The following is a 96401-nucleotide window of genomic DNA, read 5'->3' as shown; positions in this document are numbered from 1 at the left end:
CGCCGCCGCGCCCAGGGCAAGACCGACCGAGAGATCAAGCGCTGCCTCAAGCGCTACATCGCCCGCGAGCTCTACCGCCGCCTCGAATCACCACCAGCAATGGCTTGACGCGTCATAGGAGCGTCGGCGCTCAGCCGGGCAGGTGGACGTCGACGTCCGCCTGCCCGGCTGCCAGCTCGAAAGCCGCCGTCGACCCGGCGGCGGTGAGCTCGTAGTCACCGAGGAAGCCGCGGACCGGCACCCGGCCGGCGTCGTCGGTGCGCAACGGAGTCGGGGCCAGCCACCACTCGCCCCGCACCAGGCCGTGCAGCGCGTCGTACGCCGGCTTCGGCGTCCCGTCGGCGCGGACGAAGCCGACCGGCGCGCCCAGCCACGCCCCGGCGTCGGACAACCCCCAGTACGTCACCGACTCCACCGACGGGTGCGACAGCAGCGTCCGGTAGTGCCGCACCACCTCGTCGGCCTGCCGGGCCTCGCCGTCGGGCGTCGACGGCCACTCCGCGACCTGCCAGTCGTTGAGGTCCTCGATCTCCGGCGGCATCAGGTCCCCGGACAGCAGGGTGCTCTCGGTGAAGTGGATCGGCAGGCCGTAGCGGGCGAACCGCTCGATCGTCGCCAGCGTCCGCTCCTCGCCCCAGTACCCCTGGTGCATGTGGCTCTGCAGCCCGAGCGCGTCGACCTGCACCCCCGCCTCGAGCACGCCCTCGATCAGGCACTCGTAGGCGGTGGACAGGTCGAAGTCGTTGAGCAGCAGCGTCGCCGACGGGTTCGCCGCCCGGGCCTCCTCGAACGCCAGCCGGATGGTGCCGATCCGGCCCAGGTCGCGGGAGAGCCGGGTCAGCCCGTTGTCGTACTTGTCGAACACCGGCATGATCACGACCTCGTTGATCGCGTCCCAGGTGTCGACCACCCCGGCCAGGCCGGCGACCTCCCGCCGGATCCGGCCGCGCAGCTCGGTCTCGATCTCGGCGTTCGACATCCCCAGCAGCCACTCCGGCGCGAGGGTGTGCCAGGCCAGCGGGTGGCCCTTGACCGTCGCGCCCCGGGCGCGGAACCACTCGGCGGTCCGCCGCAGCCGCTCGGTGTCCGGCCGCCCGCGCCGGGGCTCGAAGTCGCCCCAGTAGAACGGCAGCGTCGCGGTGTCGAACAGGCCGAACCAGCGGTCGGCGAGCTCCTGCGCCTGCGCCGGGTCCGCCGCCGCCCCGAACACCGAGCCCGGACCGCCCGCCGTCCCCAGCTCACCGTTGGCCAGCGGGACGAAGTCGAACCCGATGCAGCCGAACCCGAAGGCGTGCCGCCGCTGGGCGACCGTGACGTCCGTCCCGGCCAGCGGCCGGCCGTCGGCGCCGCGCACGGTCACCGTGGCGTCGGCGACCCGGTGCCGCAGCGCGGGGTCGACCGGGAAGGAGCGGTCGGCGAACGAACGGAGCGGGGCGCCGTGGCTCACAGCCGGACGGTCGCCCTCCAGCAGCTCGGCGACCGTGCGGGTGCCCTCGGCGGTCATCGGTGGTCCTCTCCGTCGTCCGGTGGTGCCCTGGTGCCCGGCCGGGCCGCACCAGACACCCGCGGTCTGGCAGGGTGCCCGCCGTGGACGGACAGCACCTGGCCGGCGCGACCTGGCCGGAGATCGGGTCGCGGCCGCTGGTCGTCGTCCCGCTGGGTTCGGTGGAGCAGCACGGCCGGCACCTGCCGCTGGCCACCGACACCGTCGTCGCCCGCACGGTGGCCGAGGCCGCCGTCCCGGACCTGCCGGGTGCCTGGCTGGCGCCGGCGCTGAACTACGGGGCCAGCGGTGAGCACGAGGGCTTCCCCGGCACCATCTCGCTGGGCACCGAGGCGCTCACCGCGGTGCTCACCGAGTTCGGCCGTTCGGCCGGGCGGTGGGCCGGCCGGCTGCTGGTGGTCAACGGCCACGGCGGCAACCTCGACGCACTGCGCGCGGCGGTGCCGCTGCTGCGCGCCGAGGGGCGCGACATCGCCTGGTTCCCCTGCGGGGTCGCCGGTGGCGACGCCCACGCGGGGCGCACCGAGACGTCACTGATGTTGCACGTGGAACCGGACGGGGTGCGTGCGGCGCTCGCCGCGCCCGGGGTGACCACGCCGATCGGCGAGCTGCTGCCCCGGCTGCGCGCCGAGGGGGTGCGCGGGGTGAGCCCGGACGGCGTCCTCGGTGACCCGACCGGCGCCGCGGCGGCCGAGGGGGCGGAGCTGCTGACCGGGCTGGTGCGGCGGCTGCGGGCCGCCGTCGCCGGCTGGCAGGTGGACGCCGCCGGGCGGCTGCTCAGCTGAACGGGGTGTCCGGGCGCTCCTGCCGCTCCCCGTCGACGGTGACGTCCACCTGCTCGTCGAAGAAGGCGACCAGCCCGGCCACCGGCTCCAGCTGGCGGGTCGGGAAGTCGTAGCACCAGGCGAGGTCCTCGTGCGTCTCACCGCCGGCCCGCACCGACCAGTACGCCGACGTGCGGCCCTTGTACGGGCACTGGGTGACGGTGTCGCTGGGCACGAGGTGCTCCCAGCGCACCGCCGTCTTGGGCAGGTAGGTGCGCGGCGGCAGCCCGGTCTCGAAGACCATCACCGGCGCGTCGGACTCGGCCAGCAGCACGCCGTCCTTCTCGATCCGCACCCGCCGCGACGAGCGCAGCGCGTCGACCCGGGTGTACGGGCTGCGCGGGTGGACGAAGACCTCGTCGTCCTCCTCGAACCAGCGGTCCAGCGCGCTCCACTCCAGCCGGACGGTGTCCTGGATCTGCTCGAGCGCGTCGTCCCGGTACACCCGCGCCGCGCCGGGCCGCTCGGCGCCGCCGACCCGCAGTCCGAACCGGTGGGCGGTGCCACGGTCCTGCGGCTCCTGCTCGTCCTCGTCCACGAGCAGGTCGGGGTCGACGTCGGCCAGCGGCACGTAGTACTGCGGGAAGGCCGGGTGCTCCCACAGGTAGCGGGCCCGGCGGGTGTCGAGCACGGTCCGGCCGGCCAGTTCGGCGCGGACCCGGCGGGGCACCGGCTCGACGTGGTCGACGGTCACCAGCGGGGCGGGGTAGCGGACGCGCTCGGGCACGGGGTCCTCCTCGGGACGGGGTTCGCCTGCCGCCGTCCGTACCCGTTCCCCTGCCGGTTGCCCCTCCCGAACGCCGACGTGGCCACGTCGGTGACGGCTGGGTCAGTTCACGGCGTCGGCGAACAGCGGGACGGCGTTGTCCAGCGCGTACTGGATGCCGAGCGCCGAGGCGCTGGAGAAGGCGTTGGTGAGCTCGGTGTCGGCGAGCACCACCGCGCGGCCCTCCTGCACCGAGGGGACCTGCTGCCACAGCGGGTTGTCGGTGATCTGCGCGGCCTCGACGAAGATCGGGAAGGCGACGGTGAGGTCGGCGTCCAGCAGCGGCAGCTGCTCCTCGCTGACGTTCACGAAGAAGTTGTCGCCGGCCAGGTCCTGGATCGCCGGGGCGTTGACGAAGCCCAGCTGCTCCATGAAGTCGACCCGGCCGTCACCGCGCACGTAGGCGCCCCAGCCGGCGGAGCTGTAGGCGGCCACGGCCACCTCCTTGCCGTCGAACTCCGGGTGCGCGGCAGCGGCGGCGGCGAACTGCTGGTCGACCTCCTCGCGCAGCGCCTGGGCCTCCTCGCTCTTGCCCAGCGCCTGGCCGACCAGCTCCAGCTGCTCCTGCCAGCTGGTCTGGTACGGGCCCACGCCCTCGGGCTGGCCGACCGTCGGGGCGATCGCGTTCAGCGACTCGTACCGCTCCTGGCTGGCGTCGGAGCGGGTGTCCAGGATCAGGTCGGGGTCCAGCGCGGCGATCGCCTCGAAGCTGGGCTCCAGCGTCTCGATCAGCTCCGGGGCCTCGTCGTACATCCCCTCCGCCCACGGGCCGACGCCCTCGCCGCCGAAGCCGAGCCAGTCGCTCGCGCCCACCGGCTGCACGCCCAGCGCCAGCGCGGTCTCGGCGTCGGACCAGCCGAGCGCCACCACGCGGGTGGGCTCCTCCTCGATCTCGACGTCGCCGAAGGCGGTGCTGACGGTCACCGGGAAGGCGTCGGAGGAACTGCCCGACGGCGTGCCACCCCCGGCACCGGTCTCCTCGTCACCGGATTCGGAGCCGCAGCTGGTGACGACGAGTGCGGCGGCCAGCAGGGCGGCGCCGCGGAGGACGGTGCGGGACATGCGGTGCTCCTTCAGGTGGTCAGGTGAGGCTGACCTAACCACACGGAGATCACGGTCCGGTCACCGCGCGCCCCTGCCGTCGGCTCGACCCGGGCCGACAGGGAACAGCGGCTCCCGGGGGGCGGTTGTGCCAGGCAGTCGCGATCAGCCCGCCCCGCCTGGGGGCGGACGTCCCGCGCAGACCGAGAGGACCCACCATGCGCAACGGCATCCACCCCGAGTACCGGACCGTCGTCTTCCAGGACACGTCGACCGGCGCCACCTTCCGCACCCGCTCGACGATCGCCGCCGAGCGCACGGTCGAGCTGGACGGCGAGACCCTGCCCGTGGTCCCGGTCGAGATCAGCGCCTCCTCGCACCCCTTCTGGACCGGCAACCAGCGCGTGCTGGACACCGCCGGGCGGGTCGAGAAGTTCAATCAGCGGTACGGCGCCCGCGCCCGCGGCTGACCGCCCGCGCTCCCTGAGCGACGCCCCCGTCGGCCCACCCGGGCCGGCGGGGGCGTCGTCGTGTCAGGCCGGGACGTCGGCGGGGAGCGTCCGCAGTGCCCGGACTCCCGTCGTCCCGGTGGCCGCGGCGACCAGCAGCACGCCGAGGGCCACCGTCAGCACGGTGGCGGAGTAGCCGGCCGGGGTGCCGAAGGGCAGCCGGGCGGCCAGGGCGGGCAGCAACGCGCCGCCCAGGACGGCGACGGCCAGCTCGGCCGGGCCCCGCGCCGCCCGCCGGCGGGCCAGCAGCACCCCGCCGACCCCCACCAGCACGATCCCCAGCTGGGCGAACGGGTCGCCCAGGGCCAGTAGCCAGCCGGCCGGCTCGCCCGGCGACAACGCCACCGCCGCCGCGCCGAACGCCCAGGGCGCGAGGACGGCCAGCCCCAGCAGGACGGGCCACCCCGGGCGGCTCACCGGCGGACCGGTCGGGACCAGGGCGGCGGCGAGCAGCGGCACGGCGATGGTCAGCTGGGGCAGCAGCTCCAGCGGGTGGAGCGACCAGGCCAGCGCGGGGACCAGCTGCCCGACGAGCACCACCAGGGCCAGCGGCCGCGCGACGGCCAGCCCGCGCAGCACGCAGACCGCCAGGGCGACGGTGAGCACGCCGACCAGCGTGCGGAGAGCCTCCGCCGGCCCCCAGCGCACCGGCCCGCCGACGTCGGGGGCGTCGACGAACGGGAGCGCGCCGTGCAGCCACGCCGTCGAGACCAGCCCGACCAGGGCCATCGCCGCGAGCGCGACCGTGCCGGCCACGGCCACCAGCCGCACCGTCCCACCCGTCGCGACCGCGCGCACCGAGGCGCCGGGCGCGCCCAGCCGCAGACGCAGGGCCAGCCGGGCGACGTCCAGCCGGTCGGCCACCGTCGGGCTGCCGAACTCGGCGTACTCCGGGTCGTCGGCGGTCGTGACGGACAGGTACGTCTCGGTCATGTCGTCGGCCCAGCGCGAGCGCGCCGGCTCGGGCAGCCAGCCGAGCAGGCGGCGGTACCGCACCTCCAGCGGGCTCATGCCGGCCGCACCGCGAGCCGGGCCCGGGCCGCCCGGGCGTTGGCCTCCTGGCGGCTGACCTCCTGCTCGAGCGCCTCCCGCCCGGCACCGGTCAGCCGGTAGTAGCGGCGCACCCGGCCTGCGTGCACCTCCTCGCGGTCGGGCTCCACCCGTTCCTCGGCGACCAGCCGGTCGAGCACGCCGTAGAGGGTGCCCACCCGGAGCGTGACCCGCCCGCCGGAGAGCTGCTCGACCTCGCCGATCACCCCGTACCCGTGCCGCGGGCGGTCGGCGAGGGCCGCCAGCACGAAGAAGGCGGGTTCGGTGAGCGGGCGGGACGCCATGGGCCGACGGTAGCGGCGGCATGCATCGGCTGTCGATGCATCGGCACGCGGGTCATCGGGCACGGGGCACGTGGCACGGCCCGTTACCGTCCGGGACGTGCGAACGCCGCCGTCCCCGCCCGAGGAGCAGCTGCCCACCGGTCTCGTCGTCCGGCTGGACCCCGCCGTCCAGCGCCGGGAGGACGGCGCGGTGCTGGTCGGCGGCTCCCCGCTGCGCCAGCTGCGCCTGGCTCCCGCCGCCCGGGCGATGCTGGACGGCGACCGGATGACGGTCACCGACCGGCGCAGCGCCACCCTCGCCGCCCGGCTGGTCGACGCCGGGCTGGCCCACCCGGAGGCGTCGCCCGCGCCCACCGACCACGTCACCGTCGTCGTCCCGGTCAAGGACCGCACCGACGGGCTCACCCGGCTGCTCGCCGCGCTGCGCGCCGACCCCGGGACGGCGACCTGCCCGGTGGTCGTGGTGGACGACGGCTCGGCCGACCCCGCCGCGGTGGCGGCGGCGGCCGCCGGTGCCCGGGTGGTGCGGCACGAGCAGTCGCGCGGTCCGGCCGCGGCCCGCAACGCCGGGCTCCGGGCGGCCGGCACCGACGCGGTGGCCTTCGTCGACTCCGACTGCGTGCCCGAGCCGGGCTGGCTGGGTTCCCTGGCCGGGCACCTGGACGCCCACCCGAGGCTGGCGCTGGTCGCGCCCCGGATCACCGCGCTGCCGGTGCGGGCGGAGGGCTGGGTGGCCCGGTACGAGGCGCTGTCCAGCGCGCTGGACATGGGCGGGCGGACCGCGCTGGTGCACCCGCGCAGCGCCGTCCCGTACGTGCCCAGCGCCGCGCTGCTGGCCCGGCGGTCGGCGCTCGGGGAGGGGTTCGACGAGTCGATGCAGGTCGCCGAGGACGTCGACCTGGTGTGGCGGCTGATCGGCGCGGGCTGGCGGGTCCGCTACGAGCCCGCGGCCCGGGTGGCGCACGAGCACCGGGTCGACCCGCGGGACTTCCTGACCCGGCGGGCGTTCTACGGCAGCGGCGCGGCGCTGCTGGCCCAGCGGCACGGTCCGCTGGTCGCGCCGGTGGTGCTCTCGCCGTGGTCCGGGGCGGCCTGGGCGCTGGCGCTCACCGGGCGGCCGGTCGGGGTGCTCGCCGCCACCGCGGTGCTCGCCGAGGCCGCCCGGCGGCTGGCGGGCCGGGTGGTCGCGCCCGGACGTCGGCCGCCGTACCGGTGGGCGGCCGGGCTGGTGCTGCGCGGCACGGCGGGGGCCGGGCGGATGCTGGCCCGCTCGGTGACCCGGCACCACTGGCCGCTCGCGCTGGCCGCGGCGCTGGTCTCCCGCCGGGCGCGGGCGCTGGTGCTCGCCGTGCTGGCCGGGGACGCCGTCGCCGCCTGGTGGCCGCATCGGGCCGAGGTGGACCTCGCCGCCTTCGCCGCCGGGCGCCGGCTGGAGGACCTCGCCTACGGCGCCGGGCTGTGGGCCGGGGCCTGGCGGGCCCGGGACGCCACCGCCCTGCTGCCGGTCGCGCCCCCGCCGGTCGCCGGCTGACCCGTCCGGGTGACGTTTCGGTGAACAACCAACCGGCGTGTGGAAGGGGCGGAACAAGCTGCTGCGGCCCGGCCTTGGAGAGCGCGAAGGTGCGGTGACCAGCGTCGGCCCCGCAAGACGTCCGACCACGGGGAGCCCGACTTGAGCACCACCCAGCAGACCGCTGCCGCGGCGCGCACCACCGGCGCCCGCGCCCACCGCGAACCGGAGGCCGCGCCGCCCGGCCAGGCGCGCAACGCACTGGTGCTCGGCGCGTTCGTCGCGGTCGGCCCGCTGACCATCGACATGTACCTGCCGGCGCTGCCGACCATCGCCGAGGACCTGCAGACCACCTCGGCGACGGTGCAGCTCACCCTCACCGGCACCCTCATCGGCCTGGCGCTGGGCCAGCTGGTGCTCGGCCCGCTGGCCGACGCGCTGGGCCGCCGCCGTCCGCTGCTGGCCGGCACCGCCGTGCACGTGCTCGCCTCGCTGCTGGTGCTGGTCGCCCCCAACATCGCCGTGCTCGGCGCGCTGCGCTTCCTGCAGGGGGTCGGCGCCGCGGCCGGCGCGGTCATCGCGATCGCCGTCGTCCGCGACCTGTACACCGGCCGGGCGGCCGCCACGATGCTCTCCCGGTTGTTCCTGGTGATCGGGGCGGCCCCGGTGCTCGCCCCGACCATCGGCGGGGAGGTGCTCCGCTTCACCTCGTGGCGCGGGGTGTTCGTCGTGCTGGCCGTCTACGGGGCGCTGCTGCTGGCGATGGGCTGGTTCGCGCTGCGCGAGACGCTGCCGCCGGAGCGCCGGCGCAGCAACGGCGTCGCCGGCACGCTGCGCGGCTACCGCGCGCTGCTGCACGACCGGGCCTACGTCGGCCTGGTGCTCGTCGCCGGCCTGACCATGGCCGGGCTGTTCGCCTACATCTCCGGGTCCTCGTTCGTGTACCAGCGCGACTTCGGCCTCAACGAGCAGCAGTTCGGCCTGTTCTTCGGCGCCGGCGCGGTGTTCCTCATCGGCGCCACCCAGTTCAACCCGGTGCTGCTGCGCTGGTTCTCCTCCGCCCAGATCCTGGTCTCGGCCACGGTCGCCGGCGTGGTCGCGGGCGTGGTGCTGCTGCTGATGGCGGCCACCGGCACCGGCGGGCTGCTCGGCGTCGCCGTCCCGCTGTGGGCCGTGCTCGCCGCCGGCGGGCTGGCCCTGCCCAACGCCCCGGCGCTGGCGCTGTCCCGGCACGGTGACGCGGCCGGCACTGCCGCGGCCCTGCTGGGCGCGGTGCAGTTCGGCGTGGGCGCCGCCGTCTCCCCGCTGGTCGGCCTGCTCGGCAACGACGCGGTCGCCATGGGCACGGTGATCGTCGGCTCGCTGGTGCTGGCGCTGGTCGTGCTGGTCACCGTGGTCCGGCCGTGGCAGCTGACCGACGCCGACGAGGCGCCGGCCGCCGCGCACTGAGGCCGCTCAGCCGATGACCACCGGCGCCGAGGTGCCGACCTGGTAGAGCCGGGCCACCCCGGTGCTGGGGCTGAGGGTCTCCTCCTCCAGCCAGAACACGTAGGGCACCCCGGGCGTCAGGCCGGCCAGCACCACGGCCTGCTGCTGGCAGCCGTCGGCGGCCGGGACCACCTGGCGTACCGGGTCGGCCTGCTCGCCCGGGACGAGCAGCTGGCTCACCGCGGACACCCGGTAGGACAGCACCTCGGGGCGGTCGGCGGTCATCCAGCTCACCGTGGCCGAGCCCGGCCCGGGGACCACGCCGGGGGTCATCCGCCGCGGCGCCGTGAAGCCGCCGCACGGGTCCGGGCGGTGGTGCAGCTCCGGGGCCCGGCCCACGTTGGCGTTGGGCACCACGACGATCCGGTGCGGCCGTGGTGGCTGGGGCACCACCAGCCCGGTCTCCGCCTGCTGTGCGGTCGCCGAGCCGGCGTGCGCCAGCCCTTCGCTGGTCACCGCCGCGGTGAACGGGTCGGTGCCCACCGGGCTGTTCACGCTCAGCTGCGCGCCGACGGCCACGCCGCGGCTGGCCGTGCTGACCTCCAGCACCGCCGGTGCCACCTGCGTCGCCGCGACCAGCAGCCCGCCGGTGACGGCGAGCGCGGGCAGCAGCCACCGCCCGGGGCGCCGGGTCCGGCGGCGGCTCTTCCTGCGGGTCGCGGTGGTCCTGCGGGCTCCGGCCATCGCCGCCTCTCCTCGGGTCCTCCCGGGAGTCTCGGCAGGAACGCGCCCGGCTCCACCCGAAACAGGGAGGCGCGGCCCACACCGGCGGACGGGAATGCCGGGACGGCGGGGCGTCCTTGGCACCCGCTGTGAGCGCAGCATCCTCGGCACCGACGACCCCGACCGCGACGGCGGAGTCCGCGCTCCCTCCCGCGCGCACCGCGGCCCTGGCGATCGGGGCCCTGGGCCTGGGCGGCTTCGCCATCGGGACCACCGAGTTCGTCACCATGGGGCTGCTGCCCGACATCGCCGACGGCACCGGGGTCACCATCCCCGAGGCCGGGCACTACATCTCCGCGTACGCGCTCGGCGTCGTCCTCGGTGCGCCGGTGCTCGCCGCGCTGGGCGCCCGGCTGCCGCGCCGCGCGCTCGCCGTCGGCCTGATGATCGCCTTCCTGGTGGGCAACGTGCTCACCGCGCTGGCCCCCGGCTACCCGACGCTGCTGCTGGCCCGGTTCATCGGTGGCCTGCCGCACGGGGCCTACTTCGGGGCCGCCTCGCTGATCGCCGCGTCGCTGGTCGCCCCGCACCTGCGCGGCCGCGCGGTGAGCTCGGTGATGCTGGGGCTCGCCGCGGCCAACGTCGCCGGCGTCCCCGCGGGCACCTGGCTGGGTCAGCAGCTGGGCTGGCGGTCGGCATACTGGGCGGTGGTCGGCATCGCGGCGCTCACGATCGTGGCGATCCTGGTCGTGGTGCCCTCCTCCCCGGGCCGCCCGGACGCGTCCATGCGTGCCGAGCTCGGGGCGCTGCGCCGCCCGCAGGTGCTGCTCACCCTGGGCCTGGCGACCGTCGGCTTCGGCGGGCTGTTCGCCATGTACAGCTACATCGCGCCCACCGTCACCGACGTCACCGGGATGTCCGCCGGCTTCGTGCCGGTGGTGCTGCTGGCCTTCGGTGTCGGCGGCCTGCTGGGGACGGCGCTGGGTGGCCGGCTGGCCGACCGGGCGCTGTTCCCGTCGCTGGTGGGCGCCACCGTCTCCACCGGCGTGCTGCTGGCGCTGATGCTGGTCGGGTCGCTGCAGGCGGTCACGCTGATCGCGAACGTCTTCCTGGTCGCCGCCTCGGCCTCCACGATGGTGGTGCTGCTCCAGCTACGGCTGATGGAGGTCGCCGGCGAGGCGCAGATGCTCGGCGCCGCGCTGAACCACTCCGCGCTCAACGCGGCCAACGCCCTCGGTGCCTGGCTGGGCGGCCTGGTCATCGCCGCCGGATGGGGCTACCGCGCGCCCAGCGGCGTCGGCGCCGGGCTGGCCGTGCTGGGCCTGGGCTTCCTGCTCGCCTCCGCGGTGCTGCGCCGCCGGGAACTCTCTGCCCCCTGAGCGCCCGCCCCTGGGCGCCTGCCCGCTGAGCGCCGCTCGTCAGCGCTCTGCGTCCGGCGGCCGGGCCGGCTCCGCCGCCCGACCCGGGCCCCGGCTCGACCGGAGGTGCACCTGGGCCCCGGCAGCCGCGCCCACCCCGAGCACGAGGAACCCGACGGCGACCTCCTGCCGTTGCGCGCGCTGCTCGGCGCAGGCGAGCACGACCTCGATGCCGTTGTCGGTGCTGTACGGAGATCCGGTGAACGCGTCTCCGCAGCCGAAGTCGTCCAGTGGCAGCGGAGCTCCGCCCAGCAGGAGACCACCCGCGATGGCCACGCCACCGGCGACCTGCACCGCACGGCTGCTCGCACGACTCATCGCGGCAGCGTAGGGCCGGGCACCCGCTGCGCGGTCGTCCCGGCGCGCGCAGGGATCGGTGCGCAGGGATCGGTATGGCCAAACCGCGGTGTCCGTTGACACACTCACGCCGAGGCCGGCTGTGACGCCGGACACACCTGTCACGCAACGGAGCGGAGGACTCGGTGACCCAGATCAACCTGCGGGTCGACGGGGCGTCCTACACGGACGACGTCGAACCACGGACCCTGCTCGTCCACCACCTGCGAGAGCAGCTGGGGAAGGTCGGCACCGTCGTCGGCTGCGACACCAGCAACTGCGGCGCCTGCACCGTCCACCTCGACGGGCACGCGGTGAAGTCCTGCACCGTGTTCGCCGTCCAGGCCGACGGCTGCGAGGTCACCACGGTCGAGGGGCTCGCCGACGGCGCCACCCTCCACCCGGTCCAGCGGGCCTTCACCGAGATGCACGGCCTCCAGTGCGGCTTCTGCACGCCGGGGATGATCATGGCCTCGATCGACCTGCTGCAGGACAACCCCGACCCGAGCGACGACGAGGTCCGGGAGGGCATCGAGGGCAACCTCTGCCGCTGCACCGGCTACCAGAACATCGTCAAGGCCGTGCGGTCCGCCGCCGCGGAGATGCGGGCGGAGGGCACCGCGGGCACCGTGCCCGCTGCGGTGGACACCGCCGCCGCCGACCACGTGGTGGTGCAGGCATGACCGTCACCGAGGAGCCCGGCGCCCCGGCCCCGGAGATCGGGCAGGCGCGGCGGCGCAAGGAGGACGCCCGGCTGATCACCGGCGCGACCACCTGGACCGACAACATGGTGCTGCCCGGGATGCTGCACCTGGCGGTGCTGCGCAGCCCGGTGGCGCACGCGCGGATCACCGCCATCGACGTCACCGCCGCCCGGGAGCGGCCCGGCGTGGTCGCCGTCTACACCGGCCGCGACCTCGCCGACGAGCAGGGCTCGCTGCCGTGCGCCTGGCCGGTCACCACGGAGATGGTCAACCCCGGGCACCCCTCGATCGCCGTCGACCGGGTCAACCACGTCGGGGAGGCGGTGGCGGTCGTCGTCGCGCGCGGCCGGACGGCGGCCGCGGACGCCCTCGAGGCGATCGAGATCGACTACGAGCCGCTGCCGGTGGTGCTCGACATGGAGCAGGCCGTGCAGGACGGCTCCCCGCTGGTGCACGAGGACACCACGTCCAACACCAGCTACCACTTCGTCTTCGACGCCGGGGAGGCCGGCACGGGCGCGGACACCGACCAGGCCTTCGCCGACGCCGAGGTGGTGGTGAGCCGCCGGTTCGTGCAGCAGCGGCTGATCCCGGCGTTCATGGAGCCGCGGTCGGTGGTCGTGCAGCCCCTCGGGGACAGCTACACGATGTGGTCGGCCACCCAGGTGCCGCACATCCTGCGGGTGATGGCGGCGATGGTCACCGGCATCCCCGAGCACAAGCTGCGGGTCATCGCCCCCGACGTCGGCGGCGGGTTCGGCGGGAAGCTGCAGGTCAACCCGGAGGAGATCCTCTGCCTGCTGATCGCCCGGCGGCTGGGCAGGCCGGTCAAGTGGACCGAGACCCGCAGCGAGTCGCTGATGACCGCCCACCACGGCCGCGACCAGGTGCAGTTCGTCGACATCGCGAGCGACCGGGCCGGCAACGTCCGGGGCCTGCGGGTGCGGCTGCTCGCCGACATGGGCGCCTACCTGCGGCTGATCACCCCCGGCGTGCCGGTGCTGGGCGCGTTCATGTTCCCCGGCATCTACAAGTTCCCCGCCTACCGGTTCGAGTGCGACGGCGTCTTCACGAACAAGGTGCCCACCGACGCCTACCGCGGCGCCGGGCGGCCGGAGGCCACCTTCGCGATCGAGCGGATCATGGACGAGCTCGCCGTCGAGCTGGACCTGGACCCGCTGGAGCTGCGCCGGCGGAACTGGATCGGCGCCGAGGAGTTCCCCTTCACCACCGTCGCCGGGCTCGAGTACGACTCCGGTGACTACGCCACCGCCACCCAGCAGGCGCTGGAGCTGATCGGCTACGACGAGCTGCGCGCCGAGCAGCGCCGCCGTCGCGAGGCCGGCGACCCGGTGCAGCTGGGCATCGGCTTCTCCACCTTCACCGAGATGTGCGGCCTGGCGCCCTCCCGGGTGCTCGGCTCGCTGGCCTACGGCGCCGGCGGCTGGGAGTCGGCGTCGATCCGGATGCTGCCCACCGGCAAGGTCGAGGTGGTCACCGGGTCGACCCCGCACGGGCAGGGCCACGAGACGGCGTGGAGCCAGATCGTCGCCGACTCGCTCGGGGTGCCGTTCGAGGACGTCGAGGTGCTCCATGGGGACACCTCGGTCTCCCCGCGGGGGATGGACACCTACGGGTCACGCTCCCTGGTGGTCGGCGGCACCGCGGTGGTCAAGGCGGCGGAGAAGGTGGTCGCCAAGGCCCGGCGGATCGCCGCGCACCTGCTGGAGGCCAGCGAGGACGACCTGGAGTTCAACGGCGGCCGGTTCGCCGTCCGGGGGACGCCGGGTGCGGGGGTCGGCATCCAGGAGGTCGCGCTGGCGGTCTTCGCCGCGCACGACTACCCGGAGGGCATCGAGCCCTCCATCGACGCCGACGCCACCTTCGACCCGGACAACTTCTCCTTCCCGCACGGCACGCACATCTGCGCGATGGAGGTCGACACCGAGACCGGGTCGGTGCGGATCCGCAAGTACGCCTGCGTCGACGACGTCGGCACGATCGTCAACCCGATGATCGTGGAGGGGCAGGTGCACGGCGGCCTGGCCCAGGGCATCTCCCAGGCGCTCTACGAGGAGGCGGTCTACGACGCCGAGGGCAACCTGACCACCGGCACGTTCGTCGACTACCTGGTGCCCTCGGCCAGCGACCTGCCGCACTTCGACACCGACCACACCGTGCACCCGGCCACCGGCAACCCGCTGGGCGCCAAGGGGGTCGGCGAGGCCGGGTGCATCGCCAGCACCCCGGCGGTGGTCAACGCCGCGCTGGACGCCGTCCGGCACCTGGGCGTCCGCGACATCCGCATGCCGCTGACCCCGGAGCGGGTGTGGCGGGCGCTGCGGGACGGCGGGGACGGCGGCGACCGCGCCGCCGAGGGCAGCAACGCCTACGGCGGTGCCCGCACGACCGAGTCCGGCTACGAGGAGGCAGAGCAGTGATACCCGCACCCTTCGCCTACGCCCGCCCGACCACCGTCGAGGAGGCGCTGCAGGCGATCGCCGACGGCGGTGAGGACGTCAAGGTCCTGGCCGGCGGGCAGTCGCTGATCCCGGTCATGCGGCTGCGGCTCGCCGCGCCGGAGACCGTCGTCGACCTCACCCGGGTGGCCGAGCTGCGCGGGGTCCGCGAGGACGGGGACTCGCTGGTCATCGGGGCGATGACCACCCACGCCGACGTCCTCACCGATCCACTGCTGGCCCGGTACGGGCGGCTGCTGGTGCAGGCCACCGAGACCGTCGCCGACCGGCAGGTGCGACGGCGCGGCACGGTCGGGGGTGCGCTGGTGCACGCCGACCCGGCCGGCGACCTGCCGGCGGTGGCGCTCGCGCTGGACGCCGAGTTCGTCCTCGTGGGGCCGTCCGGACGGCGCACCGTGGCCGCGGCGGACTTCTTCCTCGACTACCTCACCACCGTGCTGGCGGAGGGGGAGCTGCTCGTCGAGATCCGCATCCCGAAGCTCGGCGAGGAGTGGGGGGTGCGGTACGAGAAGTTCAACCGGGTCGCCCAGGCCTGGTCGATCGTGGCGGTGGCCGCCGCCGTCCGGCGGCAGGACGGCCGGATCACCGAGGCGCGGATCGGGCTGACCAACATGGGGCCCACCCCGCTGCGGGCCCGGGCCACCGAGGCCGCCCTGGTCGGGGTGGACGTCAGCCTGGAGACGGTCACCGCCGCCGCCGCTCAGGCCGCCGAGGGCACCAGCCCCAGCAGCGACCTGAACGCCCAGGCCGACTACCGCCAGCACCTGGCCACCGTGCTCACCCGGCGGGCGGTGGCCGCGGCGGCGGGGCTCTGAGGAAGGACCCCGCTGCCCCCACCGCTCGCAGGCTCGCGGCGGGCCCCTGCAGCGGGGCCGGACGCCGGACCGGTCCGTCACGTCGGGACGGCCGTCCGGCGTGCCGCGCGCCGATCTCCTGCGTACGGACCCCTGCCGTGGTCGGATGGGGGGCCGTCGATCAACTCGTCCCCGGAGGTCCCGCAGTGCAGCTGGAGAACTCGTTCATCGTCCCGGTGCCGATCGACGATGCCTGGCGGGTGCTGCTGGACATCGAGCGGATCGCCCCCTGCATGCCCGGCGCCGTGCTGGACTCGGTGACCGGTGACGACTTCACCGGCCGGGTGAAGGTCAAGCTCGGCCCGATCAACCTGACCTACCAGGGCAAGGCGTCCTTCGTGGAGAAGGACGAGGCGACGCACCGCGCCGTCATCGACGCCAAGGGCAAGGACCAGCGGGGCAACGGCACGGCGGCGGCGACGATCACCGCGACGCTGGCCGCCGAGGGCAGCACCACCCGGGTCGACGTGATCACCGACCTGAACATCACCGGCCGCCCGGCCCAGTTCGGCCGCGGCGTGATGACCGACGTGGGCAACAAGCTGCTCGGCCAGTTCGCCGACAAGCTCGCCGCCCAGCTGGCCGTCACCGACGACGTCGACGTCGACCAGGAGGCGGCCGCGACCCCCCAGGAGCCGACCGTGGCCGCCAGCGCCTCCAAGGCGGCCGCGACGACCGCGGGCGTGGTGGAGGAGGCGGCGATGTCCGCGGAGGGCTCGGCCGGTGAGGGCCCGGCCAAGAAGGCCGCCGCGGCGGCGAAGAAGACGGCTGCGGCGGCGGCCGACAAGACCGCCCCGGCCAAGGCCACCCCCGCCAAGGCAGCCAAGGCCACCCCGCCCGCCGCCGAGCGGGAGCAGATCCCCGACCCGACCGTCGTCCCGGCGAAGAAGTCCGCGCCGAGCCGGCCGCCGGCGGGCACCACCGCGCCGCCGAACCGGCCCGCCGGCAGCGGTCCGGCCAAGAGCACCCCGGTCGCCGCTCCCCCGGCGCCCCAGCCGGCCGCGTCCCCGGCGCCCGAGCCGGAGCCGATCGACCTGCTCGAGGTCGCCGGCGGCGCGGCGATGATGCGCTACGCGGCGCCGGCCGCCGGGGCCACCGTGGTCCTGGTGCTGCTCGCGCTGGTGCTCCGTCGCCGCAAGCGCTGAGCTGGGCTCCGAGCAGTGATCAGGTGACCTGACCGAAGACGGTCCCCCGCACCGACACCGGTGCGGGGGACTGCCGGCGGTCAGGCGTCGGGGAGCGTGCCCAGCCAGTCGGTGACGGCGGTGGCGACCGCGGCGGGGTCCTTCTTCAGGCCGTGGTCGCCGGGGACGCCGTGCACCACCCCGGGGTGGCCGGCCAGCGCGGCCCGCACCTCGGCCGGGCCGCCGAACGCGTCGGTGCCGCCCTGCACCACGAGCAGCGGCACATCCACCCCGAGCAGCTCGGCCGCACGGCTCTTCTCCGGCTTGCCCGGCGGGTGCAGCGGAAACGCCAGCGCGAGCACGCCGGCGGCGCCCTCGGACCCCGCGGTGCGGCAGGCCACCCGGGCGCCGGCGCTGCGGCCGCCGAACACCAGCGGGCCGGTCAGCGCACCGGCCGACCGCAGGTGGGCGAGCACCGCCGTCCAGCCCTCGTCGAGCCGGGCCGGCGCCGGGGCGATCCGCCGGCCGGCCACCCGCCACGGCTGCTCGACCCGCAGCACCCGCCAGCCCGCGCCGCAGGCGGCGTCGGTGACCGCGACCAGGTCGGCGGACTCCACTCCGCCGCCGGCGCCGTGGCCGAGCAGCAGCGTGCCGCGTGGCGGCCGGGCGGGGTCGGCGCGGTGCGCCCGGGCCGGGCCCAGCGCGGTGGGCACCTCGGACGCGGTGCTCACCCGGGAGCGGGCAGGGCGAGCAGCGCGTCGACCACCTCGGGGAGCGAGCGGCCCTGCACGTCCGGGGGCTCGAACACCGCGGCGGGCACCTGCTCGGTGCGGGCCACCCAGCCGGTGGTCAGCCCGGCCCGCCCGGCGCCGAGCACGTCCCAGGAGTGGGCGGCCACCAGCGCCATCCGGTCCGGGGCGACGTCGCAGACCCCGGCGGCCCACAGGTAGGCCTCCCGGTTCGGCTTCCACGCCCGGATCGACTCCGAGCTCAGCATCCGCTCGACCAGCGGGGTCACCCCGCCGCGGGACAGCCCGGCCTCGGCGACGCCGGGGGAGCCGTGGCTGAGCGTCACCGCGCGCACCCCGCCCTCGGCCAGCCGGCGCAGCGCCGGCTCGACGTCCGGGTGCGGCGAGAGCTCCATGAACGCGTCGGCGACCGCGGCGCACTCGGCGGCCGGCAGGCCGGTCAGCTGGGCCAGCGACGTCTCGAACGCGTCGCGGAACCGGCACCAGCTGCCCACGGCCGCGGCGGCGAACCCGGTGACCAGGGTGCGGGCGAACACCGCGGGCAGCAGGTGGTCGGGCTGACCGCGTTCGACCAGCGACGCCTGCACCGGTGCGAGGTCCAGCAGGGTCTCGTTGACGTCGAAGGCGACGACGTCCGGGCGGGTGCGTCGCGTGGTCATGCCTGGTCCTTCTCGTCCTCGGGTGCTTCCACGGGCAGGTCGGTGCCGGCGTCCGGCGGACGGTGGAACCGGCCGGTGGCCTTCTTGTAGACGAACCAGGCCACCGCGACGACGCCTGCCGCCACGACCACGTAGTCCAGGTACTGCAGGTTGGCCTGCACGAAGTCGCCCGCCGCGACACCCAGGCCGATGAGCAGGCTGTTCCACAGCAGGCTGCCGGCGGCGGTGAACAGCAGGAACTGCGGCATCGGCATCCGGACGACGCCGGCCGGGACCGAGACGAAGCTGCGCACGATCGGCACCATCCGGCCGAAGAAGACCGCGGCGCGACCGTGCCGGGCGAACCACTCGAACGACCGGTCGACGTCGGAGGTCTCCACCAGCGGCAGCCGGTCGAGGAAGGCGTGCGACCGGCGCGGGCCGAGCAGCCGGCCGACCCAGTAGAGGACGAGTGCCCCGACCACCGAGCCGGCGGTGGCCCACAGGACGACCGGCACGAGGGACATCCGGCCGTCGTTGATCAGCACCCCCGCCGCCCCGAGCACGACCTCGCTGGGGATCGGCGGGACCACCGTCTCGATGAGGATGGTCAGGCCCACCCCCACCGCGCCCAGCCTCTCGATGAGGTCGAGCAGGAAGCCGGTGATGCCGCCCTCGTCGGAGGGGACGGCTGCGGCGAGGGGCAGCATGGCGACACCGTATCCGGGCCCGCTGTGCCGTCGTCCTGCCCGCGGGGACCGGCGGCACTAGGTTCAGCTCTCATGCTGCAGCGCTTCACCGCCCGGGCCGTCGTCGTCGGCGACCGGTCCGGCACCGTCGTCCCGGACGCCGTGCTGGACGTCGAGGACGGGCTCGTCCGCTGGGTCGGACCGGCGGCCGACGCGCCGGCGGCCCCGGACGCCGAGGTCACCGCGCTTCCCGGCGTGCTCACCCCGGGCATGGTGAACACCCACTCGCACGCGCCGATGGTGCTGTTCCGCGGCCAGGGCGAGGGTCTGCCGCTGGACCGCTGGCTGCGCGAGGTGATGTGGCCGCGGGAGGCCAGGCTCACCCCGGACGACGTCGAGGTGGCGATGGCCGCCGCGTCGGCGGAGATGCTGCGGCACGGGGTCACCACCAGCGTGGAGATGTACTTCCACCCCGAGCGGATGGCCACCGCGGTGCGGCGCACCGGGGCGCGCGCCGTGATCACCCACCCGCTGATCGAGCTGCCGGGTCTGGGCACGTTCGACGAGCAGCTCGACCGGGCGGCCGGTTCGGCGGGGCAGGGCGACGAGGTCGTCGAGTACGGCATCGGCCCGCACTCGGCCTACACCGTGCCGCTGGCGGTGCTCAGCCGCGCCGCCGAGGTGGCCCGCGAGCACGGGCTGCTGCTCACCACCCACGTCGCGGAGACGGCGACCGAGGGCGCCGACCTGCTGGCGCAGCACGGCCTGAGCGTGCCGCAGCTGCTGGCCGCGCACGACGTGCTCGGCGGCCGGGTGCTGGCCGCGCACTGCGTGCACATGGACGACGGCGACCTGGAGCTGTGGCGCGAGTACGACGTCGCCGTGGCGCACTGCCCGGGCAGCAACACCAAGCTGGCCAGCGGCACCGCCCGGCTGCGGGACATGCTCGACCTCGGCATCCGGGTGGGCATGGGCACCGACGGGCCGGCGTCCAACGACAACCTGGACCTGTTCGAGGACCTCCGGCTGGCCGCCCAGCTGGCCCGGCTGCGCGAGGGGGACGCCACCGCGCTCACCGCCCCGGAGGCCTTCTGGCTGGCCACCGGCGCGGCGGCCGCGGCGATCGGCCGCCCGGACCTCGGCCAGCTCACCGCCGGGCGGCGGGCGGACCTGGTGCACGTCGACACCGAGGACATCGCCTTCGTCCCGGTCGGCGAGGCCACCGACCTGCTCACCCACCTGGTCTGGTCGGTCGGCTCCCGGCACGTGCGGGACACCTGGGTGGCCGGGCGGCAGGTCGTCCGCGACGGGGTGTCGACGACGGTCGACGAGGCCGAGCTGCGCGCCGACGTGCAGACCCGGGCGATGCGCCTGGCCGGCCGCTGAGCCCTCGGGTCTCGATCGAGCGCTGTGCGCCCAGGGCGCGTTCGCGCGCCGGAACCGACCGCAGGTGCACAGTGCCGGCGCGCGGTCAGCTTCCACGTCGCCCCGGCCACCCTTCGGTGGCCGCGGCGAGCATCGGCCAGCACGCCGTCCGCGGGCCCGCGGGTTGATCCGCCGCGCCCAGCGGGTCATCCCGGGGACGGACGTCGCCGAACTCTCACGCGTCGTCGCACCGTCCCGTGCTGGGTCGGGGGCAGGCTCTCCGGGAGAGGCCGGGCAGTCCGGTCCCGCTGCCGGGGGGACGACCCGGCCGAGGTGAGGAGACCGTGGCCGGGATGTCGGACGCGTTCCCGGGCGACCTGCTCCCCGCGGGGCTGACCCCCGAGGTGCTCGGGTTCGTGCTGCTCGCCGCGCTGGCGGCCGGGTGGATCGACGCCGTCGTCGGTGGCGGCGGCCTGCTGCAGCTGCCCGCGTTGCTGCTCGTCCCGGGGATGAGCCCGGTCCAGGCCCTCGCGACGAACAAGCTGGCCTCGATCTTCGGCACCACGACCAGCGCCGTCACCTACCACCGCCGGGTGCACCCCGATCTGCGGACCGCCCTGCCGATGGCCGGGATCGCCCTGGTCTGCAGCTTCGCGGGGGCCTCGGTCGCCGCCGCGCTGCCGGCCAGTGTGTTCAAGCCGATCATCGTCGTCGCGCTGATCGCGATCGCGGCGTTCACCGTGCTGCGTCCCTCCCTCGGGGAGGTGACCGCGCTGCGCCACAGCGGTCGCCGCCACCACGGCGTCGCCGCGGTGACGGGCGCCGCCATCGGCTTCTACGACGGCGTCCTCGGGCCGGGCACCGGGTCGTTCCTCGTGTTCGCCATGGTCTCGCTGCTGGGGTACGACTTCCTCAACGCCAGCGCCAAGGCCAAGATCGTCAACGTCGCCACCAACCTGGGTGCCCTGCTCTTCTTCGCGCCCTACGGTGCGGTCCTCTGGGGTCTGGGGATCCTGATGGGTGCGGCCAACATGCTCGGGGCCTACCTGGGCGCGCGGACGGCGACCGCCCGGGGCAGCCGCTTCATCCGGGTGGTCTTCCTGGTCGTCGTCACCGCGTTGATCGGGCGGGTCGGCTGGGACGTCTGGACGGAGAACGTGCGCCCCCTCCTGGAGTGAGCCAGGGATGGGTCGTCCGGATCTGCTGCCCGGTCACCGGGCGCGCAGCGAGATCGTCTGGCCGCGGCCCACGGTGCGGATCTCCCCGGGCACCCGGCGGCGGGCCACCTCGGTGATGAAGTCGCCCAGCGGGCTCTTGAAGACGCCGTAGTCGTCGTAGTGCACCGGCACGGTGACCGGCGGCGCCAGCAGCTCCACCAGGTCGGCGCCCTGCCGGGCGTCCATCGTCACGGTCACCCCGAGGACCTTCGTGCCGCCCAGGTGCGGGATCAGCACGTCCAGCGGGCCGCAGCGCTGCAGCACCTCACCCAGCGCCGGGCGGTGGAGGGTGTCGCCGCTGACGTAGCCGCGCCAGGTCACCTGCCCGCCGCGGACCAGCTCCAGCACGCTGCCCATCACCTCCGGCAGCAGCCGGGCGAGCGGGCCGGGCCCGTGCACCCCGGGCACGCTGGTGATCCGCAGGACGTCGTCGCCGGACCCGAGCTCGTGGGTCTGCCAGGGCCGCAGGTCCGCGGTGGCGTCGAACCCGCGCTTGCCCAGGCAGCGGGCCGCCTCCGGGGTGGTGACGACGGGGGTCTCCTTGGGCAGCGCCCGGGTGGCGATCCGGTCCCAGTGGTCGCCGTGCATGTGGCTGAGCAGGATCGCGTCCAGCTCCGGGAGCTGGGCGGGCACCAGCGCCGGGTCGGTCCGCCGCTTGCTGCGCAGCCCGTACCCCAGGTGCGCCCGCTGGCCGCGGTGCAGGAAGTTCGGGTCGGTGAGCAGGGTGAACGGGCCCAGCCGCAGCAGGGTCGTCGCGGTGCCGCCGAAGGTGAGCGTGACGTCGTCCCCGGGTGCGGTCATGCCCCGTCGGCTACCCGACGGAGGTGTCCCCGATGCCTGGTAGACAACTCGCGTGCCGCAGAACCGCTCGGTGGACGAGTCCTTCCTCGCCCTCCCGCTGTCCGCTCTCGCCGACGCCGCGCTGACCCGGGCCGTCGACCTGGGGTGCGAACACGCCGACCTGCGGGTCGAGCGGGTCCGCACCCAGGCCATCCGGCTGCGCGACGCCCGGCTGGAGTCGCTCTCCGACGGGGAGGACCTGGGCCTCGCCGTCCGGGTCGTGTACGAGGGCACCTGGGGCTTCGCCGCCGGTGTGGTGCTCACCGCGGCGGAGGCGGTCCGGCTCGCCGAGCAGGCGGTCGCCGTCGCTCAGGTCTCCGCGGCGATCAACACCGACCGGGTGGAGCTGGCCCCGGAGCCGGCGTACGACGGCGAGTGGGTGTCGTCCTACGAGGTCGACCCGTTCGCCGTCCCCGACGCGGAGAAGACCGCGCTGATGACCGAGCTGTCCGAGCGGCTGCTGGCCGGCGACGGCGTCGAGCACGTGCAGAGCAGCGTGGTGCAGGTCAAGGAGCAGAAGTTCTACGCCGACACCGCCGGCACCCGCACCCGCCAGCAGCGGGTGCGGATCGAGCCGGAGCTCACCGCGCTCACCGTCGACCGGGCCACCGGCGCCTTCGAGTCGATGCGCACCCTGGCCCCGCCGGTCGGGCGCGGCTGGGAGTACCTGACCGGCGACCACTGGAACTGGCGTGCCGAGCTGGCGGAGATGCCCGAGCTGCTGCGGGAGAAGACCACCGCGCCCTCGGTCGAGGCCGGCCGCTACGACCTGGTGGTCGACCCGACCAACCTCTGGCTGACCATCCACGAGTCGATCGGCCACGCCACCGAGCTCGACCGCGCGCTGGGCTACGAGGCGGCCTACGCCGGCACCTCGTTCGCCACCGTCGACCAGCTGGGCAGCCTGCGGTACGGCTCGCCGCTGATGAACGTCACCGGCGACCGCACCGCCGAGCACGGGCTGTCCACCGTGGGCTGGGACGACGAGGGCGTCGCCGGGCAGCAGTGGGACCTCATTCGCGACGGGGTGCTGGTCGGCTACCAGGTCGACCGCAACATGGCCCGGCTCCGCGGGATGGACCGCTCCAACGGCTGCTCGTTCGCCGACTCCGCCGCGCACGTGCCGGTGCAGCGGATGGCCAACGTCTCGCTGCAGCCCGACCCGGCCGGCCCCTCCACCGAGGAGCTCATCGCCGGCGTGGAGCGCGGCATCTACGTCGTCGGCGACAAGAGCTGGTCGATCGACATGCAGCGCTACAACTTCCAGTTCACCGGGCAGCGGTTCCACGCCATCAGGAACGGCCGGCTCGCCGGCCAGCTGCGCGACGTCGCCTACCAGGCGACGACGACGGACTTCTGGGGCTCGATGAGCGTGGTCGGCGGCCCGCAGACCTACGCCCTCGGCGGTGCGCTCAACTGCGGCAAGGCGCAGCCCGGTCAGACCGCCGCGGTGAGCCACGGGTGCCCGGTGGCGCTGTTCGAGAACACCGCGATCCTCAACACCGCGCAGGAGTCCGGCCGATGAGCCAGCTGAGTCCCGGTCGACGAGCGCCAGCGAGGCGACCAGCGAGCATCGCAGCGAGCGCCAGCGAGCGAGGAGCGGAGCGATGAGTCCACAGGAGATCGTCGAGCAGGCGCTGGCGGCGTCCACCGCCGCCGGCCAGGTCACCTACGTGGTGGAGAGCTCCGAGGCCAACCTCCGCTGGGCGTCCAACAGCCTGACCACCAACGGGTCGATGCGGTCCCGGCAGGTGGTCGTGATCAGCTTCGTCGACGGTGGCGCCGGCATGGCGGTGGGCACGGTGGCCCGCACCGGCACCCCGGACGTCGCCGAGCTGGTGGCGATGAGCGAGCAGGCCGCCCGCGACGCCGGCCCGGCCGAGGACGCGATGCCGCTGGTCACGGAGGCGCCGCCCGGCGCCGGCGACTGGGACGCGCCGCCGGCGGAGACCACGATCGGTGTGTTCGGCGAGTTCGCCCCCGCGCTGGGCGAGGCGTTCGGCGCGGCCCGCGACCGGGACGAGCTGCTGTTCGGGTTCGCCGAGCACTCGATGGCCACCACCTACCTGGGCACCTCCACCGGGCTCCGGCTGCGGCACGACCAGCCGACCGGGCGGGTCGAGCTCAACGGCAAGGACCGGGACTTCGGCCGGTCGGTGTGGGCCGGGGTCGGCACCCGCGACTTCTCCGACGTCTCGGTCGCGGCGCTGGCCGCCGAGGTGCAGCAGAAGATGACCTGGTCGCAGCGGCGGGTGGAGCTGCCCGCGGGCCGGTACGAGACGCTGCTGCCGCCGTCGGCGGTGAGCGACCTGATGATCTACGCCTACTGGACGATGGAGGCGCGGGACGCCGACGAGGGCCGCAACGTCTACGCCCGGGCCGGCGGGGGCAACCGGATCGGTGACCGGCTGGCGCAGCTGCCGCTCACCCTGCGCAGCGACCCGTTCGCCCCCGGCCTGGAGGCCGCGCCGTTCCAGGTGGTCGGCGGCTCCTCGGGGTCGGCGTCGGTCTTCGACAACGGCATGGCGTCGCCGGCGGTCGACTGGATCCGCGACGGCGTGCTGACCAACCTGATCCGGCCGCGGGCCTGGGCGCTCAAGCAGACCGCGCCGGCGACCGTGGCCGTCGACAACCTGGTCCTCACCGACCCGAACGCCACCGCGTCGCAGGCGGAGATGATCGCGAACACCGACCGGGGGCTGCTGCTCACCACGCTCTGGTACATCCGCGAGGTCGACCCGCAGACCCTGCTGCTCACCGGGCTCACCCGCGACGGCGTCTTCCTGGTGGAGAACGGCGAGGTCACCGGGGCGGTGAACAACTTCCGGTTCAACGAGTCCCCGGTCGACCTGCTCGCGCGGGCCACCGAGGCCAGCCGGACCGAGCGGACCCTGCCGCGGGAGTGGAACGACTGGTTCACCCGCGCCGCGATGCCGACGCTGCGGGTGCCGGACTTCAACATGAGCTCGGTGTCGCCCGCCAGCTGAGGACAGCGGCCCGCCGTTGTGCGCTGGTCGTCGGTTCCCGCGGTCGGGAGTGACGACGAGCGCACAACGGTGACGGCGGGGCTACTGCTCGGGGCCGACCTCGTCGGGGTCGGGGGTGTGGAAGGCGGTGTGCTCGGGCTCGGCGGCCTCCCGCTGCTGCTCCGCGGTCTGCTCGGGCGTGTCCGGCTCCTCGCCGCCGACGCCGAACCCGGCGGCGGTGTCCGGGGCACCCTGGCCGGGGTCGGCCGCGGGGATGCCGTCGTCGGGGTCGGGCAGGTTGGGCTCGAACGGTGTGGTCATCGACATGCCCGGTCGCCTACCCGGCCCGGTGTCCGGGACACCACCGGCAGGTGACGGACCGGTCAGTCCGCGTCGCGGGCCGGGCGGGCGCGGACGTGCATCCGCTCGCCCTGGGGGCCGAACAGCGCGAGCGCCTCGGCGGGGGAGCTGCCGGTGTTGCCGAACCAGTGCGGCGTGCGGGTGTCGAACTCGACCACCTCGCCCGGCCCCAGGTCGATGTCGTGCTCGCCGAGCAGCAGCCGCAGCCGACCGGAGAGCACGTAGAGCCACTCGTGGCCCTCGTGGGTCCTCTGCGCCCGGTCCTCGGTGCGGGCGCCCGGCGGGAAGATCAGCTTGTAGGCCTGCACCCCGCCGGGCGGCGGGTGAGCGGCAGCATGGTCAGCCCGTGCCGGACGACGGGCTGCGGGTGGATCCGCGGATCGCCGGTGGGCGGGGCGTCGACCAGTTCGTCCAGCGTCACCTGGTGCACCCGGGCCATCGGGAGGAGCAGCTCCAGGGTGGGCCGGCGGCCGCCGGACTCCAGCCGGGACAGCGTGCTCACCGAGATGCCGGTGGCCGCCGACAGCTGGGTGAGGGTCACCTGCCGCCGCTGACGCAGCGCCCGCAGCCGCGGCCCGACCGCGTCGAGCACCTCCTGGGGCAGGGCGCCGTCGTCCGTCACCGGGTCATTGCCGCTCCGGCAATCGAGTTTGTCAAGGAGCGGCGGGCACCGCGGCACGGACCGGGCGCAGGGTGACGGTCACCACGTCTGCTGTCGACGGGCGGGACCGCGCTGGCCCACCGCCCGGCGGGCTGGCTACCCTGGGAACCGGGCCGTGACTGGCGCAGACAGGTGGACGACCACCGGGGAGCGGCTCCGAAGCCGTGCCGCGCGCCTGGGCTCCCCGTCGTCCTCCCGGAGGAGAGCCATGACCAGCACCGTCACCCGCGAGACGGCCGCGTTCACCAGCGCGCTCGACGTCATCGCGCAGGTCGAGCCGCGGGTCGCGGCGGCGATCGGCCAGGAGCTCACCGACCAGCGCGAGAGCCTCAAGCTCATCGCCAGCGAGAACTACGCCTCGCCGGCCGTGCTGCTGGCCATGGGCAACTGGTTCAGCGACAAGTACGCCGAGGGCACCCCCGGGCGCCGGTTCTACGCCGCCTGCCAGAACGTCGACACCGTCGAGCGGCTCGCCGCCGAGCACGCCCGCGAGCTCTTCGGCGCCGACCACGCCTACGTGCAGCCGCACTCCGGCATCGACGCCAACCTGGTCGCCTTCTGGTCGATCCTCGCCCACCGGGTCGAGACCCCGGCGCTGGCCGAGGCCGGGGTGAAGAACGTCGACGCGATGACCCCCGAGGACTGGGAGCGGCTGCGCCGGGCCTTCGGCAGCCAGCGGATGCTCGGCATGTCCCTGGACGCCGGTGGTCACCTCACCCACGGGTTCCGGCCGAACATCTCCGGGAAGATGTTCGAGCAGTCCAGCTACGGCACCGACCCCGAGACCGGGCTGATCGACTACGCCGCGCTGCGTGCGCGGGCCCGCGAGTTCCGCCCGCTGATCCTGCTGGCCGGCTACTCCGCCTACCCGCGCCGGGTCGACTTCGCGAAGATGCGCGAGATCGCCGACGAGGTCGGCGCGACGCTGATGGTCGACATGGCGCACTTCGCCGGTCTGGTCGCGGGCAAGGTGCTCAGCGGTGACTTCGACCCGGTGCCGCACGCCGACGTCGTCACCACCACCACGCACAAGTCGCTGCGCGGGCCGCGCGGCGGCATGGTGCTGTGCACCGAGGAGTACGCGCCCTCGGTCGACCGCGGCTGCCCGATGGTGCTCGGTGGCCCGCTGCCGCACGTGATGGCGGCCAAGGCGGTCGCGTTCGCCGAGGCCCGCCGTCCGGACTTCGCCGGCTACGCCCAGCAGATCGTCGACAACGCGCAGGCGCTGGCCGGGGGGCTGCAGAAGCGCGGCGTCCGGCTGGTCACCGGCGGCACCGACAACCACCTGGTGCTGATGGACGTGCGGAACTTCGGGCTGACCGGCCGGCAGGCCGAGGCCGCGCTGCTGGACGCCGGCCTGGTCACCAACCGCAACGCCGTCCCGGCCGACCCGAACGGCCCCTGGTACACCACCGGCGTCCGGCTGGGCACCCCCGCGCTGACCACCCGCGGGCTGCGCGAGGCGGAGATGACCGAGGTGGGCGACCTGATCGCCGACGTGCTGGACAGCACCCAGGCCGAGGGTGACTCGAAGGTCAAGTACCGGCTCGACGCCACGGTCGCCGAGCGCGTCCGTGCCCGGGCCGGCGAGATCATCGGGGCCCACCCGCTCTACCCGGAGGTCGACCTCACCGGTCGCTGACCGCGACCCCGGTGGCCGGCGTGCGCGTCCGGCCACCGGGGCGTGACCGGGGACGCCGTCGGTGAGCCCTTCGTAACGGCGGCTCGTTCCGACCGCCACCACCGGGAAACCGTCGGCCGAGATCGTTCTCGGCATGACGACGAGGCCCCGGGACGGGTGCACGACGGGCACCGGCACCTCGGCGTGCTGCCCGCGCACCCCTTCTACGGCGGTCCGCCGGTCAACCCCGACACCACCGCCCGGGCCACCATCGACCAGCTGATCGCCGACCTGGACCGCGAGGGCACCGAGCGGGCGCTGGTCATCCCGAACTACGGCCTCCCCGACGTCAGCGCCTCCTTCGCCCTCAACGAGCTGGTGGTCGAGGCCGCCCAGCGCGACGACCGGATCCGCGCCGGGCTGTGGACCAGCCCCCGCCCGCAGGACGCCGTCGCGACCGACGAGGCCCTCGCCCTCGCCCTCGCCGGCGAGGACGGCGTCACCGCGCTGAAGCTCTCCCTCCTGCTCGGCGGTGGCGCCGACGACGAGGCGTGCCGGCCGCAGCTGGACGCGATCTTCGCCGCCGCCCGCGCGTGCGGCCTGGTGGTGCACGTGCACACCAGCCCGGGCGCGGCCAGCGACATCGACCAGGTCGGCCGGCTGGTCGACCGGTACGCCGACGACGTCGCCGTGCACCTGGTGCACCTGGGCGGCGGGATGAGCGGCCACATCATGCTGATCGGCTCCCGCTTCTTCGCCTGGATCGCCGCCGGCAAGCGGGTCTACACCGACACCAGCTGGGCGATCGGCTTCGCGCCGCGCTGGCTGGCCGCCGAGATCGAGCGCCACGGATCGGCGCCGACCGAGTGCTGTTCGCCTCCGACCAGCCGTGGGGCGACTTCGAGGGCGAGCACGCCCGGCTGCTCGCCGCCACCGCCGGCACCGAGCTCACCGACGCTGTTCGACTACCGGGACCACCGGGGGGGCAGGTCTTCGAACGGGCCGCGGAGCTCGGCGTGACCCCCGTCGTCCTGGGCCCGGTCGACCACGACGCGCTGCCGGCCCTGGTGGCCGCGGCCGACGTCTTCGCCTTCCCCTCCACCAAGGAGGGCTTCGGGCTGGCCGCCATGGAGGAGCTCGCCGCCGGCGTCCCGGTGCTGACCCGGGACCTGCCGGTGCTGCGGGAGGTGTTCGGTGCGGCGGCGACCTTCGCCAGCAGCCCGGCCGGGCTGGCCGCCGGGCTGCTGGCCGGGGGCTCCCCGGCGTGGCAGGCCGCCGGTCGGGCGCTGGCCGCCGGGCACAGCTGGGACGCCGCGGCGGCCGCCACCCTCACCCTCTACCGGTCGCTCAGCGGTTGAGCTTCGGGTCGAAGAGGTCCCGGAGCGCGTCGCCCAGCATGTTGGAGCGAACACCGCCACCCGGCCTGGTCGGCCGGCGACGTGGTCTCGGGCCAGTGGGACACGTCGATCACGGTGCGCTCCGCGGCTCGCCGGACCGGTCGGACCGGTCGGACCGGCCGGGCCGCCCTCTGCACGGGTGACGGTGTGAGCCAGGTCGCATGAGCCCCCAGTGGGCTTCCCGTTCGGCGGAACCCCGGTCGACGGGCCGGCTGGACCGCCACCCACCGCGGTGACCAGTCGGCGTCGCGCGGGTGGCACGGATGGGGCCAGCGCGACGAGCGTGACGGGTGCACACCACCGGCACGCCAATCGGCATGTCATTCCTCTGAGTCACTGACTCAAAACGGAATCCGGTCTAGTTTTTCCCCTGACGCCGACAACGACCCCCTGCTCCGGCAGGACGGCGAGGGGAGCACAGCCATGACGTACCGACAGAAGCCCTCGATCTTCCAGTTGGGCAAGGTCCACGACAACGGCCCGTCCGTGATCGTCTCGGGGTGGGGTCTGGGGATGTGTGCCGCCTCCTGCCACTGCCACCGCAACCCGGCCGATGGGCAGCTCGCCCTCGCCGAGGACCAGGCCGGCGGCAGCCTCGGCCTGCGCAGCTTCAGTGACACCGGCGCCTGTGACTGCTGTGAGGCGTGGACCTCCGCGGAGCTCGCCGCGATCCTGCGCGACGTCGCCGTGGTCGAGGCGCTGGACTGCCAGGAGCCGCTGGCCAACTGAGCACTGCACGGCCTGCTCGACCCGAGGCCGCCCGCCGGGGGGAACCGGCGGGCGGCCTCGAGTCCGTTCCTGCCCCGTCACCCCGCCCGCGGGTCCACGGTTGCGCCGGGCCGCCGCGCGGGTAGGCCCGAGCCCATGTGGGGACGAGCAGCAGTCCGTGGTGCCCTCGCCGGCCTCGCCGGCGTCGCGGTGATGACGGCGGGGGAGAAGCTGGAGCAGCAGCTGACCGGCCGGCCGAACTCCTACGTGCCGGCGCGCACGCTGACCGCGCTGACCACCGGGCGTCGGTTGCCCGGGTCGGCACGCCCGCCGGTGCGCAACCACCTCATGCACTGGGGCACCGGTGCCACGGTCGGCGCGCTGCGCGGTGTCTGGGCCGCGGCCGGCCTGCGCGGCTGGCGGGCGAACGCCTGGCACACCTCGGTGCGGCTGGCCGTCGACCAGACGCTGGAGAACGCCACCGGCGTCGGCGCCCCGCCGTGGACGTGGAGCCGGCGGGACCAGGTCGTCGACGTCCTGCACAAGGCGGTCTACGCCTTCGCCACCGGCGCCATCGCCGACCGGGTGGTCCCCTCGGCGAGGGGCAGGAGTGACACGCGGGGCCTGTGGGACTGACCGCCCGGGCGGACCGATCGTCCCCCGGCGCGCCGAGGCGGACGCTCCGTCTAAGTCTCCTTACTTTCCGTTCAGGACGCGCGCGGACCTCGTCGCCCCTTCCCCGGGCCGCCACGCGCAGACGGAGGCACGGTGACCCGATCGACCACCCGCCGGTGGACCCGGGCCGCAGCGCTGGCGCTGAGTGCCGGTGCGGCGCTCACGTTCGTCCCCGCGACGGCCTCCGCCACTCCGGCCACCGCCGACCAGGCCCGCCATGCGGTCGCCGAGACCGGCCTGAAGCTCAGCGCGCTGGACGAGGAGGTGCACCAGGCCACCGCGACCGCCGAGCAGCAGCGGGCCGCCGCCGGTGCCGCCGCGGTCGCTGCCGCCGAGGCGCAGGTCCAGCTCGACGCGCTGGAGCCGCAGCTGCGGGCGATCGCCCAGTCCGGGTACGTGGGCACCACCCGCGGCCGGCTCGCGGCCTTCCTCACCAGCGGCTCCGCCGACGACCTGGTGCAGCAGATGAGCACCCTGGACCAGCTGGCCTCGCACGCCGACGCCGTCGTCGGGCAGGTCGCCGCCGCCCGGTCCGCCGCCGAGCAGGCGCAGCAGGCCGCGGCCGACGCGGCGGCCGCCGCCGAGCAGGCCGCGGCCGACCTGCAGCGCCGGCACGACGAGCTCGAGGGCGAGCTGGACCGGTACGAGGCGGACTTCGCCCGGCTCTCGGCCGTCGACCAGGTGCGGGTCCAGACGGTGATCGCCGGCCCCGACGTCGTCGCCGCCCCCGCCCCCGCGCCGACCGCCGCCGCCGGCGAGGCCGTCCGCACCGCCCTGGCCCAGGCCGGCGACATGTACCTGCCCGGCGGGAGCGGTCCGGACCGCTTCGACTGCTCCGGCCTCACCCAGTACGCCTACGCCGCCGCCGGCATCTCGCTGCCGCACTCCAGCCGGGCCCAGGCCCAGCTGGGCGTGCCGGTCTCGCGCAGCCAGCTGCAGCCCGGCGACCTGGTCTTCTTCTACACCCCGATCAGCCACGTGGGCATGTACATCGGCAACGGCCAGATGGTGCACGCCAGCGTCACCGGCAAGCCGGTCGCGGTGACCAGCGTGGACAAGGGCGGCTACGTCGGCGCCCGCCGCGTCACCGGCTGATAAAGGACCCCGTCCTCCTCACCCCTCGCAGGCTCGGGGCGAGCCTCGGGACGGGGCCACGTCCTCCTCACCCCTCGCAGGCTCGGGGCGAGCCTCGGGACGGGGCCACGTCCTCCTCACCCGCCGGTGAGCTGCTGGACGGCGGCGGCGATCCGCTTGGCGCGGGTCTGCGGGGTGGCCGCGGTGTGGACCCGGTGCAGGACGGCGTACCGGTCCGGGCCCCGCAGCGCCTCGAACGCAGCAGCGGCCGCCGGCACCTGCGCCAGCGCCGCGGTCAGGTCGTCGGGCACGGTGATGGTGGCCGGCCCCGCGTAGGCGCGGTCCCAGCGCCCGTCGGCCCGGGCCGCCTCGACCGGGGCCAGCCCGGCCGGGCGCATCCGCCCCTCGGCGACCAGCCGGGCCACCGTCGCCACGTTCTCGGCCCCGTTCAGGGCACCGCCCCGAGCTTGCGAGGGGTGGGGAGGACGGGGTCCTTCCGGCGGTTGCTGCGGCCGTCGATCCAGCCGTGGCACAGCGCCACCTCGACCGCCTCGGCGGCGGTGATCGACGGGATGCCCGACGACCGCTTGGCCAGCTGCAGGAACAGCCCCGGCGCCCGGTCGTGCTCGGCGGCGAGCCACGCGTCGAAGTCGGCCGCGGTGGCGAACGCGCGGATCGGGAAGGTGCTCTCGTCGGCCACCCGTTCATCGTGCGCAGTCCGGTGGGCGGCGTCCAGGGGTCGCGGTTTGGTCGCCGGGGTGGTCGGCTAACCGCTGACCGGACGGCGCTCAGCAGGGGCGTCGCACGACGACGGGACGGCGATGGCACAGGTACCCGGCCCCTCCGCGCTGTGGCTGGTCCGCCACGGGGAGAGCGTGGGCAACCTCGCCGACGCGCACGCCCACCGGACCGGCGCCGAGCGGCTGGAGCTGGACGTCCGCGACCCCGACGTCCCGCTGTCGGACACCGGCGAGCAGCAGGCCGACGCGCTGGGCCGCTGGCTGGCCGACCTCCCGCCCGACGGGCGGCCCACCACCGTGCTGAGCTCGCCGTTCGCCCGCGCGGCGGCCACCGCCCGGCGCGCCGTCGCCGCCAGCGGGCTGGACCTGCCGGTGCGGTTCGACGAGCGGCTGCGGGAGCGGGACTTCGGCATGTTCGACGGCATGACCGGCGCCGGCATCCGCGAGCGGTTCCCCGAGGAGGCCGAGCGCCGCGCCCACCTGGGCAAGTTCTGGTACCGGCCACCCGGCGGGGAGAGCTGGGCCGACGTCGCCCTGCGCATCCGCAGCCTGCTGGCCACCGAGGCGCTGCGGCACGACGGCGAGCGGCTGGCCTGCTTCTCCCACCAGGCCGTGATCATGGTCTTCCGCTACGTGCTGGAGGGGCTGGGCGAGCCCGAGCTGCTGGAGATCGACCGGCAGGAGCGGGTGGCCAACACCTCGGTCACCCGCTACCGCCGTGACGACTCCGGTGACCTGCGGCTGGCCGAGTTCAACGCCGTGCACCACCTGTCCGACGACAGCTCCGACGCCAACCGGGCCGAGCCCCCCGTCACCGAGGAGAACGATGTCCCCAGCCCGGCCTGAGCCCACCCTGGTCACCCCGCAGGTGCTGCGGGGCTGGCGGCTGCCGGAGCCGACCGGCGGCAAGGAGGCCCGCGGCTCGATCCTCGTGGTCGGTGGCAGCACCGAGACGGTCGGTGCGGTGCTGCTGGCCGCCGAGGCCGCGCTGCGTTCCGGCGCCGGCAAGCTGCAGGTCGTCGTCCCCTCGAAGGTCGCCCCGCACGTGTCGATCTCGCTGCCGGAGGCGCTGGTGCGCGGCGTGCCGCACACCGAGGCCGGCGCGATCCGGGCGTCGTCGGCCGAGCTGGTGCTCGACCTCGCGCAGGGCGCCTCGGCCGTGCTGATCGGCCCGGGCATGGCCGACGAGGCGGAGACCCGTGGACTGGTCGAGCAGCTGCTGCCGCACCTCGAGGGCCCCGTCGCGCTCGATGCCCTGGGCCTGGCCGCGGTCACCGCCGACCCGGGTTGCCTGCGGCACCTGGGCGGGCAGGTCGTGCTCACCCCCAACCCGACCGAGCTCGCCATCGCGTTGCACGTGGAACACGGGGAGGTCGAGGAGGACCCGGTCGGCTCCGCCCGGCGGATGGCCGAGCAGGCGCAGGCCGTCGTGGGCCTCGGCGGCGGCACGAGCTGGGTCGTCGCGCCGGACGGCCGCTCGTGGGAGGACGAGAGCGGGGGCGCGGGGCTGGGGGTCTCCGGCTCCGGTGACGTGCGGGCGGGGATCGTCGCCGGCCTGCTGGCCCGGGGCGCGGAGCCGGCCCAGGCCGCGGTCTGGGCCTCTCACCTGCACGGCCGCGCCGGTGAGCGGCTGGCCGCGCAGGTCGGCCGGCTGGGCTTCCTGGCCCGCGAACTACCGCTGGAGGTGCCGCGCGTGCTGGCCGAGGTGGACCTGTGACCACGGGGGAGGGGGCGTTCCTGGGCGAGCTGGCCTTCGGCGCCCCGCAGCTCGACGAGCAGGCCTTCGTGGCGCCGACGGCGGTGGTCGTCGGCGCGGTGACGCTCGGCCCGCGGGCGAGCATCTGGTACGGCGCGGTCGCGCGCGCGGACGCCGAGGTGATCGAGATCGGCGCCGACTCCAACGTCCAGGACGGCTCGACCCTGCACAGCGACCCGGGCTTCCCGCTGGTGCTGGGCGAGCGGGTCACCGTCGGCCACGGCGTGGTGCTGCACGGCTGCCGGGTGGACGACGAGGTGCTCATCGGGATGGGCAGCACCGTGCTCAACGGCGCGCACATCGGCACCGGGTCCATCGTCGCCGCCGGCGCCGTGGTCACCCAGGGCACCGAGGTGCCGCCGTACTCGCTGGTCGCCGGGGTGCCGGCGAAGGTCCGCCGGCAGACGACCGCGGACGACGTCGCCGCGATCCGGGCGAACGCGGCGAGCTACACCGACCGGCTGGACGCGCACCGCGCCGTCCGCCGGGTGGAGTAGGGGCGCCGGTCGGGTGGGCGTCTCCGAACTGCGGGCCCAGGTGGCCTGGCCCGTCGCGGACCCGCCGGTGCGGGTGCGGGCCGGCCGGGTGCTCGGCGGGCTGTTCCACCTCGCCTCCACGGTGGCCACCCTGGGAGCCGATGCCGGGGTCGGCGCGCGGCGGCCCAGCTGGTCGGTGCCCCGCGACCCCGACGCGTACCTCGGGCTGGGCGCCGTGCGGCTGCGCTGGCCGGAGGACGCCCCGGCCGAGCAGGTGCAGGCCACCCGGCGCGGGGTCTGGGCGACGGGCCCCGGCGCGCCGCCGCGTGAGGTCCCGGTGCGGCAGCTGCGGGTCGTGGCAGCCACCCCGGACGGCTCCCCGGGGTCCCGCTGGCCGGAGGCGGCCTGGACGCTGACCCTGACCGACGGCTCCCGGACGGGCACGCTGTCCGGTGCGTGGCTGGCGCTGGCCTGGATCGGGCACCTGGCCGGCTGGCCGGACCCCTCGGGCACGTGAGGGACGAGGGCATGTGAGGGACGGGGTCACGTGAGGGACGAGGTGCTCGCGCCCCTCCTCGCCCGGGCGGGCCCGGGCCTGCTCCGCACCGCACACCTGCTCACCGGGGACGCGCGGCAGGCGCGGGAGCTGGTCGTCGAGGCGCTGGCCGGGGTGGCCGGCCGGGACGCCGCGGTCGACGAGGGGTCGCTGCGACGGGCGCTGGTGGCCGCGCACGCCGCCTGGCACCGGCGGACCCGGGTGGCGGGCGCCGTCGCCGGGATCCCGGCCCTCGACGGGCTGCGGGCGAGCGGGCTGCCGGGCACCGCCGCGGCGAGCGCGCCCACCGTGCCGCCGGGGGAGCCGGCGGCCGCGCTCGCCCTGCTCCCGGCGCGGGAGCGGGCGGTGCTGGTGCTGCGGTACGGGGACGGGCTGACCGACGAGCAGGTGGCCGCGGCCGTGGGCGTGGAGCCCGCGGCGGTGCCGGGCGAGGTGGACCGGGGCCTGGCCCGGCTCGCGGAACGGGTGCCCGGCCGGGACCCGGTCGAGCTGCTGCGCCGGGAGCTCGCCGAGCGGGCCGCGGGCGCACCCGGGCCGGGCCCGGAGCTGCTCGCGGCGGTGCGGGACGCCGCGCGCTCCCAGCGGTGGCACCGGGCCGGGCTGGTCGGGCTGCTGGCCTTCGTGCTGGTGGTCGTCCTCGTCGTCGCCGTCTCCCTGGGTTGAGCCGCCGCCCCGGCCGACCGGCAGGATCGGCGGGTGCGCATCACCATCCGGGTCCGGCCCGGCGCCGGGCGGACGGCGGTCGGCGGGGAGCACGACGGTGCCCTCGTCGTCCGGGTGTCCGCCCGGGCCGTCGGCGGGAAGGCCACCGCGGCCGCGCTGGCCGCCGTCGCCGACGCCTTCGGTGTGCGCCGCTCGGCGGCCACGCTGGTCACCGGCGCGACGTCGCGCACCAAGGTGGTCGACGTCGACGGCGCCACCGAGGGGCTGCTGGCGGACCTGCTCGGCCGCTGAGCCCGCGGCCGGGCAGGCTGGGGTCGTGCGTGCGCTGGTGTTCGAGTCCTTCGGTGGTCCGCTCGACGTCCGGGAGGTGCCCGATCCGCGGCCGGCGCCCGCCGGGGTGGTGGTGCAGGTCGAGGCCAGCGGGGTCTGCCGCAGCGACTGGCACGCCTGGCAGGGGCACGACCCGGACGTCGTCCTCCCGCACGTCCCCGGCCACGAGCTCGCCGGGACGGTCGCCGCCGTCGGCCGCGAGGTGCGGCGCTGGGCGGTCGGCGACCGGGTGACCGTGCCGTTCGTCTGCGCCTGCGGCCGCTGCACCCCCTGCCGAGAGGGTGACGGTCAGGTCTGCCGGTTCCAGACCCAGCCCGGGTTCACCCACTGGGGCTCGCTCGCCGAGCTCGTCGCCCTCGAGGCCGCCGACGTGAACCTCGTCGCGCTCCCCGACGAGCTGCCCGCCACCACCGCGGCCAGCCTGGGCTGCCGGTTCGCCACCGCCTTCCGGGCGCTGACCGGGGTGGGCCGGGTGCGCCCCGGGGAGTGGGTCGCGGTGCACGGCTGCGGCGGGGTGGGGCTGTCGGCGGTCCAGGTGGCGGTCGCGGCCGGCGCCCGGGTGGTCGCCGTCGACGTCTCCGGTGCCGCCCTGGACCTGGCCCGCCGGATGGGCGCGGAGCACACGGTCGACGGGAGCTCGGTCGACGGACGTGCGGCCGACGTCCCCACCGCCGTCGCCGAGCTGACCGGCGGGGGCGCCCATCTGTCGCTGGACGCGCTCGGGTCGGCCGTCACCTGCACGAACTCGATCCGCAGCCTGCGCCCGCGCGGGCGGCACGTGCAGGTCGGCCTGCTGCCCCCGGCGGTGGGGCGGCCGGAGATCCCGATGGAGCTGGTCATCGCCCGGGAGCTGGCCGTGCTGGGCAGCCACGGCATGGCCGCCGGCGACTACCCGGCGATGCTCTCGCTGATCGCCGCCGGCCGGCTGCGCCCGGACCTGCTGGTCACCCGTGAGCTCGGTCTCGCCGACGCCGGCGCCGCGCTGGCCGCGGTCGGCCGGGAGCCGGGGATCGCCGTCGTCGCGCCGACCAGGACATGACGATCTGGTGACCTCCGCGCGGGCGGGTTCCCGGGGGCCCGATGGCGAGCATCCTCGGAGGGGACACCCGAGCCGAGGAGGGCACCGTGTTGGCGCTCATCGCACTGCTGCTGGTCGTCTGGCTGGTCGTCACCGTGATCGGCGCCCTCGTCGAGGGCCTGTTCTGGCTCTTCGTCGTCGGCGTGGTGCTGTTCCTGGTGACCGCGGCCTGGGGGTTGACCCAGACCGGCACCCGGGGCTGACGCCGGTCAGCCGGTCGGGGTCCCGCCGGTCTGCGAGCCGTCGGTGTCCTGGTCGGTGCCGGTCGTCGGGTCCTCGTCCGTCGTCGGCGTGCTCCCGGTGGTCGGCGCCGGGGCCTGGCTGGTCCGCGGGGTGGTCGGCGTTGGGGTCGACCGGGGCTCGTCGTCGTCCGGGCTCGGGGTCTGGCCCGTGGGCACGCTGCTGGTCGGGGCCGGCGCCTCGCTGCCCGGCGGGGGCGTGGTCTCCGGCGGCGTCGGCGTGCTCTCCAGCTGGGAGCTGCGCACCGGCACGGTCTGCCCGCTCGGGAGTTCGACGTCGACGTACGGGTCCGCCGGGAAGGCGAGGTACACCCCGAAGAGCAGCACGAACAGGGCCGCGATCAGGGCTGTGGACGAGCGCACCCGACCGATGTGCTTGGGCAGCCGGCGCCCCCAGATCCCGGAGCGGCCGGACTCCGGGGCGGTGGTGAGGGCGGGTTGCTCGGCGGTGCGCCGCTGGACGGTGGTCGGCTGGTCGTCCGACGTGCTCATGCTGCTCCTCCGCTGCGGGCCCGGTCCTCGGCGAGCGCCTCGTCCTGGACGCTGGGGACGTCGGTCATGGCGGTCGCCCGGAGCGACACACCCTCGTGGGAGAGCGCCAGCGCCACCCGGGCCCGCAGGTCGCGTCCCACCTCGAACTGCCTGCCGGGCAGTGTCCGGGCCACCATCCGCAGGTTCACCTCGTCCAGCGACAGGCTCTCCACGCCCATCACGCTCGGCTCGTCGAGCAGCAGCTGGTGCAGGCGCTCGTCGGCGTAAGCGCGGCGGCCCACCTCGCGCAGCACCTGCTGCACGCGGCTGACGTCGGTGGTGGTGGGCACCGGGATGTCGACCACGGCGCGGGCCCAGTCCCGGGAGTAGTTGATCGACCGGATGATCTGCCCGTTCGGCACGCTGACGACCTCCCCGTCGGGGGAGCGCAGCCGGGTGATCCGCAGCGTGACGTCCTCGACGGTGCCGTAGGCGTCGCCCTGGCCGCCGAGGGTGACGATGCCGACGGAGTCACCGAACCCGTACTGCCGCTCGGTGATGATGAAGAACCCGGCCAGCACGTCCCCGACCACGCGCTGGGCACCGAAGCCCAGGCCGACGCCGAGCACGGTCGCCGGGGCGACCAGCCCGGCGATCGGGATGCCGAGCCGCTCGAGCACGAAGAAGACCGCGATCGACCAGATCAGCACGATCGCCGCCCAGGTGATCACCTGGGTCAGCGAGTGCCGGTGCTTGGCGGCCTCGGACCGCACCAGGGCGTCGGACTCCCGGGCGGTGGCGTCGATGCGGTCGGTGATCCGGGCGCCACCCCAGCTGACGAAGCGGGCGAGCAGCACGGCGCCCAGCACGATCAGCAGCGCCTCGAGTCCCGCGCCGCGCACCCAGTTCCAGACATCCACGAGTGCGTCCATCGCCGCTCAGTGTGGCCGGTCCACCTGTGAACGGGTAGCGCGGGTGGCGCACCCGGGGGTCGGTGCGGCGGCCGGTGGGCGCGCCACGAACTTGCGCCGGGGCCCGCCTGCCAGGACGGTGGTCGGTGCAACGAGCCGTCCGCAGGTGTCGGACGGCTCTTCGACTTGCGCGCCGACTCGAGGGGAGGGGCGCCGATCAGGCGCCACACCACGTGACGAACCCACCGAACGACCCACCCGGCCAGTCGTCGCACGGCGCCTCGCGCGCCACCGCGCCGCCGGTGCCCGACGCCCAGGCCCCCGACGCCCAGGTCCCTGACGCCCAGGCGTCGGACCAGACGATCGACGACGTGCTCGACCCCGGAGTCCTCAGCCGGACGCACCCGGCCATCGCCCAGCCCCCCACCCAGGAGCAGGAGCGCCGGCCGCGACTGGACCGGACGGTCTTCGGGGTCGCCGCCGTCGTCTCGCTGGCCTTCCTCGCCTGGGGCTTCCTCAGCCCCACGGGGCTGGGCTCGGCCAGCAGCAGCGCGCTCGGCTGGATCGAGCTGAACCTCGGCTGGTTCTTCGTCCTGCTCGGCACCGCCGTGGTGCTCTTCGTGCTCTGGATCGCCGCCAGCACCTACGGCCGCATCCCGCTCGGCGGGGACGACGAACGGCCGGAGTTCCGGACGATCAGCTGGATCGCGATGATGTTCAGCGCCGGCATGGGCATCGGGCTGATGTTCTTCGGCGTCTCCGAGCCGCTGTCGCACTACGTCTCCCCGCCGCCGGGCACCGTCCCCGGGGAGACCCAGGAGGCCGTCACCACGGCGATGGCCACCACGCTCTTCCACTGGACGCTGCACCCGTGGGCGCTCTACGCCCTCGTCGGGCTGGCCGTCGCCTACGGCACCTACCGCCGGGGCCGCGGCCAGCTGCTCTCCTCCGCGTTCACCTCGCTGTTCGGGCGCGGGGTGGCCGAGGGGCCGGCCGGCAAGGTGATCGACGTCCTCGCCATCTTCGCCACGCTCTTCGGCACCGCCGCCTCGCTGGGGCTCGGCGCCCTGCAGATCGGCAGCGGGCTGGAGATCCTCGGCTGGCTCGGCCCGGTCGGCAACGCGGCCACCGTCGGCATCATCGCGGTCCTGACCGCGGCCTTCGTGGCCTCCGCGTTCTCCGGCGTCGCCCGCGGGATCCAGTGGCTGTCCAACATCAACGTGGGCCTGGCCTTCACCCTGGCGCTCTTCGTCTTCGTGGTGGGCCCCACGGTGCTGATGCTGAACCTGGTGCCGACGGCGCTGGGCTCCTACGCCGCCGAGCTCCCCGAGATGGCCGCGCGTACCAACGCCTCCGGCGGCGATGAGATGGCCGAGTGGCTGTCGAGCTGGACGGTCTTCTACTGGGCCTGGTGGATCTCCTGGACGCCGTTCGTCGGGGTGTTCCTGGCCCGGATCAGCCGCGGCCGCACGATCCGGGAGTTCATCGCCGGCGTGCTGCTGGTGCCCAGCGTCGTCACGCTGTTCTGGTTCGCGATCTTCGGCGGTGCCGGGATCGGTGCCCAGCAGTCGGGCCAGGACATCGCCGGCCAGTCGACGGCCGAGGGCCAGCTGTTCGGCCTGCTCCAGGAGCTGCCGTTCACCACGGTCACCAGCGTCATCGTGATGCTGCTGGTCGGCATCTTCTTCGTGACCGGCGCGGACTCCGCCTCGATCGTGATGGCGTCGCTGTCCGAGCGAGGCACCCGTGAGCCGACCTCGAAGATGGTCGTCTTCTGGGGGCTGCTGACCGGTGGCGTGGCCGCCGTGATGCTGCTCGTCGGCGGCGACGAGGCGTTGCAGGGGCTGCGGAACCTGACGATCATCGCCGCGCTCCCCTTCGCCCTGGTGATGATCGGGCTGGCGGTCGCGCTGACCAAGGACCTGCGCTCTGACCCGATGGTGCTGCGCCGTGCCTACGCCGCGGGCGCCGTCGAGCAGGCCGTGGTCCACGGGATCACGCGGCACGGCGACGACTTCGTGCTGGTCGTCAAGCCCGGCGAGCCCGGCACGCCGGGGCCCGGGGCGCAGCCGGACGGGGCGCAGCCGGACGGGGCCACCCGGGACGACGGCTCGGCCGGTCGGCCATCGGGCCCCGGGGACTGACGAAGGGCCCCTGGACGGGGTTGGACGGCCCGCTCGCCACCTGGCGAGCGGGCCGTCGTCGTCTCCGGGAGGGCTCGGCGTGCGGCCCCCAGCTGCTGGGCCGCACGCGTGGGGCGGGCGGGGCCGGTGTGGTCGCCAGGACCAGGTCGGGACCTCCGTCCCCTCCAGTTCTGCGCGACGGTGCCGATGGGAACGGTGGAACCGAGAACGCGCGGTTCCTGAATAACGGACGACCGGGTGCCGGAAGCCCGCGTCGGTCCGGAGACAGGCAGTTCCCCCCTGGTCAGTTGGAGTCCCCGATGGCAGCGACCCGCACCGCGCCCTCCCCCGGCCGAGCCGGGTGGTTCGCCGACCTCCGGCTGGCCACGCGGTTCGGTGTCCTGCTCGGCGTGGTCGCCGTGGCGTTCGCCGCCCTGCTGACCACCACCCTGGTCGCCCACGGCACCGTCCGGGACCAGAGCCGCACCGAGGCGGCGTTCTCCGACGCGCAGGCGCTGGTCCTGCAGCTGGACACCCGGGCCAGTGAGCTCAAGGTGGACGCGCTCAAGGCGCTGGTGAGCGAGAACCCGCGGGAGCAGCTCGCAGACCTGGCCGACGACACGGCCACGACCGAGGAGCTGATCGCCGCGCTGGTGGCGATCCCGCTCACCGGGCCGATCACCGCGGACATCGCCGAACTGGACGCCACCTTCGCCGAGTACACCGGTGCGATCGGCACCTTCATCCAGGGTGCGGTGACCGACCAGGCCGGGATGCGGCTGCGCTACGACGAGGTGCAGCAGGCCAACGACCTCTCCGACGCCGCGGTCAGCGCCCTCAAGGACGACTTGGCCGCGCTGGCCGCCGAGGCCCGGACCCACCTGGACTCCGCGATCTCCACCGCCGACAGGATCGCCGTCCTCGCTGCCATCGCCGGCACCGCGCTGGTCGCCGGCATCTGCCTGCTGCTGCAGCGGTCCATCGCCCGCCCCCTGGGCCGCGTCCGGACGGCGCTGGAGGCGATGGCCGCCGGCGACCTCACCCGCTCGGCCGAGGTGACCGCGCGGGACGAGGTCGGCCAGATGGCCGCGGCGCTGGACACCGCCCAGGCGCACCTGCGCGGGGTGATCGGCTCGGTCGTCGCCTCGGCCGACGCGGTGGCGGCGTCGTCGGAGGAGTTGAGCGCGTCGTCGGCGCAGATCTCGGCGTCGGCGGAGGAGACCTCGGCGCAGTCCGGGGTGGTGTCCTCGGCGGCGGAGGAGGTGTCGCGGAACGTGGGCACGGTGGCGGCCGGCGCGGAGGAGATGGGCGCGTCGATCCGGGAGATCAGCCAGAACGCGAACGAGGCGGCGCGGGTCGCGGCGCAGGCGGTGACCGAGGCGCAGTCGACGACGGTGACGATCGAGCAGCTGGGGGCGAGCTCTCAGGAGATCGGTGCGGTGGTCAAGACCATCACGTCCATCGCGGAGCAGACGAACCTGCTGGCGCTGAACGCCACGATCGAGGCCGCCCGGGCCGGCGAGGCCGGGAAGGGTTTCGCGGTGGTGGCGAACGAGGTGAAGGAGCTGGCCCAGGAGACCGCCCGGGCGACGGAGGACATCGCGCGGCGGGTGGAGGCGATCCAGGGCGACACCTCGGGAGCGGTCGCGGCGATCGGGCGGATCAGTGAGGTGATCGGGTCGATCAACGACTTCCAGCTGACCATCGCCAGCGCGGTGGAGGAGCAGACGGCGACGACGAACGAGATGTCGCGGTCGGTGCAGGAGGCCGCGGGCGGGTCGACGGAGATCGCGGCGAACATCACCGGGGTGTCGTCGGCTGCGGCGTCGACCACGCAGGCGCTGGGTCAGACCCGGCAGGCGGTCGACGAGCTGTCCCGGATGGCGGCCGAGCTGCGCACCGCCGTCGGCGCCTTCACGTTCTAGGAGGACCCCGCTGCCCCCCCACCACTCGCAGGCTCGTGGCGGGCCCCTGCAGCGGGGCCGTTCCAGCACGTCACCTTCATCGCAGGCGGCGGACCGGCACCACCATCGGGGTGCCGGTGACCGGGTCGGGCACGACCCGGGCCTCCAGCTCGAACACGTCGGCGAGCAGCTGCTCGGTGAGCACCTCCGCCGGCGTGCCGGAGGCGACCAGCACGCCGTCCTTCATCGCCACCAGCCGCTGCGCGTAGCGCGCCGCGAGGTTCAGGTCGTGCAGCACGACGACCACGGTCCGGCCGCGCTCGGCGTGCAGTCGGCCGACCAGCTCCAGCACGTCGACCTGGTGGGCCAGGTCGAGGTAGGTGGTCGGCTCGTCGAGCAGCAGCAGGTCGGTGCCCTGGGCCAGCGCCATGGAGATCCAGGCCCGCTGCCGCTGCCCGCCCGACAGCGCGTCGACCGGGGAGTCGGCCAGCTCGGCCATGTCGGTCCAGCGCAGCGCCTCGGCCACCACCGCCTCGTCGTCCGACGACCACTGACGCAACCAGCTCTGGTGCGGGTGCCGGCCGCGCGCCACCAGGTCGGCGACGGTGAGCCCCTCGGGGGCCAGCGGCGTCTGCGGCAGCAGGCCGAGCACCTTGGCCACCTCGCGGGTCGGGGTGGCCGTGATGGCCCGGCCGTCGAGCAGCACGGTGCCCCCGGTGGGGCGCAGCAGCCGGCCCAGCGCCTTGAGCAGGGTCGACTTGCCGCAGCCGTTCGGGCCGACGATCGCGGTGAACGAGCCGTCGGCGAGCTCGAGGTCGAGCGCGTCGACGACCACCTTCTCGCCGTAGGCCAGCCGGACGCCGTCGGCGGTGAGCCGCACCGGGGGCGCGTCGGGGCGGGAGGTGTCGCGTGCCAGCGTGGGTGAGGCAGTCACAGGGTCGATCGCCGCCTTCCGCGGACGAGGAGCCAGAGCAGGTACGGGGCGCCGACCACGGCGGTCACCACCCCGACGGGGAACGAGTCGGGCAGCACGGTGCGGGCCACCAGGTCGCTGCTGATCAGCAGCAGTGCACCGAGCAGGCCCGAGGCGAGCACCGGGGGGCGTGATCCGCCGGCGAGCCGGAGGGCGACCTGCGGCACGACCAGCGCGACGAAGTTGATCGGCCCGGCGGCGGCGACGGCGAACGCGGCCAGCGCCACGGCGACCAGCACGACGACGCCCTGCGTGCGGGCCACCCGCACGCCGAGCGCCCGGGCGGTGTCGTCGCCGAACTGGAGCACGCCGAGCACCCGGCTCAGCGCGAGCGCGGCGGGCAGCAGCACCACCAGCGCCAGCGCCAGCGGCACGGCCTGGTCCCAGCCCCGCCCGTTCAGCGAGCCGGTGAGCCACACGTTGGCGGCCGCGGCGTCGTTGATGTCGCTGCGGGTGAGCAGGTAGGCGATCAGCGCCTGGGCGAAGGCGGCCAGGCCGATGCCGACCAGCACCAGCCGGTAGCCGTCGATGCCGTTGCGCCAGGCCAGGCCGAAGATCAGCCCGGCGGTGAGCAGACCGCTGGCCAGCGCCGCGGCGGGCAGCCCGACCGCGGCCAGCAGCCCGCTCGCGCCGGTGACCCCGCCGAGCACGATCACCCCGACGGCGCCGACCGCCGCCCCACCGGTCACGCCGAGGATGTCCGGGCTGGCGAGCGGGTTGCGGGCGAAGGTCTGGAAGAGCGCGCCGGAGATCCCCAGCGCCAGCCCGACCAGCAGGCCGACGACGACCCGGGGCGCGCGCAGCTCCAGCACGATGAACCGCTGGGTGTCGTCCCCGGCGCCGACGAGGGTGCCCAGCACCTCCGGGACGCTGATCGGGTAGTCGCCGCGGCCCAGGTTGAGCGCGCTGACGACGACCAGCGCCAGCAGCACCGCCAGCGGGACGAGGAGCTGCCGGGGCCGGTAGACCGCGGAGAAGGGCCCGATCCGCACGGCCCGCCGGCTGCTGGGCAACCGCGCGGGGGTGCGCGTGGGCGCGGCGAGGCTCACAGCGCCGCCAGCTTCCGGCGGCGGACGAGGGCGATGAAGAACGGTGCGCCGACCACGGCGAGCACGATGCCCACCTGCAGTTCACCGGGGCGGGCCACGATCCGGCCCAGCACGTCGGCGAGCAGGAGGAAGACCACGCCCAGCAGCGCGGAGTACGGCACCAGCCAGCGGTGGTCGGGCCCGGTGACCGCGCGGGCGACGTGCGGCACGACCAGCCCGACGAAGACGATCGGCCCGCAGGCGGCGGTGGCGGCCCCGGCGAGCAGGGTGATCGACGCCAGCCCGACGCTGCGGGCCAGCCAGATTCGGGTGCCCAGCCCGCGGGCGACGTCCTCGCCGAGCCCGAGCAGGTTCAGCACCGGCGCGTTCAGCAGGGCGAGCACCAGGCCGACGACGATGAAGGGGGCGACCTGCGCGGCCACCGTGGCGTCGCGCCCGGCCAGGGCCCCGACCACCCAGAAGCGGTAGGCGTCCAGGGTGGTGGTCTCGCGGATGGTGATCGCCTGGATCAGCGCGTAGAGCAGCGCGGTCAGCGCGGCGCCGGCCAGCGCCAGGGTCACCGGCGTCGATCCGCCCGGGCCGGCGGAGCCGATCGCGTAGACGGTGACGCTGCCCAGCAGCGCGCCGACCAGGGCGAACCAGACGTAGCCGCCCGGCGTGCTGATGCCCAGCAGCCAGATGGAGAGCACGACCGCGAACGAGGCACCCGCGGTCACCCCGAGCAGCCCCGGGTCGCCCAGCGGGTTGCGGGTGTGGCCCTGCATGAGCGCGCCGGATACGCCCAGGGCGGCCCCGGCGAGCACGCCCAGCAGGGTCCGCGGCACCCGGAGCTCCCGGATGATCAGCGCCTCGTCGCCCGGGGTGGCGGCGTCGGTCAGCGCCTGCCAGACGGTGCCCAGCCCGATCGACCGGGTGCCGACGGTGATGCTGAGGAAGCAGGCCGCCAGCGCCAGGGCGAGCAGGAGCCAGAGCCCGAGCGTGCGGGTGAACGCCCCGCGCAGCAGCCCGCGGCGGGGCTCCTCGGCCGTCGGCTGCGGAGCTGCGGTGGCCGTGCGCTGCGCCACGGGCTGCTCCTGGGGGGACGAGAGGACGGGCCGGCGTCCCGGCCAGGGAAAGGAAGGCTCACCTTACCCACCGGTCGGGCCAGGTGACAGCTCGGCGGGGTGGGCGATCGGACGGCGGCGTGGGCGATCGGACGGCGCGAGTCCGACGATGGCGCACTCGTCGGTGATCGCCGCCCGCCTGGCCGGGGCCCGGACCCGCCGCGGTCAGCGTGGGGCGATGCCGGTGACGACGAGGTCGGCGAGCTCGCGGTAGGCGGCGGCGTCGTCGAGGCCGGTCGCGGCGCGGACGTCGCCCCGGTGGATCGCGGCCATGACCTGCGCGACCGCCGTCCCGACGAACGAGGCGTGCACCGGGCGGATGGTGCCCGCGGCGACCCCGTCGGCGACCAGGTGCTGCACCCGGGCGGCGGCCTTGCGGGTGTTGTGCTGGTAGATCTCCCGCGCCGGGGCGAACGCGGCCAGGTCGGCGAAGAACGCGGGGGAGGCCGGCTGCAGCTGCGCGGCGACGGCGAGCAGGTAGGCGCTGATCCGCTCGCGGTGGTCGCCCGGCTCGGCGACCCGCTGCTCGACCGCCGTCGTCGCGCGCTGGAAGAACCGCTTCACCCCGGCCACCACCAGCTGCTCCTTGCTCGCCGCGATGCCGTACAGCGTGCTCTTCGAGCAGTGCAGCCGGCGGGCGAGCTCGTCGAGGGTGAACGCCGCGAACCCGTCGGCCAGCATCAGCCCGACCAGCTGGTCGAGCAGCTCCTCGCGCCGGGCGGTGGCGCGCGGGCTGCGGGTGCCCAGCGACGTCATGGCGCCTCCCTCCGGGGTGTCGGAGAGTAGCAACGACGTTGACTTGAGTACTCCGACCAGTACTGCCTACCGTCTGCCAGTACTAGTCGCGGGGTGTCGACGCCCCGCCGTCCGGAGGTCTGGCCGTGCCCGTCGCCCGTCTCGTGCCCACCCAGGAGGCCGCGGACCTGCTCGACCTGACCCGGGAGCTGGCCCGCGCGGAGCTCGCTCCCCGGGCCGCCGCGGCCGAGGCCGACGAGCAGTTCCCGCGCGAGGTCTTCCGCACCCTCGGCCGGGCCGGGCTGCTCGGGTTGCCCTACCCCGAGGAGCTCGGTGGCGGCGGGCAGCCCCACGAGGTGTACCTGCAGGTGCTCGAGGAGATCGCCGCCGCGTGGGCCAGCGTCGGCGTCGGGGTGAGCGTGCACGGGCTGTCCTGCTTCGGGCTGGCCACCCGGGGCACCCCCGCGCAGCAGCGCTGGCTTCCCGAGCTGCTCGGCGGCGAACTCCTCGGCGCGTACTGCCTCTCCGAGCCGCACGCCGGCTCCGACCCGGCGGCGATGCGCACCCGGGCCGAGCGGGACGGCGACTCGTACGTCCTCACCGGGGAGAAGGCCTGGACCACCCACGGCGGGCACGCGGACTTCTACACGGTGATGGCCCGCACCTCCGACGACGGCGCCCGCGGCATCTCCTGCTTCCTCGTGCCCGCCGACAGCGCGGGGCTGTCCGCCGACCCGGCCGAGCGCAAGATGGGGCTGACCGGCTCGACCACGGCGACCATGCGGTTCGACGGCGTGCGGATCGGCGCCGACCGCCGGCTGGGCGAGGAGGGCGAGGGGCTCTCGATCGCCCTCGCCGGGCTGGACGCCGGCCGGCTGGGCATCGCCGCCGTCGCCACCGGCCTGGCCCAGGGCGCGCTGGACGACGCGGTCGCCTACGCCCGGGAGCGCGAGACCTTCGGCAAGCCGATCATCGAGCACCAGGGGCTGGGCTTCCTGCTCGCCGACATGGCCGCCGCCGTGGAGACCGCCCGGGCGACCTACCTGGCCGCGGCCCGGCTGCGCGACGCCGGTCAGCCCTACGGGCGGCAGGCCTCGATCGCCAAGCTGGTGGCCACCGACAACGCGATGAAGGTGACCACCGACGCCGTCCAGGTGCTGGGTGGGTACGGCTACACCCGCGACTTCCCGGTGGAGCGGTACATGCGCGAGGCCAAGGTCATGCAGATCTTCGAGGGCACCAACCAGATCCAGCGGCTGGTGATCAGCCGGGCGCTGGCCCGCGGCGGCCCCGACCGCACCACCACCGTCGTCGCCTGACCCCGCCCCTCTTCGCCAAAGTGGCCACTTCGGCGAAAGCGCCGAAGTGGCCACTTCGGCGACAGGGGGTCCTAGGGTGCGGGCATGTGCCGGAACATCCACGTCTTGCACAACCTGGAGCCCGCCACCACCTCCGACGAGGTGCGCGCCGCGGCGCTGCAGTACGTGCGCAAGGTCAGCGGGTCGACCAAGCCGTCGCAGGCGAACCAGGCGGCGTTCGACCGGGCGGTCGCCGAGATCGCGCACGCCACCGAGCACCTGCTCGCCGACCTGGTCACCACCGCGCCACCCAAGGACCGCGAGGTGCTCGCCGCGCAGGCCCGCGAGCGCGCCGCCGCCCGCTACGGCCGCTGAGGGTCGTCTCCCGGGCGGGTTGACCCGCACCAACCGGGGTCGAGCCGCGCCAGGGCATGGCTCAACGCCACCTCAGCCGGCTCAACCCGGGCGAGCGGGGCTCAGAACGAGGGGCCGGAGACCAGGTACCGGTAGGCGGTCGTGCCCGGCTGCAGGTGCTGGATGGTCAGCGGTCCGGCCTCGATCCGGGCCAGCAGCGGGGCCAGACCCTCGGGGCTGCCCAGCTCGATGCCGGTGAGCGCCGCCCCGGTGTCCCGGTTGTCGCGCTTGACGTACTCGAACCGCACGATGTCGTCGTCCGGGCCGAGCACCTCGTCGAGGAAGCGGCGCAGCGCCCCGGGCTCCTGCGGGAACTCCACCAGGAACCAGTGCTTGAGCCCCTGGTGCACCAGGGAGCGCTCGACGATCTCGGCGTACCGGCTGACGTCGTTGTTGCCGCCGGAGAGCAGGCAGACGACGGTCTGCCCCGGCTCGACCCGGACGGCGCCCCCGGTCAGCGCGGCGGTGGCCAGCGCCCCCGCGGGCTCGGCGATCACCCCGTCGACCTGGTAGAGCTCGAGCATCTCGGTGCAGATCCGGCCCTCCGGGACGGCGACCAGCTCCGCGCCGCTGTCGCGCACCAGCGGGTAGGTGACCGCGCCGGCCCGGCGTACCGCGGCACCGTCGACGAAGGTGTCGATCTCGGCGAGCTCCACGGGTGAGCCGGCGGCCAGCGCCGCGGCCATGCTCGCCGCGCCGGTCGGCTCCACACCGACCAGCCGGGTGCCCGGGCTGTGCTCGCGCAGCCAGGTGCCGCAGCCGGCCAGCAAGCCGCCGCCACCGACCGGCAGGACGACGACGTCCGGGGCGCCGCCGAGCTGGTCGAGCACCTCCACGGCCACCGTCGCCTGCCCGACCACGGTGGTGACCGCGTCGAAGGCCGGCACCAGGGTGGCCCCGGTCATCTGCGCGGAGGCCGCAGCCGCGGCGGCCGCGTCGTCGTAGGTGTCGCCGGTGACCACCAGCTCCACCATGTCCCCGCCGAGGGCGGCGATCCGCTGGCGCTTCTGCCGGGGCGTCGTCCCGGGCACGAACACCCGGCCCCGGACGCCGAGCACCCGGCAGGCGTAGGCCATGCCCTGCCCGTGGTTGCCGGCGCTGGCGCAGACCGCCCCGGCGGCGCGGCCGGCGGCGTCGAGCTGGCTGATCGTGTTGTAGGCGCCGCGCACCTTGTAGGAGCGGCCGACCTGCAGGTCCTCCCGCTTCACCCACACCTCGGCGCCGGTCAGCTCGGACAGGCGGGCGTTGCGCTGCAGCGGGGTCCGCTCGGCGACCCCGGCGAGCCGCCGGACGGCGTCGGAGACCTCCGCGGAGAACGAAGTGCGGATGGCGGTCACCGGCCCATCCTCCCCGACGCCCCTCCCCCCACGGGTGGTCAGTACCGGTCGCCGGGCCCCGCGTCGCCGTGCGGGTCCACGACCGCAGCTGCGCACTCGCCGGGCGCCGGGCGGCCGGGGGTGCTGCGCAGCCGGTCCGGGCGGCGGCGCCGGGGTCGGTGGCCGAGGGGCTGGTGCCGCCGGTGCCGGGCCTCCTCCGCGAGCTGGCGGGCGGCCAGGAAGCTGGCCGCCTCCGGGTCGAACCAGGTCATCAGGAGCCGGCGCCGAAGGCGGCCCACAGGATGAGCGCCGAGTACCCCGCCACCTGCAGCAGCGAGAGGACCATCCCGGCGAGGGCGAGCCCACGGCCGCGGGTGCCGTCCCGGCGGGTGTTGCGCAGGCCCAGGGCGCTGAAGACGATGCCGAGGGGGAAGAACAGGAAGCCGAAGACCAGGCCGAGGATCGCCATGGCGTCGGTCGGCACGGCGCCGCGGGGTACGCGCTCCGGGTCGAGGTGGACGGTGGCCAGCTGGGTGTCGGTCATGGCAGCAACCCTGTCCGGCGCCGGGGGGTGCGGGCATCGCCCGGAGGTCTGCGCCGGTCCCGACGAAAGTCGCAGGTCCGCGGCCCGGTCCTCCGCCCGTCGGGGGACGTCGCGGAGCCCGGTGATCACTACGCTCGGCACCCGTGGAGACGAGCGGCGGGTCAGCGGTCGCTGCCTCGGGTGGCCGGCGCTGGCCCTGGGCTCGGACGCGCGACGTGGTCTTCGTGGCGATCGGCATCCTGCATGAGCGAGCCGGTTGGCCGAACCCGTACGCCTGCTGCTGATCGACGACGACGCCCTGGTGCGCGCGGGCCTGCGGGCGGTGCTGGCCAGCGCACCGGACCTGCGCGTGGTCGGGGAGGCGGGGGACGGCGCGGAGGCCGTCGACGCCGTGCTGCGGTACCGGCCCGACGTCGTGCTGATGGACGTGCGGATGCCGCGGATGGACGGGCTGGCCGCCACCGCCGCGGTCACCGCCCGCCCGGACGCCCCGCGGGTGCTGGTGCTGACCACCTTCGACCTGGACGAGCACGTCTTCGGGGCGCTGCAGGCCGGGGCGAGCGGCTTCCTGCTCAAGGACACCCCACCGCGGGAGCTGGTGCAGGCGGTCCGGGTGGTGGCCGCGGGGGAGGCCATGCTCTCCCCGACCGCCACCCGGCGGCTGATCACCCGCTACACCGACACCGGGGCCGATGCCCGCCGGCAGGACGCGCTGACGCGGATCGCGGCCCTGACCGACCGGGAGTGCGAGGTGCTGCTGGCCGTGGGCCGGGGCTGTCCAACGCCGAGATCGGCTCGGAGCTCTTCCTCAGCGAGGCCACCGTCAAGTCGCACATCTCGCGGGTGTTCACCAAGCTCGGGACGGCCAACCGGGTGCAGGTGGCGATCCTGGCCCACGTCGCCGGGCTGGTCTGATCGGTCAGATCCCGATGAAGGGACCGCGGGTGGCCTCCTTCTCCGGCACCGGGGCGAAGACGTTGCCGGTGGTCGCCGCCACGGAGTCCCGGGCGTGGCCGAACACCTTCAGCAGCGGCCCGACCAGCGCGTCGTACACCGGTGGCAGCAACCGGAACCCGGCGATGATCAGCGGGTTCGCGAAGCCGGCCTGCTTGAGCCGCCGCGGCCGGTCCAGCATGGCGACGACGGCGCGGGCGACCCGCTCGGGGGTGTAGACCGGCGGCGGCGGGTGTCCGGTGTGGCCCAGCACGGTGGCCGCCTGCGCGTAGATCGGCGTCGTCGTCCCGCCGGGGGCGACGGCGGAGACGTGCACGTCGGGCAGGTCGCGCAGCTCCTGCTGCAGGGTGCGGATCAGGCCCAGCTGGCCCCACTTGGCGGTGATGTAGGCACCCATCGTGGGGGTGGTCACCGAGGCCAGCAGCGAGCTGACGACGACGAGCGACCCGCGCCGCTGGGCGCGGAACTGCGGCAGCACGGCGCGGAAGATGTGGAAGGTGCCGTGGACGGCGGTGTCGACGACGCGCTCGAACACGTCCGGGTCCAGCTCCTCGATCTTCCCGTAGGCCATCACGGTGGCGGAGTGGACGACGACGTCCAGCCGGCCGAACGAGCCGACGGCCCGGTCGACGGCGGCCTGCACCGCGGCCCGGTCGAGGACGTCGCCCGGGCAGACCTCGACCGCGTCGGCCCCGGCCGCCCGGCACTCGGTCGCCGCCCTCTCCAGGCTCTCCCGGCTCCGGGAGACCAGCACCAGTGCGGCGCCGCGCGCGGCGAACCGCACCGCTGACGCGCGGCCGATCCCGGAGGAGGCGCCGAAGACGAGGACGACCTCGCGGGTCCGGTCTGCTGTCTGCTCGGCGGTCACGCTCCTATCGCTACCCGGAGCCGGCGAGGACACGCCTGTTGTGCACGACCGGTTCTCCGGGTGAGCCACGGGTCACCGGACGCCGCTACGGTCGGGCGCCAGGAGGGGGGCCGGCGCCGGTCGCCCCCGAGCCGAGAGGACGCCGCCCGTGTTCGAGAAGGTCCTGGTCGCCAACCGCGGGGAGATCGCGGTCCGCGCCTTCCGTGCCGCCTACGAGCTGGGCGCCGGGACGGTCGCGGTCTTCCCGCACGAGGACCGCAACTCCGTGCACCGGCTCAAGGCCGACGAGAGCTACCAGATCGGCGAGCCCGGCCACCCGGTGCGCGCCTACCTCGACGTCGGGGAGATCGTCCGGGCCGCCCAGCGCGCCGGGGCCGACGCCGTCTACCCCGGCTACGGGTTCCTGTCGGAGAACCCGGAGCTCGCCGAGGCCTGCGCGCGGGCGGGGATCACCTTCGTCGGGCCGAGCGCCGCCGTGCTGGAGCTGACCGGGGACAAGTCGCGGGCGATCGCCGCGGCCCGGGAGGCCGGCCTGCCGGTGCTGGCCGGCACCGAGCCCGGGACCGACGTCGACGCGCTGATCGCCGCCGCCGAGCAGTTCGACGGGCCGGTCTTCGTCAAGGCCGTCGCCGGCGGGGGCGGGCGGGGCATGCGGCGGGTCGACGACCGGGCCCAGCTGCGCGGGTCGATCGAGGCGGCGATGCGGGAGGCGGAGTCGGCGTTCGGCGACGCCACCGTCTTCCTCGAGCAGGCCGTCGTCGACCCGCGGCACATCGAGGTGCAGATCCTCGCCGACGGGGCCGGCAACGTGATCCACCTGTTCGAGCGGGACTGCTCGGTGCAGCGCCGGCACCAGAAGGTGGTCGAGCTCGCCCCGGCGCCCAACCTCGACCCGGAGCTGCGCGAGCGGATCTGCGCCGACGCCGTCGCCTTCGCCCGGCACATCGGCTACTCCTGCGCCGGCACCGTGGAGTTCCTCCTCGACGCGCAGGGCCGGCACGTGTTCATCGAGATGAACCCGCGGATCCAGGTCGAGCACACGGTCACCGAGGAGGTCACCGACGTCGACCTGGTGCAGAGCCAGCTGCGGATCGCGGCGGGGGCGACGCTGGCCGACCTGGGGTTGTCCCAGGACACGGTGCAGCTGCGGGGCGCGGCGCTGCAGTGCCGGATCACCACCGAGGACCCGGCGAACGGCTTCCGCCCGGACACCGGGCGGATCACCGCCTACCGCTCACCCGGCGGCGCCGGGGTGCGGCTGGACGGCGGGGCCTCCCTCGGCGCGGAGGTGGGCGCCCACTTCGACTCGATGCTGGTCAAGCTCACCTGCCGCGGCCGCACCTGGGACATCGCGGTGGCCCGGGCCCGCCGGGCGGTCGCCGAGTTCCGGATCCGCGGGGTGTCGACGAACATCCCGTTCCTGCAGGCGGTCCTCGACGACCCGGACTTCGCCGCGGGCCGGGTGACGACGTCGTTCATCGAGGAGCGCCCGGAGCTGCTCACCGCCCGCAGCTCCGCCGACCGCGGCACCAAGATCCTCAGCTACCTGGCCGACGTGACCGTCAACCAGCCCAACGGCGAGCGGCCGCACCTGGTCGACCCGGTGGAGAAGCTGCCCCGGGTCGACCTGGGCCTGCACCCCCTCGACGGCTCCCGCGACCGGCTGCGGGAGCTGGGGCCGGAGCGGTTCGCCGCCGACCTGCGGGCGCAGAAGGCCCTGGCGGTCACCGACACCACCTTCCGCGACGCCCACCAGTCGCTGCTGGCCACCCGGGTGCGCACCAAGGACCTGGTCGCCGTCGCCGGGCACCAGGCGCGGCTGCTGCCGCAGCTGTGGTCGATCGAGGCCTGGGGCGGGGCCACCTACGACGTCGCGCTGCGCTTCCTGCACGAGGACCCCTGGGAGCGGCTGGCCGCACTCCGCGAGGCGGTGCCCAACGTCTGCCTGCAGATGCTGCTGCGCGGCCGCAACACGGTGGGCTACACCCCCTACCCGGAGCAGGTGACGACGGCGTTCGTGGCCGAGGCCGCCCGCACCGGCATCGACGTGTTCCGGGTGTTCGACGCGCTCAACGACGTCGGCCAGATGCGCCCGGCGATCGACGCCGTCCGGGAGGCCGGGACGGCGGTCGCCGAGGTGGCGCTCTGCTACACCGGCGACCTCTCCGACCCGGCCGAGCCGCTGTACACCCTCGACTACTACCTGCGCCTGGCCGAGCAGATCGTCGGGGCCGGGGCGCACGTGCTGGCGATCAAGGACATGGCCGGCCTGCTCCGGCCGCCGGCCGCGGCGACGCTGGTGCGCGCGTTGCGCGAGCGGTTCGACCTGCCGGTGCACCTGCACACCCACGACACCCCCGGCGGGCAGCTGGCCACGCTGCTGGCGGCCTGGCAGGCCGGTGTGGACGCGGTGGACGGCGCCAGCGCGGCGCTGGCCGGGACGACGTCGCAGCCCGCGCTGTCGGCCATCGTCGCGGCGACCGACCACACCGAGCGGGCCACCGGACTGGACATCACCGCGGTCAACGACCTGGAGCCCTACTGGGAGGCGGTCCGCCGGGTGTACGCGCCGTTCGAGTCCGGGCTGCCGGCGCCGACCGGGCGCGTCTACACCCACGAGATCCCCGGCGGGCAGCTGTCCAACCTGCGCCAGCAGGCGATCGCACTGGGGCTGGGCCAGCGGTTCGAGGAGGTGGAGGCGATGTACGCCGCCGCCGACCGGCTGCTCGGTCACCTGGTCAAGGTCACCCCGAGCTCCAAGGTGGTCGGTGACCTGGCGCTGCAGCTGGTCGGGGCCGGGGTTGACGTCGCGGAGTTCGCCGCCGAGCCGGGCCGGTTCGACCTGCCCGACTCGGTGGTCGGCTTCCTCCGCGGCGAGCTGGGTGACCCGCCCGGCGGCTGGCCCGAGCCGTTCCGCACCAGGGCGCTGGAGGGGCGGCGGGCCGCCGCGCCGCCGGCCGAGCTCTCCGACGACGACCTGGACGGCCTGGCGAAGGAGCCCCGGCGCACGCTGAACCGGCTGCTGTTCCCCGGCCCGACGGCGGAGTTCGAGGCGCACACGGACTCCTACGGCGACGTCTCGGTGCTGCCCAGCAAGGAGTTCCTCTACGGGCTGCGGTCCGGCGTCGAGCACTCGGTCGACCTCGAGCCGGGCGTCCGGCTGCTGATCGGCATCGAGGCGGTCTCCGACGCCGACGAGCGCGGCATGCGCACGGTCATGTGCACGCTCAACGGCCAGCTGCGGCCGGTCAGCGTCCGGGACCGGTCCGTCACGTCCGAGGTGCAGCCCACCGAGAAGGCCGACCGCACCGACCCCGGCCAGGTCGCCGCGCCGTTCGCCGGCGTGGTCACCCTGCAGGTCGGCGAGGGGGACGCGGTCGAGGCAGGGGCGGCGATCGCCACCATCGAGGCGATGAAGATGGAGGCCGCGATCACCGCGCCGCGCGCCGGGACCGTGCGGCGGGTGGCGATCAGCGCCGTCCAGCAGGTGGAGGGCGGTGACCTGCTGGTCGTCCTCGGCTGAGCCTGGGTGCAGCAGGGCGTCCCAGCCGTCACATCCGCGCGGTAGGAAGACCGTCGTGACAGCCCCGTCCCGCACCCAGAGCCGCTCCTCGCGGACCGGTCACCTGCTCGCCCAGCTCTCCACCCCGGCCCGCCGGTTCCTGCGCACCGAGGCCTCCAGCGCGGTGCTGCTGGTCGCCGCCACCCTGCTGGCCCTGGCGTGGGCGAACTCCCCGTGGGGCGACTCCTACGAGCGGGTGTGGCACACCGAGTTCGCCGTGCAGCTGGGCGCCACCGAGGTCGCGATGGACCTGCGGCACTGGGTCAACGACGGCCTGATGGTGTTCTTCTTCTTCCTCATCGGGATGGAGGTGCGCCGGGAGCTGTCGATGGGCGAGCTGACCCAGCGCAGCCGGCTGTCGGTGCCCGCCCTCGGCGCGATCGCCGGGCTCGTGGTGCCGGCCGGCATCTACCTGGCGATCAACGCCGGCGGCCCGGGGGCGCACGGCTGGGGCATCCCGATGGCCACCGACACCGCCTTCGTGCTCGGCGCGCTCGCGCTGGTCGGCTCGCGCGCCCCGACCCAGCTGCGGGTGTTCCTGCTCTCCCTGTCCGTGGTCGACGACATCGGCGCGCTCACCGTGATCGCGGTCTTCTACTCCGAGGACATCGACCTGGTGGCCCTCGGCGTCGCGGCGCTGTGCGTCCTCGCCTTCGGGTGGCTCACCCGGCTGCAGGTGTGGCGGGGCCCGGCCTACTTCGCCGTCGGTGTGGTCATGTGGCTGGCGATGCACGCCTCCGGCGTGCACGCGACGATCGGCGGGGTGGTGCTCGGGCTGCTGGTCAGCGCGTACACGCCGCGCCGCGCCGAGGTCGAGTCCGCCGGGACGCTGGCCCGCGCCTTCCGGCAGGCCCCGGACGTCGCCCTGGCCCGGCGGGCGAAGCTGTCGGTGGAGCGGGCCATCTCGCCCAACGAGCGGATCGGCGCGCTGCTGGTGCCCTGGAGCGGTTACGTCGTCGTCCCGGTGTTCGCCCTGGCGAACGCCGGGGTGCAGTTCGACGGCGACGTGCTGGACCGGGCGCTCACCTCCCCGGTGACGATCGGGGTCTTCCTCGGCCTGGTCGTCGGCAAGTTCGTCGGCATCGGGCTGGTCTCCACCCTGGCGGTGAGGTTCGGCATGGGCTCGCTGCCGCCCGGGGTGAACCTGCCCAGCATCTGGGGTGGCGCGGCGCTGTCTGGGCTGGGGTTCACCGTCTCGCTGTTCGTCGCCGACCTGGCCTTCGACGACCCGGTGCTGCGCGAGGAGGCGATGATCGGCGTGCTGGCCGCCGGGGTGGTCGCCGCCGTGCTGGGCGCCGTCTGGTTCTGGGTGCTGGGCCGCCGCACGCCGCGGGTCGCCGACGCCGGGCCGCAGCGCCTCGACCCCCCGGTCGACCCGGCGGTCGACCACCTGCGCGGCCCCGTCGACGCGCCGCTGACCCTGGTGGAGTTCGGCGACGTCGAGTGCCCGTTCTGCGGCCGGGCGAACGGGGTGGTCGAGGAGCTGCGCCGCCGGTTCGGCGACGACCTGCGCTACGTGTTCCGGCACCTGCCGCTGCCCGACGTGCACCCGCACGCCGAGCTCGCCGCCGAGGCCACCGAGGCCGCGGGTGCCCAGGGCGCGTTCTGGGCGATGCACGACCGGCTCTACGCCCACCAGGACCAGCTGGAGGCCGACGAGCTGCTCGACCACGCCGCTGCCCTCGGCCTGGACCTCGGCCGGTTCGCCGAGGAGCTGGGGTCCGGCGTGCACGCCGCACGGGTCCGCGCCGACGTCGTGGGCGCCGAGGCCAGCGGCGTGCAGGGCACCCCGACCTTCTTCGTCAACGGCGTCCGGCACGACGGCCCGACGACCACCGAGTCGCTCGCCGCCGCGCTGGTCTCCTCCGACCCCCGCGGTCCGGGCCACGGCGGCCTGCTGCCGGCGACCGAGCCGGTGGCGTCGGCGCAGCAGCTGCGGATCTTCTCCCCGCCGGCGTCCATGCCGGCGATCGACGTGCTGCCCGGCGGGCCGGTCACCGAGACCCCCGACGACGGCGCGTCCCCGCGGCTCTCCGACGCGCACATCGCCGTGTTCCGCCGGGTGGGGCGGCGGATGAGCACGGTGCGCGGCCAGGTGCTGCTGCGCTCGGGGCAGGCGGAGTTCGACTTCTTCGTCGTCCTCTCCGGTGCGATCGCGGTGGTCGAGGGGTCGCTGGAGCACGGGGCGGACGGCGGCAAGCGCGTCGTGGCGGTCAACGGCCCGGGCCGGTTCCTGGGCGGGCTGAACATGCTGGCCGGGCAGCGGCCGGTGCGGTCGCTGGTGGTCGCGGAGGACGGCGAGGTGCTGGTGCTCAGCCTGGAGCAGCTGCGCGCGGTGTTCGCCCGCGACCGTGGGCTGGCCGACGTCGTCACCCGCTCCTTCCTGCTGCGCCGGGCGATGCTCATCGGGCAGGCGAGCGGGCTGCGGGTGGTCGGCGACCGGCGCTGGCCGGCGAGCGTGGCGCTGCGCGAGCAGCTGGCCGAGGACGGGGTCCCGCACACCTGGCTCGACCCGGCCGACGACGACGCCGCGCGCCGGCTGCTCGCCGAGATCGGCGCGGAGGAGGCGACCTCCCCGGTGGTGCTCACCCCCGACGGCCGGGTGCTGGTCGAGCCGACCCGCGACGACCTGGCCCGGTTCGCCGGCGCCGGCCGTGACCTGACCACCACCTGAGGGGTGCGGACATGAGATCGCTCGACGAGGAGCTCACCGACCTGGCCGACCACTACCGGTGGTTCGCCGCGGTCGAGGCCGCGCCGGTCTCCCCGCGGTACGCGGAGCTGGCCGCCGCGGTCGCCGTGGACGACGACGTGCTGGCCTTCCTCGGCGCTCTGCCCACCGGCAAGCGGCAGGCCAACCTGCTGCTGGGGGCGCTGCAGCACCTGCACGGTGGCCCGCCGGCGGACGGCGCGCAGCTGCACGACCGGGTGCTGGGCGACGCCGACCGGCTGCGGGCGACGATGCTCGCCCGCGCGACCCAGACCAACGAGGCCGCCCGCTGCGCCGCCCTGCTGCCGCTGCTGGCCGGCCTGCCCGGGCCGCTGGCGCTGATCGAGGTGGGTGCGTCGGCCGGGCTGTGCTTGTACCCCGACCGGTACGGCTACGCCTACGACGGGGGTCTCCGGGTCGGGCCGGCGTCGAGCCCTGTGCAGCTGCGCTGCTCGACCTCCGGGCGTGGCCCGGTGCCGCGGGACGTGCCCCAGGTGGTGCGCCGGGCCGGGATCGACCTCAACCCGCTCGACCCGGCCGACCCCGACGACGTCGGCTGGCTGCAGGCCCTGGTCTGGCCGGGGATGGACGAGCGCCGGGACCGGCTGACCGCGGCGGCCGCGATCGCCGCCCGGGAGCCGGCCGAGCTGGTGCGCGGCGACCTGGTGGAGCAGCTGCCCGGGCTGGTGGCCGGCATGCCCGCCGAGGCCACCGTCGTCGTGTTCCACACCGCGGTGCTCGCCTACCTGCCGGCGGCGGCCAGGGAGGCGTTCGTCGGGCTGGTCGGCGGGCTGCCGGTGCGGTGGGTCTCCCAGGAGGGCGTGGGCGTGCTGCCCGCCGTCGCGGCGCGGCTGCCGGAGGTCCCGGCGGCGGGCGAGCGCCGGTTCCTGCTGGCGCTGGACGGCGAGCCGCTGGCGTACACCGACCCGCACGGCGGCCGCATCGACTGGCTCCCCGCCGCGGCCGCCCTGGCCTGAACCGCCGGGTCAGCTGCGCATGTGGGCCAGGAAGCCGGTCATCTCCGCGCGGAGCTTCTCCGCCAGCTGGGACAGTCCCGGCGACGTCGTCCCCAGCGGGTCGGACGCCGAGCCGTCGACGGCGGTGGTGATCCCGTCGACCAGGCCGGTCATGTCCGCGACCGTCGTCCCCACGTTGGTCATCACCTCCGAGACGTCCCCGCAGGCGGCGCGCACCGATGCGACCTGGGCGGTGACCCGCTCGGTGGCGCTGGCGGTCTGGTCGGCCAGGTCCTTGACCTCCGAGGCGACGACGGCGAACCCCAGGCCGGCCTCCCCGGCCCGGGCCGCCTCGATCGTCGCGTTCAGCGCCAGCAGCCGGGTCTGCGCGGCCACCGAGTCGATCAGCGCGATGACCTCCTTGATCTCGGTGGAGGACCGGTCGAGGGAGACCACGCTGTCCTCGGCCCGGCCGACCTCGGTACCGGCGGACACGGCCGCCCCGGTCAGCCCGGCGGCCGAGGCGCTGAGCTCGGTCGCCGCCGTGGCCACCTGCTCGGACATCGCCAGCACCACCGACTCGAACTCGTCGGCCAGCGCCAGCCGGGCGGCCGCCGCCTCGGTGACCCGGGCCGCCGAGCCGCGCATCGCCTCGCCGGCCTGGTTGAGGATCCCGGCGCCACGCCGGTAGGCACCCGGCAGGCCGCGCTCCAGCACGCGCCGGTGGAAGCGCCCGTCGGCGGCCGAGGTCAGCGCCGCGCCGGCCTCGCGCACGAAGGTGTCGGAGACGTCGAGCAGCTGGTTGACGCCGTCCTGCAGCTCGCGGAGCTCGGGGACCTCCCGGGAGCCGGCCACCGCCCGGCTGCGGGCCTCCAGGTCGCCGGCGGCCGCGGCGCGGCACACCCGGCTGAGCTCGGCCACGAAGGCCCGGTAGACCGCCAGCTCCTGCTCGGCCGACGTGTTCCTCGACGGACGGCGCCCCACCTCAGAACCCTCCCTCGGAGATCAGCGACCACACGAACTCGTCGTAGGTCTGGCCGCGGTCGGTCAGCAGCGTGCCGAGCAGCGCGGTGGAGGCCTCGAGCGCCGCCCGGCCGTTGGGCTGGGCACGCTCGGCGGCGCGCAGCTGGTCGTAGAGCGCGCTCGCCCCGGCGATGGCCGGTCGGGTGGGGGCGCGCCGGCTGGAGTGGTAGCCGACGATCGTGCCGCGGGCGTCGTAGCTGGGGGTCACGTTGGCCAGCACCCAGTAATGGGCGCCGTCGGCGGCCAGGTTGTTCACGTAGGCGAACACCTCCTGGCCGGCGGCGACGGTGTCCCACAGCAGCTTGAACACGGCCTTGGGCATGTCCGGGTGCCGGATCAGGTTGTGCGGCTGGCCGAGGACCTCGTCCTCCTCGTACCGCGACACCCGCAGGAACGACTCGTTGGCGTAGGTGATCACCCCGCGCAGGTCGGTCTTGGAGACGATCAGGTCATCGGGCTCCAGCACCCGTTCCTGCCCGCTGGGCCGCACCGCCCGCCGCTGGTCCCGGGCCGTCGTCCCCGCCGTCGTCACCTGTGCCGCCTCCCTGCCGCCGAACGTCTGCTCCGCCAGTTCTCGGCAGGCGGAGCGACGAACGGGACGGCCGGGTCAGGCCGACCAGGTGGTGTTCGGCGGTCGCTGGTAGCCGATGGTGTGCGGGACGAAGAAGGACAGGTCGTCGGTGATCAGCCCGTCGGACTCCCGGATGCCCAGCCCGGCGGCCTCGCCGTCGACCACCCAGGCGCCGAGCACCGGGTGGTGCGGGCCGTCGGGGCCGGCGAAGTCCGGCAGCGCGCACAGCTGCTGCACGATCCAGCCCTCGGCGCCGTACTGGCCGCCCTGCGCGGCGAGCACCTCACCCCCGGGGGCGACCAGCTCCACGTTGTTGCCCTCCCGGCCGAACAGCGGCTTGCGGGCATAGCCGGTCGCGGTCAGCTCGCCGGCGCGCGGGTCGTCGGCGAAGAACGCCGGCAGCAGGTGGCGGGAGAGCACCGGGTCGTGCTCGTACCGCTGCCAGAGCACCGGCAGCAGACCCTTGTTGGACCAGAGCATCTTCCAGATCGGCTCGACCCACGTCGTCCCGTCCGGGTCGCGGAGGTCGGCGATCACCGAGGGGCCGTACGCGTCGGCGAGCAGCCACTCCCAGGGGTAGAGCTTGAAGACGACGTCGATCCGGTTGCCCTGGGGGTCGTAGAACCGGGCGTCGCCGGTGTCCAGCCCGATCTCCTCGGTGGTGAGGACGACCGCCTGGTAGCCGGCCCGCTGCACGGTGTCGGCGAGGTAGGCCACCGTCATCCAGTCCTCGCCGCTGCGGTCACCGGAGGTCCAGGCCAGGTGCACCGTGGGCTTGCGGTGGTGGTGGCCCTCCCAGCGGGAGAGGTTGCGCTGCCAGGCGGCGACCAGCCGGTCGTCGAGCTGGTTCCACTGGTCCCGACCCTGCCCGGTCTCCAGGTGCCAGGCCCACTGCACGACCGCCGCCTCGACCAGCGAGGTCGGGGTGTCGGCGTTGAACTCCAGCAGCCGGGGGGTGGCGGTGCCGTCCCACCACAGGTCGAACCGGCCGTAGACGCTGGGCGGCTCGGCGTCCCAGCTGGCCCGGACGACGTCGCGGGCGTCCCGCGGGATGCGCATCCGGTCCAGCAGCCGGTCGTCGGCGAGCGCGACGTCCCCGGCCTCCACGCAGGCGGCGAACAGCTGGTCGGTGACGTCGGCCAGGGTGTCGATCTCGGCCTCGGTGAAGTCGTAGAAGACGTCCTCGCGCCAGTACGAGCGCGGGTCCTCCCCGGGCACGGTCGTCTTGTTGTAGACCAGCCCCTGGCTCTCGATCTCGGCCTCCCAGCCGAGCCGGGCCTTGCCGTAGAGCCGCCTCACGACCCGACGCTGCCGCTACCGACCCGGCCGGAGCCGATCCCGCCGGAGATCCGGCTGCCGGAGCTCACCCGGCCGCTGCCGGGCAGCCCGGCGCGGGACCGGGCAGAGGTGTCGGCGGGGTTCACCCGGTTCGCCGCGCCGGTGTACTGCTGCGGGATGGTCTGGCCCACGGCGTACCGGTTGCCGCCGAACCCGCCGAGCAGGAAGAAGTAGGGGATGCCGCCGACGTAGCCGCCGTTGCGCTCGGCCTCCTCGCACAGCTCCTCGTCGACCACCTGGTCCTGCTCGTCGACGCAGTAGACCCGCTCGGCCTCCACGTCGTCCTCGCCGGAGGCGTACCCGCCGGTGCCGCAGGCGGACAGGAAGCCCATGGCCGCGCCGGTCAGGCTGACGGTGCCGATGGCCGCGCGCACCCGGTTGCTCCTCGACGTGCTCACCGTCTGCACTCCTCCTGCCGCGCTCCTGCCGGACCCGCACATGCTGTCGGACGGCGCTCCGGTCTGCGCACCCGCCCCGCGGCACATCCTCACAGCCCCGCCCCAGCAGCGGGAGGTGCCGTGCCCGGCACGGCGTCCCATCTGTGTACACCCCGGATGGGCGGCGGCGAGGTGGGTAGTCACGGGCATGGACCTCGCAGCGCACCGGACCGGCTCCGGCGACCTCCTCGTTCTGGTCCACGGGCTGGGTGGCTCGTGGCGCTCCTGGGACCCGGTGCTCCCCGGTCTGGCTGCGGGGCGCGAGGTGGTCGCGGTGGACCTCCCCGGGTTCGCCGGCGACACGCCGCCCCTGGCGGACCCCTCCTTCGGCTCGCTCACCGACGCGCTGGCGGACTGGCTCCGGGCGGAGGGGCTGGCCGACGTCCCGCTGGTCGGCAGCTCGCTGGGGGCCCGGATGGTGCTGGAGCTCTCCCGGCGGGGGCTGGGCCGGGACAACGTGGCGCTGGACCCGGGCGGCTTCTGGACCGATCGGGAGGCCGCCGTCTTCCTCGCCAGCCTGCGCGCCTCCATCGCGCTGGTCCGCCGGATCCGGCCGGCCCTGCCCGCACTGCTGGGCAACCCGGCCGGGCGGACGGCGCTGCTGGCGCAGTTCTCCGCCCGCCCGTGGGCCCTGGACGGCGAGGTGGTCACCCGGGAGCTCACCGGGTACGCGCTCTCGCCGTCCTTCGACGCCGTCCTCACCGACCTGGCCCGCGGGCCCCGCCAGCAGGGCGCCCCGGCCGGGTCGCTGCCCGGCCGGCTGACCATCGGCTGGGGACGGCGGGACCGGGTGACCCTGGCCCGCCAGGCGGCGCGGGCGGTCGAGGCCTTCCCCGACGCGGAGCTGCACTGGTTCGACGGGGCGGGCCACCTCCCGATGTGGGACGCGCCGGAGAAGACCGTGGCCGTGGTGCTCGCCGGGACCGCCCAGCGATGAGTTCCCCGGTGCCGGCCGGTCTGACTCCCTAAGGGACCCGACGGCGGTCCCACCAACCGAGGAGCTCTCCGTGCGCACGATCTTCGTGAACCTGCCCGTCACCGACCTGGAGCGGTCGAAGGCCTTCTATGCCGCCCTGGGCTTCGCGAACAACGCCCAGTTCACCGACGAGACGGCCGCCGCGATGGTGATCGAGGAGAACATCCTGGTCATGCTGCTGACCCGGGAGAAGTTCGCCGGTTTCGTGGCGGGCCAGGTCGGCGACCCGGCGCAGGCCACGTCGGTGCTGAACGCGATCTCGGCGGCCGACCGGGCGGAGTGCGACGACCTGCTGGCCCGGGCACTGGCCGCGGGCGGCAAGCCCTGGCTGCCCGCCCAGGACCACGGCTTCATGTACGGCACCAGCTTCACCGACCCGGACGGCAACGTCTGGGAGGCCGCCTGGATGGACCCGGCCGCCCTCGAGGGCTGAGCCCCGGACGTCGAGTGGCGAGCTGTGCACGTCTGCCCCGGGAGCGAGGCGTGCGCAGGTCGTCACTCGGTGGGCGGGTGCCAGGCGAGGTGGGTGGGGTCAGAGCGAGGACGGGTCGTCCGGGACGTCGACGGCCTGGGACCGCAGCGCCTCCAGCGGCACCACCTCCAGGGCCCGGGCGTTGGTCGCGGCCAGCACCACCCCCGCCGGGGCGCCCGCCTGGAGGGCCTGCAGCCAGCGGACGGCGACCACGCACCAGCGGTCGCCGGGGCGCAGCCCGGGGAAGTCGTACTCCGGGCGCGGGGTGACCAGGTCGTTGCCCAGCTCGCGCTGCATGTCCAGGAACTCGGCGGAGACGACCGCGCAGACCGTGTGGCTGCCCAGGTCGGCCGGCCCGGTGCGGCACGACCCGTCCCGGGTGAAGCCGGTCATCGGGTCGGTGCCGCACGGCTCCAGCGGGCCGCCCAGCACGTTGCGGTCCTCACCGGGGGCGCTCATGGGCCGATCATCGCGCCGCCGGGGCCCGCGCGCCGGGTGGATCGCGCGCCTCCGGGTCGCGCCCGACCGGTCGTACCGGGAGGGTGGGGGCGTGCGAGTACTGGTCACCGGGGCGTCGGGGTTCGTCGGCAGCAGGCTGACGCCTGCCCTGGAGGAGGCCGGGCACGAGGTCCGGGCGATGACCCGGCACCCGGACACCTACTCCGGCGCCGGCACCCCGGTGCCCGGGGACGTCGGTGACGAGGCGTCGCTGCGCACCGCGCTGGCCGACTGCGAGGCCGCGTACTACCTCGTCCACTCGCTGGACTCGGCGGACTTCCAGGAGAAGGACGCCGCCGCCGCCCGCGCCTTCGCCCGGGCCGCGGCCGACGCCGGGGTCCGCCGGATCGTCTACCTCGGCGGGCTCGGCAGCGACTCCGACGACCTCTCCGCCCACCTGCGCAGCCGCCGTGAGGTCGAGAAGCTGCTGGGCGAGACGGGTGTGCCGGTCACCGCGCTGCGGGCCGGGATCGTGATCGGCCACGGCGGGGTCTCCTGGGAGATGACCCGCCAGCTCGTCGCCCACCTGCCGGCGATGATCACCCCGCGCTGGGTGCACACCCGCACCCAGCCGATCGCCGTCGCCGACGTCGTCCGGTACCTGGTCGGGGTGCTGACCGCGCCGGAGGCCGAGGGGCGGGCGTTCGACGTCGGCGGCCCCGAGGTGCTCGAGTACCTGGAGATGCTCACCCGGGTGGCGGAGATCCAGGGCCGCCGGCTGCTGATCGTCCCGGTGCCGCTGCTGAGCCCGAAGCTGTCCTCCCACTGGCTGTCGCTGGTCACCGACGTCGACGTGCAGACCGGCCGGTCGCTGATCGACTCGATGACCAACGAGGTGGTCGTGACCGACGACGCGATCCGCCGGGTGGTCCCGTTCGAGCCGATGTCCTACGACGAGGCGGTGCTGACCGCGCTGGGCGAACGTGCCAAGGAGCGCCGGAGCGCCCGCGGGGCGAAGACCACGGGACTGGCCGGATGACCCGTGCCAAGCGGCGGCTGGGCCAGTCGCTGGTGTCCGACGCCCGGCTGACGCGGTTGCTGGCCAAGGCGCCGTCCTGGCTGGTGGACAAGGTGCCGCGCGACCACTGGGAGTCCGACGAGGCCTTCCGCCGCCGTCGCCGGGTCACCGCCGGGGTCTCGCTGGCCGGGGCCGGGCTGCTCGGGGTCTCGCTGTCGCAGAAGCCGAACTCGACGTCGTTCTACGTGCTGACGCTGGGCGTGGCCGGCACCTGGGTCGCCGGTGGCCTCGCCTCCGGACCGCTGCACCTGGGCTGGGTGCAGACCCCGAAGGCCACCCTGCGCCGCCCGCTGCTCACCCCGGTGGTGGCCGGGGCGGCCGCCTTCGCGTCGTTCTACGGCGCGGCGCTGGTGGCCAGGCGCATCCCGCCGCTGGACGCCGCCATCTCCCGGGTGCTGCGGTACGCCCAGCAGGGCTCGCCGCCGCTGGTGCTCACCACGACGCTGGCCAACGGCATCGCCGAGGAGGTCTTCTTCCGCGGGGCGCTCTACGCGGCGGCCGGCGCCCACCACCCGGTGCTGAAGTCCTCCGCCGTGTACACGCTGGCCACGGTCGCCACCCGCAACCCGGCGCTGGTGCTCGCCTCCGTGCCGATGGGCCTGCTGTTCGCGCTGCAGCGGCGGGTCACCGGCGGCATCCAGGCGCCGATCCTCACCCACGCCACCTGGTCGGTGCTGATGCTGCGGTTCCTGCCGCCGCTGTTCGCCGACGAGCCCTCGATCGACGACCCGCACCCGGCCCAGGAGCTCTGACCCGGTCCGTCAGGCCGGGCGGGCCAGCAGCTCCTTCAGCGCCCGGTCGATGAACTCGTTGTCCGCCGGGTTCTGCCCCAGGCCGGCGAAGTGCCCGTAGACGGTCGGGATGACCCGGACCTCACCGTTCTCGATGAACTGGGACGCCCACTCCTCGTCCTCCGGCGGGAAGTACAGGTCCGTCCTGGCCGGCATGGCCACCAGGGGGCAGCGGATCGACCGCAGCGCCGCCTCGGTGTCGCCGTCGAAGCCCGGGGTCCTGCCGACGTCACCGTGCTCCCAGGTCCACAGCATCCCCAGCAGGTCGTTGGGGTCGCGGTCGTCGAGCCAGAAGCCCTCCCAGAACCCGACGAGGAAGTCCTCCAGGGAGGAGAAGCCGAGGTTGCGGTACTCCCGCTGCCAGTAGAAGGCCTGGGAGAGGCCCCAGCCGGCGTAGATCCGGGCGAAGGCCCGCAGTCCCGCGGTGGGCAGCGCGTCCGGCCGGTAGCGCCCGTCGGCGAACGCCGGGTCCAGGGTGAGCGCCGCGCGCAGGCTCTTCAGGAAGACCTGGTTGTGCTCGCTGGTGACCGCCGACCCGACGATGGGCGCGGCCCGCTTCACCATCTCGGGGTGGCTGACCGCCCACTGGTAGGTCTGGCCGGCGCCCATGGACGACCCGAGCACCAGCTCCACCGACTCGATGCCCCACTGCTGCGTGAGCAGCCGGTGCTGTACCTCGACCTGGTCGTAGAAGGTCACGTGCGGGAAGTTCGGCCCGTCGTAGGGCGGCGGGGTGTTGCTCGGCGACGTCGACAGGCCGTTGTTGAGCTGGTTGGGGACGACGATGAAGTACTTCTCCGGGTCCAGCGCGAGGCCCGGGCCCGTCGTCCACTCGTTGGCGTCGTGCCAGGCGCTGTACCAGGTGGGGTGCACGATCACGTTGGACCGGTCGGCGTTCAGCGTGCCGTACGTCTTGTAGGCGAGCTGGGCTCCGCGCAGGGTCGCGCCGCCCTGCAGGACGACGTCCCCCAGGTCGAAGAGCTCGTGGTCGGTGGGCCGTGGCATCGGTGCTCCTCGGGTCGGGGGGCGGGGGGACGGGCGGGTCAGGCGGGCTGGACGGCGGTCTCGTCGAGGAGCTCGACCGGGTCGCCGAGGGCGATCTCACCGGGCTGCTCGACCGTGGCGTACATGCCGAGGATCACCGCGCCGTTGTCCGGCAGGTGCGCCACCGGCGTGCTGAGGTCGGTCGCGAGCTCGCCGCGGTAGCGGACGATCGCCTTGAGCGTGCTGAAGTCGACCGCGCCGGTGTCGGGGTTCTCGTTGGTCACCACGCAGCGCGGCACGGGGCCGACCACCTGGACGGTGGCGCCGCCGATCCGCACGCGCCGGCCGGCCCAGGTGTCCTCCTCGTGGACGTCGCAGCCGTCCACCTCCACGAGCATCCGGAACCGGCGGTGGTCCAGCCGCTCCCCGTCCGGGGTGACCCGCCGCAGGTGCTCGAGCGTCGCGGTGGAGATCAGCGTGACCGGGTGGACGTCGACCGCGTCACCGGGCCGGTCGACCGCGACCAGGTGCACCTCCTGCCCGACGAAGTCGCTGAGCGCGGCCGACCACGGCCCCTCGACGAGGTGTCCGTCGACGGCGCGCCCGTAGAAGTCCGTGCGGACCGCCTCGCCGAGCTCGGTGGTCCGGCCCGCCACGGGTGGGCGGTCGGGGAACCGCAGCCGGAGGTGCTCGTCGCCGGGGTGGAACTCGGCGGTGAGCTGCACGAGCGGGCCGTGCTGCTTGCCGTTGAGCAGCCGCCGTCGGGCGTCGACCAGGTGGAAGCGCCGGTTCTCCGGCACCCCGTTCCCGGTGACCGTCACGGTCTGCGGCTGGTGCAGGGCGGTGCCCTTGACCGGGGTGGTCGAGAGTCGGGAGACGAGCGGCATGGCCCTCCGTCCGGAGCGGGTGCTGGTGCGGTGCTGTGGACCGTAGCCGGGGTCGCGAGGTTCCCGCTGCCGGTCAGTGCCGGTGGGCAGCGCCCCCGGGCAGGCGCCGTCCCGTGGGCGGACCGGTGACCAGCGGCTCCCCGCTGCGGGCCCGGTCGACCCGGGCACGGTCGGCGCGGCCGGCGTCGCGGAGTGCGCCGGTGGGAGGGCGCCCGACCCCCACGCGGTAGTGGCGCGGCGCCGTCCGGTCGCAGGCCGGGCAGGGTGCCGTGGCGGCGGCGTCACGCATGTCGCGGTGCAGGTCGAACGGGCCGCACTCGGGGCAGCGGAACTCGTACAGCGGCAACGCGGTGCTCCTCTCGGGGACGGTGGTGCGGGGCGGGCCGGGCCCGCCCCGCACCGACTTCAGTCGGCGGTCAGGTCCCGGCCTCCACCGGCACCGTCGGGCAGGATGTTCCGGTCGAAGATCGACAGCGGGATGCTGATCGAGACCGCGCTGTTCGGGATGTCGACCACCCCGCCGATCCGGCCGTCGATGGGTGCCGCCCCGAGGAACAGGTACGCCTGCTCGAAGGTCCAGCCCATGGCCGGCATCAGGTAGTTGATGGCGTTGAGGCAGGCCTGGCGGTAGGCGACGGTCGCGTTCATGTAGTAGTTGCGGCCGTCCTCGACGCTGATCCCCTCGAAGGTGAGGAACTCCGAGTAGTTCGGGCCGACCCGGCCGGGCTTGAAGAACGGCATCGACTGCTTGTAGCGGTCCATCCCGCCCTTGATCAGGTCGAAGTGCAGGTCGATGAAGCCGGGCATCTCGATCGCCCCGCAGAAGGTGATCTCGCCGTCGCCCTGGGCGAAGTGCAGGTCACCGATGGAGAAGTTCGCCCCCGGCACGTACACCGGCATGTAGACCCGGCTGCCCACGCCGAGGTCCTTGATGTCCACGTTGCCCCCGTGCTCCCGCGGCGGGATGGTCCGGCAGGCCTCGGCGGCCGCCCGGTCCAGGTCCGCGCCGCGCAGCGTGCCCAGCAACGCGTCCTTGGCCAGCGGGGGCAGGGCCAGCGCCGGCACCTGCGGTGCGCCGGGGACGTCGCCGTCGTGTGCCGGGACGTCGCCGGTGACCCGGTCCGGGTTCTGGTCGATCAGCGCCTGCTCCCGCCGGTTCCACTCCGCCAGCAGGTCCGGGGAGGGGGCGCAGCCGAAGAGGCCGGGGTGGGAGTTGCCGATGAACCGGACGCCGGGGACGTGCCGGCTGGTGGTCCAGATGCCGTCGAGGTCCCAGATCGCCTTGGAGGCCTGGGGTGAGTAGTCGGTGAGGAAGCCGCCGCCGTTCTCCTTGGCGAAGATCCCGGTGTAGCCCCACTCCTGCTCCTGGAAGGGGCCGATGTCCACGATGTCGACGACGAGCAGGTCACCGGGTTCGGCGCCCTCGATGGCGAACGGCCCGCTGAGCATGTGGCACGGGTCGATGTTCATGTCGCGGATGTCGTCGGCGTCGTCGGTGTTGCGGACCTGGTCGTCGGTCCAGTCCTTGCACTCGATCCGGTAGGTCCCGCCGGGGGCCACGGTGTTGGCGGGCGGGATGTCGGGGTGCCAGCGGTTGTGGCCGGGCACCGTCTGGTCGCGCATCGACACGCTCAGGTCGCGGTTGATCTCGAAGATCACGTCGGGCACGGAGGGCTCCTCAGGTCGGGCGGACGGTGGGCGGGATCAGAAGCTCGACCGGGGGACGCCCATGCCTGGGTCGATCCGCGTCGGTCCGGACGCCGAGGGGGTGACGTCGATGTCGAAGATGCCGGTGGGGAGGTAGACGGTGGAGCAGGAGTTGGGGATGTCGACCACCCCGGACAGCCGGCCCTCGATCGGCGCGGCGCCGAGGATCATGTAGGCCTGCTCGGGCGACCAGCCGAACTTCGTCAGGTAGTCGATCGCGTGCAGGCAGGCACGCTGGTAGGACAGGTGCGAGTCCAGGTAGCGCTGCTCGTCGTCCAGCGTCACCGACGTCCCGGAGAAGGCCAGCCACTTCTCGTACCGGGGGTCGACGTTGCCCGGCATGAAGATGGCGTTCTCGCCGACCCCGTAGGTGTCCATGCCGCCCTTGATCAGGTCGACGTGCAGGTCGATGAAGCCGCCCATCTCGATGGCGCCGCAGAAGGTGATCTCGCCGTCGCCCTGGGAGAAGTGCAGGTCGCCCAGCGAGAGCTTCGCGCCGGGCACGTAGACGGGGTAGAAGACCCGGCTGCCCTTGGTCAGGTTCTTGATGTCCTGGTTGCCGCCGTTCTCCCGGGGCGGGGCCGTGCGGGCGGCCTCCCCGGCGACGCGGTCGTACTCCTGGCCGGTCAGGCCGCTGAGGATGGCGTCCTCGGGCAGCGGGGGCAGCGCCAGCGGCGGCACCCGGTCGGGGTCGGTGGCGATCAGCGCGCCCTCCCGCCGGTTCCAGCGGGCCAGCAGCTCCGCCGAGGGCGCGGTGCCCATCAGGCCGGGGTGCACGATGCCGGTGAACGAGACGTGCGGGACGTGCCGGGAGGTCGCCGTCTGCCCGGTGAAGTCCCAGATCACCTTGTAGGCGTCGGGGAACTGGTCGGTCAGGAAGCCGCCGCCGTTCTGCCTGGCGAAGATGCCGGTGTACCCCCAGCCCTGGCCGGCCAGCGGGCCGGAGTCCTCCTGCGGGATCGGGCCGAGGTCGAGGATGTCGACGATCAGCAGGTCGCCGGGCTCGGCGCCCTCCACCGCGAAGGGGCCGCTGAGCACGTGCACCGTGGACAGCGGCGCGTCCCGGATGTCGTCGGCGGAGTCGTCGTTGTGGATCGCCCCGTCGAACCACTCGCGGCAGTCGACCCGGAAGACGTCCCCGGGGCGGACGGTCACCTGGGCCGGGATGTCGGGGTGCCAGCGGTTGTGGCCGATGTGCTGCTGCTCGGTGAACGGCTTGCTGGAGTCGAGGGGGAACAGGCGCTCGGGCATGGTCTGGCTCCTGGGCTCGGGTCTGGCTGCGGGGAGTGGGCGGCCGACGGCTCGGTGGCAGGCCTCACCCCCGCCGGTCGGCCGGTGCGTCCGCGGTGGCCGGCGCGGGTTGCCCCGCCGCGTCGTCGTCCGGCGGCGCGGGGCGCCGGTCCCGGAATGCGGGGAACAGGGCCAGGGACAGCAGCAGGACGACGGCGAGCACGATCGCCCACGTGGTCACGTTGTCCACCCAGGCGCCCGTCATCAGCAGGAATGCGGGGACGGCGCAGGTCGCCACCCCGGCCACGATGGCGACCAGCCCGGTGAACCGGGTGAACTCCTCCCGCTTCAGCCCCAGCACCAGGAAGAACAGCGCCCACAGCACTGCCCAGTACAGCCAGATGACCCCGAAGGCCGGGTCGTCGAGCCGGCCGAAGTTCAGCCCCGCGTAGACCACGGCGCAGCCCGCCACGAAGGCGGAGAACCAGCCGAGCCCGGTGCCGTCCAGGCCGCGGGTCAGGTTCAGGCCCACGTACAGGTAGGTGAAGCCGAACAGGTAGAGGCCGGAGGCGCCGAGGATCGCGTCCGGGTCGCCCCCGGAGGTCACGATCAGGTAGGTCGGCGTGAACACCTGCAGGCCACCGACGAAGAAGTTCAGCGGTGCGGCTGCCCGGGCGTCCACCCGCCCCAGCAGCATCAGCCCGTTGAGGATCAGGACCGCTCCGACGTACAGCAGGCCGACGCTCGCCATCTCGGTCGCTCCCCTCTGTGCCGTCGATCGGGATTCCCCGTCGGGACCTGCGGAGGCCCTCCGTCAGGGGCGGGGCAGCCGGCTCAGGGCCGGGTTGCGCAGCACGTCGGCCCGCCGACCGGAGCCGGGGCCCGGGGGCGGCGCGGCGACGACGTCGGGCTGGTCGCCGCTGCGCTCCGTGCGTTCGATCAGGGCCCGGCGCACCGGGGACCCGAACGAGAGACGGGGCGCGGTGAACACCCGCGCGGCGGTCGAGCCGCAGGCCGGGCACGCGACCGCGGCGGGGGCGGTGCCCATCGCGCAGCGGGTCTCGGTCGTGCCGTGGTCGTGGCAGCGGTACAGGTAGACGGCGATGTCGGACCTCCGGGTGCACCGGCGGAGGGGCACTCGGCCCTCCGGACCAGGCGGACCCTCGTCCCGCCCGGTGGAGGCGGTCAAGGCACCGGCGATCCCGGGCACGCTCCCGCCCCCACCTCGAGCGGCGCGTCGTGACGCCACGGCTGCAGTCGCTCGGGCATGTCGGCCGGAGCCGGAGACCTGTCCGGGACGTCCCGCCGCGCCGGGCACGGTGCTCGCTGGACCGTGGGCAGGCCGGACCGGGACGGCGGGTGCTGCCCGGCGGGCCCGGAGGTGGCAGTCTCACCGTCCGTGACCGTCGTCCCGCCGCTGCCGCCCACGTCCCGGGACGGGCGCTGACGGTGGGGCTCCCGGACGCCGCCGAGCGCGCTCGGCGGGCAGAGGAGGTGCGCGCGGCGACCAACGCGGTGCTGCGCGGCATCGACCCGCCGCTGCCGCACGCCCCCGACGGTCCGCTGGCCGGGGTCCGGGTCGGGCTGAAGGACAACATCGACACCGCCGGGGTGCCCACCACCTGTGCCTCGGCGTTCTTCGCCGACCGGGTCCCCGACGCCGACGCCGTCGTCGTCAGCCGGCTGGCCGCGGCCGGCGCGCAGATGGTCGCCAAGCTGAACCTGTCGGAGTTCGGCATCGGGCTGACCAGCCAGAACTCCGCTGCCGGACCGGTCCGCAACCCCTGGGCGCTGGACCGGCTGCCCGGCGGCTCCAGCGGCGGGGCCGGCGCCGCGGTCGCCGCCGGCCTGGTCGACCTGGCGCTGGGCACCGACACCGGTGGCTCGGTGCGGCTGCCCGCCGCGGCCTGCGGGGTGACCGGGCTCCGGCCGGGGATCTCCGTCGTGCCGGACGCCGGCACCTTCCCGGTCTGCGAGCTGGTCGACACCGTGGGCCCGCTGGCCCGCACCGTCGAGCTCGTCGCCCGCGCCTTCGCGGTGCTCGCCGGCCGGCCGCCGCGCGCCCTGCGCCCGGCCGTGCCCCGGCGGATCGGCGTCCCCGAGCCGTGGTTCGACCACCTGGACCCCGGCGTCGCCGAGGTGGTCGCGGCGGCCGGCCGGGTGTTCGCCGAGGGCGGCGCCGAACTCGTGCCGGTGACGGTGCCCGGGATCAGCGTCGCGCAGGACGTGCTCTACACGATCGTCTACTCCGGCATCGCCGACCTGCACCACGAGCGGCTCGCCACCCCCGGGCTCTTCCAGCCCGACACGCTCGCCCGGCTGCGGGTGGGCGAGGGCGTCTCCGAGGGCGACCGGGCGGGTGCGCTGCAGGTGCGGGCGGAGTACCAGCGCGGCCTGGAGGAGGTGTTCGGCTCGGTCGACGTGCTGCTCACGCCGACCCTGCCGGCCGACGTCCCGACGGCGGTCGCCGCCGACGACGACCTGCTCACCCTGACCCGGCGCCTGAGCACGCTGACCGCGCCGTGGTCGCTGCACGCCGGCCCCACGCTCGCCCTGCCGGTCGGCCGGCACCCGGTCTCCGGCCTGCCGGTCGGTGCGCAGCTCACCGCGGCGGTCGGCGGGGAGGAACTGCTGCTGGACGCCGGCGCCTGGTTCCAGCAGCGGACCGACTGGCACGCCGAGCACCCGCCCTGCCGGGTGGACTGACCGGGCCGGGGTGTGGCGCTGGTCACTCCGGGGTGTGCGGAGGTCCGGGGTTACCCGAGAGTAGGGCGCACCCGGACCGCCGGGTGCCCGACTCCCGAGTGCCAGACTCCCGAGTGCCAGGAGGACCGACGATGACGTCGACCACCCGCCGCCCCGAGCCCGCCCGCATCGAGCCGTGGCCGCCCCAGCCGCCGGTGCTGCACTCGCCCTGGCACACCCCGGCCCGGGCCGCGCTGATGGAGCAGGCCCGCCGGTTCGCCATGGAGGAGGTGCTGCCGGTCGCGAACGAGCTCGACCCGCAGAAGGGCGAGATCCCGCAGCACCTCCTCGAGCGGCTCGGTGAGCTGGGGTGGTTCGGCATCACCGTCCCCGCGGCCGACGGTGGGCTGGGGCTCGGCGTCTTCGAGTACTGCCTGGTCAGCGAGGAGCTGGCCCGGGCGTGGATGAGCGTGGCCAGCATCCTGGCCCGGTCCCAGGGCATGGGGACGGCGGTCGCCGACCCCGACCGCCGTCGCGAGCTGCTGCGGCGCAGCGCCGGTGGCTCCTGGATCGGCGCGGTGGCGCTGTCCGAGCCCGAGGCGGGCTCGGACCTGGCCAACGTGCAGACCCGCGCCGTGCTGGACGGCGACGAGTGGGTGGTCACCGGGCACAAGCGCTGGTGCGGCAACGCCAAGGCCGCCGACTTCATCCAGGTGCTCGTGCGGGTCGCCGACCCGCAGCCGGGGGAGTCCCGTTCCCGCGGGCTGCGCAACCTGCTGCTGGTCAAGGAGCGCGGCTCCTTCCCGCCGGGGCTGTCCGGCTACGCCATCGACAAGGTCGGTTACCACGGCTTCCTCACCTGGGACCTCACCTTCGACGGGGTGCGGATCCCGGCCGGCGACCTCATCGTCGGCCCGGGTGAGGGGGGCGGGTCCGACAGCAGCGGTGACTCCGGCGCCGGGTTCCGCGAGGCGCAGGCCTTCCTCAACACCGCGCGGGTGCACACCGCGGCCCGCGCCGTCGGCCTGGCCCGCGCGGCGGTGGAGGACAGCACGCTCTACCTGCAGGAGCGTGCGCAGTTCGGCCACCCGATCGGGGACTTCCAGGCGCTGCGCTTCACCCTGGCCGAGATGGCCGCGGAGGTGGAGCAGGCGCGGGCCTTCTACCGCCAGGTCGCGCACCTGCTCGACGAGGGGGTGCCCTGCGAGCGGGAGGCGGCGATGGTGAAGCTGCAGGCCACCGAGATGGCGGTGCGGGTGACCAACGCGGCCATGCAGCTGCACGGCGGCAACGGCTACACCACCGAGCGCCAGGTGGAGCGGCACTGGCGGGACGCCCGGCTGACCACGATCTTCGAGGGCACCAGCGAGATCCAGAAGCGGATCATCAGCAACCGGATGCTGCCGCGCAGTCCGCTGTCCTGACCACCGGCTCCCCGGACGGGGAGGGGCCGCGCCACCGGCGCCACCGGTGCCGGCGTTGTCGCCCGAGATCTGGCGGATCGCGGGCGGCGTCCGCCGTTGACGTCGACCTGTGACGTGGCTAACGTCCCTGTTCGAGAGGTGCACTCCTGTTCGGATCACGAACACGATGCCGAGCGCGAGGGCTCCCCGCTCCGGGAGAAACGGACGGCCGCGATGGAACTGCACGAGATCCTCGACCCCACGGGGGCCGGTGAGCAGGGGCAGGACACCGCCCTGGCGCCGCGCACCCGCACCCTGCGGGGAGCCACCCTCGGCCTGCTGGACAACGGCAAGCCCAACGGTGCGGCGCTGCTCAACGAGTTCGCCCGCCAGCTGCGCGAGCGGCACGGCGTGGGCGAGGTGCTGATGTTCACCAAGCCCTACTTCGGCACGCCGGTCGAGCCGACCCAGACCCAGCGGATCTTCGAGGAGTGCGACTTCGCGATCACCGCGATCGGTGATTAGGGCTCCTGCAGCGCGGCCAGTGTGGCCGACGGGATCCTGCTGGAGCGCCAGGGCGTGCCTGCCGTCTCCATCTGCACCGACGCCTTCCGCATCACGGGGGCGGCCATGGCCAGCGGCTACGGCTTCCCCGGCTACGAGTACGTCTCGGTGCCCCATCCGGTGGCCAGCCTGACCGCCGAGCAGATCCGGGAGCGGGTGAGCACCGCGCTCCCGCAGGTGCTGGAGATCCTGGGGGTGGAGGAGTGACCACGACGCTGGAAGCGCTCGAGCACTGCTACGAGAAGGGCTGGACCGACGGGCTGCCCGTCGTGCCCTGCACCCAGGAGCAGCTCGACGCGTTCCTCGCCACGGTCGACCGCGACCCGGGCGAGACCGTGCTCGCGATGCCGCAGATCAACCGGGCGATCACCGTGCGGCTCGCGGCGATCAACGCGGTGATGGCCGGCTGCCGGCCGGAGTACTTCCCGGTCGTGCTCGCCGGCTGGGACGCGCTGTGCGAGGAGGGCTACGTCCGCAAGGGCATCTGGCAGAGCACCACCGGCACCGCGCCGCTGCTGCTGGTCAACGGGCCGGTGCGCGAGCAGCTCGGGCTGAACAGCAAGGGGAACGTCTTCGGTCCCGGCTTCCGGGCCAACGCGACCATCGGCCGGGCGCTGCGGCTCACCGCGCTCAACGTGCTCGGCGTCCGCCCGCACGAGCTCGACCAGGCCACCCAGGGCACCCCGGCGAAGTACACCTGCTGCATCGCCGAGAACGAGGAGGAGTCCCCCTGGGGCCCGTTCCACGTCGACGAGGGGCACGCCCCGGGCGACAGCACGGTCACGGCGATGACGATGCGGTCCACCGTGCACATCGAGGCCCGGCACACCTCGGTGCCCGAGCAGCTGCTCACCGACATCGCCGGCACCGTGTCCCGCACCGGGGCGCTGATCCACGCCGGCATCAGCGCCTGCATCGTGCTCAGCCCCGAGCACGCCCGGCTGCTGGCCGGGCAGGGCTGGAGCAAGCGGGACATCGCGGAGTTCCTGTACCAGGCCTCCTTCCGCAGCCGCGCCGAGCTCGACGCCGTGGGCAAGGGGGCGGTGTCCCAGGTCAGCCGCTGGCGGGTGCCCACCGGGCACCCCGACGGGGAGATCGACGCCGGACCCGACCCCGACCGTGACGGCATCCACGCCCTGGCCTCCCCGGAGTCGGTGCTCGTGGTGGTGGCCGGGGCGTCGAACGCCGGCGTCTCCGCGGTCGTGGAGACCTTCGGCCCGCGCGGTGGGCGCCCGGCCGTCGCGCGGGTGCAGCCGGCCGCCGCGCCGGCCGGCAGCTGAGCAGGGCAGGGGTCCCGATGCCCGCAGCCACCGTCGTCACCGGCGTCGAGGAGACCCAGGCACTGGCCGGCCGCACCCTGGGCACCAGCTCGTGGGTGGAGGTCGGCGCCGAGCGGGTCGACCGGTTCTGCGCCGCGACCGGCACCCGCCCGCCCGTGGGCCCGGCCGGCCCCACGGTCCCCGGCCTCCTGGTGCTCTCGCTGACCACCACGCTCATGCCGGAGCTGCTGGAGTCCCGCGGGTTCGCCCTGTCAGTCAACTACGGCTGCGACTCGGTGCGCTTCCCCGCCGAGATGCCGGTGGGCGGTCGGGTGCGCTGCACCGCGACCGTCGACGCGGTCGGTGCCGTGCCGGGCGGGGTGCAGCTGGCGCTGACCCTGGTGTTCGAGGCCGACGGGCAGGCCGAGCCGGCCTGCGTCGCGTCGACCGTCGTCCGGCGGTACCTGTGACCGCCCCGTCGCCGGCCGCTGCGGTCGAGCAGCGGGACGACACCTCCCCCGGACGGGATGACGTCGCCTCCCGGCTCGAGGCGGTGGCCGATGCGATCAGCTCGCTGGACCCGGGCCGGGCGGCCCTGGTCGCCGGTGGGCGGGCGGTCACCTGGGCCGAGTTCGACGAGCAGGCGGCCCGGCTGGCCGGGCACCTGGCCGCGGCCGGGGTGGGCGTCGGCGCCCGGGTCGGCATCGGGCTGCACAACTCCCCGGAGTACCTGATCGGGGTCTTCGCCGTCCTCAAGCTGCGGGCGGTGCCGGTCAACGTCAACTACCGGTACCGCGCCGCGGAGCTGGCCCAGGTGCTCGGCTACGTCAGCGCCGAGGCGGTGCTGGTGGACGACGGCCTGGCCGCGACGCTGGCCGCGGTGGCCGGCGACCTGCCCGCCCTGCGCACCGTGGTGCGCTGCGGTGCGGACGGCGCGGGCCCCGCGGACCGCACCGTCCCCTGGGAGCAGGCGCTGCGCACGGCACCGCTGCCCCGCTGCGAACGCTCGCCGGACGACCAGGTGTGGCTGCTGACCGGCGGCACGACCGGGGCGCCCAAGGCCGTCGTCTGGGACTCCGCCGGCGTCTGCGCGGTCGTCTCCTCGGCGTACAAGCGGGCCGGCGTGCCGGTGCCGCGGGACCGCGGCGAGGCGGTGGCGTCCGCGGTCGAGGCGGTGCGGACCGGTACCGCCCCGGTCGTGCTCCCCGGGTCACCGCTGATGCACGGCACCGGCTTCTTCTCCGCCGTGGGCAACCTGCTGCGCGGTGGCTGCGTCGTCACCCTCACCGACCGCTCGCTCGACCCGGCCGAGCTCTGGCGCGCCGTGGAGCGGCACGGGGTGGAGGAGCTGGCGATCGTCGGCGACGCCTTCGCGGTGCCGCTGCTCGCCGAGCTCGATCGGGCGGCCGCCGCCGGCCGCCCGTACGACCTGGGCAGCCTCCGCCGGGTGATCAGCTCCGGGGTGCGCTGGAGCCCGGACGTCAAACGCCGGCTGCTGGCGGCCGGCCGGATGACGTTGCAGGACACCATCGCCTCCACCGAGGGCGGTCCGTTCGGGATCTCCCTGGTCGGCCCCGACCCGGAGTCGGTCAGCACCCGGTTCGCGCTGCCGGACAACGCCCGGGTGCTCACGCCCGACGGCCGGGACGTGGTGCCCGGCTCCGGGGAGGTCGGCGAGCTCGCCAGCCGGGGTGCCCTGCCGCTGGGCTACCTCGGCGCCCCCGAGCTGACCGCCTCGGTCTTCCGGGTGGTCGACGGTGTCCGGTACGTGGTGCCCGGGGACGCCGCCACGGTCGAGGCCGACGGCACCCTCACCCTGCTGGGCCGCGGCTCGGGGGTGATCAACACCGGCGGCGAGAAGGTGTTCGCCGAGGAGGTGGAGGAGGCCCTGCTGAGCCACCCGATGGTGCGCGACGCCGTCGTGCTCGGGGTGCCCGACGACCGGTGGGGCAGCCGGGTCACCGCGCTCGTCGTCGCCGACCCGCCGGGCGACGCGACGGCGCGGACGCTCGCCGACCACGTCGGCAGCATGCTCGCCGGGTACAAGCGGCCCCGCTCGGTGCTGTTCGTCGAGACGGTGCAGCGCACCGCCTCCGGCAAGGTCGACCGTTCCTGGGCCCAGCAGACCGCCCGGGAGCTGACCCCGGGCACGCAGCCCCCGTCCGCGGGGGCGTGAGCCGGCGGGTCAGAGCAGGGGGTGGCCGGCCGACCGGACCCCGGCCAGGAGCATGTCCCGCTCCAGCTGCCGCACCGCGTCGGTGAGCGGGGGGAGGGCGACCTCCCGCAGCTGCTCGGGGGTGTGCCGGCTGGAGTGCGCGCCGATGTTGATCGAGGCCACCGCGGCGCCCGTCGCGCCGTGCACCGGCATGGCCATCGAGGTGACGCCCTCCTCGAGCTCCTGGTCCAGCAGCGCCCAGCCCTGCGCGCGGGCGGCGAGGACCCGTTCCCGGAGGGCCACCGGGTCGGTGATCGTGCGGGCGGTGCGGCGGGTCAGCTCGGTCCCGGCCAGGTAGGCGTCCAGCCGGTCGTCGGGGAGGTCGGCCAGCAGCACCCGGCCGTGGGAGGTGGCGTACGCGGGCAGCCGGCTGCCCACGGTGATGCCGCTGGTGATCACCCGGCGGCCGCCCACCCGGGCGACGTAGACGACGTCGGGCCCGTCGAGCACCGCCATGCTGGTGGTCTCCTGCAGCTCGCGGGAGAGCTCGGTCAGGTACGGCATCGCCAGGTCGGGCAGCCGCAGCAGGGACAGGTAGGTGAACCCGAGCTCCAGCACCGTGGGGCGCAGCCGGAAGCGGCGGTCGTCGACCGCGACGTAGCCCAGGTCGACCAGGGTGAGCAGGAACCGCCGCGCCGCCGCGCGGGTCATCCCCGTGCGGCGGGCGATGTCGCTGAGGGTCAGCTCCGGCTCGTCCGCGGAGAACGCCTTGATCACCGTGAAGCCGCGCTCGAGGGACTGCACGAAGTAGTCGCCCCGCGGGGCCTCCGAGGCGCCCTCGTCCACTGCGTCCGCCGCTGCGCCGTCCATGCCGTGTCCCGTCCCCGATCCTGCGCCGTGGTGCTCGCCGAGGGCGGCGAGGGCCGGTGTGCCGCCCGTTCCCGTTCCGGGACGCTACCCGGTGGCCCGGAGGACGGTCAGCTCACCGCGGTCGGCGTCGACCCGGACCCAGTCACCGGTGCGGATCGTGGTCAGCGGATCGGCGTCGAGATCGGTGAGCGCCGGCACCCGGGTGACCACCACGCCCAGCGCGATCTTGGTGTTCATGGTGGTGAACACCATCGCCGCCGGCGCGGTGCCCATCAGCCGGGACATGTGGAACATGCCCGACCACCCCGAGGAGCCCTTGGCGCCGGGGAAGACCAGCACCTTGCCGGCGAAGGACTGCCCCACCAGCTCGTGCCGCAGCTCGATGACCCGGCCGCGCCGGGGCTCGACCCCGCCCCAGCCGGACAGCGCCTCGGTGGTGACCAGCGCCTCGCCCTCGGCGACGCCGCCGACCAGCCCGCGGCCGTGCAGGGTGCGCCCGGTCATCGCAGGGCCCCCTGCCAGGTACCGGTGACGGCGGCGTCGACGCAGTCGCGCAGCGTGCCGAACCAGCCCTGAACGTCCATGATCGCCGGCAGGTAGTGCACCTGCTTGGCCGAGTCGGTGGCGATGACCCGGGTGCCCTTGGGCAGGAACTGGCCGATCGCCGGGCAGGTGTCGCTCATCAGCCGGGCGCCGGCGGCCTCCAGCGCCCGGGCGTAGCCGTTCTGCTCCGCGACCTCGCGCAGCGCCCGCGGGGTGAACACCCACAGCTCGCTGTCGGCGTGCACCCGCCGGCCCTCCAGCAGCCGGACGACGTCCCGGATCTGGCCGAGGGTGGCGTGCGGGCAGCCGATCATCACCAGGTCCACGGAGGTGTCCCGGCCGGTGGAGTTGAGGTGGTCGTAGGTCTGCTGCCGCTCGGCCGGTCCGTAGGACAGCCGCTCGGCGGGCAGGGCCCCGTTGAACGCCTCCTCGACGGTCCGCGCCTCGGCCGTGATGCCCGGCACGTGGTAGAGCTCGACCCCGCCGGAGGAGGCGGCGGCCGCGCCGAAGTGCTTGAGCTTCACCAGGTCCGGGGTGGCGGTGATCCCGTCGAGCACCGGCACGCCCTCGGCGACCTGCTCGCCGATCCAGTAGCCGAGCAGGCCCCAGTCCAGCGTGTCGACGACGGGGACGCCGACGTCGACCAGGTGGCTGCCGAACCGGTTCTCCGGCAGGTGGTAGCCCCAGTACGGGATCTTCCCGGTGAGCATGGCGGCGCCGGTGCTCTCCCGGCCCTCCACGTTGGTGCGCGCCCCCAGCACCGAGTTCACGTAGACCACCGCCGAGGACTCCATCCAGGCGCAGTGCTCGCCCTTCACCGGCACGTTCCCGACCTGGTACGGCGTGCAGGTGTTCATCAGGTGGATGCCGTGCTCGGCGCTGTAGGCCTCGCTGGCGACCACGGCGTCCCGCTCCTCGACGGAGACGCCCTGCACCTCCCAGTTCCGGGTGTCCATCGGCCCGATGAGCTGGTAGCTCTGCGCGCGCACCGGCGGGATGGGCAGCGGGACGGGGGCGTCCAGGCTGTGCTCGGAGAAGGCGGCGTCCGGCCCGGGGGAGCCGCAGACCATGGTGTGCCGGGAGCCGAACAGGTTGGCGCCGCAGACGTTGTCGGTGTCGACCAGCCGTTCGGCGCCCAGCACCTCGCCGTAGCGGACCAGCAGGTCCATCGCGGCCTGCACCGCCTCGCCCTGCGCACCGTCGAGCATCGCCTGCTCGTCAGGGGCCAGCCTCATGCGACCTCTCCTCCGCCCAGCCACGCGCCGTCCTTCTCCAGCCGCCGCTGCAGCTCCGGGACGTCGATGTCGCCGACGGCGACGCCGGCACCGAGGGCCAGGTCGGCGGCCACGCCGGCCGCCTGGCCCATCTCGAAGCACGGCCCGGTGACCCGGGCGCTGGACTGCCCCTCGTGGGTCATCGAGGCGCAGCGGCCGGCGACGTAGGTGTTGGTCAGCAGCTGCGGCACGATCATCCGGAACGGCAGCTGGTTGTAGCCCCGGTTGTCCGCGCCGCGCTGCCAGCGGAGCTCGACGTCGCCCGCGACGTGCGCCTCCACCGGCCAGCCGTTCACGCCGATGGAGTCGGGGAAGTCGACGCAGTCGAGGATGTCGTCCTCGGTGACCTGGTAGGCGCCGATGATCCGGCGGGTCTCCCGGATGCCGATGGACGGGGCGATGTCGACGACGTACGAGTCGGCGAAGCCGGGCACGGACTCCTGGAAGAACGGGAAGACGTCGCGCACCTGGCGGCGGCCCTGCAGCTCCCCGCGGGACAGCTGCCGGACGTCGGTGCCGTCGATCGCGCTGCCGTCGGGGTTGCTCAGCTGGGTGATGTTGGCCCGCCACTCCAGCGGGTTGCGCTGCGGGCGGACGATCGGCCGCTTGCGCGGGAACCGGTAGCGCCCGGAGCGCTCGGCCTCCTCCATCAGCGCCGGGATCTCCCGCTGGGCGTCGGCCGCCGCCGCGGCGTCCACGCCGTTCACCCGGAACATCAGCGAGGGGTACAGCATCCCGTGCGCCGGGTCGGTCTTCTCGTACGGCGCCCCGGCCCAGGCGGCCACGTCGCCGTCGCCGGAGCAGTCGATGAACACCTCGCCGGTGATCGCGCCGCGGCCGGACTTGGACTCGACCAGCAGCGCCCCGACGGTGTGCTCGTCGCGCATCAGCACCCCGACGCCGAGGGCGTGGAAGAGCACGTCGACGCCGGAGGCGACCAGCAGGTCGTCCAGGGCGATCTTGTAGGCGGAGATGTCGTAGGCCTGGGCCATGATCCGGTCGGCGAAGCTCAGGTGCGGCGGGTTGAGCCCGCCCAGCCGGTCGACCCGCTCGAGGATCTCGTCGGCCAGCCCGTGCACGACCTGCCGGTGCTCGCCGTGCACGTTGGCGTGCAGCCCGCAGAAGGTGCTCAGCCCGCCGGCGCTGCCCGCGCCGCCGGAGTACCCGTACCGCTCGACGAGCACGGTGGAGCGGCCGGCGCGGGCCGCGGCGGCCGCCGCGGTCACCCCGGCGGGGCCGCCACCGACGACGACGACCTCGTAGGCGCCGAGCACCGGGGTGCGGCGGCTGGGCTCGTCCAGCCAGGTGGGCGGTGCGCTCACGGGGTGCTCGTCTCCTGTGGTTGCGGGAGTGGGGTGGCGGGGTCGGCGGGGGCGCCGGCCCGGGCGTGCGGGGAGGGGGTCAGGACGGCGCCCGTCGCGACCGGCGAGACCAACTGCCGGTAGATCGACAGCCAGCCGGTGTCCGGCTGGACCTGGGTGCGCTCGGCCCAGGCCGCGGCGCGGCGCTCCAGCTCGTCGGCGGGCACCTCGAGGTCGACCCGGCGGCGGACCAGGTCGATGACGATCGGGTCGCCGTCCTCGACCAGGGCCAGCGGCCCGCCCACGGCCGCCTCCGGGGAGACCTCCCCGACCACGGTGCCGGTGTTGACCAGGCCGGACATCTGCCCGTCGGTCACCAGCGCGACGCTGTCGCCGAGCCCCGCGCCGTCCAGCGCGAACACCAGCGCCGACCCCAGCGCCATGCCGGGGCCGCCGACCGGCCCGAGTCCGCCCAGCACGACGACGTGCCCGGGCCGGATCTCCCCGGCGGACAGCCCGGCGAGCGCCTCGTCCCGGGTGCCGTAGCAGAGCGCGGTGCCGCGGAAGACCTGCTCGCCGGTGTCGTGCACCGGCCGCTTGACCACGGCGCCGCCGGGGGCCAGCGAGCCGTGCACGATCACGATGCTCGGTCGCTCCCCGAAGGGCCGGCCCACCGGCCGGACGACCTCGGGATCGGCCACGGTCACCCCGGCCAGGGCGTCGCCGAGGGTGCCACCGGCGACGGTGCGGGCCGAGAGGTCGAGCAGCTCGCCGAGCTGGCTCATCACCGCCCGGGTGCCGCCGGCCGCCTCGAGGTCCTCGATGGAGTCCGAGCCGTTGGGCCGCACCGAGCACAGCAGCGGCACCCGGTCGGCGAGCTCGGCGAACAGCCCGGGCACGTCGACGTCGCAGCCGGCCTCGTGCGCGATGGCCTGCAGGTGCTTGATGCTGTTGACCGACGCGCTGGTCGCCAGCATGACCGTCACCGCGTTGGCGAAGGCCGCCGGCGTGAGCACCTCACGGGGCCGCAGCCCCTCGGTGACCAGCTCGACGATCCGGGTGCCGGCCCGGCGCACGCCGTCCCACATCGCCGGGCTGTTGGCCAGCACCGGGGTGGTCCCGGGCAGGGTGATCCCGAGCGCCTCGCACGCCATGTGCATGGAGTTGGCCGTGCCCATGCCGGCGCAGACGCCGGGCCCGCGGATCGCGTTCTCGCTCATCCCGGTGAGGTGGTCCAGGGTCATCCGGCCGGCCGCGACGTGCCCGGCGGCGAGGAAGACCTCCTCGATGTCGACGTGCTCGCCCGCGTACCGGCCGCTGGGCTGGTAGCCGCAGCCGACGATGATCGTCGGGATGTCCAGCCGGGCCGCGGCCATCACCTGCCCGGGCGCGGTCTTGTCGCACGAGGCGAGGCAGACCATGCCGTCGAGCTGGGCACCCTCGACGGCCACCTCGATGTCGTTCACGATCAGGTCGCGGCTGGGCAGGATGTAGCGACCGTCGCGCCCGGCGCTGGTGATGAAGTCGCTCGGGGCCGCGGTGCGCACCTCGAACGGGAGCCCACCGGCGGCCCGGATGGCCTCCTCCATCGGCCCGACGACGTCGTCGAGGTGGCTGAAGCAGATGGCCAGCTTCGACGAGGAGTTGACGATGGCGATCTTGGGCTTCGTCATGTCCTCGTCGGAGATGCCCAGCGCCCGCCACTGCGCCCGGCGGACGGCCCAGCGCGAGCTGCCCACCGCCAGGTTGCTGCGCAGCGGAGGACGGGTCACTGCTTGGCCACCGAGTCGTGCCACGGGATGACGAGCCGCTTGGTGGTGGTGACGGCGAGGTAGAGCAGCGAACCCATCAGGGCGAGCAGGACGATGACGGCGAACAGCTGCGGGGCGTTGAGCGCGTTCAGGCTGGAGACCACCAGGTGGCCCAGCCCCTCGCTGCCGCCCAGGTACTCCCCGACGATCGCACCGATGACGGCGAAGACGATGCCGACCTCCGCACCGGCGAAGACGTAGGGGAGGGTGCTGGGGAGCTCCAGGCTCTTGAAGGTGGCCCAGCGGCTGGCGCCGAGGCCGCGCATGACGTCGCGGTGGCCGCGGTCCACCGACCGCACCCCGAGCATCACGTTCAGCATGATCGGGAAGAACGCCAGGATCGCGGCCATGATGATCTTCGAGGTCATGCCGAAGCCGAACCAGATGACGAAGATCGGGATGAAGGCGACCTTCGGGACGACCTGCAGCGCGACGAGGGCGGGCTGGACGGCCCGCTCCAGCCACAGGACGCGGCCGAGGACGGCGCCGACGGCCATGCCGACGATCAGGGCGATCCCGAAGCCGATCAGGACCTCGGCCAGGGTGATCCAGATGTCGCGGTAGACCGCGCTGCTGGAGAGCAGGTCGACCAGGGAGTCCCAGACCGCCAGGGGCGCGGGGAGGATGAACTCCGAGACCCCCACGACGCTGACGGCGAACTGCCAGCTGCCGATGAGCAGGATCAGCATGATCGGCGTGCTGATCCAGGGCAGGGCCTTCATCAGGCCTTCGCGGTCGCCGAGCCCTCGACCGGGCTTGCTCGTGCTGGCGCTCGTGGTCGTGTCGTCGCGGACGTCGTTCTCGACTGCGGTCATCAGTCCTCCTCGTCCAGTTCGGTGCGCAGCGTGCGGACGATGGCCTGGAACTCGGTGGAGGTCTCGGTCTCCAGCGAGCGCGGCCGGGGCAGCCCGACGGGGGTGACGGAGCGGATCCGCCCGGGCCGGGGCGAGAGCAGGACCACCCGGTCGGCGAGGAACACCGCCTCGGGGATGGAGTGGGTCACGAAGACGACCGTGGCGCCGGCCTGGGCGTGGATGTTCTGCAGCTCCAGGTTCATCTTGTCCCGGGTCAGCGCGTCCAGGGCGCCGAAGGGCTCGTCCATCAGCAGGATGGTCGGGTCGTAGCTCAGCGCCCGGGCGATCGCGGCGCGCTGCCGCATGCCGCCGGAGAGCTCGCGGGGGTAGGCGTTCTCGAAACCGGGGAGGCCGACGAGCTCGGCGAGCTCGGAGGCCCGGGCCAGGCGCGCCTTCTTGCCCATGCCCCGCAGCTTCAGCGGCAGGGAGATGTTCTCCGCCACCGTGTACCAGGGGAACAGGTTTGCGTCCTGGAAGACCAGGCCGAACTGCTTGAAGGCCTCGTCGTTGCGCTTGCTGCCGCGCCAGATGGGTGCCCCGTCGGCCTCGACCTCCCCGGAGGTCGGCGGCAGCAGCCCGGACAGGATCCGCAGCAGGGTGGTCTTCCCGCAGCCGGACCGGCCGACCAGGGAGATGAACTCGCCCCGGGCGATGGTCAGGTTCACGTTGCTGAGCGCGTGCACCTCCCCCTGCCGGGCCTGGTAGGTCTTGTCCACGTCGGTCAGCCGCAGCTGCGGCGGTGCCGTGTCACCCACCGGCGCACCGGCCGGGGCCGGCGCCCCGGCGCCCCTCTCCGGGGCGCCGGGCGGCGGGGCCGGGGCCGAGGTCGACCCGGTGGTCGGCGGGTCGGTCGCGGGGTGGTGGGTCACCCCGGCGTTGGTCCCGGGCGCGGTGCCGGGGGTGCTGGTGTCGGACGGGGGAGTGGTGCCGGGCAGCCGCATCAGTTGCTCCCGGGGAGGAACTCGTTGGTGTACCACTCGGACGGGTCCAGGCTGTCGTCCTGGATGAACCCGCCCTCGACCATCTCCTCGTAGACGGCCTCCCACTGGTCGGACACGACCGCGCCGAGCTCGTCCTCACCGGCCGCCGTCCAGGACTCGACGTAGGTCGACATGCTCTCCCGGGCCACCTCGGGGTTCTGCAGGGCGGGGATGTCGTAGGGCGCCAGGCACTCGAAGGTCTCGGCGAAGCCGTTCGCCTCGTCCTCGATGATGAACTGCAGCGTCTCGTCGATCGCCGCGAGGTATCGGCGCAGCTGCTCCTGCTTCGCCGGGTCCTCGCTCTGCTCCTGCGAGGTCACGTAGACCTGGCCGCCGCTGGAGATGGCGTCGTTCGGCGCGTAGACCACCGCCTCGGGCTGCTGCTGCTCCAGCTGCACGGCGGTGTCCAGCGAGACGATGTAGCCACCGATCCGGCCGGAGGAGACGAGGTCGAACACGCCGGGGGCCAGCCCGACCACCTGCGTCGGCACCTCCTCGGCGGGGATCCCGGCCGAGGCCGCGACCAGCTCGAGCAGGATCTGGCTCGTGCCGCCCTCCGACGGGGTGCCCATCAGCCGGCCCTCGAGGTCCTCGGCGGTCTCCAGCGGGTCGCTCTCGGCGGAGATGAAGCGGATGGTGCCCTGCTTGGTGGGCTGCCCGACGGCGACCAGCGGGGCGCCGCGCTCGGCCACCGCCAGCTGGGTCTCCAGGTCGCCGACCCGGGTGATCAGCGCCGACCCGGCGAGCACCGTCTGGATCGCCTGCGCGGAACCCTGGGTGGTCTCGAAGCTGACCTCCAGGCCCTGGTCCTCGAAGTAGCCGCACTCGGTGGCGACGAGCTCGGGGGCGAAGGAGAGGCTGGCCAGCGGCAGGATGTTCAGGAACGTCACCTGCTCGACCTCGCCGCCGCCGTCGGCACCGGCGCCGGCGCCGGCCCCGGCGTCGGACCCCTCGGAGTCGCTCCCGCCGCAGGCGGTCAGCAGCAGCGCGGCGAGGCCGAGGGCGAGGGGGGCGCGGGCTGCGCGCACCGGGGATCGGGTGGAGGTGCGGCGACTGCTCATGAACGGTCTCCTCGTGAGGGGATGGGCGTGCGGTCGGGTTCGGGGGACGGGGAAGCGGGGTGCCGGGTGATCCACGGCGAGTCGACGTGCGCGACCAGCAGGGCGCACCGGCCCTCGGCGAGCGCACCGAGCGCCCGCTGCAGGGCCGGCCCGAGCTCGGCGGCGGCCGACACGTCCTCGCCCCACGCGTGGCAGGCGGCGGCCAGCAGGGCGGCGTCGGGCGGCTCGGGGAAGAGGGTGCCGACCACCTCCCCGGTCCGCGCCGAGGCGCCGTCGGGGAAGAGGTCGAACACCGGCCGGCGGCTCGCCGCGTAGCCGCCGTTGGCCAGCACGACGGCGAGGAACGGGGTGCCGGCGTCCCGGGCGGTGAGCAGGGTGGCCACGGGCTGGGAGAACAGGAAGGTCCCGTCGCCGACGACGGCGACGACGCGGCGCCCCGGTGCGGCCAGCCCGGCGCCGATCGCGCCCGGGAGGGCCCAGCCCAGCCCCGAGCCGCCGCACTGGAACGCCGTGCCCGGCAGCGTCCGGGACAGGCCGGTGCGGACGACCTCGATGTTGGTGACCGCCTCGTCCAGCAGCAGGTCGGCCGGGTCGAGCACCTCGTCGAGCGCCCGGACGACGGCGGCCACGGTCAGCGGGTCGTCCACCGGCGCAGGCGCGGCCGGGACGACCCGGGGGAGCGGGCGGGGGGTCAGGGCGCCGCTGGCGGCGAGCGCGGTCAGCTCACCGGCGAGCGCCCGGAGCCCCAGTCGCGGGTCGGCCTGCAGGGACAGGTCGACCGGGAAGTCCCACCCGGGCATCGACAGCTTGAGCGGGTCGGCGTCCAGCTGGATCACGGTCGCCTCGGCCGGCGGCGCCGACCGGGACGGCACCCACGGCACGTCGCAGTCGACGACCAGGACGACGTCGGCGCCTTCGAGCAGCTCCGCCGTCCGGCCGGGGCCGGTGACGTAGCAGGGGTGGTCGGAGGGGAGGTTGACCCGCTCCCGCCGGTCGAGCACCGGCGCGCCGAGGAGCTCGGCGACCCGGGCCAGCTCCGCGACCGCGGCCACGTCGCGGCCCAGCCGGCTGGTGACGACGACCGGCCGTTCCGCCGCCGCCAGCAGCGTGGCGGCCCGGGCCAGCTGCACCGGGTCCGGGGCCATGGGCGCCGGGAGCGCGCGCCGCGGGGCGGGCGGCGGGGTGGCCGGCGCCGACTCCATCAGCACCTCGCGCGCCACCGTGACGTAGACCGGGCCGGGCGGCGTCGCGGCGGCCGCCTGGAACGCGCGGGCCAGCTGCTCCGGGACGGTGGCGGCCGCGTGCAGGTCGGTGGACCACTTCACGTACCCGCGGACGATGCCGGCCTGGTCGGGGACGTCCTGCTGCCAGTGCACGACCGTGTCGCGGCCGCCGGGCACCTGGCCCGAGCTGGTGCGCGGGGTGAGGCCCGCGATGACCACCACCCCGGCCTCGGCGCGGGCCGCGTTGTGCAGCATCGCGCCGAGGTTCTGGGTGCCGACGTCGACGTGGACCATCACGACCTGGGGACGCCCGCTCACCGCGAAGGCGGCGTGCGCGGCGGCCAGGGCGACGGCCTCGTGCCGGCAGAGCACCACCCGCGGCACGGCGCGGCCGGCGGACCGCAGCGCCGCGATCGCCTCCTGGACGGGCGCGGTGTCGGTGCCGGGGTTCAGGAACACCCGCTCCACGCCCTGGGCGACCAGGGTGGAGACCAGGGTCTCGGCCACGTTCCCGGTGAGGCCCGGGGCGGGGGCGGCGGCCGTGGTGCGCGGGTCGAGCAGGTCCTGCGGAGCGCTCACGCTGCTCTCCCGGTGACTCGACGGCGACGTCCCGAGGCGGCATTGCCAGGGGCGGTGTTCGGCATCCGTACAACCGTGCTGCTGCCGTACATGTTATCCGGGTCACAACTGTCGCTGTCAATGCCGATCCGCGCCCTTCCGGAGCGCACTCGGACGACCACCGGGAGCAGGGGCACCGGGTGGGGTGATCGGCGCAGCGGTCCGGGCCGCCCGTCGGTGCGGGCGGGGCGGGGGCGGGGTGTGGCGGGCGGTGCCCGGGAGTCAGACCGAGGTGGCGTCGTCGTCGGCGCGGTGGGCGCGGATGACGACGGTGGTCCCCTCGGGACCGGGCGTCGCGGTGATCTCGGCGAAGGCGCTCATCAGCATCCCGCCCCGGCCGCGGTCCATGCTCGGGACCCGCTCCCGCCACTGGCCGTAGTCGCGCACGGTGATGACCACCGCGTCGGCGGCGGCCTCGGCGGTGACGTCGAAGAAGGGCTCGCTCGGGTCCTGGGCGTGCTCGATCGCGTTGGTCGCCGCCTCGCAGGCGGCCAGCGTCAGGTCGTAGGCCTGGTCCTCGTCCAGCTCCGCGGCGGCGAGGAAGCGGCGCAGTGCCCGGCGCAGCCCGGCGATCGACTGCGGGACGGAGGCGAACCGCCAGCGCTCCCGGGAGACCCCGTCGCCGGTCGGGGGCGGCGGCGGGGTGGGCACGTGCACCGTCGGCCGCCGGCTGGCCGGCACCAGCGAGCGCACGTCCGGGGCCGGGCCGGGCGTCGCGGCCGGCGGCGGGGGCGCCGGGCGACTCTGGCCCGCCCGCTCGACCGCGACGCGGACGCGGTGCACCAGCTCGGTGGCCTGGAAGGGCTTGGCCAGGTGGTCGTCGGCGCCGGCGGCGAAGCCCTCCACCGCGGCCTCCTGCCCGGCCCGGGCGGTCAGCATGATCACCGGGATCGACCGGGTGTCCGGGTGGCCCTTCAGCCGGCGCAGCAGCTCGAACCCGTCGACCCGCGGCATCATCACGTCGGTGATCACCACGTCCGGGCGGTGCTCGGCGATGCTGCGCAGCGCCTCCTCGCCGTCGGCGCAGGTGCGCACCGCCCAGATCGGGGAGAGCAGGCGGACCAGGTAGCTGCGCATGTCGGCGTTGTCGTCGACGATCAGCACCGTCGCGGCGGCGTCCGGTGGTCCGACCGGGTCCGGCAGCACCGTGACGTCCCGCTCCCAGCTGGCCGCGGTGCCGTGGGCGGTCGCCGACGGGGCCGGTGGGGCGGCGTCGTCCGGGGCGACGTCGGGGGAGCCGAACGGCACGGTGACGGTGAAGGTGCTGCCCGCGCCCGGCTCGCTGGCCACCGTGACCGACCCGCCGTGCAGGGCCACCAGCTCGCGGACCAGCGCCAGCCCGATGCCGGTGCCCTCCCGGGTGCGCGCGGCCGAGCCCTGCACCCGGTGGAAGCGGTCGAAGACCAGCGGCAGCTCCGCGGCGGGGATGCCGATGCCGGTGTCGCGGACGGCGAGCACCAGCTCCTCGCCCGCCGCGCGCAGGGTGACCTCGATGCTGCCGACGAAGGTGTACTTCACCGCGTTGGACAGCAGGTTCAGCACCACCTTCTCCCACATCCGGGGGTCGACGTAGGCCGGGTGCGGCAACGGCGGGCAGTCGACGGTGAGCTCCAGGCCGGCCCGCTCGGCGGCCGAGCGCAGCACCCCGGCGAGCTCGGCGGTGAACGCCGCGACATCGGTCTCCACCCGGACGGCGGCGGCCCGGCCGCCCTCGATCGCCGCGACGTCCATCAGGTCGTTGACCAGGCGCTGCAGCCGCTGCCCGTTGCGCAGCGCGAGGGTCAGCTGCTCGCGGGCGCTCTCCGGCAGCGGTGCGTCCGGGTCGGCCAGCACGTCGCTGATCGGGCCCAGCAGCAGCGTCAGCGGGGTGCGCAGCTCGTGGCTGACGTCGGAGAAGAAGGCGGTCTTCGCCCGGTCCAGCTCGGCCAGCGACTCCGCCCGCCGCCGCTCGGCCTCGAAGGCCCGGGCGTTGCCCAGCGCGGTGGCCACCTGGCCGGCGGCCAGCTCCAGGAAGGTGCGGTACTCCTGGTCCAGGGCGAGGTTCGGGCTGACCCCGGCGACCAGGACGCCGATCCGCTCCTCACCCGCTGCGCCGACCAACGGCAGCACGACCGCCTCGCGGACCGGGTCCTGCCAGTACCCGCCGACCAGCCCGAGCCCGGCAACCGGTCCGGGCAGCGCGGAGGCGTCGGCGACGGATGTGGGCAGCAGCTCGGCCGGGCAGCCGACCGTGACGGTCCGTCGCAGGCCGTCGCCCTGGTCGAGGTAGACCGCCGCGAACGGCACATCGAGCGGATCGCTGCCCAAGGTGCCGCACAGGCCCGCGAGCACGGCCTGCTCGTCACCCCGTTCGGCCTGCGTGCAGGAGAGCTCGTGCAGCAACCGCTGGCGCCGCTCGCCGAGCACCTCGTTGGTCACCTCGGTGCAGACGGCGTGCATCCCCGCAACCAGCCCGTCGTCGCCGAAGGCGGGGGCGTGGGAGACGGTGAAGTAGGTCTCCTCGCGGTAGCCGGCGCGCTCCAGCAGCAGGGGCAGGCGGGGTAGCCAGGTGGCCTCGCGGGTGGTCATCGCGTGCTCGATCGGGCCCTGGAGGACGCCCCACCCCTCGGCCTGGGTGACCCGTAGGTCGCCGCCGAGGGCCTCGGGGTGCTTGGCGCCGATCAGGGTGGCGTAGCCGTCGTTGTACATCTGGGTGTACTGCGGGCCCCAGGTGATGATCATGGGGAATCGCGAGGCCAGGATCGTGCGGACGGCGTACCGGAGGCTCGCCGGCCACCCTTCGACGGGGCCCACCGGCGTGGCGGACCAGTCGAGGGCAGCCATCAGCCGGCCCGCCTCGCCGCCGCCGGTGAAGAGGTCGTCTCCGCCGCCGGGGGAGAGGTCGGGGGTCATGGTGCAACCTCCTGAGCTCTGCCGGTACGACGGGGGGCGACGCGCGACGCGCGCCCCGGGACCGCAGCCGAGTGTGCGCACCCGGCCACCGTGGGCAACCTACCTCCCGGCGCCCGGGTGCGCCTCATCCAGGCGGGCGGCCCGGCCTGCGGTCCCGGGGCGGTGGCGGGTTGGATGGGGCGGTGTCCGCCGGGACAGCCCTGGCACCGAACCCCTGGCACCGAACCCCGAGGAGACCCCGTGGCAGAACTGACCCGCCCCGACGTCGAGCCGCCGACCGGTCCGGCCCCCGACGACCTGGTGATCGAGGACCTGGTGGTCGGTGACGGCGCCGAGGCCACCGCCGGCAGCCTGGTGAGCGCCCACTACGTCGGCGTCACCCACGACGGCGGCGAGCAGTTCGACGCCTCCTGGGACCGCGGCGACCCCCTGGAGTTCCGGATCGGCGTCGGCATGGTCATCCAGGGCTGGGACGAGGGCATCGTCGGCATGAAGGTCGGCGGGCGCCGCCGGCTGACCATCCCCCCGCACAAGGCCTACGGCGACCGGGGTGCCGGCGGCGTCATCAAGCCCGGCGCCACCCTGGTCTTCGTCGTCGACCTCGTCGGCGTCCGCTAAGGGCCCCGCTGCCCCCCACCGCTCGCGGGCTCACGGCGGGCCCCTGCCGCGGGGCCTGCGGCGGTGGGGTGGCTCAGCCGGCCTGCGGTGCGTAGAACTCGCGCGGGTCGGCGGACAGCGAGGCCTTGACGCCACGGCTCCAGTCGTCGACCAGCACCTCCCAGTCGCCGGCCTGGACGCCGTCGAGCGCCGCCCGGACGACGTCGGCCGGGTCGCTCATCGGGCCGGTGTAGCCGGCCATCATGTCGGTGTCGGCCGCCCCCAGCACCACCCCGGTCACCTGCGTGCCCTGGCCGGTGAGCTCGAGCCGGACACCGTTGGTCAGGCTCCACGCCGCCGCCTTCGCCGCGCTGTAGGCGTTCGCGCCGTCGTAGGAGAACCAGGACAGCGCCGAGAGCACGTTGACGATCCCGCCGCCGCCGTTGCGGGCGAGCACGGGGGCGAACGCCCGGACGACGCCCAGCGTGCCGTAGAAGTGCGTGTCCATCTCCCGCCGGATCTCGGCCAGGTCGCCGGTGACCAGGTTCGCGCCGGTGGTGATGCCGGCGTTGTTGACCAGCAGGCTCACGTCGCCGGAGGCCGCGGCTGCCGCCGACACCGACTCCGGGTCGGTGACGTCGACCCGCAGCACCTCGACGCCGGGGACGTCGACCAGCTCCGGACGGCGGGAGGTGGCGTAGACCTTGGCGGCGCCGCGCTCGACGAGCTGCCGGGCGAAGTGCCGGCCGAGGCCGCGGTTGGCGCCGGTGACGAGGGCGACCGATCCGGTGAGGTCCATGGGGTTCTCCTTGCGTTCGGGATTGCTGTGCGGGACGCTAGAACCTCACGTTGACGTCAGGGTCAAGTGTGAGCCCGAACACCCCAGGAGGTCCGGTGCTGCGCATCGGTGAGGTCGCCGCGCGTGCCGGCGTGAGCGTGCGGGCGCTGCGCTACTACGAGGAGCAGGGGCTGCTGGACGCCGAGCGCACCCCCAGCGGGCAGCGCCGCTACGCCGAGAGCGCGGTGGGCCGGGTGCGGTTCGTGCAGCAGTTGTATGCCGCCGGGCTGACCAGCAAGGACGTCCTCGAGCTGCTGCCGTGCGTGCACTCCGGCGTCGCGACCCCGGCCATGCTGGCCCGGCTGGTCGAGCAGCGGGACGGCATCGAGCGGCAGATCGCCGAGCTCACCCGGGCCCGCGAGCGGCTGGACGAGATCATCCGGATCGGCGCGGAGCACGTGCCGGGGGCTGCCGTCTCCTGACCAGCCGGAATGGCCGGGGCCGGCCGCCGGTTGCGCGGGGCATGCAGGTCGAGGTGTGGTCCGACGTCGTGTGCCCGTGGTGCTACATCGGCAAGCGCAAGCTGGAGACGGCGCTCTCCCGCTTCCCGTACGCCGACCAGGTGGAGGTCGTCTGGCGGTCGTTCCAGCTCGACCCGAGCATCCCGGAGGGGCACACCGAGCCGACCCTCCCCGCGCTGGCCGCCAAGTACGGCAGCAGCGTCGAGGAGATGGCCGGCCAGATGCGCCGGGTCGAGGAGATCGCCGCGGGTGAGGGCCTGGAGTACCACCTGGCCGACGGTGTCAGCGGCAACACCCTGCTGGCCCACCAGTTGATCCACCTGGCCGCCGGGCGCGGGCTGCGCAGCGAGATGAAGGAGCGGCTGCTGCACGCCCACTTCACCGAGCAGCGGTCGGTCTTCGACGTCGACTCGCTCGTCCCGCTGGCCGTCGAGGTCGGGCTGGACGAGGCGGAGGTGCGCGCGGCGCTGGCCGACCACCGGTTCCTGCCCGCGGTGCGCTCGGACATCGAGACCGCCCGGGCGCTCGGCGCGACCGGCGTGCCGTTCTTCGTCGTCGACCGCACCTACGGCGCCGCCGGTGCCCAGCCCGCCGAGACGCTGCTGCAGCTGCTCGAGCGTGCCTGGGCCGACACCCACCCGCTCACCACCGTCCCCGCCGCCGAGGGCTGCGAGGACGCGTGAAGGACCCCCTCGCCCCCCGCCCCTCGCAAGCTCGCGTCGGGACCCTGCGAGGGGGCCGGCTCAGCCGAGCAGGCGGGGGGCGCGCTCCAGGGCCTTGCGCGCGTCGGCGCTCAGCCGCCGGACGACGTCGGTGGCCGACTCCTCCGCGGTGACCAGCCCGACGGACTCCCCGGCGTAGACCGGCGCGGCGGACAGGTCGCCCTCGGTGCGTGCCCGGTGCACCCACTCGGCCGCCCGGGTGTCCCCGCGCAGCTCGGCCTCCCGGCCGTGCCAGGTCTCGGTGAACTCGTTGACCAGCGCCCGGCCGGGCCAGCGGTCCGGCCACGCCAGCCCCTGGGCGATGTCGAAGGCCCGGGTCAGCACGGTGTCGTCGCCGCTCGCGGCCCGGATCCGCTCGCGCGCCGCGGCCGAGATGGTCGCCTCGGTGCAGCTGAGGAACGGGGTGCCGACCCACGCCCCGGCGGCGCCGGCCACCAGGACGGCGGCCAGCCCGGCACCGGTGGCCACCCCGCCGGCGGCGAGCACCGGCCGGTCGGTGGCGGCCAGCACCTCCTGCAGCAACGGCAGGGTGGCCCGGTGCCCGGTGTGCCCTCCGGCCTCGGTGCCCTGGGCCACGATCACGTCGACCCCGGCCTCCTGCGCCCGGTCCAGGTCGGCGAGGGTGTTCACCGCGGTGGCGACGGCGATCCCCGCGTCGTGCAGCGGGCCGACGAACGGCGCCGGGTCGCCGAAGGAGACCGACACCAGCGCCGGCTCGCTGGCCACCGCGGCGGCCAGCAGCTCGGGCCGGTCGGCGAGCACCCAGGCCATCAGGCCGATGCCGAAGGAGACGTCGGCCTCGGTGGGCAGCCGGGCCTGCTCGGTGATCCACTCCGGGGCCGTCCCCGCGCCGACGCCGATCATCCCCAGCCCGCCCCCGAGCGACACCGCCCGGGCGAGTTCGCCGCCGGCGACGCCGGCCATCGGCGCACCGAACACCGGGGCGTCGAGGTCGAACCAGCGGGTCAGGGGGGTCTTGATCATCACCCCATCGTCGTCCCCGGGGCTCAGCGGCGCAGCACGTCGGCGGTGAACGCCGCCAACCGCTGGCGCAGGCCCTCGGCCTGCTCCTGGACGGCGAGGGCCTGCAGCTCCTCGTCCAGGTGCTGGGCCG

98 protein-coding genes, 2 pseudogenes and 1 riboswitch (1 of these 101 running past the window's edge) are annotated in these 96401 nt (G+C 74.8%); of the genes and pseudogenes, 49 read left to right on the top strand and 51 right to left on the bottom strand.

Annotation, left to right across the window (positions count from 1 at the left end; all coding sequences use genetic code 11):
- Nucleotides 1-130: 130 nt before the first annotated feature.
- Nucleotides 131-1504, bottom strand: a complete 1374-nt coding sequence (locus tag ACI79U_RS04610) for an endo-1,4-beta-xylanase (protein WP_457065459.1) — start codon at nt 1502-1504, stop codon at nt 131-133.
- Between the two features lie 83 nt (nt 1505-1587).
- Between ACI79U_RS04610 and mftE the strand changes: the two genes are divergently transcribed.
- On the top strand, nt 1588-2289 hold the full coding sequence (gene mftE / locus ACI79U_RS04605; RefSeq protein ID WP_457065461.1) for a mycofactocin biosynthesis peptidyl-dipeptidase MftE: 702 nt from the start codon (nt 1588-1590) through the stop codon (nt 2287-2289).
- Here mftE and ACI79U_RS04600 read toward each other — a convergent pair.
- Both ACI79U_RS04600 and ACI79U_RS04595 read right to left on the bottom strand, forming a co-directional pair.
- A complete protein-coding gene (locus ACI79U_RS04600; RefSeq protein WP_457065463.1) occupies nt 2282-3055 on the bottom strand; it encodes a DUF427 domain-containing protein in 774 nt (257 codons plus the stop codon). The two genes, mftE and ACI79U_RS04600, sit on opposite strands and share 8 nt — an antisense overlap.
- 102 nt (nt 3056-3157) lie before the next feature.
- Nucleotides 3158-4156 carry an iron-siderophore ABC transporter substrate-binding protein gene (locus ACI79U_RS04595; RefSeq protein WP_457065465.1) on the bottom strand — a complete coding sequence of 333 codons (999 nt, stop codon included), beginning with the start codon at nt 4154-4156 and terminating at the stop codon, nt 3158-3160.
- A 197-nt stretch (nt 4157-4353) separates the two neighbouring features.
- Here ACI79U_RS04595 and ACI79U_RS04590 point away from each other — a divergent pair, with 197 nt between their 5' ends.
- The gene (locus ACI79U_RS04590) at nt 4354-4605 is read left to right on the top strand and encodes a type B 50S ribosomal protein L31 (RefSeq protein WP_457065467.1); all 252 of its coding nucleotides are present in this window, start codon (nt 4354-4356) and stop codon (nt 4603-4605) included.
- Between the two features lie 63 nt (nt 4606-4668).
- Here the strand turns inward: ACI79U_RS04590 and ACI79U_RS04585 are convergent, their stop codons facing one another.
- On the bottom strand, nt 4669-5655 hold the full coding sequence (locus ACI79U_RS04585) for a hypothetical protein (RefSeq protein WP_457065470.1): 987 nt from the start codon (nt 5653-5655) through the stop codon (nt 4669-4671).
- Entirely contained in the window at nt 5652-5978 is a 327-nt protein-coding gene (locus tag ACI79U_RS04580; RefSeq protein WP_457065472.1) for a PadR family transcriptional regulator, read from the bottom strand. The genes ACI79U_RS04585 and ACI79U_RS04580 overlap by 4 nt, the downstream gene beginning before the upstream one ends.
- A 97-nt stretch (nt 5979-6075) precedes the next feature.
- Here ACI79U_RS04580 and mftF point away from each other — a divergent pair, with 97 nt between their 5' ends.
- Together mftF and ACI79U_RS04570 are read left to right on the top strand one after the other, a co-directional pair.
- On the top strand, nt 6076-7509 hold the full coding sequence (gene mftF, locus ACI79U_RS04575; protein ID WP_457065474.1) for a mycofactocin biosynthesis glycosyltransferase MftF: 1434 nt from the start codon (nt 6076-6078) through the stop codon (nt 7507-7509).
- A 141-nt stretch (nt 7510-7650) separates the two neighbouring features.
- Nucleotides 7651-8937: a multidrug effflux MFS transporter gene (locus ACI79U_RS04570; RefSeq protein ID WP_457065476.1), complete on the top strand. Its 1287-nt coding sequence runs from the start codon at nt 7651-7653 to the stop codon at nt 8935-8937.
- Between the two features lie 6 nt (nt 8938-8943).
- On the opposite strand, the gene ACI79U_RS04565 is transcribed toward ACI79U_RS04570, so the two are convergent.
- Entirely contained in the window at nt 8944-9660 is a 717-nt protein-coding gene (locus ACI79U_RS04565) for a hypothetical protein (RefSeq protein WP_457065478.1), read from the bottom strand.
- A gap of 128 nt (nt 9661-9788) precedes the next feature.
- On the opposite strand from ACI79U_RS04565, the gene ACI79U_RS04560 reads away from it, so the two are divergent.
- Complete coding sequence (locus ACI79U_RS04560; RefSeq protein ID WP_457065480.1) at nt 9789-11018, top strand: MFS transporter; 1230 nt, start codon at nt 9789-9791, stop codon at nt 11016-11018.
- 39 nt (nt 11019-11057) lie between these two features.
- Here the strand turns inward: ACI79U_RS04560 and ACI79U_RS04555 are convergent, their stop codons facing one another.
- Nucleotides 11058-11375 carry a hypothetical protein gene (locus ACI79U_RS04555; protein WP_457065482.1) on the bottom strand — a complete coding sequence of 106 codons (318 nt, stop codon included), beginning with the start codon at nt 11373-11375 and terminating at the stop codon, nt 11058-11060.
- A 164-nt stretch (nt 11376-11539) separates the two neighbouring features.
- Between ACI79U_RS04555 and ACI79U_RS04550 the strand changes: the two genes are divergently transcribed.
- From ACI79U_RS04550 to ACI79U_RS04535, 4 genes are all read left to right on the top strand, one after another.
- Nucleotides 11540-12076 carry a (2Fe-2S)-binding protein gene (locus ACI79U_RS04550; protein ID WP_457065484.1) on the top strand — a complete coding sequence of 179 codons (537 nt, stop codon included), beginning with the start codon at nt 11540-11542 and terminating at the stop codon, nt 12074-12076.
- On the top strand, nt 12073-14538 hold the full coding sequence (locus tag ACI79U_RS04545; protein WP_457065486.1) for a xanthine dehydrogenase family protein molybdopterin-binding subunit: 2466 nt from the start codon (nt 12073-12075) through the stop codon (nt 14536-14538). Before ACI79U_RS04550 ends, ACI79U_RS04545 begins: the two co-directional genes overlap by 4 nt.
- Nucleotides 14535-15392, top strand: coding sequence for an FAD binding domain-containing protein (locus ACI79U_RS04540; RefSeq protein WP_457065488.1), 858 nt, complete (start codon nt 14535-14537; stop codon nt 15390-15392). Before ACI79U_RS04545 ends, ACI79U_RS04540 begins: the two co-directional genes overlap by 4 nt.
- Before the next feature lie 185 nt (nt 15393-15577).
- Nucleotides 15578-16576: an SRPBCC family protein gene (locus tag ACI79U_RS04535; protein ID WP_457065490.1), complete on the top strand. Its 999-nt coding sequence runs from the start codon at nt 15578-15580 to the stop codon at nt 16574-16576.
- An 80-nt stretch (nt 16577-16656) separates the two neighbouring features.
- Here the strand turns inward: ACI79U_RS04535 and ACI79U_RS04530 are convergent, their stop codons facing one another.
- Genes ACI79U_RS04530 through ACI79U_RS04520 form a run of 3 tightly spaced genes read right to left on the bottom strand, consistent with a single transcriptional unit; the run spans nt 16657 to nt 18652 of the window.
- Nucleotides 16657-17286 (bottom strand): alpha/beta hydrolase family protein, encoded by a 630-nt coding sequence (locus tag ACI79U_RS04530; protein ID WP_457065492.1) that lies wholly within the window; start codon nt 17284-17286, stop codon nt 16657-16659.
- Nucleotides 17283-17963, bottom strand: a complete 681-nt coding sequence (locus ACI79U_RS04525; protein WP_457065494.1) for an HAD-IA family hydrolase — start codon at nt 17961-17963, stop codon at nt 17283-17285. The genes ACI79U_RS04530 and ACI79U_RS04525 overlap by 4 nt, the downstream gene beginning before the upstream one ends.
- Nucleotides 17960-18652 carry a DedA family protein gene (locus tag ACI79U_RS04520; RefSeq protein ID WP_457065496.1) on the bottom strand — a complete coding sequence of 231 codons (693 nt, stop codon included), beginning with the start codon at nt 18650-18652 and terminating at the stop codon, nt 17960-17962. Before ACI79U_RS04520 ends, ACI79U_RS04525 begins: the two co-directional genes overlap by 4 nt.
- Nucleotides 18653-18724: 72 nt before the next feature.
- On the opposite strand from ACI79U_RS04520, the gene ACI79U_RS04515 reads away from it, so the two are divergent.
- Together ACI79U_RS04515 and ACI79U_RS04510 are read left to right on the top strand one after the other, a co-directional pair.
- On the top strand, nt 18725-20017 hold the full coding sequence (locus ACI79U_RS04515) for an amidohydrolase family protein (protein WP_457065498.1): 1293 nt from the start codon (nt 18725-18727) through the stop codon (nt 20015-20017).
- A 332-nt stretch (nt 20018-20349) separates the two neighbouring features.
- Complete coding sequence (locus tag ACI79U_RS04510) at nt 20350-21174, top strand: TSUP family transporter (protein WP_457065500.1); 825 nt, start codon at nt 20350-20352, stop codon at nt 21172-21174.
- Nucleotides 21175-21207: 33 nt separating this feature from the next.
- On the opposite strand, the gene ACI79U_RS04505 is transcribed toward ACI79U_RS04510, so the two are convergent.
- On the bottom strand, nt 21208-22014 hold the full coding sequence (locus ACI79U_RS04505) for an MBL fold metallo-hydrolase (protein ID WP_457065502.1): 807 nt from the start codon (nt 22012-22014) through the stop codon (nt 21208-21210).
- A gap of 52 nt (nt 22015-22066) precedes the next feature.
- On the opposite strand from ACI79U_RS04505, the gene ACI79U_RS04500 reads away from it, so the two are divergent.
- Nucleotides 22067-23578, top strand: a complete 1512-nt coding sequence (locus ACI79U_RS04500; protein WP_457065504.1) for a TldD/PmbA family protein — start codon at nt 22067-22069, stop codon at nt 23576-23578.
- A gap of 82 nt (nt 23579-23660) precedes the next feature.
- Nucleotides 23661-25040: a metallopeptidase TldD-related protein gene (locus tag ACI79U_RS04495; RefSeq protein ID WP_457065506.1), complete on the top strand. Its 1380-nt coding sequence runs from the start codon at nt 23661-23663 to the stop codon at nt 25038-25040.
- An 81-nt stretch (nt 25041-25121) separates the two neighbouring features.
- Here the strand turns inward: ACI79U_RS04495 and ACI79U_RS04490 are convergent, their stop codons facing one another.
- The 3 genes from ACI79U_RS04490 to ACI79U_RS04480 are packed head-to-tail and all read right to left on the bottom strand — an operon-like array spanning nt 25122 to nt 26001.
- On the bottom strand, nt 25122-25346 hold the full coding sequence (locus tag ACI79U_RS04490) for a hypothetical protein (RefSeq protein ID WP_457065508.1): 225 nt from the start codon (nt 25344-25346) through the stop codon (nt 25122-25124).
- A gap of 56 nt (nt 25347-25402) precedes the next feature.
- Complete coding sequence (locus tag ACI79U_RS04485; protein ID WP_457065510.1) at nt 25403-25687, bottom strand: cupin domain-containing protein; 285 nt, start codon at nt 25685-25687, stop codon at nt 25403-25405.
- Nucleotides 25669-26001, bottom strand: a complete 333-nt coding sequence (locus ACI79U_RS04480) for a helix-turn-helix domain-containing protein (RefSeq protein ID WP_457065512.1) — start codon at nt 25999-26001, stop codon at nt 25669-25671. Before ACI79U_RS04480 ends, ACI79U_RS04485 begins: the two co-directional genes overlap by 19 nt.
- 144 nt (nt 26002-26145) lie before the next feature.
- Nucleotides 26146-26228, top strand: a riboswitch (ZMP/ZTP riboswitch).
- A gap of 20 nt (nt 26229-26248) precedes the next feature.
- Here ACI79U_RS04480 and ACI79U_RS04475 point away from each other — a divergent pair.
- The 6 genes from ACI79U_RS04475 (at nt 26249) to ACI79U_RS04450 (ending at nt 31536) form a co-directional block, all read left to right on the top strand.
- Nucleotides 26249-27682 (top strand): glycine hydroxymethyltransferase, encoded by a 1434-nt coding sequence (locus tag ACI79U_RS04475; protein ID WP_457065514.1) that lies wholly within the window; start codon nt 26249-26251, stop codon nt 27680-27682.
- A 156-nt stretch (nt 27683-27838) separates the two neighbouring features.
- Nucleotides 27839-28681: an amidohydrolase family protein gene (locus ACI79U_RS04470; protein ID WP_457065516.1), complete on the top strand. Its 843-nt coding sequence runs from the start codon at nt 27839-27841 to the stop codon at nt 28679-28681.
- Nucleotides 28678-29019, top strand: a complete 342-nt coding sequence (locus ACI79U_RS04465; RefSeq protein WP_457065518.1) for a glycosyltransferase — start codon at nt 28678-28680, stop codon at nt 29017-29019. Before ACI79U_RS04470 ends, ACI79U_RS04465 begins: the two co-directional genes overlap by 4 nt.
- A gap of 462 nt (nt 29020-29481) precedes the next feature.
- A complete protein-coding gene (locus ACI79U_RS04460) occupies nt 29482-29787 on the top strand; it encodes a hypothetical protein (RefSeq protein WP_457065520.1) in 306 nt (101 codons plus the stop codon).
- Between the two features lie 135 nt (nt 29788-29922).
- Complete coding sequence (locus ACI79U_RS04455; RefSeq protein WP_457065522.1) at nt 29923-30402, top strand: hypothetical protein; 480 nt, start codon at nt 29923-29925, stop codon at nt 30400-30402.
- Between the two features lie 132 nt (nt 30403-30534).
- Complete coding sequence (locus tag ACI79U_RS04450) at nt 30535-31536, top strand: C40 family peptidase (protein ID WP_457065524.1); 1002 nt, start codon at nt 30535-30537, stop codon at nt 31534-31536.
- A gap of 116 nt (nt 31537-31652) precedes the next feature.
- Here the strand turns inward: ACI79U_RS04450 and ACI79U_RS04445 are convergent, their stop codons facing one another.
- Together ACI79U_RS04445 and ACI79U_RS04440 are read right to left on the bottom strand one after the other, a co-directional pair.
- Nucleotides 31653-31940: a YdeI/OmpD-associated family protein gene (locus ACI79U_RS04445; protein ID WP_457065526.1), complete on the bottom strand. Its 288-nt coding sequence runs from the start codon at nt 31938-31940 to the stop codon at nt 31653-31655.
- 23 nt (nt 31941-31963) lie between these two features.
- Nucleotides 31964-32215 carry a hypothetical protein gene (locus ACI79U_RS04440; RefSeq protein ID WP_457065528.1) on the bottom strand — a complete coding sequence of 84 codons (252 nt, stop codon included), beginning with the start codon at nt 32213-32215 and terminating at the stop codon, nt 31964-31966.
- 121 nt (nt 32216-32336) lie between these two features.
- On the opposite strand from ACI79U_RS04440, the gene ACI79U_RS04435 reads away from it, so the two are divergent.
- From ACI79U_RS04435 to ACI79U_RS04400, 8 genes are all read left to right on the top strand, one after another.
- Nucleotides 32337-33101 carry a histidine phosphatase family protein gene (locus ACI79U_RS04435; RefSeq protein ID WP_457065530.1) on the top strand — a complete coding sequence of 255 codons (765 nt, stop codon included), beginning with the start codon at nt 32337-32339 and terminating at the stop codon, nt 33099-33101.
- Nucleotides 33082-33972 carry an NAD(P)H-hydrate dehydratase gene (locus ACI79U_RS04430; RefSeq protein ID WP_457065532.1) on the top strand — a complete coding sequence of 297 codons (891 nt, stop codon included), beginning with the start codon at nt 33082-33084 and terminating at the stop codon, nt 33970-33972. The genes ACI79U_RS04435 and ACI79U_RS04430 overlap by 20 nt, the downstream gene beginning before the upstream one ends.
- Nucleotides 33969-34508 carry a gamma carbonic anhydrase family protein gene (locus ACI79U_RS04425; RefSeq protein WP_457065534.1) on the top strand — a complete coding sequence of 180 codons (540 nt, stop codon included), beginning with the start codon at nt 33969-33971 and terminating at the stop codon, nt 34506-34508. The genes ACI79U_RS04430 and ACI79U_RS04425 overlap by 4 nt, the downstream gene beginning before the upstream one ends.
- Nucleotides 34509-34521: 13 nt before the next feature.
- Nucleotides 34522-35004 (top strand): hypothetical protein, encoded by a 483-nt coding sequence (locus tag ACI79U_RS04420; RefSeq protein WP_457065536.1) that lies wholly within the window; start codon nt 34522-34524, stop codon nt 35002-35004.
- Nucleotides 35005-35034: 30 nt separating this feature from the next.
- A complete protein-coding gene (locus ACI79U_RS04415; protein WP_457065538.1) occupies nt 35035-35706 on the top strand; it encodes a sigma factor-like helix-turn-helix DNA-binding protein in 672 nt (223 codons plus the stop codon).
- 33 nt (nt 35707-35739) lie between these two features.
- The gene (locus ACI79U_RS04410; protein ID WP_457065540.1) at nt 35740-35997 is read left to right on the top strand and encodes a DUF167 domain-containing protein; all 258 of its coding nucleotides are present in this window, start codon (nt 35740-35742) and stop codon (nt 35995-35997) included.
- Nucleotides 35998-36022: 25 nt separating this feature from the next.
- Entirely contained in the window at nt 36023-37075 is a 1053-nt protein-coding gene (locus ACI79U_RS04405; protein WP_457065542.1) for a zinc-binding dehydrogenase, read from the top strand.
- Nucleotides 37076-37161: 86 nt separating this feature from the next.
- Complete coding sequence (locus ACI79U_RS04400) at nt 37162-37317, top strand: hypothetical protein (protein ID WP_457065545.1); 156 nt, start codon at nt 37162-37164, stop codon at nt 37315-37317.
- Nucleotides 37318-37323: 6 nt separating this feature from the next.
- Here ACI79U_RS04400 and ACI79U_RS04395 read toward each other — a convergent pair whose 3' ends face one another.
- Both ACI79U_RS04395 and ACI79U_RS04390 read right to left on the bottom strand, forming a co-directional pair.
- Nucleotides 37324-37845, bottom strand: coding sequence for a hypothetical protein (locus tag ACI79U_RS04395; RefSeq protein ID WP_457065547.1), 522 nt, complete (start codon nt 37843-37845; stop codon nt 37324-37326).
- A complete protein-coding gene (locus ACI79U_RS04390) occupies nt 37842-38756 on the bottom strand; it encodes a mechanosensitive ion channel family protein (RefSeq protein WP_457065549.1) in 915 nt (304 codons plus the stop codon). Before ACI79U_RS04390 ends, ACI79U_RS04395 begins: the two co-directional genes overlap by 4 nt.
- 212 nt (nt 38757-38968) lie before the next feature.
- On the opposite strand from ACI79U_RS04390, the gene ACI79U_RS04385 reads away from it, so the two are divergent.
- Complete coding sequence (locus ACI79U_RS04385) at nt 38969-40879, top strand: BCCT family transporter (protein ID WP_457065551.1); 1911 nt, start codon at nt 38969-38971, stop codon at nt 40877-40879.
- 299 nt (nt 40880-41178) lie between these two features.
- On the top strand, nt 41179-42783 hold the full coding sequence (locus ACI79U_RS04380) for a methyl-accepting chemotaxis protein (RefSeq protein ID WP_457065553.1): 1605 nt from the start codon (nt 41179-41181) through the stop codon (nt 42781-42783).
- Between the two features lie 76 nt (nt 42784-42859).
- Here ACI79U_RS04380 and ACI79U_RS04375 read toward each other — a convergent pair whose 3' ends face one another.
- The 4 genes from ACI79U_RS04375 to ACI79U_RS04360 form a co-directional block, all read right to left on the bottom strand.
- Entirely contained in the window at nt 42860-43696 is an 837-nt protein-coding gene (locus ACI79U_RS04375; RefSeq protein WP_457065555.1) for an ABC transporter ATP-binding protein, read from the bottom strand.
- On the bottom strand, nt 43693-44784 hold the full coding sequence (locus tag ACI79U_RS04370; protein ID WP_457065557.1) for a FecCD family ABC transporter permease: 1092 nt from the start codon (nt 44782-44784) through the stop codon (nt 43693-43695). Before ACI79U_RS04370 ends, ACI79U_RS04375 begins: the two co-directional genes overlap by 4 nt.
- On the bottom strand, nt 44781-45848 hold the full coding sequence (locus ACI79U_RS04365) for a FecCD family ABC transporter permease (RefSeq protein WP_457065559.1): 1068 nt from the start codon (nt 45846-45848) through the stop codon (nt 44781-44783). The genes ACI79U_RS04370 and ACI79U_RS04365 overlap by 4 nt, the downstream gene beginning before the upstream one ends.
- A 204-nt stretch (nt 45849-46052) precedes the next feature.
- On the bottom strand, nt 46053-46643 hold the full coding sequence (locus ACI79U_RS04360; RefSeq protein WP_457065561.1) for a TetR/AcrR family transcriptional regulator: 591 nt from the start codon (nt 46641-46643) through the stop codon (nt 46053-46055).
- A 125-nt stretch (nt 46644-46768) separates the two neighbouring features.
- On the opposite strand from ACI79U_RS04360, the gene ACI79U_RS04355 reads away from it, so the two are divergent.
- Complete coding sequence (locus tag ACI79U_RS04355; RefSeq protein ID WP_457065563.1) at nt 46769-47941, top strand: acyl-CoA dehydrogenase family protein; 1173 nt, start codon at nt 46769-46771, stop codon at nt 47939-47941.
- A gap of 84 nt (nt 47942-48025) precedes the next feature.
- Nucleotides 48026-48295: a DUF2277 domain-containing protein gene (locus ACI79U_RS04350; RefSeq protein ID WP_457065565.1), complete on the top strand. Its 270-nt coding sequence runs from the start codon at nt 48026-48028 to the stop codon at nt 48293-48295.
- 101 nt (nt 48296-48396) lie between these two features.
- Here the strand turns inward: ACI79U_RS04350 and ilvA are convergent, their stop codons facing one another.
- From ilvA to ACI79U_RS04335, 3 genes are read right to left on the bottom strand one after another with little or no spacing between them, the layout of a single operon-like run.
- The gene (gene ilvA / locus ACI79U_RS04345; protein WP_457065567.1) at nt 48397-49671 is read right to left on the bottom strand and encodes a threonine ammonia-lyase IlvA; all 1275 of its coding nucleotides are present in this window, start codon (nt 49669-49671) and stop codon (nt 48397-48399) included.
- Between the two features lie 38 nt (nt 49672-49709).
- Entirely contained in the window at nt 49710-49922 is a 213-nt protein-coding gene (locus ACI79U_RS04340; RefSeq protein ID WP_457065569.1) for a hypothetical protein, read from the bottom strand.
- Complete coding sequence (locus ACI79U_RS04335) at nt 49922-50194, bottom strand: DUF4190 domain-containing protein (protein ID WP_457065571.1); 273 nt, start codon at nt 50192-50194, stop codon at nt 49922-49924. Before ACI79U_RS04335 ends, ACI79U_RS04340 begins: the two co-directional genes overlap by 1 nt.
- A 301-nt stretch (nt 50195-50495) precedes the next feature.
- Here ACI79U_RS04335 and ACI79U_RS04330 point away from each other — a divergent pair.
- Together ACI79U_RS04330 and ACI79U_RS04325 are read left to right on the top strand one after the other, a co-directional pair.
- A pseudogene (locus ACI79U_RS04330) lies at nt 50496-50747 on the top strand (response regulator); the annotation flags it as partial.
- 191 nt (nt 50748-50938) lie between these two features.
- Nucleotides 50939-51109: a response regulator transcription factor gene (locus tag ACI79U_RS04325; RefSeq protein ID WP_457065573.1), complete on the top strand. Its 171-nt coding sequence runs from the start codon at nt 50939-50941 to the stop codon at nt 51107-51109.
- Between the two features lie 4 nt (nt 51110-51113).
- Here ACI79U_RS04325 and ACI79U_RS04320 read toward each other — a convergent pair whose 3' ends face one another.
- The gene (locus ACI79U_RS04320; RefSeq protein ID WP_457065575.1) at nt 51114-52016 is read right to left on the bottom strand and encodes an SDR family NAD(P)-dependent oxidoreductase; all 903 of its coding nucleotides are present in this window, start codon (nt 52014-52016) and stop codon (nt 51114-51116) included.
- Between the two features lie 148 nt (nt 52017-52164).
- Between ACI79U_RS04320 and ACI79U_RS04315 the strand changes: the two genes are divergently transcribed.
- From ACI79U_RS04315 to ACI79U_RS04305, 3 genes are read left to right on the top strand one after another with little or no spacing between them, the layout of a single operon-like run.
- The gene (locus tag ACI79U_RS04315; protein ID WP_457065577.1) at nt 52165-55539 is read left to right on the top strand and encodes a pyruvate carboxylase; all 3375 of its coding nucleotides are present in this window, start codon (nt 52165-52167) and stop codon (nt 55537-55539) included.
- Nucleotides 55540-55594: 55 nt separating this feature from the next.
- A complete protein-coding gene (gene nhaA / locus ACI79U_RS04310) occupies nt 55595-58252 on the top strand; it encodes a Na+/H+ antiporter NhaA (protein ID WP_457065579.1) in 2658 nt (885 codons plus the stop codon).
- An 11-nt stretch (nt 58253-58263) separates the two neighbouring features.
- Complete coding sequence (locus ACI79U_RS04305; protein ID WP_457065581.1) at nt 58264-59265, top strand: DUF2332 domain-containing protein; 1002 nt, start codon at nt 58264-58266, stop codon at nt 59263-59265.
- A gap of 9 nt (nt 59266-59274) precedes the next feature.
- On the opposite strand, the gene ACI79U_RS04300 is transcribed toward ACI79U_RS04305, so the two are convergent.
- The 4 genes from ACI79U_RS04300 to ACI79U_RS04285 all read right to left on the bottom strand — a co-directional run bounded on the left by ACI79U_RS04300 (nt 59275) and on the right by ACI79U_RS04285 (nt 62574).
- Nucleotides 59275-60228: a methyl-accepting chemotaxis protein gene (locus ACI79U_RS04300; RefSeq protein WP_457065583.1), complete on the bottom strand. Its 954-nt coding sequence runs from the start codon at nt 60226-60228 to the stop codon at nt 59275-59277.
- Between the two features lies 1 nt (nt 60229).
- Nucleotides 60230-60799 (bottom strand): PAS domain-containing protein, encoded by a 570-nt coding sequence (locus tag ACI79U_RS04295; RefSeq protein ID WP_457065585.1) that lies wholly within the window; start codon nt 60797-60799, stop codon nt 60230-60232.
- A gap of 75 nt (nt 60800-60874) precedes the next feature.
- A complete protein-coding gene (locus ACI79U_RS04290; RefSeq protein WP_457065587.1) occupies nt 60875-62137 on the bottom strand; it encodes a glutathionylspermidine synthase family protein in 1263 nt (420 codons plus the stop codon).
- Nucleotides 62134-62574, bottom strand: a complete 441-nt coding sequence (locus ACI79U_RS04285; protein ID WP_457065589.1) for a hypothetical protein — start codon at nt 62572-62574, stop codon at nt 62134-62136. The genes ACI79U_RS04290 and ACI79U_RS04285 overlap by 4 nt, the downstream gene beginning before the upstream one ends.
- Nucleotides 62575-62761: 187 nt before the next feature.
- Between ACI79U_RS04285 and ACI79U_RS04280 the strand changes: the two genes are divergently transcribed.
- Both ACI79U_RS04280 and ACI79U_RS04275 read left to right on the top strand, forming a co-directional pair.
- Entirely contained in the window at nt 62762-63550 is a 789-nt protein-coding gene (locus ACI79U_RS04280) for an alpha/beta fold hydrolase (protein WP_457065591.1), read from the top strand.
- A gap of 70 nt (nt 63551-63620) precedes the next feature.
- Nucleotides 63621-64022: a VOC family protein gene (locus tag ACI79U_RS04275; RefSeq protein WP_457065593.1), complete on the top strand. Its 402-nt coding sequence runs from the start codon at nt 63621-63623 to the stop codon at nt 64020-64022.
- Nucleotides 64023-64121: 99 nt separating this feature from the next.
- On the opposite strand, the gene ACI79U_RS04270 is transcribed toward ACI79U_RS04275, so the two are convergent.
- On the bottom strand, nt 64122-64520 hold the full coding sequence (locus tag ACI79U_RS04270) for a DUF2237 family protein (protein ID WP_457065595.1): 399 nt from the start codon (nt 64518-64520) through the stop codon (nt 64122-64124).
- 91 nt (nt 64521-64611) lie between these two features.
- Here ACI79U_RS04270 and ACI79U_RS04265 point away from each other — a divergent pair, with 91 nt between their 5' ends.
- Both ACI79U_RS04265 and ACI79U_RS04260 read left to right on the top strand, forming a co-directional pair.
- Nucleotides 64612-65538: an NAD(P)H-binding protein gene (locus tag ACI79U_RS04265; protein WP_457065597.1), complete on the top strand. Its 927-nt coding sequence runs from the start codon at nt 64612-64614 to the stop codon at nt 65536-65538.
- The gene (locus ACI79U_RS04260; RefSeq protein WP_457065599.1) at nt 65535-66329 is read left to right on the top strand and encodes a CPBP family intramembrane glutamic endopeptidase; all 795 of its coding nucleotides are present in this window, start codon (nt 65535-65537) and stop codon (nt 66327-66329) included. Before ACI79U_RS04265 ends, ACI79U_RS04260 begins: the two co-directional genes overlap by 4 nt.
- Before the next feature lie 9 nt (nt 66330-66338).
- Here the strand turns inward: ACI79U_RS04260 and ACI79U_RS04255 are convergent, their stop codons facing one another.
- The 7 genes from ACI79U_RS04255 to ACI79U_RS04225 all read right to left on the bottom strand — a co-directional run bounded on the left by ACI79U_RS04255 (nt 66339) and on the right by ACI79U_RS04225 (nt 72314).
- Nucleotides 66339-67373, bottom strand: a complete 1035-nt coding sequence (locus tag ACI79U_RS04255; RefSeq protein ID WP_457065601.1) for an alpha/beta fold hydrolase — start codon at nt 67371-67373, stop codon at nt 66339-66341.
- Between the two features lie 38 nt (nt 67374-67411).
- Complete coding sequence (locus ACI79U_RS04250; protein WP_457065603.1) at nt 67412-68239, bottom strand: MOSC domain-containing protein; 828 nt, start codon at nt 68237-68239, stop codon at nt 67412-67414.
- Nucleotides 68240-68312: 73 nt separating this feature from the next.
- Nucleotides 68313-68585, bottom strand: a complete 273-nt coding sequence (locus tag ACI79U_RS04245) for an FmdB family zinc ribbon protein (RefSeq protein ID WP_457065605.1) — start codon at nt 68583-68585, stop codon at nt 68313-68315.
- Nucleotides 68586-68644: 59 nt separating this feature from the next.
- Entirely contained in the window at nt 68645-69907 is a 1263-nt protein-coding gene (fmdA, locus tag ACI79U_RS04240; protein WP_457065607.1) for a formamidase, read from the bottom strand.
- Nucleotides 69908-69943: 36 nt separating this feature from the next.
- Complete coding sequence (fmdA, locus tag ACI79U_RS04235; RefSeq protein ID WP_457065609.1) at nt 69944-71197, bottom strand: formamidase; 1254 nt, start codon at nt 71195-71197, stop codon at nt 69944-69946.
- Between the two features lie 64 nt (nt 71198-71261).
- The gene (locus ACI79U_RS04230; RefSeq protein WP_457065611.1) at nt 71262-71927 is read right to left on the bottom strand and encodes an AmiS/UreI family transporter; all 666 of its coding nucleotides are present in this window, start codon (nt 71925-71927) and stop codon (nt 71262-71264) included.
- Between the two features lie 63 nt (nt 71928-71990).
- Nucleotides 71991-72314, bottom strand: coding sequence for an FmdB family zinc ribbon protein (locus ACI79U_RS04225; protein ID WP_457065613.1), 324 nt, complete (start codon nt 72312-72314; stop codon nt 71991-71993).
- Nucleotides 72315-72625: 311 nt separating this feature from the next.
- On the opposite strand from ACI79U_RS04225, the gene ACI79U_RS04220 reads away from it, so the two are divergent.
- From ACI79U_RS04220 to ACI79U_RS04195, 6 genes and pseudogenes are all read left to right on the top strand, one after another.
- On the top strand, nt 72626-73882 hold the full coding sequence (locus ACI79U_RS04220; protein ID WP_457065615.1) for an amidase: 1257 nt from the start codon (nt 72626-72628) through the stop codon (nt 73880-73882).
- Nucleotides 73883-74013: 131 nt separating this feature from the next.
- Nucleotides 74014-75285 (top strand): acyl-CoA dehydrogenase family protein, encoded by a 1272-nt coding sequence (locus ACI79U_RS04215; RefSeq protein WP_457065617.1) that lies wholly within the window; start codon nt 74014-74016, stop codon nt 75283-75285.
- 213 nt (nt 75286-75498) lie between these two features.
- A pseudogene (locus ACI79U_RS04210) lies at nt 75499-76035 on the top strand (UGSC family (seleno)protein).
- Nucleotides 76032-77108, top strand: coding sequence for a hypothetical protein (locus tag ACI79U_RS04205; protein ID WP_457065619.1), 1077 nt, complete (start codon nt 76032-76034; stop codon nt 77106-77108). Before ACI79U_RS04210 ends, ACI79U_RS04205 begins: the two are co-directional and overlap by 4 nt.
- A gap of 17 nt (nt 77109-77125) precedes the next feature.
- Nucleotides 77126-77557 carry a dehydratase gene (locus ACI79U_RS04200; RefSeq protein ID WP_457065621.1) on the top strand — a complete coding sequence of 144 codons (432 nt, stop codon included), beginning with the start codon at nt 77126-77128 and terminating at the stop codon, nt 77555-77557.
- Complete coding sequence (locus tag ACI79U_RS04195) at nt 77554-79263, top strand: AMP-binding protein (RefSeq protein WP_457065623.1); 1710 nt, start codon at nt 77554-77556, stop codon at nt 79261-79263. The genes ACI79U_RS04200 and ACI79U_RS04195 overlap by 4 nt, the downstream gene beginning before the upstream one ends.
- A gap of 9 nt (nt 79264-79272) precedes the next feature.
- Here ACI79U_RS04195 and ACI79U_RS04190 read toward each other — a convergent pair whose 3' ends face one another.
- The 10 genes from ACI79U_RS04190 to ACI79U_RS04145 all read right to left on the bottom strand — a co-directional run bounded on the left by ACI79U_RS04190 (nt 79273) and on the right by ACI79U_RS04145 (nt 92669).
- Entirely contained in the window at nt 79273-80112 is an 840-nt protein-coding gene (locus ACI79U_RS04190) for an IclR family transcriptional regulator domain-containing protein (protein WP_457065625.1), read from the bottom strand.
- A gap of 84 nt (nt 80113-80196) precedes the next feature.
- Nucleotides 80197-80616 (bottom strand): aconitase X swivel domain-containing protein, encoded by a 420-nt coding sequence (locus tag ACI79U_RS04185; RefSeq protein WP_457065627.1) that lies wholly within the window; start codon nt 80614-80616, stop codon nt 80197-80199.
- Complete coding sequence (locus ACI79U_RS04180) at nt 80613-81890, bottom strand: aconitase X (protein ID WP_457065629.1); 1278 nt, start codon at nt 81888-81890, stop codon at nt 80613-80615. Before ACI79U_RS04180 ends, ACI79U_RS04185 begins: the two co-directional genes overlap by 4 nt.
- On the bottom strand, nt 81887-83251 hold the full coding sequence (locus ACI79U_RS04175; protein WP_457065631.1) for an FAD-dependent oxidoreductase: 1365 nt from the start codon (nt 83249-83251) through the stop codon (nt 81887-81889). The genes ACI79U_RS04180 and ACI79U_RS04175 overlap by 4 nt, the downstream gene beginning before the upstream one ends.
- Nucleotides 83248-85002 carry a dihydroxy-acid dehydratase gene (ilvD, locus tag ACI79U_RS04170; RefSeq protein ID WP_457065633.1) on the bottom strand — a complete coding sequence of 585 codons (1755 nt, stop codon included), beginning with the start codon at nt 85000-85002 and terminating at the stop codon, nt 83248-83250. The genes ACI79U_RS04175 and ilvD overlap by 4 nt, the downstream gene beginning before the upstream one ends.
- Nucleotides 84999-85856, bottom strand: coding sequence for an ABC transporter permease (locus tag ACI79U_RS04165; protein WP_457065635.1), 858 nt, complete (start codon nt 85854-85856; stop codon nt 84999-85001). Before ACI79U_RS04165 ends, ilvD begins: the two co-directional genes overlap by 4 nt.
- Nucleotides 85856-86836, bottom strand: a complete 981-nt coding sequence (locus tag ACI79U_RS04160) for an ABC transporter ATP-binding protein (protein WP_457065638.1) — start codon at nt 86834-86836, stop codon at nt 85856-85858. The genes ACI79U_RS04165 and ACI79U_RS04160 overlap by 1 nt, the downstream gene beginning before the upstream one ends.
- Nucleotides 86836-87936 carry an ABC transporter substrate-binding protein gene (locus ACI79U_RS04155; RefSeq protein ID WP_457065640.1) on the bottom strand — a complete coding sequence of 367 codons (1101 nt, stop codon included), beginning with the start codon at nt 87934-87936 and terminating at the stop codon, nt 86836-86838. Before ACI79U_RS04155 ends, ACI79U_RS04160 begins: the two co-directional genes overlap by 1 nt.
- Complete coding sequence (locus tag ACI79U_RS04150) at nt 87933-89738, bottom strand: thiamine pyrophosphate-requiring protein (protein ID WP_457065642.1); 1806 nt, start codon at nt 89736-89738, stop codon at nt 87933-87935. The genes ACI79U_RS04155 and ACI79U_RS04150 overlap by 4 nt, the downstream gene beginning before the upstream one ends.
- A gap of 261 nt (nt 89739-89999) precedes the next feature.
- Complete coding sequence (locus tag ACI79U_RS04145; protein WP_457065644.1) at nt 90000-92669, bottom strand: ATP-binding protein; 2670 nt, start codon at nt 92667-92669, stop codon at nt 90000-90002.
- Nucleotides 92670-92909: 240 nt separating this feature from the next.
- Here ACI79U_RS04145 and ACI79U_RS04140 point away from each other — a divergent pair, with 240 nt between their 5' ends.
- Nucleotides 92910-93287, top strand: a complete 378-nt coding sequence (locus ACI79U_RS04140; protein WP_457065646.1) for an FKBP-type peptidyl-prolyl cis-trans isomerase — start codon at nt 92910-92912, stop codon at nt 93285-93287.
- A 73-nt stretch (nt 93288-93360) separates the two neighbouring features.
- Here the strand turns inward: ACI79U_RS04140 and ACI79U_RS04135 are convergent, their stop codons facing one another.
- Nucleotides 93361-94065 carry an SDR family oxidoreductase gene (locus tag ACI79U_RS04135; RefSeq protein ID WP_457065648.1) on the bottom strand — a complete coding sequence of 235 codons (705 nt, stop codon included), beginning with the start codon at nt 94063-94065 and terminating at the stop codon, nt 93361-93363.
- Nucleotides 94066-94160: 95 nt separating this feature from the next.
- On the opposite strand from ACI79U_RS04135, the gene ACI79U_RS04130 reads away from it, so the two are divergent.
- Both ACI79U_RS04130 and ACI79U_RS04125 read left to right on the top strand, forming a co-directional pair.
- Nucleotides 94161-94526, top strand: a complete 366-nt coding sequence (locus ACI79U_RS04130; protein ID WP_457065650.1) for a MerR family transcriptional regulator — start codon at nt 94161-94163, stop codon at nt 94524-94526.
- A 41-nt stretch (nt 94527-94567) separates the two neighbouring features.
- Complete coding sequence (locus ACI79U_RS04125) at nt 94568-95248, top strand: DsbA family oxidoreductase (RefSeq protein WP_457065652.1); 681 nt, start codon at nt 94568-94570, stop codon at nt 95246-95248.
- A gap of 60 nt (nt 95249-95308) precedes the next feature.
- Here ACI79U_RS04125 and ACI79U_RS04120 read toward each other — a convergent pair whose 3' ends face one another.
- Together ACI79U_RS04120 and ACI79U_RS04115 are read right to left on the bottom strand one after the other, a co-directional pair.
- A complete protein-coding gene (locus ACI79U_RS04120) occupies nt 95309-96271 on the bottom strand; it encodes an NAD(P)H-dependent flavin oxidoreductase (RefSeq protein ID WP_457065654.1) in 963 nt (320 codons plus the stop codon).
- Between the two features lie 23 nt (nt 96272-96294).
- Nucleotides 96295-96401 carry the end of an FBP domain-containing protein gene (locus tag ACI79U_RS04115; RefSeq protein ID WP_457065656.1) on the bottom strand. 394 nt of this gene lie beyond the right edge of the window, so the window shows 107 of its 501 coding nt (coding positions 395-501); its start codon lies off the right edge, out of view; its stop codon occupies nt 96295-96297.

This window comes from Modestobacter sp. SYSU DS0904 (assembly GCF_054051115.1).
Note: the sequence above shows the minus strand (reverse complement) of the source record. Positions and strands in the feature narration are given on the sequence as shown.

Bases quoted from the DNA above. Each gene is read 5' to 3' on its own strand.
- ACI79U_RS04525 (WP_457065494.1), bottom strand. From the start codon at position 17,963: ATGACCACGCGACGCACCCGCCCGGACGTCGTCGCCTTCGACGTCAAC.
- ACI79U_RS04580 (WP_457065472.1), bottom strand. From the start codon at position 5,978: ATGGCGTCCCGCCCGCTCACCGAACCCGCCTTCTTCGTGCTGGCGGCC.
- ACI79U_RS04215 (WP_457065617.1), top strand. From the start codon at position 74,014: ATGACGTCGACCACCCGCCGCCCCGAGCCCGCCCGCATCGAGCCGTGG.
- ACI79U_RS04335 (WP_457065571.1), bottom strand. From the start codon at position 50,194: ATGACCGACACCCAGCTGGCCACCGTCCACCTCGACCCGGAGCGCGTA.
- fmdA (WP_457065609.1), bottom strand. From the start codon at position 71,197: ATGCCCGAGCGCCTGTTCCCCCTCGACTCCAGCAAGCCGTTCACCGAG.
- ACI79U_RS04340 (WP_457065569.1), bottom strand. From the start codon at position 49,922: ATGACCTGGTTCGACCCGGAGGCGGCCAGCTTCCTGGCCGCCCGCCAG.
- ACI79U_RS04165 (WP_457065635.1), bottom strand. From the start codon at position 85,856: ATGACCGCAGTCGAGAACGACGTCCGCGACGACACGACCACGAGCGCC.
- ACI79U_RS04555 (WP_457065482.1), bottom strand. From the start codon at position 11,375: ATGAGTCGTGCGAGCAGCCGTGCGGTGCAGGTCGCCGGTGGCGTGGCC.
- ACI79U_RS04200 (WP_457065621.1), top strand. From the start codon at position 77,126: ATGCCCGCAGCCACCGTCGTCACCGGCGTCGAGGAGACCCAGGCACTG.
- ACI79U_RS04435 (WP_457065530.1), top strand. From the start codon at position 32,337: ATGGCACAGGTACCCGGCCCCTCCGCGCTGTGGCTGGTCCGCCACGGG.
- ACI79U_RS04160 (WP_457065638.1), bottom strand. From the start codon at position 86,836: ATGCGGCTGCCCGGCACCACTCCCCCGTCCGACACCAGCACCCCCGGC.
- ACI79U_RS04490 (WP_457065508.1), bottom strand. From the start codon at position 25,346: ATGTCGATGACCACACCGTTCGAGCCCAACCTGCCCGACCCCGACGAC.
- ACI79U_RS04180 (WP_457065629.1), bottom strand. From the start codon at position 81,890: ATGAGGCTGGCCCCTGACGAGCAGGCGATGCTCGACGGTGCGCAGGGC.
- ACI79U_RS04360 (WP_457065561.1), bottom strand. From the start codon at position 46,643: ATGACGTCGCTGGGCACCCGCAGCCCGCGCGCCACCGCCCGGCGCGAG.
- ACI79U_RS04590 (WP_457065467.1), top strand. From the start codon at position 4,354: ATGCGCAACGGCATCCACCCCGAGTACCGGACCGTCGTCTTCCAGGAC.
- ACI79U_RS04390 (WP_457065549.1), bottom strand. From the start codon at position 38,756: ATGGACGCACTCGTGGATGTCTGGAACTGGGTGCGCGGCGCGGGACTC.
- ACI79U_RS04135 (WP_457065648.1), bottom strand. From the start codon at position 94,065: ATGGACCTCACCGGATCGGTCGCCCTCGTCACCGGCGCCAACCGCGGC.
- ACI79U_RS04455 (WP_457065522.1), top strand. From the start codon at position 29,923: ATGTGGGGACGAGCAGCAGTCCGTGGTGCCCTCGCCGGCCTCGCCGGC.
- ACI79U_RS04515 (WP_457065498.1), top strand. From the start codon at position 18,725: ATGCTGCAGCGCTTCACCGCCCGGGCCGTCGTCGTCGGCGACCGGTCC.
- ACI79U_RS04350 (WP_457065565.1), top strand. From the start codon at position 48,026: ATGTGCCGGAACATCCACGTCTTGCACAACCTGGAGCCCGCCACCACC.
- ACI79U_RS04185 (WP_457065627.1), bottom strand. From the start codon at position 80,616: ATGACCGGGCGCACCCTGCACGGCCGCGGGCTGGTCGGCGGCGTCGCC.
- ACI79U_RS04280 (WP_457065591.1), top strand. From the start codon at position 62,762: ATGGACCTCGCAGCGCACCGGACCGGCTCCGGCGACCTCCTCGTTCTG.
- ACI79U_RS04565 (WP_457065478.1), bottom strand. From the start codon at position 9,660: ATGGCCGGAGCCCGCAGGACCACCGCGACCCGCAGGAAGAGCCGCCGC.
- ACI79U_RS04610 (WP_457065459.1), bottom strand. From the start codon at position 1,504: ATGACCGCCGAGGGCACCCGCACGGTCGCCGAGCTGCTGGAGGGCGAC.
- ACI79U_RS04595 (WP_457065465.1), bottom strand. From the start codon at position 4,156: ATGTCCCGCACCGTCCTCCGCGGCGCCGCCCTGCTGGCCGCCGCACTC.
- ACI79U_RS04520 (WP_457065496.1), bottom strand. From the start codon at position 18,652: ATGCTGCCCCTCGCCGCAGCCGTCCCCTCCGACGAGGGCGGCATCACC.
- ACI79U_RS04430 (WP_457065532.1), top strand. From the start codon at position 33,082: ATGTCCCCAGCCCGGCCTGAGCCCACCCTGGTCACCCCGCAGGTGCTG.
- ACI79U_RS04395 (WP_457065547.1), bottom strand. From the start codon at position 37,845: ATGAGCACGTCGGACGACCAGCCGACCACCGTCCAGCGGCGCACCGCC.
- ACI79U_RS04305 (WP_457065581.1), top strand. From the start codon at position 58,264: ATGAGATCGCTCGACGAGGAGCTCACCGACCTGGCCGACCACTACCGG.
- ACI79U_RS04495 (WP_457065506.1), top strand. From the start codon at position 23,661: ATGAGTCCACAGGAGATCGTCGAGCAGGCGCTGGCGGCGTCCACCGCC.
- ACI79U_RS04380 (WP_457065553.1), top strand. From the start codon at position 41,179: ATGGCAGCGACCCGCACCGCGCCCTCCCCCGGCCGAGCCGGGTGGTTC.
- ACI79U_RS04120 (WP_457065654.1), bottom strand. From the start codon at position 96,271: ATGATCAAGACCCCCCTGACCCGCTGGTTCGACCTCGACGCCCCGGTG.
- ACI79U_RS04250 (WP_457065603.1), bottom strand. From the start codon at position 68,239: ATGCCGCTCGTCTCCCGACTCTCGACCACCCCGGTCAAGGGCACCGCC.
- ACI79U_RS04155 (WP_457065640.1), bottom strand. From the start codon at position 87,936: ATGAGCAGTCGCCGCACCTCCACCCGATCCCCGGTGCGCGCAGCCCGC.
- ACI79U_RS04190 (WP_457065625.1), bottom strand. From the start codon at position 80,112: ATGGACGGCGCAGCGGCGGACGCAGTGGACGAGGGCGCCTCGGAGGCC.
- ACI79U_RS04545 (WP_457065486.1), top strand. From the start codon at position 12,073: ATGACCGTCACCGAGGAGCCCGGCGCCCCGGCCCCGGAGATCGGGCAG.
- ACI79U_RS04475 (WP_457065514.1), top strand. From the start codon at position 26,249: ATGACCAGCACCGTCACCCGCGAGACGGCCGCGTTCACCAGCGCGCTC.
- ACI79U_RS04510 (WP_457065500.1), top strand. From the start codon at position 20,350: ATGTCGGACGCGTTCCCGGGCGACCTGCTCCCCGCGGGGCTGACCCCC.
- ACI79U_RS04125 (WP_457065652.1), top strand. From the start codon at position 94,568: ATGCAGGTCGAGGTGTGGTCCGACGTCGTGTGCCCGTGGTGCTACATC.
- ACI79U_RS04145 (WP_457065644.1), bottom strand. From the start codon at position 92,669: ATGACCCCCGACCTCTCCCCCGGCGGCGGAGACGACCTCTTCACCGGC.
- ACI79U_RS04255 (WP_457065601.1), bottom strand. From the start codon at position 67,373: ATGCCACGGCCCACCGACCACGAGCTCTTCGACCTGGGGGACGTCGTC.
- ACI79U_RS04260 (WP_457065599.1), top strand. From the start codon at position 65,535: ATGACCCGTGCCAAGCGGCGGCTGGGCCAGTCGCTGGTGTCCGACGCC.
- ACI79U_RS04505 (WP_457065502.1), bottom strand. From the start codon at position 22,014: ATGACCGCACCCGGGGACGACGTCACGCTCACCTTCGGCGGCACCGCG.
- ACI79U_RS04270 (WP_457065595.1), bottom strand. From the start codon at position 64,520: ATGAGCGCCCCCGGTGAGGACCGCAACGTGCTGGGCGGCCCGCTGGAG.
- ACI79U_RS04460 (WP_457065520.1), top strand. From the start codon at position 29,482: ATGACGTACCGACAGAAGCCCTCGATCTTCCAGTTGGGCAAGGTCCAC.
- ACI79U_RS04230 (WP_457065611.1), bottom strand. From the start codon at position 71,927: ATGGCGAGCGTCGGCCTGCTGTACGTCGGAGCGGTCCTGATCCTCAAC.
- ACI79U_RS04585 (WP_457065470.1), bottom strand. From the start codon at position 5,655: ATGAGCCCGCTGGAGGTGCGGTACCGCCGCCTGCTCGGCTGGCTGCCC.